We start from the raw sequence: 115,343 nt of genomic DNA, 5'->3' as shown, positions 1-115,343 counted from the left end.
TACAAATCAAATCTGTAGAGAATATGGATTCAGAATTGGAGGGTGATTTTAGCGCCGGAACCGTTTTTGTTTTCGGCCCGATAGCCGAAACCGTGAAGCTTACAAATGCTTTTTACCAGTGACAATCCCAGACCGTTTCCGTTGTTCTTACCCAACTTATTAAGGTGATCTTGTTCCTTTTTAAAGCGGTCAAAAAGAGATTTTTTGAGCTCGTCCGGTATGCCAGGTCCTTGGTCACTAACAACTAACTCTTCCTGCTCCGATCCAGCATTTGTCTGGATGTGAATTGTTGATCTCTCCGGTGAAAATTTTACCGCGTTCTGTACAATGTTGTAGATAGCCGAGTGAATTAGTTCTTTGTTACCCTGTATGGTGATGTCGTTTTCAAAGTCTTTCTCAACAGTAATACTCTTTAACTTTATAAAGTCATCGAGTTCCTCCAGCACTTCATTGCTTACTGCATTGATATCAATCTGTTCGTCAAGCTCATACTGCTTATTTTCTACGCGACTGATTAGTAGCAAAGCATTGCTGAGCCGGCTCAGTCGTACGGTGGTCTGTTGGATTTCACTGGCTGCCCGTAATGTCTGTTGACTGCAATTATCAGCATTGGACAAAATCTTCTCGGCCTTTTGACGGATAATCGATAGGGGCGTCAGCAATTCGTGTGAGGCATTCTGAATAAACTTTTTCTGGTCCTCAAACGACGATCGTACTTGGTTTAACATCGTATTTAAGGCATCGTTTAAGACTTTAACCTCATATGTTGTAGAGTCGGGAAACTTTTCCTCAAAGTCTGTAGGATCGGAAATGGTTTCGAGGGTATCTACGGTGTCATAAAAGGGGGTCAAAATGCGATCGAATACCATTTGGTTAAGTAGGTAGAGCAATAATATCCAAATTAACAAGCCGGCTAACACGCTAACCAAAATCGTCATACTGATGTTTTGCCAGGCTGCCACCTCCTCATAAATTTTTACAGTATAATAACGATCGTTAACCGATATAGTGGTAGCTAGCCTCCGATAGGCCTCCGAGCTTACCTCATCGGGATTCCGCGTCGTATCCAAGGTGGTGAAATTGTTCGCATTGAGTTTTACTTCCCCTTCATAGGGATAAATATCAATCCACTCATAAGAGCCGAGTCCACCCAATTCTTGGACTTGCCCCACGCTTGCAGGATCACCCTGTACCTGGTTCATAAGGTCAATCTTGTGTTGGATCAGATGATTGTCGAGCTCATCATACACCGTGTCGTTCACCAGGTAATACATGCCAATACTGGTAATCAAGAAAATTATCACGGAGAGTACTAGATTGCTAAGGAGTATTTTATTGTTGAGCTTCATGGATATCCAATTTATATCCCACGCCATAAACCGTTTCAATCAGTTCTGGGGCTCCGGCTTTTGAAAGTTTTTTCCTAAGGTTTTTCATATGCGAATTAATGAAATCCAGCGAAAAACGATCATCTACTTTACTACCCCAGATATGTTCGGCTAGTGCAATACGTGTGATTGTTTTATTCTTATTCAAAAGCAGATAGCGCAGAATTTTATATTCCGTCTCGGTAAGGTCAAGCGTCTGGCCGTCATAACGGACTTCCATGTGATTAAGATTAAGCAGTAGCTTACCGGCTTCTATTTCATTTTCATTTATTTTAAAACGTCGTCGTAGTACAGCGTGGATACGAGCACGCAATTCAGCCATTGCAAATGGTTTAGCCAAGTAGTCATCGCTGCCCAACTCTAAGCCTTTGACTTTATCCTCTACCTCACCGCGGGCAGTTAGGATTACTACCACCGTTTCCTCATAGTACTTCTTGATCATCTTTAGCAGCTCTAATCCATTGCCGTCGGGCAGGCCCAGATCAAGGAGTACTAAATCATATTCATCACCGGCTACCAAATCGCCCCCTTCCTGAAGCGTTTCGGCACAGTCTACGCTAAACTGCTCCTCCAGCAGCTGTTCTTCTAACTCTTCATTTAATAAAGGTTCGTCTTCTACAATAAGGGCACGCATAATTTATAAGCTTATTGTATCATATTTTTGATTCAAGTTAATAAACAAATATGTAGAAAGTATGGATTGACAAATTAATAGCGTTGAATTTATAACACCAATTTAAGAAAACTGATTAAAATACAGCAATACGGGCATGGGGTTTCCACTAACGAGTGGTCTTGTAGCCGACGGTAATAGAAAGGGCGATAGAATTGCCACATTGGTTATATTACTCTTTATATGATCTTATTAGGAGTAATACTGTTTTCAGGTTAAGAGGAGGGAATTTAAATACAAATGTGCCCGCCCAAAATGACGAGCACATTGTTTGAAAGTACGCCCGAGAGGATTCGAACCCCTAACCTTCTGATCCGAAGCCAAACTGATATATGCCTTTATGATTCATACAGGTTGATTTTGATAGGTCACGTAACATCATATGTAACAACTAATATGAAAACTGGGAATGATATTCATTTCTATTCAATAGCTGTACATGATAAAGGCTCAATTATCGAATCCTTCTCCTCCAAGTATTTGAAGAAATATTTTCTATCCTAATAAAACAGGCCCTAGCCGTTCAAAGCTAGGGCCCTAACTATTCATCAAGAGAGACGCTACTTGAGAGTAGCGCAGACGAAATTCGGAAAAATTACGAAGAATTAAAACCTATAAATTAGTCTTAATTTTGATCATACATAGATTCAAAATCCTTTGCGTATTATTGCATTAGATCAATAAATTAGCAGCAGGATTTTTCTTTTTGAACCGGAGGACATGGGATATCACCATAGGAGCAAAATACACAACAATCACCTTTCTGAGGTTTTAGAATTTTGTTGCAATTTGGGCATTCCCAAAAATATTGGCAGGAATCTGTTGGCATATCTTCTTCCGCCTGATTCCCGCATTCAGGACACGTAATTGTGGATTGAAGTTTTACTTGTTCATTCATTTTCTAAGTTGCTTTCCAGTTTCGTTCTTTCCTTCTAAAGCTTCGAGAATAGGGCAATCTCCGACAGGTCCTTCTTCAGAACACGAATCAATAAGATCAGTCAATGTTTTTTGGATGCGTCTGAGATCTTCGATCTTCTCCCTTACATCCCGGTATTTTTCCTGGGCTTCGCTCTTGATCTCCGGGCAGGTAGTATTCGCATTCATCCGCAGCTCCAACAGCTCTTTAATTTCACTGAGGGTAAAGCCCAGCTGTTGGGCTCGTTTTATAAACCGGATCTGATCAATATGGCGCTGGGTAAAAATGCGATAACCCGAGCGGCGCCGATCAGGCTTAGGGATCAGGTCTCGTTTCTCATAGTATCGCACGGTTTCTTTATTAACATCAGCCCGTTTAGCTACGTCACCAATTTTGTAGGTGGTGATTCCGTTATATTTTTCATCCATGTTTTCAATCATACACATCACCTGCTGAACACAAATGTTGGAATTAGGTAAGCATCCGAGGCATTCCCCGGATGCTTATTAATCTCATTGTTTCTTTACCATGGTTTTGCCGCAGCAACAAGTCGGGTTTTGCGTCCCCGAGCAGTCGCTGGGGGCACCTTTGGTTACGGTGACTTCACAACCACAACTATCGTCTGGACATTGGTAAACTTCTCCTTTTTTGAGTGGCATAACAATTCCTCCTATACATTAAAGAATACAATTCATCTGTAATATAAGCCCTGTACCATGGTCGAGAGTCAAATAAAAATATTTTACGGTAGCTTATTGAGTGGCGATCTATAATTATTCTCTGATTGGATATATTCTGATATTGATAAATGAAGGTTTTGTTTAAATGTTAATTCCAAATCATCCTCCGTGGCGTAGCCCAACTCCCGAGCTATTTCATCAGGAGCTTTTTCATTATACGAAAGCAATTCTTTCGCTCGCTCAAATCTTAGTTTATCCCAGTAGTCTTTAATAGATATTTGATAGACGGAATAAAATTGAGTGTCCAGGTACTGATAGTTCTGGTGGGTAGCTAATTCAAGATAGTTTTGCACCTGTGATAACGTTACCTGGCATGATTGGTAATAAATGTCATAGATCAGCAAAATTTTTATCCTTTCAACTAACTTGGTTTTCCGGGTAGATAAAAGGTCAAACCCAATCGTTCTCAATTTATTAGCAACTTCCGATATAGCAGGGAGAGACCTTGAGCTGACTACTGCCTGCCCCAATTCAACAGCAAGAACGTTGCAGCCCATATCAGTTAATAGATTTTTAACTGCGAGCTTGCAGCGGGGGCACACCATGTTCTTTATGTACAAAACGTTGCTGTTTTCCATCAGTGTCAATTAGGCTGAGGTTTATACATCAAGTAACAACATGGTAGCTTAAACGAAGCTGAAACTATTCCAAGGTGTTAAGCGTCAATAATTTGGAATACTACTGATCAGCATTCATTTGTACCCATCGGTTATAGGTTTGTTCATCCCAAAAACTTTGAAAATAGGCAATGGCCGCAATGACTTCCTCATCACTTAAGGTATCACCAAAGGCAGGCATAGTACCTCCCAGCTTTACACCGCCTTCATTGATTTGTCGAACCAGTACGCTCAGGGGATGATGCCAGGCATGGGCCGAGCCATCCAGTGGGGGCGCCGGAAAAGACCCGTCGGGATTTCGCTGCTTCCAGTCTTCAACAATGCCCTGGGCTCGACTACCATGACAACTGGCGCAATTGGTTGTAAATACCTGCTTGCCCAACTGGAATTGCTTTTGAGTAAACCAACGCCCTTTGGTAACTGGTTCCCTTTGGTCAGGTGGTTCACTAGAACAACTAATAGCTATAAAAACACCCAACGTAAAAATAATTAGTAGACTCGTTCTCAATTTACTGCAACAATTTAAAAGTGCTAATGACTGGCATAAATCCGGCTATTCCTATTACAAGTAGTAATAAAATACAAAGGTCATTTGGACTTATTGGTTTATTTACCTGGTCAATTGGACGTTCTTTCACTTTGCAAGAAACTACCTCCGGTTTTACCGCTTCGTATATGAATCGTTTTGGATACCGGTGTCACATAGATGATGCCATCGCCGGGTTGGCCACTGCGAGCATGGTTTTGGATGATCTCTAACACTTCTTCTGTGTCATTTTGAGTGCAGACCACAACCAATTTTACAATATCAGAGAATCGTTCGGCTATGCTGATAGACAGTTGTGCTTTTTCGGGATCCGACATGCGACCCAGTCCCATGACATCAATGATGGTCATACAGCAGAACCCTTCGGCTTCTAGTCCGTCAATGACCTCTTCTGCTTTTCGTTTGCGAATAAATGCTTTGATTTCATTCATAATGGTCACCTTTTTGTTAGACCTGTCAGGTTTTGTTCATGACGTTAATTGGTTATCTGTTGGTCATCGTTTGTTGTTTGTGCCAGCTGTTTTACTTCCCGGCTCTTCCATAGGTAGTAGATAACCGGTAATACTACCAGGCTTAGTATCGTCGCTGATATCATTCCTCCAACCATCGGGGCAGCAATTCGTTTCATAACGGTTGCACCAGTTCCCATACCCCACATAATAGGCAGCAGGCCGCCGGTAATGGCACAGACAGTCATGAATATCGGGCGGATTCGCTGAGCCGATCCTTCAAATATTGCCTGCTTGAGGTCTTCAAGGTTGTTCATATTGTCATTATATTTTCGATTGTTATACGCATTATCCAGATATGTGAGCATGATGACTCCGATTTCGGCAGCCACCCCGGCAAGGGCAATAGCACCGACGCCGACAGCTACACTCAGGTTATATCCCAGGATATACAACAGCCAAAAAGAGCCTACCAACGAGAAGGGCAGGGTCAATAGCACGATTAGACTCTCCTGGAGATTTTTAAAGTTAAAATACAGCAGCAGGAAGATGATCAGCAGAGTTATTGGGACTACAACCTGCAGGCGCTTCTTGGCCCGTTCCATGTATTCGTACTGCCCGCTCCAGGTGAGGCTGTAGCCGGATGGCAGGTTCAGCCCTTCGTCTACCGTCTGTCGGGCCTGATTTACATAGCTTCCAATATCGGAGGTGGTAAGATCAACATATACCCAGCTGGAATAGCGGGCATTCTCAGTCTTGATCACCGGGGCGTCTTTGCGGATCTGCAGGTCGGCGACGTATTCAATTGGAATTTGAGCGCCGGAAGGCGTAGGGATCAATACCCGTCCGAGATCTGTAAGGTTTTCACGGTTCTCTCGGGCATATCGCACGTTCACCGGATAGCGTTCCAGCCCTTCCACGGTCTCTGTTACGTTCATGCCGCCAATAGCTGATTGAATTACATCCTGCACATCCCCGGTTGTCAGGCCGTATCGGGCTGCTTCTTTCCTGTCGATGCTGAAGTCCAGGTAGTTGCCGCCCGTGGTCTTGTCAGCGAAGACACTGAGGGTGCCAGGCACATCGCGCACCACCGATGCAATATCCTGACTGAGATCGGAAAGCGTTTGAAGATCAGGGCCGGTTACTTTTATTCCAATCGGGGTCTTAATACCTGTAGAAAGCATATCAATTCGAGTTTTAATCGGCATGGTCCAGGCATTGGTAAGTCCCGGAATGTTGATGGCCTCATCCATTTCCTGTTTTAGCTTATCCAAAGTCATTCCTTCCCGCCACTGGTCTTCGGGCTTGAGCTGGATAATGGTTTCAAACATCGATAACGGAGCCGGGTCCGTAGAGGTCTGTGCCCGTCCGGATTTACCAAATACCGATTCAACCTCCGGGAAGCTGGCGATAATTTTGTCGGTCTGTTGCAGCAGCTCCTTAGCCTTGGTGATACTGATGCCCGGGTCGGTGGTGGGCATATATAGCAGGTCGCCTTCTTCAATAGGAGGCATAAATTCTGAACCGAGTCGTTGCAGGGGCACAATGGAAATGACAAGTATCGCAATAGAGGCAATGATGGTGGTCCATTTAAAACGCATTGCCAAATTGATAACCGGTCGGTAGACCCAGATTAAAAACCGGTTAACGGGATTTTTATGTTCGGGTTGAATTTTTCCGCGTATTAGATATCCCATTAATACAGGTACCAGCGTGACCGAGAGCAAGGCTGCTGCAGCCATGGCATACGTTTTGGTAAAGGCCAGTGGTTTAAAGAGGCGTCCTTCCTGCCCTTCTAGGGCAAAGATCGGTAGAAATGAGACCGTGATAATCAGCAGGGAAAAGAACAGGGCCGGTCCCACCTCTTTGGATGCATCTATAATAATCCGCCAGTGTCCCTTCTTCCCCTTATCTTTTTCCAGGTGTTTATGGGCATTCTCCACCATTACAATAGCTGCATCCACCATCGCTCCTATAGCAATGGCAATACCGCTCAACGACATGATATTGGCGTTGATACCTTGAAAATACATCACAAGAAAGGCTGCCAAAATACCGATAGGCAAGCTGATTATAGCCACCAGCGAACTCCTGAAGTGTAACAGGAATATCATGACAATGATCGCGACCACGATGCTTTCCTCTATCAGTTTTTCCTCCAAAAATGAAATAGCTCGGTTGATCAGACTGGATCGGTCGTAGGCCGTCTTAATAGTTACTCCTTCCGGCAGGCCGCTTTTGAGTTCTTTCAGTTTGGATTTTACATTGTTGATGGTCTGAAGGGCATTTTCACCATAGCGCATCACTACTATGCCTCCGACGGTTTCTCCCTCACCATTCCAGTCAGCTACGCCGCGGCGCAGGTCAGGACCTAATTGAACATTGGCCACATTGCGAATGGTCACGGGGGTGCCGTTACCATCGGTGCCGATAGGGATATTTTCTACGTCTGCGACGGTTTGAATATATCCCTTGCCTCGGACCATAAACTCAGTTTCGCCCATTTCCACCAAGCGGCCACCTACATCATTGTTACTGCGTTTGATAGCCATTTTCACTTTCGACAATGGGATACCATAAGCCAGCAGTTTATCTGGATCCACTTCAACCTGGTACTGTTTGACGTGACCTCCCACACTGGCAACTTCAGCTACCCCGTCCACACTGAGTAGTTCATATTTCAGGAACCAATCCTGGATAGAGCGCAGTTGCTGGAGATCATACTGATCACCACCATCTAATACATACTCGTACACCCAACCAACACCGGTGGCATCCGGTCCGAGGGTAGGAGTCACGCCGTCCGGCAAGTTACTACCTGCGGTATTGAGGTATTCCAGTACCCGGCTTCGGGCCCAGTACATATCGGTATCATCCTCAAAAATGATATAGATAAATGAAAGCCCGAAAAAGGAGTAGCCGCGCACTGTTTTTGTATTGGGTACTGACATCATCGTGGTAGTCAGCGGGTAGGTGACCTGGTCTTCCACAACCTGCGGGGCCTGACCGGGATATTTAGTAAAGACAATGACCTGCACATCACTGAGATCCGGAATGGCATCCACGGGGGTTTGATACATTACATATGTACCGCCCGCCAGCAACAGGATACTTGCAATGATCACCATGAAGCGGTTATTAACGGATAGTTCAATTATTTTCTGTAGCATTTTCTTAAATCTCTAAAATATTTAATAAGGGTTTGCGCTATAACTTAGCTTATGGGATCACATATTCATGTTTGAATGATCGGTAGTGTCAACTGGCATATCTTCATGGTTCATTTCCTCGCCGGACATATCCATATCCTGCATTTCTTTGTCTGGCGAACTCGTCTTTTGCTGTAGCATTTTTTGGATGGCTTCCTGCAAGCGGCTTTCACTATCGAAGAGGAACTGGGCCGAGGTGACGATCTCTTCACCGGGTTTTACGCCTTCTAGTATTTCGATTTCATTATTTCGCGGGCCGCCTTCCATGCCCAGCATTACCTCGCGGGGCTCAAAGGCTCCCTCTCCCTTGGCAACAAATACAATATTGCGTTCCCCGGTTCGGATGATGGCTTCATTCGGTATGACAATGACATTACTTTTGGGATGCGTTTGAATACGTACATTGGCAAACATTCCCGGCTTCAGTTCAAGGTTAGGGTTGGGAAACTCCAGGCGTACTTGAACGGTTCTGGTCTTTTGGTCCAGGCTGGGATATACATAAGCAATGGACCCTCGGTAGGTCTTGCCCGGCTGGTAGGAAAGTTCCATCTGGGCAGATTGTCCTTCCTTAATCCAGGGGACTTCGTAGTCATACACGCTGGCTTGTACCCAGACGGTGGAAAGATCAGCAATCTTATAGGCGGGGGTACCCGCTTTAATAAATTCACCTTCGACGGCATTTTTGTGGACTACTACGCCGCTTGCCGGTGATTTCAGTGTTACCGCTTTCTTAATTTCACCAGTTTGCTCTAGTTGTTCAATCTCCGAGGCAGGGATATCCCAGTAATCCAGTCGCTTTCGAGTAGCATTGAGCAAGCTATTCCCTCCATCGCGAATGGATTCAAAACTACTGGTGCTCACTTTATCTTGTGTTTTAAGAGCCAGCAGGTATTCACGCTGCGTAGTAACCAGCTCCGGAGAATAGATGTTGAACAGTGGTTGTCCGCGCTCAACCATTTTCCCCGTATAATCTACATGGAGTTTCTCCACCCAGCCGGAAATTTTGGGATTTACGTTGAAGAGCTTTTGCTCATCATATTCTACCTTTCCGACAGCACTTACGACGGTGGAAAGATCTTTTTGCTGAACTTTTGCTGTGCGGACATTCATATTTTGAACGACGACAGGATTAATTTTTACCATTCCTTCCGAGCTGTTCGCTTCGTCGGCATAGACCGGTACCAGGTCCATTCCCATCTTGGATTGGCCGGGCTCGTCATAGATCTCGCTGGGATTCATTGGAGCCTGCCAATACAGGATTTCACGATCTTCCTGATTTTTGGTGTCGGATTTCGATGTATCCTGCATCTCCTGATGCTGCATCTCTTCGACAGGTTGAGTATTTGATGCTGAAGCGTTTGTAGTTTGGGTCCCAAGCCAGTAGCCGCCTAATGTAAATATGGCAATTACCCCGAGGGAAAGAAGTATAGATTTGGTATTCATGGTGGTTGTCCTCATTGTTCTGTTTTTCTAAAATGGTTTAAAACTCCGTGCCGGTTAGTGCTTCTATTTCTGCCACCGCTTTTTGGTAATCGGCTACAAATCGGTGGTAATCCAGTCGAAACTGAAACAGGGTCAGCTCGCTGTCGAGAAGGGACAGAAAGTCGACTTTGTTATTCTGATATCCGGCCATCGAGGATTCCAGCGATTTTTCGGCCTGGGGGATGATGCCGGTTTGATATAAGTCGATCAGCCGCCGGTTTTTTTCAAGATTGGTCAATGACTGCTGAAGCATCTGTTCTACGGAGTTTGCTACATTTTGGTAGCGATACTCCATGGAAGACTGCTTGATGCGGGTTTCTTGTACCTTTTTCTGCTGCTTCTTATTGTAAAAGAGGGGAATTTTGACATTGAACATGGCCGAGACAAAATCATAACCCGGCATCCCATTTTTTAGCTCATCCCTTTGGGTATAGGCCACACCAATTCCGAAATCGGGATAGCGGTCTTTCAGGGCCAGATCTACCCGTTGACCACTTTGATTTACGGCTGTTTTCCATGCAGCGAGTATGGGACTGGTGCTATCGGCTCGCTGAACAAGGGTGGTTAATTCGTGTTCCCTTGGTTCCGGTTCTGTAGCTACGGCTTTTCCCAGTTGGGCATCGGCCGGTTCGTTTATGAGAGCATTTATTTGTGCTTGGATACCTTCGCGTTGCTGGCGAAGCTTAAGCTCCCGGTCAATCATTTTGGAAAGTGCTACCTGGGCGCGAAGTACATCTTGTTGGATACCCTTTCCCACGCTATAGCGGGTTTCGACTATTTCCACAAATTCCTTGAGTAGTTCCTGGTTATTGACCACGGTCCTCAGGGCTTGATCTATATAGTAAAGATCGTAGTACGCCTGCTTGGTTTTCTTGATAAGCTGATTTTTTAACTCTTGGTGCTGGTGCAGGGTGATCTCCGAGGTGCTTCTGGCGATGTCTCCCTTCAGGTGCAGTTTCCCCGGAAAAGGGAAAGGCTGCATCAGGGAGATCTGTTTACCGGTCATCGGTTCCTGATCAAGGGCAAAACTGTTAACCGGCAGATTCATGAGGTTTAAGCTGAGCGTTGGATCGGGCAATGCCTCTTGTTGAGAAATTCGGGTTTTGCTTGCTTCCCATTCTCGGTAAGAAGACTGGAGTTCAGGATTCTTGGTTAACACTTTTTGGATCAGGTTATCCAGGACAAGCGTTGAATCACTTGTCTGACCATTTGCTTCAAACGGGGATAACAGCAAAAGAGGAAGGAGTAATAACAGGGGAGCAAAGATGATTTTGTTCATTTTTAATGCTGCGTGTTTTGTTCAATCAGTTATAAAAAAGAGTTCTATGTCTTATTTCTGACTAAACTAACACCAACTTCCTTAAATGAACCTTAAATCAAACGGGGGTTCCCATAAAAAAAGTCCTGCACCAATAATGCAGGACTTGAAGAAAAAGTATGAATTGAGATTTAGTCTCGACTGGCCGAGGACCAATGAAGTGCGGTGATTTTCCAGTTTCCTTCTTCTTTCTTGAGAACTGCCAGTTCGAGACTGTTCAGATCCAATGTTCTATTGCTGTAGGTGCCCCAGGTGTGGGTTTGCGTTGAGACCCAGGCCATATTTCCCTCAATGGTAACATCACGTGATTCATTTTCACGTTTCATGGCACTTAGAAATTTGCCATCCGAGTGGAAATGATGAGACAAATATTCATCCTTAGTTTCGATGTTACCTCCCTCCAGGATTCGGGCTGATTCTGAGAGCAGATGCTTGGCCGTTTGACTGTCGTTCTCAATAATAGCCTGATGGAATGCATCAAGCGTCTTGATTACCTTTTTCTCTGTTGCAGAATCTTGCCCTACGGCAAGGGATGTTCCGACTATAAAAAGTAGAATTACTATGAGTGATATTCGAGTAGACATAATATTGTTTAATGATTATTGAGTTGTGTTAAGGTCACGCGATCGATAAGCACCGTTCCGCTTCCATTCAACCGAAGCCCCACGCTACCGGCATCGGGGGCTTCCCCATGGCCATGCACTACCATCTCTTTGTTGATGTAGCCACGGAAATGCGTGCCGTTGCCAACGGTGCGAATAAACAGCATGCCTGAGGCCGAATAAGATTCTTCGGCAAACACTTCACGATTACCACCGCTAACTCGTCCCTGTGATATGGTGCCATCGGAAGAGAGCATAACAAAATCATAGTTTTGGGCATCCTGCACGTGGTTGACCAGTGAAACATCTCCCTCAAAATTAGACAGGTCCACGTAATAATCGACCTGCACGTTTTGGGAAGTACTTTGCCCTACAAAAAAGTTCGTGGTAGAATCAACAGATAGTTCAAGCAAGTGATTATTGCCACTGTTTACAATCGTTGGCTGTAGCGCTGAAGCAGATCCTTCCAGCCATCGGAATTGAGAAAGCAACGTGCTTACTCCATTGGAACCGATCTCCCACGTCCAGTTGCCATTGTCACTGACCGTAAATGTTGAATTTGACTGTTGTAGACTATCCGTAGAAACTGAGGCATTGCTTTGCTGTTCTACCAGCTGTCCGGTGCCTGCTCCGTACCCAAAGACCATTTCGGCACCGTGGTCGCCTGTTTCATACAGGAAGAACACTCCGGGCAGGGCGATTACAAACAGTCCAATTTTGATCATTCTTTGGTCCATCTTTTGATACCAATGGAGTGCAATTCGTAGCAGGGCATAAATTCCAAAGAACCAGACGGTCCACAACGCCCAGTCGGCGTGTTCGTTCAAAACCGATTGAGCGCCCGAGGGTAGAAAAACACTGTCAGCCGCCAGGGTACCTGTGTAATAGGCGGCAATAGCAGAAACAGCACCAATGCCATAGAGCAGGGTGGTTTTTAGATTATCCCACCATTTGTCTGGCAGAAAGAAGGTTAGTAGATCCATCAGCACTGCCAATAACAGAATCGCAATAGGAAAGTGAACAATAATCGGATGTATATTGGGGGCCCATTCGGGAATTAGTTCCATAGTACGAGGTTCTATTTGTTATAATAGTTGGGTGTAAGCGAATGCTGATATTCCTAACACATTGATGATAATAAATAGGGTAACCGCAAATTTCTTAATCTTGCCGCCGCCTTCCATATCCATCATCTTCATTTCATGTTCCTGAATATATTTTTTGTGGAGCCAGACCAACCCACCGGCGATCCAGACAAATACAAGGTTCATCCAGAATGTGTAGTCAATTTTAAACTGGGTGATTTCTGAGACTACTCGTCTGCTTTCGGGCACGATGTCCAGGTATGTAAACAAACCGTTCAAGATCAAAGCCGTAAGTACAATGCTGACAAACATAACTCCGGCAATATACAGTGCTACGCGCCAGCCGTAGTATTTGGCGTTGATGTGGACCAGGGGTGGCACCATCAGGTCGGAATAGATGAAACCCATGATACCGGCAAAGAGCACCCCGTTTTGATTAAGGACCGTAGCCAGCGGAATATTCCCCATCGAGCCAATGAAGGTAGAGGCAGCCACAAAAGGCGCAATAGCGGCATTTTCCAGCGCTACCAGCCAGTCGGGGAGGTGGTGGGCATCAACCAGGAACAGGCTCGTCCAGAATGATTCGGGCACCAGCACGGCTACAAAGCCGGCAATGGTAAAACCGATCAGGATATCCTCCCAGGCCATCTTCCAGTCGTTGACGAACTTATGGCCGACCAGCTGCCATCCTTCTTTGCTGGTGATGCGCTCTTTCCAGTCAAAATCTTCGGTCAGCCCGTCATCCTCTTGTTCTACTTTCTCTCGTGCTGCCTGTAGCCAGCTTTCGGGATAGGTCCATTTAATGAGCAGGCTACTTATCGCAATAAGGACAAGTCCGCCGATAATTTCCGCAGCTAAAAATTGCCATCCGAGAAAAATGAGAATCAATATCCCCAGCTCAATAACCAGATTGGTAGAGGCAAACATAAAGGCTACGGCGGCGATAAAATGAGCTCCTTTTTTGACTAATGACCGGGCGGCCGCCAGGGCAGCAAAGGAGCAGGACGATGAAGCAGCGCCAAAGAACGTAGACAAAGAAATACTTTTGAGATCCGCGTCGCCCATGTATTTGGTGAGCTCTGTCTTGGGCACAAAGGCCTGGATCATGCCACTGACAAAATAGCCGAGCACAAAGGCCCATCCGGATTTCCAGAAAAAACCCAAAGCCGTTTTTGCTGATTCACCGTAAAGACTTATAAAATCCATAGGTAATAATGTGTATTGAATTTTTGCTTTCAAAGGCAGACGCCCAGTCCTTCATGCTGGGCGCCTGTTATTAGGTTGTAATGGGATCATAGAGAAATTGATTATAATCATTAATGAATAATGACATCAGCTTTAGTCATTTGTGTAATTCTTTTTTACGCTTGTTAAATTCTTCTTCATCAATTTCGCCACTGGCATATCGGCGTTTAAGGATATCCATAGGTGTATCATTGTTCTTATTATTTTGATTGGAGTTCATAAGAGCTCGAACGACAATCACGACTAATGCTATTAATAAAAACCACCATATGAACATCATCCAACCGCCTCCAAATAAATTAAAATCGTGCATAACTCGGTTTCTGAATTAATTTTTATTGATCTAACATACCTGTACTTAGCATCAAAACCACATGCGAACGCCGCCGACCATGCTTAGGTTGCTTACGTGTCCGCCTCCATTGCGTGCCATATCAGCGGTTTCGCCCAGCTTACGCTCCCAGTTGATGCCGATATATGGAGCAAATTCCCGCGCAAACTCATAGCGAAGTCGGAAGCCAAGTCCGATATTGTTGAAGCCGGAGCCGACACCCCATTCAGGTACTTCCTGGAGGGCAACACTGGTTTCAAGCACGGGCTGACCGATCAATCGCTGGGTAAACAATAGGTCATATTCGGCTTCCACAGAAGCAGAAATATTGCCGTTTTCGCTGATAAACATCCCCCCGTCCACGTGGAAGAAATAGGGCGCCATACCTTGGAGGCCGATCACCGCAAAACCTCTGGACTTGTTGCCCCCACCTTCATAGGCTAAGTCGTAGCGAATTCCTCCCTGAATGTCGAAGTACGGACCAATAGCCCTACTGTAAAGTCCCTGAAACTGCATTTCAGCTTCACGTTCGGTGGTCAGCGCTTCGCCATGGGATTTGAACCAGAACTTATTTAAGCTACCGCCCACATAGCCCTGCACTTCCCACATTAACGGGTTGATGCCGCTTACGCTGCGATACTCCAGCTTTTCAGCAATCAGATAGACGTAGGTTTTATCGTCCATCATCAGGTCGTTGCTGAACTCAGGGGCTTTTTGAGCAACAGCTGAGCTGCTGGCGATTACAATGATAGCTAACGTACTGAGAATGAATGTTGACGTGCGTTTAATCATGGTCATTATGTTGCAATTTTGTATGTCAGATAGCATTCGTTCGTTAAGGCTCGCTGGATCTGCTTACGAATAATCCTGTCCGTAAATGCTGCCATCTTCATCGGCCACCTGGACGACGCGGAACATGCCGCGCTCCATGTGATACAGGATGTGGCAGTGAAAGGCCCAGCGTCCTTTGTCGCGCGGCGTAATGAGGGCCGAAATGCGCTGAGCCGGTTGTACGAGCAGGGTGTGTTGCCGGGGATTATACTGCCCGTTGCCGTTTTCCAGCTCCATCCACATGCCATGCAGGTGGATCGGGTGCTCCATCATGGTGTCGTTGACCAGCGTAAGCCGCAGGCGCTCGTTATGTTTGAATTCAATGGGGCCATCCACTTCATGGAACTGTTCCCCGTCAAACGACCACATGTAGCGTTCCATGTTGCCGGTCAGGTGGAGCTCTACGTCCCGCTGCGCATCGCGGGTATCTTTATTGGGACGCAGGCTTTTCAGATCGTTATAAACCAGCACTTTTCGTCCGTCGTTGCCGAGACCGATACCGGGATCGCCGAGCCGGTCAAACTGGTTCTGGGCGATAGCGGCTGCGCCCGGTCCGTGCTTGTCGGGGCCATGCTTGACAGGGAATTTGGAGTCTTTGGACATATCCATGTTGCCATGATCCATATTTCCGTGATTCATATCCCCATGGTCCATTTCTTCCATGTCGTCACCTTCCATATCCATGCCGTCCATCGACATCATCATGCCCATATCTTTCATATCGCGCTTGGGGCGTGGGCGAAGCGCGGGAACCGAGGCTTCCATGCCTTCACGGGGGGCAAGTGTCCCACGGGCATAGCCGCTTCGATCAAGCGATTCGGCAAAAATGGTGTAGGGTTTTTCTTCTTTGGGTTCCACAATAACGTCGTAGGTCTCGGCAATACCGATGCGGAACTCTTCAATAGGCACCGGTTCTACATTTTGTCCATCGGCTGCTACCACGGTCATCTCCAGGCCGGGAATACGGACATCGAAGGCGGTAGTACCGGCTGAGGCATTGATAAATCGCAGCCGCACTTTTTCGCCTTTCTTAAACAGGGCATTCCAGTTGGAGTTCGGACCGCGGCCGTTCATCAGGTAGGTATAAGTTGCACCGGTGACATCCAGCAGATCGGTCGCACTCATGCGCATATTCCCGAACATGGCATAGTCTTTAATGGTGTCGCCAAGACCGTTCTTTTTAACATCACTGAAAAATTCGCCAAGGTCTCGCTTCTGGTAATTGTAATACCCCTCCATTTTGATGTTGTTCGCCAACACGTCGTGGGGATCCTCGAAGGTCCAGTCGGAGAGCACAATGGGGTAGTCCCGATCGTACTCGACCGGATCCTCATCGGCGGGGTCAATGACCAGCGGCCCGTAATGGCCGAGCTGTTCCTGTAGGCCCGAGTGACTATGATACCAATACGTGCCGTGCTGCCGAACCGGATATCTGTACTCAAAGGTTTCGCCTGGTTTGATGCCATCAAAACTGACACCCGGCACGCCGTCCATTTGGAAGGGCAGCAAAATGCCGTGCCAGTGGATAGAGGTGTCTTCATCCAGTTTGTTTTTTACGCGAAGCAGCACGTCTTGACCTTCTTTCAGGCGAATCAGGGGAGCCGGCACCATACCGTTGATGCCAATGGCTTCTCCTCGCTTCCCATCAATCTTGTGCGGCATTTTGCCGATAGTCAGATCAATGACATTATCGGGGCCTTTGGGGGTTAACACATCTCGCTTTTCACTGCCGAAGCCCGCTAATGCGTAACCCGGCAATACGGCACTTGCACCGGCAAAAGCGGCCAGGGAACCGGCACAGCGCAGGAATTTTCGGCGTGTCATGGTGTTGTCTTCACTCATAGCTGGTCTTTGGATCTCTTTTTTAGTGTTCTAACATCTAATTTCAGCATAGAACCGGAATATAACAGGTGAACCTTAAATCAAGCTTAAAACATTTAAGGTTAGAGTCTGTTATTTTGGGCATGAAAATTTTTATTTCATAATGCAGAGTCATTTATGTGGATATTATTAGTGGAAGATGAAAAGCCGCTTGCGGGTAACCTCAAGCGGGGATTGGAAGAGGAAGGGCACGTCGTTGAAGTCATTCACGATGGAGAACAGGCCGAGCTTCAGGGGATGGTCAGCGATTATGATGTTGTTATCCTTGACTGGCGGCTGCCTAACCGGGATGGCAAGCAAATTTTGCAGCATTGGCGCAAAGAGGACCGGACCTTCCCGGTTCTTATGCTGACGGCACTCGGCGACCTGGACCACAAGGTTTCCGGGCTGGATGCGGGCGCCGATGACTATATGAGCAAGCCGTTTTCCTTTGAGGAGCTGCTGGCTCGCGTGCGTGCTCTGGGCAGGCGAACGTCCGAAATTAATGATACCGAAACGGTCTCTGCCGGGCCTATTGAGCTGGACAGCCGAAAGCACAAGCTTAAAATTTGTGGCATCGAACGGCCGCTTCGCCCCAAGGAGTTTACCTTGCTGGAACTGCTGCTTAAAGAACCGGAAGCGGTATTTTCCAAGACGCAGATCGCCGAACGCGTATGGGGATCTGCCTATTACGTGAGCGATAATACGATTGAAGCTACGATTTCGACGCTTCGCCAAAAGCTGGGCGAATCACTTGAGGAATGTGATGAGCTGGCATGGGATGATTCCAATAGCATTATTGAAACCATTCGGGGCGCTGGATACCGACTAAATAGTGAGCTTATTAACAAAAAATGAGTAGAATTGTGAGTAGTATAACGAGCTTTTTTGATCGCCTGTCTATCTCCAAGAAACTGGCATTTTGGTACGGGCTTAGCCTTTTCGTGATGCTCAGTTTGTTTGGCTATTTCTTGTACGAGACGTTTCATAATTCCATTCATCACAATTACGACCGCCACCTTCGCTTTGAAGCTGAGCAGTTGATTCCCTACATCCATACCAAAGACTCACTCTCCATAAATCTTACAGGGTACAGCAGAAATGCTGCACTTGAAAGCGGGGTTGAATACGGCACGTATGTTCAACTCTATAACCAGCATGATAGCCTGATTTACAAAAGTCCCAACTTTGCAAACGTATCACAGCCCTTGAATACGGAGATTCCCGATACGCCCGAGGAGTATTCATTTAGCAGCCAGTGGCAGGATCTTCCCGCGCGAACGCTATTTTATCCTATTAACAATAGTGAGGGTGAGTTTTGCGGATGGCTGGAAGTCACCGGTTTCGAGTGGACGCGGCATGAGGAGGTGAATCGCTTCAAGCGGTATATAATCATATTGATAGTTATCAGTGTGGCGTTTTCAATCCTGGGGGGATACTGGCTGTCCCGAAGAGCACTTACACCGGTGGCGTCTATCAGTGAAGCAGCAAAATCTATTACAGCTACCGATTTGGATAAACGCATTCCGGTCAACTACCAGGTGCGGGATGAGCTGACCGACTTAGCCGAGACCTTCAATATGATGCTGAACCGTCTGCAAAAGGGTTTTGAGCGTGAAAAGCGATTTACCTCGGATGCGGCCCACGAGCTCATGACGCCGTTGTCATCGATGCGTAGTGATGCTGAGATCATGCTCCGTAAACCCCGTTCCAAAGAGGAGTACCAGGAAACGATCCAGCGCATGCTGAATGAAGTTCGCAAAATGAGCGAAATGGTGCATCTGTTGCTACAACTTTCGAGAGTGGAGTCGGTGCACCGATCCAAGCCGGATATTGTGAATATAAGCCACATTGCTGCAGCAGTAGCCGATCAGCACCGGGAAGATGCCGATCGCAAGGAGATTACGATTCAAACCCAGATTGACCCTGACCTGCAGGTACGGGCTCATGGAGCCTATATCGAAGAGGTTATCAATAACCTGTTGGAAAATGCAGTGAAATACACTCCTGAAGGCGAAGTGAAACTGGAATTACAACGAAGCAGCGGCAAAGCGGTTATCCACCTTAGTGATACCGGGGTCGGTTTTGATGAGGAAACGCAAAAGCACCTGTTTGAACGGTTCTATCGCGCGAATGAGTCGGAAGTGCAGGAGCAACCAGGGAGTGGGCTGGGGCTTCCCCTCGTAAAAGCCATTGTTGAATTATATAGTGGAAAAATTAGAGCCTACAGCAAAGGGAAGGGGAAAGGAAGTACGTTTGTGGTCGAATTTCCACTAGTAAATGATACTGAGGGCTAATGTGGTTTGGTAGCTTCAATCTTTTTGAAGATGCCCGTTGCCGTTAAATCCCGAACCTTGTCGATATCCCAGCCCGCCTTTTCTACATTCGAGACGGTTTGTCGTGCGATATGAACCCCACTCAGGTAATGGATGGGAGTATCCAGTGTTTCCATTATACTGGTCAGAAAGGATGCTTCCGGCTTCATATGTTCAAGCAGATGCAACCTGCCACCGGGCTTAGTGACGCGCAGGGCCTCTTTTAATCCCAATATGGGATCAGGCACCGAGCAAAATACAAAAGTGGCTACGACTTCGTCGAAGGTATCGTCGGGGAATTCCATCTGCTGGGCATCCATTTCGCGGAGGGTCACCGAATCATTTATCGATTTCGGCAACAATTTCTTGGCACGTTTCAGCATACCGGGGGAAAGATCAATGCCTGTTAGTTCAACATTTTTAGGATAATACGGGATGTTTTTGCCGGTACCCACGCCAATTTCTAATACTGTTGGTCCGTGGATGTTCTGCCATAGCTTTCGTCGCCACTTTTTATACCATAATTGCTCGACTGGCCACTCCATCAGGTTATAAATAATTGATGTGGTGTTATACCTCTTTTTAGTGAAATGGGTTTGTTTAGGATCCGGATTCATCATTTAATTCGGAGTTATAATCATTTTTCAATTCGGTTTATAACAAGCTAATCACAAAATAGCTGCCGTCATCTTCACTGGTAAATTTTTGCCAGATAATGCCCTGATTCTTGTTAATTATTTCCACAACATGGTACCCGAATCCTTTTATTTTGATACCCAGCACGTAGACGCCGAGATCGACTGCAGAATTAATTTGGTACTGCCCAATCTGCAGGGTATCGTTGGCTACCACCCTGCGGTCGTACATGGTAATTTTACTATTTCCTCCCAAAAAGCCCACCAGCCCTTTATCAATATTCAATGAAAATTCAATAGGTTTCATCTCCCAGTCGGTTTCAGGATTAACAGGATAAAAAGCTTTTTCGTCCTCTACATTCACTTTGATTTGACTTCCTTTTCCATAGTCAGTAAATGGGAAGATGTTTAACAACACTTTTTGTTCTTCAGGTTGACAGGTGTAAATTGTTTTGGTGCTGTCCTGGAGTTCTCCTTGAGCACTATACGAATACAGTTCTACCGGCAGACGGTAATTATCTGCTTCTTCCTCGATGGAACCAACCAGAAGTTTTTGAAAGGATTGGAGCTCTCCCTGTTTGTTGTAATTGCACTTTTTGTACTGGTTGCTGTCGATTTCAAAAAGTAACATCTGCCTGGATTGTTGGGCGTTAGCATCGAGGAAAAATGGCCACCATAACCCAACTCCCACTACAATAACAAATATAAAGTGGCAGCATTTTTTCTTAGTGTTTTTTTTAAGCATTATTGGTTTTGTCGTCCAAATTAAAGATTGAAGAGAGAAACTTTGATCAGAAGTAGGAATCTATTCTTGAGGAGGTAAACTTCCAAACTTCTCATATCATTCTTGATTGAATGCTCACGACAAACGTATTAGCTAATAATTGAAAAAAGCCGTTGTGGTTGCAGATACCGTATTAAGCAGGGGAACAGCGGACAGGGCAGCCAGGGCACCTCCGGCAATATCGAATCCATACAGCAGCAGTCCGCCCAGACCCAGCCCAAGCGAAACAAGGGTAAGTACAAATTTACTGGAGACGGGATAAGGCCGTACTGTCATTTTGTAATCATTATTCATGATATGAAATCTATTTGAAGTTTAAGGCATCCCGTTGAAGCGTCTATAAAAAAGCTGGAGCCGGAAACCTTTACGCAGATCGATTGTATCCGGCTCCTTTGATTGTTGCTTTTTTTTGAATCTCAGGCGGTTGCAGATCCCCACCGTTTGTAGAAAAAATTATAGATGGGCACGTACACCAGCCCGATATAAGCGCCCCAAGCAAAGCTTTCGATTAACCCCAGGAAGAAACTACCCACGGAAATCCATTCGAAGGCGGGAAGCACAATTTCCAGGAACTGATGCATGTGAATGCTTTCGGGGGTTACTAGTCCGTAAATAACGCATAGAATAAAGCTGACCGAGGTAAAGGTACCTGCCGCCCAGCTCACGATTTTGATATTAAGCATAATAGAATCTCCTTTTATTTGGTTAATGATGTTGATGTTTGTTTTTGTCATTATCGGGTTGGTAGTGATCTTGGGACGAACCGTGGCTGTGTCCGTGTCCTCCGCCTTGTTTCCCATGTCCGCCATGACCTCCGTGACCGAACATATGCATGCCCACAAAAAGGATGATGATCAGTATGAGGAACCAGTTTTCAGCTATCCATTCCATTATAGTCTCCGTATTGGTTATTTATATTTTTCTTCATATTACACATGCTTTATTGGTTTTCGCTTCCTCTTTAGTTTGATTTTCTGTTTTTTAAATACCTGTAAATCTTTTTTTAGCTCTTCAAAATCTTCCCGGCTTATTTCGCCCCGAGCATAGCACCGGCAAAAATGATCCATCTGTTCTTTTACCGGATCGGACTTGGTGCGCCGCCATAAAAGGATCAGTATGATGAATCCGGCACCGAAAACGGTCAATAGGAGCCACCAAAACAGGGGGGTATTCCATATCGTATCAAACCACATAAGTGCCTCCTTTCTTGCTTTACATTGGAATTAGGAAAAAGGGAAGCAAACCTTTTCTATCCAGATAATACAATGGGGAGGCTTAAAGGAAGCTTAAATCAGGTGAAATAATCGAGAGGGAAAAAATGATTACAAACTAACTTCCTGATTTTGGTGTCTTCTGATCATGTAAAAAAAGATAATTAGTACCACACTGGAGCATAAAAAATAAGGCAGATGAATATTTAGTGAATACAGACCGGCTCCCAAAAATGACCCGGCAGCAAGGCCCAAGCTGCTTATGGATGCCAGCAGTCCCATTCGCTCACCGACCCTCTGCTCGCTTATTTTACTCGTCAGCGATGCCAGACTGGGGGTGACCAGTGCCATACCCACAGCAAGAATACTCACCACTACTATAATAAGTATAAAAGTATTGACAAACATCAAGAGAAACAGGGCCAGCCCAATCAACAGGTAACCTATAGGAAGCAGGCGCTCCTCTCCCCACCAGTCAATCAGAAAGCCGGTCAGTCCGACCTGGCTGATACTCATTCCCAGTCCGCAGGTCATAAAAATAAATCCCATTTCGAGGACACTGTATCCGAGGGTCTGTTGTGCATGCAGGGCAAAGGTGCTTTCAAACATCGAGAGTGCTCCCTGGGCAATCAGGGCATAGATCAGAATCGGAAGTATCTCACCTTTAGTAATGCTTAAAAAACCGAGATTACTCTGTTGGTAGCTGTTGCTTTCACTCTGAGATGATGCATCGGATAGCCATAATAATACTGCTATCAGAGCCAGCACTGAAAACCCGCCGGCAATTATAAAGGGAACCGTATATGTGTTTGCAGCGAGCAACTTCCAGGACCACCCGGCAAACCAATTGACATCAATAAAGAAGGAACTCAAAACCGGGCCGAAGATTACACCGAGGCTGGCCGAACCACCCGTCCATGCCAGTACTTTTCCTCTGTTTGTTACCGGGCTTAGGTCTGTAACCCAGGAATTGACCGTGGGCAATACGGAGGCTGAAAAAAGGCCCCCGCCTACCCTGAGCATATACAATAAAACCAAGTCACCGGTCCATCCAAACAGGATAAGGGAGAGGGCATAGCCGCCCATGCCTGCGGCCAGTACTGGAGACCGGCCGATGCGGTCGGACCAGCGTCCCCAAAAGGGGGCTGAAAGAAACTGCATTAAAGGGAAAATACCGGTCATTAATCCCACATGAAGAGCCGGGGAAATATTCAGAAATCCGTTAGATTTAGCCGATTGCTCAACTAAAAAGGGGAGGATGGGTAGGGTCAACCCGTAGCCAATCATCACCAGGAACAAGCAGAAAAGCAGGATGGTAATTTCTTTTTTCTCCATATTCCCCGTTATTAGTTTATTTTAAGACGCCTTTGAATAACCGTCGTTTGTACCTCCACAAACCCCTTCTAACGATTCAAGAGGAGATTATGGGGAAGTATTCGAAGGTCTCTTCAAGACTCTTTTATTGGTAGCGGAACGCAGCCAAAGCCCTGTTCCAAAGCTCGTTTGGAAAACCGGTAAGCCTCCTCAATGATCATCTCCGTCTTGCTGAAATCAAGCACGCTGGTTAAGTGAGTTGTGATACAAAGATCCAGGAGATATAAATCCGTATTTTTAGCAATCTCTTGGATGTCATTTCTCAGTTTTTCGTGTTGGTTGACCTGGGCAGTACGAATGATCATATTAAACAATCCATTTACCGTGTTTTTAAACTGGTGTCTGCAATCGCTCAACATGCAATAAATGGTATCTGCTCCCAGCTCGTAAGCTTTGTCTATAGGAATATTGTTGGTGATTCCTCCATCAACCAACTGATTACCATTGATAATTTGCGGAGGAAAATATACTGGTAGGGCACAACTGGCTAGCAGGGCAGGTAGTAATTCTCCGTTATCAATATAGGTAGAACCAGCTTCTTGAAGATCAGTTGCTACTACCGTCAGCGGGATATCGAGTTCTTCAAAAGTATCGACCGGTAGATTCCTTTTTAGGAAATGTTTTATACCTGTGGGTTTGAACAAACTAGAAGCATTGCCCCCTTTCCACAAGAGTTCCGGGTTGAACCGGTAAAGTTTTTGTTCTGAAATCCCTCTCCATAGTTCCTTTAATTGATTTATATCCAACCCAGATGCAATGAAAGCTCCATTAATAGCCCCGATGGAAGTACCGATTATAAAATCCGGTTTTACTCCCTGTTCCACCATTGCTTGATAGAAACCAATTTCAGCAGCTCCTTGGGCCCCACCTCCGCAAAGAACGAGGGCTGTTTGTGGTTGATTATCTCCCATACGGATCAGAGGCTTAATTTTTATTTAGTTCTGACGCACTCCAGGGAGTCGTCCGGTTACTGAATGAATTTGCAACCTCTACCACATCTTGTTGGGAAACGGTTGGATAATCGCCGTCACTTTTTTCCCGAAGATAGGTGAGTAGGGAGGCGATTTCTGCAGCGCTTAACCGGGCCTTGAACGAAGGCATAATGCCCTGATATGTTTGCCCTTGCACTTCAATTTCGCCTTGCAGGCCGTGAAGCAAAATACGAATAGGAGTAGATTTGTCACCGGTGATCCATTCTGAATTGAGTAGTGGAGGGAAAGCGCCTGATACCCCTTCGGCATTGCCTCCGTGGCAGGAAGCACAGTTTTGTGAAAACAGACTTTCGCCATTTAGTAACGTTGGATCTCCCTCTTCATTAAACGGTATTTCGGTAGGTTCATCTAAGTCGGGAATCATCTTTATCATCTTGCCATACTCTTCGGAGAGGCGCCGGTTCATCCGGGCCATATTTTGCTGTCCCATTTGTTGGTGCAGCCGCGCCATCTGCTCGTGCATGCCCATCATCTGGCTATACCACTCACCGGTCATGTGCCCCTGCATATGCCTACCCATTCCTTCGGCCATCATGTTATCGCCCTGCATATGACGGCCCATGTTGCCAGCCATCATTTGCCGGTGGCTAACATCCATCTCACTGTGCATATTTTGCATCTGGCTGTAGAGAGATTGTATGTCAGAAGGCAGAGTGTCCGTTGCACCTTCGTAGTTTGCCAGGAGCATTTTGTAATTAGACTGCAAGGAATCGTAAGCGGTTTCTAATTCTTTCCGCTGTTCTTCACTCATATAGTCAGATCTTCCCATTTGACATGAGGATAGAAAAACAAGGAGACTTATTGTTATCAGAGTAAATCTAATGTTCATTCTATTCATCATAGCTCCCTTCTTTAGTTAAGGTTAATTCACGATAAACTTCCTTTTTAATTGGATTCATAGCCATCCGTTTATAAATCCTGCTTTTTTTAAACCGGTCACAATGTATTTGGAGTCACGCATGAGCTTCCAAATCAAATCTGATCGATGGTTTTCTATCATCAAGATAACAGGACCAAGATTGATACCATAATGGTAGGAAGAGGTCCACCCATCATTGGCATTTTGCCCATTCGGATAGCTCAGGTTGAAACTGCACCTGAGACAATATTTTCCTGTCACCTGGGGATATACGTCTTGAAAATGTTGAATTGTTGGTAGTACAATTTCCGGAGTGAAGGGTAGAGAGGCAACTACAGCCCACGGGGCAACCGTGCCGTCATCGGGTCCGTAGGGAGCACCACGTGCCACATAACCAAAGAAGGATCGCTCAATACCGTTTACTTTTTTCGTGGTCCAACCAGGACCATCACTGGCTGTTATTCCCCAGAAATTTTCTCCGTAGCCTTTAAAATCCAAAGGATTTCGTATGGCATATTCTTGCTGGACATAGGTAGCCCGGCGGCTGTTTTCAAAATAGTCGATTCCTTTTTCCTGCATAAAAGCATCCTGGATCCCACGAAAATCGATCCAGATGTAGGAATAATGGTGGATGAACAGCGGACCTCCGTAAATAAATTCATTGCTATATATCTTCTTCCATTCATAGGTGGAGGTCCAGGCTTCGTAGCTTTCCTTCGGTAGTGGTTGGGACGGAGAACCGAGTGCAAGAATGTACAGAAGTGCGGCTTCATCGTATCCTTCCCATCGGTATGGCAGGAAGCCATTCTCTGGTGTCCAGCCATGGGTGATTGTGGGCTCACCATTGCAAGCCCATTTCCAATTTACGCGATGGTAAATGGCATCGGTCAGGGTACGTATTTCTTGTTCGTCTTCACTATCTCGATCAAAAAAGGCAGCGGCCGCAAGCATGCCAGCCAGCAGGATACCGGTATCGACTGTTGATAGTTCACACTTGCCCACGCGTTTACCCGTCTTCATGTCAAGAAAATGGTAAAAGAACCCCTTATAGCCGGTCGCGTCCGGGGCTGTGCTCTGCTCGCTATTCCAGAAAAAATGCAGGACTGCAAGGGTACGCTGTATTGCGTCGGTTCGTGACATCCATTCGCGATTTACGCCAACCACATAGGCCCCCATTGCAAAACCGACCGATGCTATACTGGCGGGTGCCCCCAATTGTGAATTGTCTGCTACCAGCCCGTTATTCGGATTGGTTTCATGCAAGAAATAATCGAAAGCGTGGTGCTGTAGCCTATCCAATCTTTTACTATCAAAGTCGGGAGGTAGTTCGTGTTCTGGAGGTGCCTTGTCAAATCGAATATTTTCTGATTTTTTGCTGAGCTGCCGAAACACTTCTTCGGTTATCCTCTGGGTAGAAATGCCCTCATAGAGTTTTCCTTTTATAGAGCTAATTATTTGCTTAACCACTTTGGAATCAGCACCGGTAGCAACTAGCATACGGCGAAGCTTGCTTTCATCAAAAGGCTCCTGCTTTCCGGAAGATTTTGTGACGTTTATCGTAGCCATAGGTAAGGTGGTTACTGATGGTCTTGGACTGGTAGGGTACCATAATACTTTTGGTCAACCTGTTTTCGCCATTGATATCGATCTAACATACTTTTGACTTTCGAAATTGGGGGTTTTTCATGATAAGTTCCATTTAAGAAGAGTACAGGTAGAATCAAGGGATTTCCCAGTTCAGATATCAACGCTTTTGCTTGCTTGGTATCAAAGCGTAAATCGATAAACGTAAATGTTTGTTGTTTGGCCCGAAGTAAATTGACTAATTCCTGGAGGTATTCACACCATTTCTTGCAGTAGATGATTAATTTAGGATCTCTTTCGGCGTGTTTATCAGCTGAATCTTTCATTTGGTTACTTCATTTGAATTGGTATTACAGATATCCTGAGCTTCCTTAATCACTTGGTTCTTCTTGCGGTTGTCCAAGCCCATGTTGTTTAAGACCTTTTCATCTTCACATAGCTGCTGGCAGAAAACGATATCTTGTTCAAGCAGTCGCTGTTTATCTTTTTTACTAAGGGTTGAAAGACAAGTAATAGGATGGAGATTCACTTTGCTAATAAGGTCTTTAAGTCCCTTATCTTGTGGATAGTCCCAGCTTAATAGTTTAAGACCGATACAATTGCCATACTGCAGGGAATCCTTGGTAAATCGAGTATTGGTTACCACCCATCCTTGGTGTTGCTTGTCTTCGTGACCGGGCTGGCTACTCCAGTTTCTTTCCACATCCTTGAATCGCGATTGAATGTAAAGAGGGACTTTCACATTACATTTATGCCCTTTTCGGTTGTGAAATTTGCATTCTATCATGAAATGCTTGTTATCCTTCTCAGCAATCACATCTATTTCATGGGATACACAGTTGCCCTCCACAACAATTCCTGTTTCAGTTTGGTACCCTAACCTCTTAAGTAGTTCGCCAACAAACTTTTCAAAGGGGTAACCAGTAGGTCCCAGTTCCAATAATGCTTCCTTTAATTTATATCGCCCGGCGGAACGGTTTGAATGTTGCCGAAGCTTATGAAATGCTTCTTTGTAGATCTTTTTTGTGGAAATACCATCATACAGGATATCGCTGATTGCATTTGCAATTCGATCAATAGTTTGTTGGTCAGCACCTGCGCTTTTAAGTGAGCGGCGAAGTTTATTTTCATCAAATAGTTCTTTTTCTCCGGATGCCTTGGTGACTGTGATCGGTGCCATATTTAGACCATTATTGGATTGAAAAAATTATAAATTTTATTAGTCCGTATTATCAAGAGTATTACCGGACCGTTGAATAAACTGTTTCCAGTTGCCTTTCGCCGGAAGGAAGGCCGGCACGTCTTGTTTGTACTGGAGATACTCTTCACCAAACTCTTCAATTACTTTCTTCTCTTCCCTTCGGGCAAGCAGGACATAAGCGAAAACGATAACCGGGAACAGGCCTACGGAAAATATAGTCGGCCAGTGAATGACCCCCTCTCCAAAAAGCCCGATAAATAATCCGGTGTATTGGGGATGTCTGACCAGGCTGTATAATCCGTCGGTTGCCAGCCTGTTTTCCTGCTTGGCATGGTAAAGCTGACGCCAGCCCTGGATAAAAATTCCGAAGCCAATAAAAAGCAGGATATAACCCAGAATCATTGAGATCATCATGCCGGTCTGCCCCATACCTAATAATGTGGACCAGAGATTGGCATCCACAGACCCGCTGTCAATTCCCAGGAATCGTGCCATCAAATAAATAGTAAGGGGAAAGCCATACATCTCTGCATACAATGCAATGATAAAGCCTTGAATTAACCCGGCTCCCGCCCACTCCCGCCAGGTTTTGGGCGCCATATACTTGTATAACAGCCAGGAAGCAATAACGATAACAAAAAGCGCTATAACCCAGGCTCCTGAATGTTCAATTCCTCGTTCCATGTTACAATTCCTCTTAATTTGGAATGTATGTTCATTGGTTAAATAAACCGTTGGGTAATACCCAGTGATCGATTTGTTTTGTCTATCGATTTTTCCGGATTGGATTCTATGCCGGTCAGTGCTCGAATGGCATCGATGGTTTCGGGAATTACAATGGCCTGGTTATCAACCAGGTAGGCGTAGTAAAGCTCGTCTCCCTCCACTTTCAACATATCTTCCCATATGGCCACCTCATACATATCCCCATGAGGGCGGCCAATATCCAGCATTAATTCCTTTACCGTATTATTCGCTGATAACTCGTCATCCATACGTATAAAGGCGGTTCGTGTTGAAGTACCGAACGCTTCGAGGATTTCTTCTTTATTTGTTTCACGCTTCAGTTGAACGGTCCAGTAATGCAGATGGGAAAGTGTTTGCGGCACTTTTACAGCGGCGGTTACTACATCCAGTTCGGGATCAACGCTTTGGGCATCAGGACCTTGATGGCTGGGAATTTCCGGCTCTGGCACCAGTGTATTCATGATGCCGTTTTTGTGGCTTTCCCACGGATCAGTGGCTCGACGGAGCAAAGTACCACGAGCTTTTTGTAGTAAATCCGCACGTTTCAAGGCTGTAAGTGTTCGTATGATGGAGGTGGTATTACAGGATACCACACGGGTTGCTTCCTTTCCCAAGGCGGTTGCATAGTTCGATTCGGCACTGAAAGAATGTCCAGTAGTTTGATGCTTTTCACCACCTTGTACGATATATTTCACGCTCGCAAGTTTATATTTTTCGGCATTTTGAGCACCAAACTTTTTTGGAGCACAGTCTACAACTGCATCGGCACTATCAAGCAGATCATCAAGATCGCCAGCTATCTTGATGTTTTTACTGGTCATCAATTTTCGCCCTTCTTCGGTATTGGCATAGATGGAGTATCCTTTTGATTCAGCTGATTGAATTCTCCAGTCGGCAGCTACATCTCCAATACCAATAAGCTCCATATCATCCTGTAGGTCCACAGCTTCAGCTACTCTTTTCCCGATTACTCCATAGCCATTGACGGCAACTTTTACTTTCTTCATAGGTTTGGCCTTAAATATTAATTGTTTTGTTTTAAGATTTTTTTCCGTTCCTCAAACTCTTCCCGTTCAATTTCCCCACGGGCAAACCTTTTCTTTAATATTTCCATGGCATTCTCTTCCAGTTCTGTGTTGGGTCGATACGGAATGACATTGAAAACCACTAAAAGGATAATACCGACTACGATGATCCACCATATCCAATGCATTCCAATAAAATGATGATCGTAGAACATAATCTTGATATTTTATTAACAGTTGTAATTGCAGCAATTACTGCAATTAAGTTATATCTAAGATAGGTAGAGGAGCCTTAAGACAACCTTAAAATAGAAGGTAATTTCAGTCTATCCTTTAATTTAGTCGACTATTAAAATGGGTTACAGGTTCATGGCAACCATTTCATGATGGCATGCCTTCCACTTTTTCATCCTCACCCATCCCAATATTATATATGGCCGCGATCAATGCGCCGACCAGCCAACCCAGAATAAAGGTTTGGATAATGCCGAATAGTGCGTCCAATGGCGGGACACTCATGCGAATAATGGGTTCTACATCCAGTCCATGCAATAGGCTGTTAAAGAAGAAGATGGTTCCTTCTCTTCCCACTGAGACCATCAGGATAATGCAACCGATATAAAGAACGGCACCGGTAGCACCAACGGCCATTCCTAATTTTTTAATACTTAGCGTTTTCATAGTAACCTCCGAATTTAATGTTAGTGATCTTGATGTTTGGATCCTTTTCGGTGGTGGCCAATCATCAGGATATGGCAGGCAAACATCGCTGCGACAAATAGAAAGATGGTTATGTTACTGCTCAACCCCAGAAGAGGAGCAAAAAACAAGAGCAGAAGTGGTACTCCACATCCTATGATCATCCAAAGGGTATGCTTGCTCATCTTCTTACTCATGATAGTCAGTTGGTAGAGAGTGATTGTTTGAGTCGGTTAAACTCTTCTTTCGATATCTCACCGGTTTGTAGGCGTCTCCGGTGAACTTCGATGGCCGCATTTCGGATTTCAAGCCGGTGCTTTCCGCGCAGTGCAAAGTACCAGATCAAAAGAGAGACCCCGGCTAGCAGGATCCAGAGCACCGGGGCCCAATGGGTGTTAAGAGCGTTTAGCCAGTCCATAATTAGTTGTGATGTTGCTGATGGTTATTGCCGTTCATGCCATCTTTTTTGTTCATCATTCCTTGGCCGTCCATCATGCCGCCCTGCATCATCTGCATGCACATCATATGCATTTTCATCATGGATGAGTCGCCCATCATCTCCATCATTTTGGAGTGGTCCATTGTTTCTCCATCCATCATAGACTGCATCATTTCCATATGTTTTTGCATGCGCTGCTTCATTTGGGGATTATTTTTCATCATTTCCTGCATGTTGCCCATCTTCATGTCGCCGTCCATGTTTTTCATCATGTGCTGCATCATTTTTTGACGCATTTCAGGATTTTTGGCCATATGCTCCATCATCATGGATTGCATTGAGGAATCCTGCATCATCTCCATCATTTGTTGCTTCTTCTGTTCCATATTTTTTTGCTGGGCAAAACTCATAGTGGCAAAAAGAAGAATCAGTGAAAGTGTAAGTGTAAAACGTTTCATAATAGTCACCGTTATTGTGGTTAATGGGATTGAAAATTCAGATCAATTATTATTTATAAGTTGTTAATTACTTTTTCGAGATTGCTCTTAACCTGCTCGGCAATGGGTTGCAACCCGTTATTAGAAACAGCTTGCATGGAAGCGACTGGGTTTACCGCTGATACTTCTACGGTACCATCTTCATTTTCTTCCACAATGACGTTACAGGGCAGCATTACACCGATCTTGTCTTCTGCCTGCAGTGCTTGGTGAGCAAAGTTGGGATTACAGGCTCCCAATATTTTGTATTTCTTGAAGTCTACATCCAGTTTCTTTTTCAGGGTGTCTTTGACATCAATTTCCGTCAGCACGCCGAACCCCTCTTCTTTGAGAAGGTCGGTCACTTTTTCGATAGCCTGTTCATAGGTCAGGGCGACTGTTCTTGAAGTAAAATATTCCATAGTGTATTTGGTCTTTTAAGATTCAATCGGTTTTTATGTTCTACTGTAATATACAGTGACCTCCCTTAAAGCAACCTTAAAGAGCATGGGGTTTATTTGAGAACAGAAGCTCCTTCTTCTCCGTCTCGTATTCTTGTCACCTTTTCTATGGGGCAAACAAAGACAATACCGTCTCCTTTGTGACCTGTTTTCCCATGTTCTGTAATAATGTCGATAACAGGATTTACATCTTCCGATTCCACTGCAATTTCAATTTTTACTACATGAGTATGCATGGCAGGGAAGTTCAGGGAACCATGCTGATGGTCAGGATCACTGTACCGGCCGGTTCCTTCGCCTTCAAAAACAGTCATACAACAATACCCTTCGTTACGCAGCGCCCTATAGACATCTTCCAGGAGCTTTGGTCGGATATAAGCTTTGACAAGTTTCATAATAACTTCGGATTTAGCGTTCAATTTTAAGGAAACGCGCATTGATAGCCACAATTACCGTACTTAGTGACATCAGGACAGCACCCATGGCGGGGCTCAAAATAATCCCGTAGGTATACAAGACGCCAGCGGCTAGTGGTATTGCAAAAGCGTTGTATCCCGTCGCCCACCACAGGTTTTGCACCATTTTCTTATAGGTAGCTTTTGCCAGCCCAATCAGGGAAGCCACATCTTTGGGGTTGCTCTGAGTCAGGATAATATCTCCTGTCTCTACAGCTACATCTGAACCAGCCCCAATGGCAATACCCACGTCAGCCTGGGCAAGAGCGGGAGCATCGTTGACCCCGTCGCCGGTCATGGCTACTTTGAGCCCGCGCCCCTGCACCTCTTTGACTTTGGCCGCTTTCTCTTCCGGAAGGACCTCAGCAAAGAAATCATCCAGTCCCAGCTCTTTGGCTACATAAGCGGCGGTTTGCTTGTTATCCCCGGTAAGCATGATGCACTGTATACCCATTGACTGCAGGCTTTGGATGGCCTTCTTTGAATCTTCCCTGATACTGTCACCCAGGGCAATAGCTCCCTGCAGCTGGTCGTCAATCATTACAAATACCACGGTTTTACCCTGTCCTGAAAGCTGTTCGTACTGCTGTGTCGGAAGTTCAATGTTGTTTTCGCGCAGGTATCCCGGACTTACCACTTTAATCTGTTTGCCATCTACACGGCCTTCAATACCTTTGCCGGTGATTGAATTAAACTCTTCTACTTTCATCAGGCCGTCGGTAGCTTTTACAATGCCTGTGGCGATAGGATGCTCGGAGTTTTGTTCCAGCGATGCCGCCAGTTTGAGAAGTTCATCTTTATCCTCATATCCGTTAAATGTTATTATATCGGTTACACCAAATTCCCCGTGCGTGAGCGTACCTGTTTTGTCAAAGATAATAGCCCCAAGGTTTCGGGCCTCCTCAAAAGCGGTACGGTTACGAATTAGGAATCCGTTTTGGGCGGCCAGACTGGTGGAAACGGCTACAACTAGAGGTACGGCCAATCCCAATGCGTGTGGACAGGCGATAACCATTACGGTGACCGTGCGCTCCAAGGCGAACACAAAGTCTTCAGTGGTAAAGAAAGTCCATGCAAAGAAGGTGAGGGCACCGGCTCCCAATGCCACAATCGTGAGCCAGAATGCGGCTCTGTTGGCCAAGTCCTGTGTTCGGGATTTACTTTCTTGTGCCTGCCGTACCAGATTGATCACCTGTGAGAGAAACGAATCTTCGCCGGTCCGGTTTACTTCTATGGTCAGTGATCCTTCGCCGTTGATGGAGCCGCCTATAACTTCATCCCCCTGCTTTTTGGATACCGGTTTGGATTCGCCTGTCATCAGTGATTCATTGACCGAGCTTTTTCCATCAAGAACTAAACCATCAGCTGGGATCTTTTCGCCCGGCTTGACCAGTACCTTGATTCCTTTTTGCAATTCTTCAAGTGGAACATCTTTCGTTGATCCGTCATCCTGTACGATATGCGCTTCCGAGGGCATGAGTTTAGCTAGTTCCTCCAGGGCCCGGGAAGCACTCATCACGGATTTCATTTCGATGTAATGGCCAATCAGCATGATATCGACCAGTGTAGCAAGCTCCCAGAAAAAGACCTGTCCTTCGACGGCAAAGACTACCAATGTGCTATACACATATGCGGCTGTAATGGCGATGCCGATCAGGGTCATCATTCCCGGCTGGCGATCTTTCAGCTCATCGTAGAGACCTTTCAGGAACGGCCAGCCGCCATAAAAGAACACGATGCTTGATAAAACAAAGGATATATAGCTGTCTCCGGCAAATCTCAGCGTATCTCCCAGTCCCAAGAATTCCTGTATCATAGGTGACAGGATCAGAACAGGGATCGTAAGTGCAATGGAGATCCAGAACCGCTTCAGGAAATCCTTGGCCATTTGGGCATGATGGGCAGCATGTCCGCCGGAGTGGGAATGTTCTTTGTGGTTGTGATCTTTATGATCGTGATTATGCTGATGCTCTTTATTGTGAGCATCAGCGTGACCAGTATGTTTGTGAGAATGTTCCATAATACCATCCTTGAGCTTTTTTTTATGATAACCAAATAAGTACGTAGCTTTGGCTTTCAGGTATTATAGGGAAGAGAGGCTTAAATTAAGCTTAAAAAGCTTGGTTTTTTAGTATTAAAAAGGTGTTGGAATTAGCCATATCAAAAAATCTTAGCTTAATATTTAACATCAAGATCTTTTTTACATAGAAGTCACAAGACACGAATTTGACTGGTTGGCTACTTCTTTCTTAGAATCACTCTTGCTGGATAACGGAAACGCTCAATCGGAATATTTATGCTGTATGCGGATGGCATTGGCAATAGCCAACAGTGCTACTCCCACATCTGCAAAAATAGCTTCCCACATAGTAGCCATGCCAAAGGTAGCAAGCACCATCACCAAGACTTTAATCCCTAACGCAAAACCAATGTTTTGCCATACAATGCGGTGCGTAAAATTAGCGATGTCAATAGCCAGTGGTATCTTGGAAGGCTGGTCGGTTTGAATAACCACATCGGCTGTTTCAACGGTAGCATCCGACCCAATGCCGCCCATGGCTATGCCAATGTCAGCCAGCGTAATGACCGGAGCATCATTGACGCCATCTCCGATAAACCCGACGGTTTTGGATGGGTTTAGTGCTTGTTCGACGTGACGGTATTTTTCATCAGGCAACAGGCTTCCAAACGCCCGATCCAGTCCGAGTTTACGAGATACATGATCGACCACTTCCTGATTGTCCCCGGAAAGCATTACAATTTCGTTGACTCCATGTTCTCGAAGGCCTTCTATAGCTTGTTTACTATCCTCTTTAATCTGGTCGGCAATACTAATCGTACCAACATGGGTGCCATCCTCGGCCACATGCACATAGGTATAGGGATCATCAATGGTGGTATCAGAAATGTTGATACCATGTTGTTCTAATAGGTCACCGTTTCCGACGACTACCGTTTTTCCATTAACGGTGCCCTTCAATCCCTTGCCGGATATTTCCTGCTGATTTTCTACGGTATGTAACGGGTGTCCATTGGTACGGTTAAGGATTGCTTTTGCTATCGGATGGGTGGAGTCTTGTTCTAGGCAAGCGGCCAAGGCAAGCAATTCATCTTGGCTATATCCATTTACGGGATGAATTTCGCGAACCTCAAAGCTGCCTTCCGTCATCGTACCTGTTTTGTCCATGAACAGGGTTTTCATCTTTCGCAGCTGATCGAGGAAATCCGAACCTTTGAGCAGAATGCCGTTTCGGGAGGCTGCCCCAATCCCGCCGAAATAGCCAAGCGGAATAGAAATGACTAACCCACACGGACATGAGACGACAAGGAAAATAAGGGCTCGGTAAAACCAATCCTGGAAGACATAGTTTTCCACCACTAAATAAGGGACGAACGTAAGAGCTACCGCCAACCAAACGACGATGGGGGTATAGATGCTGGCAACCCTCGTCATAAACCGTTGCGTTGGGGCTTTTCGCTTGGAGGCCTCCTGAACCATAGTTAAAATGTTGGATAGCTTGGTATCCTCATAGCCGCTGGTCACTTTAATACGGACAGGTCGGTCCTTATTGATTGAACCGGCCCATACTTCTTCGCCGGACTCTCGACTCATGGGTTTTGACTCACCAGTCAGGGCTGCCGTATTAAAAGAGGCGTTTTCGGTAATAAGTTCACCATCCAAGGGCACTTTTCCCCCGGGTTTTACCTGAATAATTTCACCAGTTTCAATCTCGGAGGGATGGACGTTTTCCGTTGTCCCATTGCGTTCTACCGTAGCCGTATCCGGTTGTTGATCTATCAGGGTTTTGATGGATTGTTTAGCCCGGTTTACTGCTCCCCCCTGTGCGTATTCGCCTACCATGTAAAAGAGCATTACGGCTACGCCTTCGGCATATTCGCCAATGGCAAAAGCACCAACAGTGGCAATGCCCATCAGAAAAAACTCGCTAAATATGGTCCCTCTTTTTATCGATTTAAGCGCTTTTATCCACACCGGTCCACCCACAACGATGTATGAAAACCCGTACAGTGGCAAATAGACATACGGCTGATTGGTAAACGAAAATCCGTACTCAACAATTAAGGCCGCTACTAAAAACAGGGCGCTTGCAATAGCCTCTTTATATTTTTTTATAAATGTCATCATTAATTAATTATGATTTTGTTTGAGCCACTCCCATGCGCTCCCGGCTTGGTCAATGGGAAAGAATTGCATCTCTTCTTTTGTGATCGGATCTACGAGGCGGGTACCCCACTCTTGCCATTTCTTTTCACCAATGACGGCAATGCGATCAAAATATCCGATATATTCGGTATCAATCTGCAGGTCTTTCCAAAATGCTGCGGTATCCTGCCATCCATTGAAATCTTCAAGAATCATGACTAAATGAGGATCATCACATGCAGTCGCAAACTTATTTAGGGCCGGTTCAAGGTCATTAAGGTCTTCTTTTGAAAGTTCACCGGATGCTTTGATGGCAAGAATATCGTCATCAGTATGAGTATTTACTTCAATCATATTACTCCGTGTTTTTTTCTACTTTCAATTTCTATTCCTAAAATAAGCGGCGATCATTCGCAGTTCTTGCATCTTTTTGTGAATCTTGTGCAAAATTATGCGGAACTATAATGATGTTGTGAGAAGGCTAAAAAAAGGGGGCCCGATACTACCGAGAACCCCTGGAGTATTAAACTGATAACCATTACTGAGTGGTATTGTCAGGAAGTTCCCAAGAGTTATTGTTACTAATATCAAGCTGAGGAATAACATTCTGCTTTATATATTCCTTCACTTCTTCATTGCCTGTGAGTTTCAGCCAGATGGGACCGCCATCAGGAGTTACCACCAGCGTGAATGTAAAGAATGGACAACATTGACGCTCCCGGGCTATAAATGCTCCCGCCTTTTCGATGATTCCAGTTCCAGTAGGAAGGCGAAACCCGTAGCCATCAGATAATTCTTGCCATTCTTCAACCGATGTAAAAACCTTTTCTGCATTGGTTTTATGCGTTGCTCTCTCATTATCGTTAATTGCTGTTAAGTCGCAAGCCAAAGGTTGGTTGTGAGACATAGCGTGTTCGTAATTTATTTAGGATTTAAACATTGGTAAGTCGCTTGAGGCCCCAGCCCAGTGTGCCGCCGTAAATCAGGTGTAGCACAAGCGTGGCAACGGCTATTTTCGGGGTGATGGCAGACCCGAAAGCGCCCCATCCAAGCAGTGGAAGAACGATAAGCTCCATGATAAACCACAGCATCACACCCCATCCTAGGCCGTGCCAAATATTCCCTTGGGCCTTCATCCAGTTGAACAGAACCGCTCCCCAGAATGCTCCATATCCAAAGTGGGTGATGATAGCAAATCCCATGATCAGTGGTTGCGGCAAATCACCTATTATTCCTTTGGCAATAGCTACTGGAATAGGTTCGGGGATGGGACTCATGCCTGTGGCCATGCCAGTCAGCATAATTAGAGACATAACCAGCGTTCCCAGCAGGCCGTATCCAATCCCCTTTTTCGTAAACTTATTTTTCAGAAGTGAGCTCATAGCAATACTATTTTATTGTTTATAAATTATTAAACAATAAAACATATAAGGTTCTCTGGCACTAATCAAATTCTGTAGACGGATGTTTACCCATTAGCCTCCTCTTGGCCAGTACATCATAATAATAACACCTATTAAGGCGAATAGAGCACCCACAAGATCATAGGTGTCGGGTTTGATGCCGTCCACCTTCCATCCCCAAAGCATTGAAAGAATGATAAATACACCGCCATAGGCGGCATAGACTCGTCCAAAGTTTGCTGGTTGCAAAGTGGGAATAAAGCCGTATAGAGCCAGCACGACCATCCCGGATAGTCCGTACATCCAGCTTTTGCTGTCTCTGAGCCAGATCCACACAAGATAGCCGCCCCCGATTTCAAGCAAGCCTGCGAGAATGAAGTAGAAGATGGATTTTAGATAGACCATTTCTTATTGTTTAAGTAATTTAAAACTGTTAAACTTGTAGGTAAGGATAATCAATTTACTGCTATGAGCCAATCACTTGACGTTGCTTTTAAGGCACTGGGCCATCCCAAACGACTTGCAATTCTAAAACGGTTAATCCGTCGCGTGCATACCTGTTGCGTGGTAAATAAGGAAGAAGATTGTTGCCTGGAGGAACCGACCTGTGACTTTGGAGCCCTAAAAGAGGATCTGGGAATTTCAAAGTCATCACTTTCCCTTCACCTAAAGGAACTGCGCCATGCAGGTTTGGTGGAAAAAATTAAAAATGGTCGGAAGGTGGCCCTGCAGGTCAATCCTGAACGATTGGAAGAGCTTAAAAAGTTTTTTGACGTATCGATTGATCAACAAACACGAGAATGGATGAAACAGCGTTAGATTATTGTTCGCAGCAATCTTGTTCATCCTTTTGAATAGGTGAGCAATACACATTACCAAAAGAACAAAATACCCAACAATACCCCTTTATTAGATTTTACCATGTTTCTACAACTGGGTATTCCCAAAAATACTGGCAGGAAACCATAAGCATAGTTTTGGTTGCATTTTCTCCACATTCGGGACAGGCAATCGTTAATATTAATTATCCCTTAATCATAATTGGTCAATTGAATTTCGCTTATTCTCCTTGATCTCTTTAAAATGGGAGGGCGCAAGTCCGGTTTCTTTTTTGAATTGTCTGGAGAAATGTTGCTGGCTGCTGTAATCAAGCTCCAAGGCGATTTGGCTGAGCGTTTTTTCATCATAGACGATAAGCTCTTTGGCACGCTCAATCTTTTGCAAGATAAAATAACGCTCAATAGATTTGCCCTCCACGGCCGAAAACAGGCGACTCAACCGCTGGTAATCTTTGTGGATCTTTTTTGATAGATAATCTGAAAGATTTTGTTCGAGTGATTGCGCCGATCGTACCTGCTGTATAATAAGCTGTTTGACCTGTTCAACAATGCGGCTGTTTTCATCATCGATAAGATCAAAACCGTTGTCACGAACTATTGTTGCCAATCGATGATATTCCTTGTCGCCGATGGGGCCTGCAAGGTGTAGCTCGCCAAGCTCAATTTTTTGCACATTGAATCCAGCTTCGGTCAGTTTATGCTCCAGTACTTCAGCACAATGGCTACAGACCATGTTTTTGATATGAAAGTGTTTGATATTCATAACTAATAAGGTATATAAATTAGAAGATTGCCGCTACTGTCATGCAGCGACAACCTCAGGGATTGTCATGGCACATCGGTTATCGTATGACATCATCGTCGGTTCCCCCGGTTCGAATTTTTACGGCTTTTTCTACACTGGAAACAAAGATCTTTCCATCCCCATAATTGCCTGTATGGGCTTTTTCAACGATTACCGAGATAATTTCTTCTACTCGTTCTGAGGGCACGACGGTTTCCAACTTAACGCGCTTCACAAGCTGAGCAGTCTCTTTTTCTTCGGCATGGCCCCAGCCTCGGACATCACTAAGCGTAATGCCGGGGGCATTCTCAAGATTTTCAAGAGCATCAATGACATAATCAATCATATTTGATCGAATAAAAGCTTTGATTTCTTTCATAAATATAAAGTTTTAAGAATCCTCCAAGGGATCATAACCCTTGGAGGATTGGTTATTAACATTTACAGTTCAGCGTGTGTGACCGGTTCGGCAAACCACTTATAGATGGTTGGTAGTACTACCAGCGTAAGTAGCGTGGAGGTAAACAGGCCACCGACCACCACGGCCGCCAACGGGCGCTGCACGTTGGAGCCGATATCATTGGCCAGCAGTAGGGGAAGCAGCCCGAGACCAGTGGTCAAGGCCGTCATCAGTACGGGACGCAATCGCAAGAGCGAAGCCTGTACAACCGATTTCTCAGTAGACATGCCTTCCTCCCGCAGCTGATTGATATAAGATACAATGACCAGCCCGTTGAGTACCGCAATACCAAATATGGCAATAAAGCCCACCGCTGCCGGTACTGACAGGTACAGTCCGGATATCCAGAGGGCAAAGATCCCTCCGATAGTGGCAAACGGAATGTTTAGAAAGATCAAAACGGCATAGCGCCAGCTTCCAAAGGTGGAAAACAGCATAAAGAAGATCAGTCCCAGGGTAATGGGAACCACCACCATAAGCCGGTTCATGGCTCGCTGCTGGTTCTCAAATTGTCCACCGTATTCGGTAAAGTATCCGGCCGGCAGATCTACTTGCTGGTCTACTTTTTGTCGGATCTCATTAACGACGCTTCCCATATCTCTACCTCGAACATTAAGCTGCACGTAGGTTCGTCGGTTCGCTTTATTTCGGGAAATCTGCTTGGGACCGGTAAAGACCTCCACATCTGCGATCTGAGAGAGTGGAACAAGGGATCCTTTAGCGGTACGGACAGGCAACTCCCGAACTTGTTCTATCCGTTTGCGCTGGTTTTCCTGCAGGCGCACAAAGATATCAAAGCGGCGAATGCCCTCAAATACCTGGCCGGCTACCGAGCCTCCGATGCCGGTTTCTACGGTATTCAGAAAGTCATCGATACTGATGCCCAGTCGTGCCAGCTGCTCACGATCAGGGCGCACCAGAATTTGCGGTTTGCCGCCCTGCTGTTGAGCACGGACATCCACCGCTCCTTCTACGCTTTTGGCAACCTCGGCGATCTCTTGGGCCTTTTGAGCCAGAGTATCCAAGTCATCACCATAGAGACTGGCTACCACTTGGGCGCGGACGCCGCTGAGTAGCTCATCGGTACGAAGCTGGATAGGCTGGGAAAAGTTGGAAGCCACGCCCGGCAGGTCTTCTTGCAGTTTTTGGGCCATGGCCGACTGCAGCTCTTCATAGCTTCGTCCGGCGTCCCATTCATCGAGCGGTTTTAGGTTCACAACATTGAACACCACATTCACCGGCTCGGGATCGCCGCCTACTTCGGCACGGCCCACGCGGGAATAGACTCCCTTCACTTCGGGGAAAGTCTGCATCGACTCCTGAATACGTTTTGTGTATTCCTTGGTGGTGGGCAGATTAGCGCCCGGAGGAAGCACAGAGCGTACGGCAAACGTACCTTCTCGTAATGTTGGCTGAAATTCAGTTCCCAGGAATGGAAACACGGCCATGCTCACGGCAAACAGTAGCAAAGCTCCGCCAAAGACCATTTTGGGGAATTTCGTGGCTTTTTCAATAAGCGGACGGCTGAATCCTTTCACCTTACGTACCAACCACGGCTCTTTGTCCATGCCTTTATCCGGCAGAATAAAACTGGAAATGACCGGGATATAGGTCAAGGCCAGAAAGATAGCCCCAGCTAGCGCAAAAGTAATAGTATAGGCCAGTGGCTTAAACATTTTGCCCTCGACGCCTTCCAGTGAAAAGAGCGGAATAAATACAATGATGATAATGCTTGTAGCAAAAATTACGGGACGGATAACTTCCCGAGCAGACTCACCCACCACCCGCACAAGGGATACGTTCTCGGTATCCCGTTCTTCCAGCAGGCGATAGGTATTTTCCACGATCACGGTGGCACTGTCCCCAATCATCCCGATACTGATTGCCAGTCCCCCCAAACTCATTAAGTTCGCCGAAATGCCCATGAGCTTCATTCCGATAAAGGCAATCAAAAATGCTATGGGAACAGTGGATATTATGATGAGCGTCGAGCGAAGGTCCCCCATAAAGAAGTAGAGGATGACCAGCACGAGAATAGCCCCGATATACAAAGCATTGCTAACCGTACCCACGGCTTTACTGACAAGCTGACCCTGTGAGTAAAAGGGTTTCATAATCATACCATCGGGCAGTGCCTTGTTGATCGCATCAATCTTTTGATCTACTTGGGCCAGCAGATCTTGGGTATTGGTGCCAATGAGCTTTAACACAAAGCCGCCGACCGATTCTTCCTGATCTTTGATAAGGGTACCCCGTTTAATTTCGGAGCCGAATTCCACCTTGGCCACATCCTTGACGTAAATGGGCGTACCACCAGAGTTTTTGACAATGATATTTCGAATATCCTGAAGGCCTTCTTTGTCGGGCTTAATCCAACCATAACCCCGAACGAGATACTCTTCGCCTCCTCGTTCAAGAAAAGAAGCGCCCACATTGCGATTGTTGCTGTTGATGGCTTTCTCCAAATCTTCCAGCGTAAGCCCACGTGAAATCAGAGCGTTCATATCGGCATTGACCTGAAACTGGCGAACATCTCCGCCGAGGGAGAGCACGCCGGTAACGCCAGGCACCGTTCGCAGCTGGGGCTTTACAATCCAGTCTTGCGCCGTACGAAGCTCCATCAGGGAGTGGTCGGCGGTATCGGTGTTGGTTACTTCGTACATCATGATCGTCCCAAGTCCCGTGGTGATGGGCCCCAGTTGGGGTTGTCCCAGCCCATCAGGGATAGACTCTCTGGCTTTGGAGAGTCGTTCCATGACCAGCCGTCGGGCAAAGTAGATGTCGGTACCATCCTCGAAGTAAACATTTACACGCGAAAGTCCGAATATAGAAGTACTCTGCACACGATCCAGCTTGGGTAGCCCGTACATTGAAATCTCGATGGGATAGCTGATTTGCGTTTCCACATCCACCGGTGAAAGACCGGGGCTGGAGGTAAATACCTGCACCATGGTGGGCGATACGTCCGGAAAAGAGTCAATTGGGACATCCTCAAAAGAGAAATATCCATAAACGCCCACGGCCGCCACCAAAATGAGGATCGTCAAACGATTCTTTAATACCTTGTCTATAATCTGTTGAAGCATAATGCAATCATCTAAAATTTCTTATTGAAGAGAGCGGTTAATGTCCGTGCGACGCGCTGCGTCCTTGGGCCGTAAGGGCGGATTTCAGATCAAAGGCTCCTGCGATAACGGCTTGCTGGCCGGGTTTCAGCCCCGAAGCAATTTCCACATAGCCCTCATTTTCACTGCCCAGCATGACCTCGACAGGCTTATAACTGCGATCTTCTTTGCCGGGGACAAACACCACTTGCTCATTCTCGATGGTTTGTACAGCATCAATGGGAAGCATGGCAACGTTACGTTCTTTCCCTGTTGAAATCCGAGCGGTGCCGAACATTCCCGCCCGTAGCTTCCGATTTGGGTTTTCAACAACCGCGCGGACCGGCATGGTGCGTGTCTGTTTTTCAAGGCTATAAGAGACCCAGTCCGTCTTTCCCTCAAAGGTTTCTCCAGGGATACTTCGGACTGAGAGGCTTACGCTTTGTCCTTTGTCCAGATACCGGATATCCTGCTCGTAGGCATCGATCATGACCCACATTTTGGAGAGATTCGTTACATGGATGGGGGTTTCACTGGGACTAATAGTTTGTCCGGGCGAAATATCCCGCTCCTGGATCACCCCATTGAGTGGACTCGTTAGGTAAAAGTGGGACAGGGGTTTATCACTGCCCGCTTCGATCTGTTGAACATCTTTTTTACTTAGACCATAAAGACGCAGTGATTCGGCTGCTGCATTAAAAGAAGCCTTTGCTTCCTGGTAATGGGCTTCGGCTTGCAACATTTCGGCACGACTCGATATCTCCTGTTCATAAAGAGATTCCTCCCGTTCATAATGTGCCTTTTCAGCTTTTAACTCAGTTCGAAGTCGAATGTATTCGGCCTTTGCTTTGCCCAGCCCTACACTGCTCATGAGAGCAATCGGTTCGTCTTTTTCGACCTGGTCTCCCAAGTCTTTTATGACTTTCACAACCTTAGCCTCAATGCGCGGACCTACCTTGGCAATTTGATCCAGATCGTATCCAACGCTCGCTGGACGTGAAATAGTCGAGGAAGCATTTCCCTCGGATAACGTTTCTACCTTGATACCCAGGTTTTTTTCCTGCTGCTCGGTAAGATGCACTTCCCGGACATGTTGTTCGGCTTGTTCATTATGTTGCGATTCTTGTTGATGCTGTTCGGTTTGCGTATTGGCTTGAGGATCTGATTCAGATCCACAAGCTGTTAAGAGACTTCCCAAAAGAAGTCCGGTGAGTGATAGTACTGTTAGTTTATTCATGACTGGTGATTCCATATTCGTTCAAAAATTAGTTTCCTGAAATTTCAGAGAGAGACGTACCGATGAGTCGTTCAACATCGGCTACGGCCCGGTTGTATTCGGCCAAAGCCTGGATGTACCGGGTGCGGGTCGAAAACAGCGTGCGCTGAGCATCCAGCACTTCCAGGTAATCGAACTTGCCTTGCCGATAGCCCGTTTGGGCCGCCTCGAAAGCCGTTTTGGCTCCCGGTAATACCTGCTTCTGCAGCTGATTGACCTCGTGGGCAGCGGCATTGAGCTTGTTGTATGCCGTTTGTAGGGCTTTATAGGTTTGAGAAACAGCGGATTCACGCTGGGTTTCCACGCGGCTCAGCTCATATTTAGCCGCCCTGATATTTCCCTGATTGCGATCAAAGAAAGGTAGTGGAATAGACACGCCGACAATAGCAGCACTCGCACTCAAATCTTCTGCACGCTTGTATCCTCCGCTTACAGTGATGTCAGGAATGCCTTTCGCTTGTGCCAGATCAAGGGCTGATTCCCGTTGCTGCAATTCGGTAGCCCACCGCGCGACATCCGGATTCCGCTGGATATACTCCTGCACCTTGACGTACTTGGGAATATCAGCAGGCATGCTCAGCTGCCCTTTTAGCTGTTGAAATTGCGGCTGTTGGCTCCCCCAGTAAGAGGCCAGCGAGCTACGAGCAGATTCCCATTGGTTGCGGGCATTTTCCATATCAATTTTTGCGCGGGAAAGCTCAACCTGTGCTTTGGTCTGTGCCAGCTTGGAAACTTTTCCGGCCTCTACTTGGGCAGCTATAGAGTTGTACAGGTTTTGGGCTACATCGACCAGCTCTTTTTGCTGTTGCCACTGGCGTTGGGCTTCCAGCGCTGAGATATAGGCTTTGGTAACACTGGTGAGCACGTCCAGCCGTTGGGCTTCGTAATCCCAGCCGGCCAGTTCCTTATTGGCACCTGCCAACCGTTTTTGTTTAAGGCGGTCGGCCCCCAGTAGAATTTTTTGGCCGAGCTTGACGGTCACTTCTCGGCCATCGTAGCCTTCAAACGGACCCGTACCACCGAAGTTTTCCATTTCGGCATTGAGCTGCGGATTGGGAAGCAACGAAGCCTGAATGCGTTCGGCTTCTTTTACCCGCACTTGCCAACCGAAGCTTTGCAGTCGGGGATTTTCGAGCAGGGCTTTGGACAGCGCGTCCGAGAAGGTCAGCGTATCCGAAATCGTAACCTTGTTTGCTGTGTCCTGCGAATTAACATTTTTGTTTAAGGCAAGAGAGGACTCATATGTTTTCTCTCCTAACGTGCTTTTTGATGGTGGTTCAATAATGGTTTGTTCGCTGGCACAACCGGCAGCAAGCACGAGCATGCCGAGGGCCAGTACGGTCTTTAAAATGTTCATGTATTCCAGCCAATTTTTGCTGTTATGGAGTGGCAAGCAGAGCCGGCAGGATATAATTTATCCGTACCTAATTACTTTGCTTGCAATGAAGTAACGATATGAAAAGGGCTGGAACTACTTAGTTGTAGAGAATGCGGACAACAGTTTTGAGCGAAGCTGTTATGGTATCCTCAATCAAGGGAGGCGTGTAAGAAGCAAGTTGAAACACCCGTGATTGCGGGAGGTTTTCAACCTTGCTGTATAAAATTCCTTCAAGAAAGTTGAGCGTGCGTTCCTGATCGAAGCGCGTTGTTTGTTGTTCCTTAGAACAGATCAAAGATAATGATACATCATGATGGCTATCTTCTGCCGCATCAAAGGTAGGTTCTTCATGATCGTGCTGATCTTCGGCATGAATGATATCTTCCGAAGGGACGGTGAAGATGGAACCAACCTCTGATTCGATATTGACCTGTCCATCTTCTTCAAAGCAATAGACGAGACTGTCAACAAATCCATGGATGCTAAAAAAATGCAGTCCAAACAGGAAAAGAAGGGCAAAGGTGATGCCCTTCAGGCTTTTCTTATATGTGGATTGGATCTGATGCATTTGGAAATCTTTTAAATCAAGCCCAAAGATAGGGAATAGCTGGGAGGGAAAAAAGCAAAGAGGCAGTCTTTATTAGTTGAGACTGCCTCTTTAAAAAAAGTATATATGCTTATCCAAATAGTTTATTAAAAACTTTCCGAATAAATCCTCCCATACGAATTAGTACCCTCCCACCAAATTGGTCAATTATAATTCGCAACTCATGCAGAAACAGATCCAACAATCGCTCTTTTTCTTTGGGAGAGAGCTTACTTCCTTGTTCACTCTTAGGATCGGAGTATTGCCCGTACAATCGAAGAATATCTTGGGCTTTCTCAAACAGGCTACGGATTTGAACTGAGGCTGACAAGGCTATCATGCCCAAGATAACCGCGCCAATTTCGGCCAGGTTGTTTGGAGCCAACAGACCTGATAGCCAATCAGCAGGGATTAGAATCAATGCGGTAGTGAATAAAAAAGATAGAAATGTTATCATTGTTTTTTCTTTGATTTATGGGGTTTGTATTGGGAAATATCATCGGCTTCGATTTTGAGATCAGAGTAATCATCATCAAACAAGGAGTTTCCAGGAATCTTGTGACTTTGATTCTTCTGTATCTGCTTCAGCCACTTTTGTCCTAACCCTTTAGCCTGCTTATTTGATAACCCATCCCCCTTCCCTTGGAGTAGATCATCTACAGGATTGGTCTGTGAGGCCCCCGATGATATAGCGACCATCCCGTAGAGGTAGCCGATCAATTCTAGGATGGAAAGAATGAGCAGCAGGGTGGTATCAATACCAGAGGCAGATAGCCTGCCGGTTGACAAAAGTCCAGATATGGTCAGGCTTGCGATCCCGCTTTTTACAATTCCCCTGCCTTTTTCAGGGGTTTTGCTTTTAAAAAGCCCAATTAAGGTGGGAACAGCCTTAATTATCGGAGTTAGTATCTTGAGCATCAGTCGTGTCTTTTGGGGTTGGGGATTTAAATCGGCCAGTCCGACGGGGTATGATTTCAAATTCGATGGATCGAATTCGCTGGTTATGATCTTCGAAGCGTTCGTCCGTTTGCTGGACATGGGTTTCCAGGCTCTTTTCCAACCGGTGAAGGTTGTCAGCTTGTACTTTCACTTTTTCATTGATGCCAATCATCAGCTCATACCACTTCTTTATTTCAGCAGTCTGATTATTGATCGAATCGTAAATGCCGGTCAAAAACAGGCAGATAATCGTGGTGACAATCAGCTCCTTATACTTGTGAAAAAAGCCATTCGTTTTTGAGTTGCTCATGCCCCGTACCTCCTGATCGCTTCATCCAGCGTAATGGATTGCTTGTTCGATTTGCAATAAAAGTGGCCACTGGTAAGCGACTGGTAATAATACTGGCCGTTAATTCGGAGCCACCGCAGTGGGCGCCGGGACCGGTCGTTTCCGGACCATCCGTCCACATGCAGGCCAATGGCCGGTACTCTGATGCCTTCCTTATTGGTGTATTTCCAATCAAAGTACAAGCCCACACCTCGGAATCCCCAGGTTGTGGCAAGCAGCCAGTGCTGGAGGGCGGACGGTTGGCTGGACAGCCACCGGTCAAATAGCAGCACATCAAAGGCCAGGCCGCGGCCATGGGATTTTGGATCTCCTTTGCGCCAAGCAGAAGAAATCATGGTGGGGAGCCCGTGCCAGCTGCGCCAGGTCAGAAAGGATCGCAAGAAACCGGTATCCATGCGACTTAAGGTGCCGGGACCTTGAATTTCAAGCTCGGGGATCGAAAAGTGATTGCCGTAGCTGTCGAGAAGGGCCAAATAATCGTTACTGTTCATATTAGTTTCCTCTTGTGGCTAAGGTGAGAAGGAGGATGAGCGCTATCCCGCCAGCCACTTTGTAGCTGGTTGGTATTTCGCCATTGATGTATTTCTTGGCTTCACTGATAAGATCTTTTTGCGTTTCGGGGGCTTTGTCTTCTCCCAGTCCCCCGCTGCAGCCGCATCCGGACTGGCTAACACTGGGTCCACCCGAAAGCCCGTTGCCGGTGCATCCACATGGTTGTTCGTTTACAAAAGAGGTTTCCATATTATTTCACCTTAATGTTTTGAGTTATTAAAAGAGGATTTTCCAAAGAAGCAGGCCGCCTGCGATCCCACCTGTTGCCATAGCCGCATGGGTTTTGGTTACCTGTACCCCACCTATGCTAAAAGTGCCTGCTAGGATATCGTTGCTGGAATTGGGCTGATTGCTCACAGGTTTATTGGTGTGTTTAGGTTTGGAGGTCGGCTGCGACTTTTGAGTAGAGGTTTTCTTAACGTTGTTGATATTTAGTTTTGGAGGAGCAGGCACTGGATTTTTGTCAATAACCGGCCGGGGTAAAAGAACAGGCTTTGGTTTTGGGATAGGTCGTGGCCGTACTCGTGGTCTAACTTCTCGGCCTCGGTTGCGCGGCATAGGTTCATCCAGGACTGGGCGAAGCATTGTGGCTCGCGACGGCATCCGTCCCAATCCTTGTGCTTCATTGGACTGGTCGTAGATATAATGTGATTCGGTTTTCATGGGAGTTGGGTAGTCATATAGTTATAAGTTGCAAAGGCGATAGCGGCTATAGGAAGGACATAAATTGACATGCTGGTTGCTTTGGAGAGGCCGAGTAGCTGGTCGATGAGCTGTTTCCGCCCCACCACGTCTTCGCTGTAATCACCGCCGGTGGTGACGGAATCCGGGGGCAATCCAGCATAGATAGCGGTCTGCACTTTATTGGGGCCGGCATTATAGGAGGCTATGGCCCGGGTGGTATTTCCATTGAACTCCCGGAGCAGTTTTGCCAGGTATTCGGCTCCATAATCAATATTGGCTTGGTGATCCAGTGGGCTATGGCGACCCGTAAATCCGGGATGATATCGCCGGTCAATCTGCATGATGCCTATCCCGTTACCATGATCTCCGGTTCCGTCTGCTGACAGAGCTAGCCCCATGCGACTTTCGCGGGAAGCAACCGCCAGCAACAGGGCAAGGGGGACGCCATATCGCTTGGAGGCTTCGGAGAAATATCCCATCAGGCCACGAATCCGTGCGTACGTAAGCTCGGCCGATATCGAAAAAGAGCTGGTCATTAGACTACCATCTTAATCTTGTAGTTGACCTTTCGCATCTGTCCGGCCATGATGGTAAACTGGTCAGCAGGTGCCAGGGCCCGGCGGGCTACCAGTTTTGGCACCCACTCGTCATAATCGTCTCCACGGTTGGCGTAGATACCAACTTCTTTGATAGTGATGTCGGTAGCGCCCCGATTTTCAAACACACGCCCCAGATTGAAATACGCCTCATTATTGGCCTCATCAATGGTCACCTGGTCATCGATGATCATCCCGTGATGGATGAGCTCCCCGTCTCCGCTGCCATGAGTGATGCCTCCGAGGCTGTAGGGCGTTTCTTGCGTGGCGTCCGGAGACAGGTCGGCGTCCGTCATCGAGACAAATTTGTTGCTTTGGCCCAACCGGAGTCCCATGTGCCAGCCTTTGTTTACTTCTGACGCCCGCCGCTCCAAAGAGGTCATCGAGGTGCCCCCACCGGCGATACACATCAGGTCCCGCCAGTTGGTGTTGGTGTTTTCGACCGCTTGTCGCCGGAGAGCACCCACAAATTCAGCGGTGAATCCGCCATTGGAACCGTTGAGGTCGGTATCCTGGTTGAAGTTTTCCAGCTCAAACCGGCACTCATAGTCCAAGGTCAACGTTTTGCCATTGGGCAGATTCAGGGCCGCCGGCAGCACGTCCCGGGCATAGAGGGTGGCAATGGTGTTAATTTCGTGTCGGTTGACATTAATGTGGGTCATCAGGCCCATTTCGGTAATGGCCAAGTCACCACCAGAGTCATTCGTGAATGGAGCAGACACGGTAAAGACGCTTTTTTGCTGGTCGGTTACGACGCCGGAAACAGATCGGGCTCCCCGAGCCAGCAGCGCGTCGATGGGATTGTGCAGGCCCACATCAGATATGCTTACGGGGCGGCTGCCTTGCCCGATGGTCGGTAGGATAACACGAAAAGGAGGACAGTAGCTTTCGGTGGTCGTAATGGGATGATAGTGCTTGGCAATGACTTGCGCCTCGTCGGCGACATAAGTTGCCGGATCGAAATTGGTTGGCGCGTCTTTCAGACGGATATAATAGTCGCCATAGGCAGCTTCAACCTGCCAGGTGCCATTGATCTGCGGGACCGAGCTGCATCCCCAGATATGTACCCACACCGGTTTTTCGCCGTTGGGGTTCACGCCATGCATGCCATTGAAAATATACTCCAGGTAGTACTGACTGTATATTTCCAGCGCCCCATCGACAATATGCAGAGAGGTGATTTTCCCATCCTGCACGTAATCGTCGCCAGGACTAATCAGGCGGTCGGTTTTGCCGCCGTGCATCATTCCGTGGACGTCGCGCAGGAGGTTGCCCACGAACGACTCGCAGTGCATTCGAAACAGGTGCTCCCCGTCAATGCTAATGTTACAAAACAGATCCATTCCAGATTTCGGGGTACCAATAGAGAGGGTTTGATTGATGGTATTCATACGGTCAAGAGATAATGGTAATGGGGTTGGTGGTGGCATTGCTGCTGGTGGCTCCCGTCAGCTCCGACAGGTTATTATCTGTTGATAGTCCACTTGTGATGGATTGCGAGGTCGCTTCCGGCTGGTGATCGGCTCGGGTATCCGTCATTGGTGTGCAAAGTAGATTTCCTTCTTCGCCCTCGATGGGTTGTAGGTCCAAGATGACCTGGCCAATCGGAGACTGGGTAGCCTGCTGGACATCATCGGGCGTAATGACAGAATAAATTCTGGATTGGCCGATCTGTCCCCCTGCGGTTTTGGATCGAACCCGGAAGTAGTGCCGGGCATCAAGGTATGTAATTGGGAAATAGAGCGTATGGTAGCGCACCATCTCCGAAGGCTCGCGGTGGTACTCGGGAGTGGTAGCCAGGTTATCTGGATCCAGTCCCCAATCCATCTGGGAAGAGGCCTTCCTGCCGGTCGCCCATGACACCTGGATGGAACCGTCGACCAGCATGCCGCTGACGACCCGCATTTTAAATCCTTCGCTAAACTCTTTGCCGGTGATTTCGCTCATAGGGCTATTGGGACCAGAAGATTTCGGTTACGAGAGCTTTGGATGTTTCCAGTGCTCCGGAGTCTTCATCCCACAGGCCCATCATCCCGCCTTTATAGAGTTCTTTAAACTGGCGCTCATCCATATGCAGGGTTTCGCCGGGTTTGAGCTTAAAGGTGTAATACCGCCCATTGATGCGAGCCTCGTCCAGTGCGATCATAAATTCGCCGTCACTGCTGTTATGGATGATGACGCCCAGCCGCGTGGGGTTTCCATTTACCAGTTTTACAGGACTCGTCCCCTGCTTGAGGACGGGTGATATGGAGGTCCCAATGCGACCGGCTGGGCCGATGCCAATGGATGTAGAGGGAGCCTGTAGTTGCTCCAGCAGCGCATCTATTTTCCCGGTAAGCTCGCAAAGCGATTGAATGAGGCTGTTCCACATGGGGCTATACCTCCAGTGGATTAGCGTCGGATGTTTCAACCACATAAGCTTCACACAGAAAACTTACGTTTGCCTGGGAAGAACCTTTATTAGTGGCATAGACCTGGAACGGCATATTCGAGCCAATGATAAATGGGACGTTGGCATAGAACTGGCCGAACTCGTCGTTAAGTTGCTCCAGATAAACCTCATTGCGGATAGTCGTATTATAGATCTTCAGGCTGGCGGTGATATCGCCCGGACGGTCGCTGCTCATGGCCAATCGGCGGGCTTCTACGTCAATGCTTTTCGCTTTGACGCCCATGTCAATATTGACAGCGCCCGGATTTATGGTAGCCTGCCCGTAGAGAAAGCGCGGCTGAGGCATAGGGCTGCCAATGTCCTGGTAGATACTAAGTAGCTTTGCCATGCTGAAATGATCATAGCCGATGAGCTGGATGTTGACCGTTTGGCCAGCGCTGTGGGTGTTAGACAGCTCAAAGACCAGACTGTTACTCTTCTGAATAATGAACGGAGCAAGCAGACCATCGATGCGCTGGAACAGCCGGTGTACTACAGAAAGCTGCAGGTCGCGGAACAGGTACAGGTCTTCATTTAGCCGAGCGGAAACGAGTACCTTGTCCATGTGGGAGCTGTAGGGCAGTATTTTTCGGACGCCGAAACTTTCTCCGCCCATGCCATTCATCGAAAGGTGGCCGCTGGCACCGGCAGGAATGTCAATCGATTTGGCCGGATTAAAAGGCGTAGACTCGGTTGGAGGAATAAAATTCTTTACTATTTTCATAATGATGTAGGCAAGCGTTTGAGCAATTAATAAAGCCGGCAACGGCCAGGAGCCGCTGCCGGTTGGGTGGGGGTTACTTCTCGGGCTTCATTTCAGCAACGACAATGCTGGCTTGCAGGTAGAGCAGGCCTTGGCCGGAAGTTGTCCAGTTCTCCTCACTCGGGAATACCGAGGAATCCTCGAAATGAACCGAGAGCGAGAGGGTCTGGTTGACGGCAAGATCAAAAGGATCCGCCAGGCGGTATTCGGCGGCCGACCGCAGGCAGGCAACATCTTTGTATATGACAGGAGCATCGACTGTGTTGGCCGTTCCGGCTACTGTTTGGATATCGGTGCCCGAAAAGTTGGAGTGCTTGGCGATGGGCACGCGCAGGAACTCCTTATTGTCGTTGTCAGCCTGCAAGATCACACCGGCATCTTTTAGGGAGTTGACAATGGCCTGGGCGTCGATACCATTAGCCTCGTCATCCTCGATAAACTGTTTGGTAACCTCGAAGGAAAGAGCCAGGATGCGCCGCTTCAGTTCACCGGGAAAAGGATTGCCCACGTAATTGTTGCGGGTAATTTTCCGGGTGGAGTTCGGCGGAAAGAAATTTAGAACCGCCCCGTTTTGTTCTACTTTCTGCGTATCAAAATAGGTTTTGATGCGGGCGCTGGCGGGTACAATTGCTTTTTTTGAAATTTGGGTACTCATAGGTCGTAAATGTTATAGGGGTTTTTAGGTAGGGCCATTAGGCCGTTAGCTTATTCCCGTAAGCAGTCCCCTGTTCAGCGTGAGCTATGAGTAGAGAAACTCGTAGTTAGACTTCCACGGTCTCCTCAAATGTGGTTTCAAGTTGAGAAACATGTCCGGTTCCGTCGGGCAATGGGATCTGAGGCGCAACGGTAGCCGGTAGGTCCTCCTCGTTCCACAGATATTCACTTCCTTCCATGAGTCCTTGCGAGGGGGTCCAGTCGGGCATAATGAACTTGATCAGTTCCATGACGCCTTGTACGCCTAGTCCCATTGCGAGACCGCGAAGGTGTGAGTTTTTGGAAAACATGGTGAAGACCATGCCTAAGGTGAGGGGCAGGCCGACGCGGGCCGCTTGCTGGACGGTAGCCGAGGTGCCGCCTAAAATAGCGGGAACGGCCAGCCCATTCAGCTGCGCACCAATTGCCTGGCCGCCCACAATGTATCCGGCAGTGATAAGCTGCTGCTTAAATTCGCTGACAGCTTTTTCGGTTGTTAGTTGTTTTGCCATAGTTGCAGGTTTTGGAGTTGTTGGGTTTTCGATTACATCCAAGTGTGTTGGATTTTTTGCAAATATTCGTTGGGTCATAAGTCGGTTGGATAGGGTTAATTAAGGATGCCTCGGCCGTCAATATTTAGGTTTGTGATGATATACACGTCTCCATATTGGAAGATGGGTCGCTTGCCGTCGTCGAAGTAGTGATAGTACTGGTGGTTTTCCCCTTTCTCGTCGCCGGGGTAGATCACCTTGTCGCTGGCGTACATGATGCGATCGGCGTGGCCGACCGAAACTAATTCGGCGTCAGCTGGTGGAAACAGCTCATAGTCGTACTCATCCGGAGGGAAATGGTGAAACTCCTCGTACATTCGGGTGGCTTCGTCGCTGTCAACCGCGCTTTTGAGCAGCTTCATGCGATGGGTGGGGAAAGCGAACAATGTCGTTCCCTCCCCGTCAATAATCATCGCCATATCCTGATTATCCGAAAGGATGCGCTGCATGAAACCTTTGGCATCGATGAATTCCAGCTCGCCTACGGTTCCCGCATATACCAGGGGTTCGCCATATAATGTTTTCAGGGGCGTGGGAAGACTTTCTAAGGTTTGTTCTTTTTTCTGGCTGTCTGAACGGTTGGGACGTATATCATCTGCTGGCGTGGTACTGTCGCGATAGATGCCAACCTCCCGGATGCGCACGGTTCCTTTTACGCCATAGGTGGGCGCAATGCGGTTGAGCTCTTCGTAGAGCTCCGATCGGTCGGAAAATTCGGTTTTTACCAACTCGTTGACCACATCCTGGAGCTTGGTTACGGTGTCCTGGTTGGTTTTCAGGTTGGCCTGAGCTTGCTCTAATTCTTTCCGCGTTTGCTCGTGGGTAATTTCCAATTCCTTCAGGGTTTTCTTCGAGCGGTCCAGCTCGGCGGTGATCTGCTGAATTCGGGCTTGAGCGGACTGTTGCCATCCTTTTTCTAAGGCCAGGAAGAGCGCGGCCAATTTAGCTTTAATGATCGGCAGCCACTGTTGGGTTTTGTACATGCCCAGCTTCTGCTTTATTTGGTCGTAGGTGACTTCGGTGCCGTCCGGATTGGTATTGCTTTTCTCGGCCTCAATGTCGATCTCGTAATGGGTGTAAAAATCAGACTCATCCGCAATTATGTTGCCTTTATTGCCCGCCAGACTTCGCCCGGATTGGACGGGTTCGTTCATAGACCAGCCGAAGGCTGCGGTTAGCTGCTGGCCCGCCATCTGCTTGATCGAGCTCCATTTGATCTTGTTATAGAAACTTCGGTTGGGTGCGTTGGGGTCAGGAATAAGGTTAAACAGCACCCGCCCATTGGCGTTGTTTTTTGGGACTTCGAGGGACAGCTCGTGGCGGAAACGCGGCACGCGTTTGCCGTCGGAGGACAGGTTGTTTTCAATGGTCCCGATCTCTCCGCTGTAGTCCAGCCAGCCGATGCGAATGAGTCCGTTGTCAAGGGCCTGTTGGGCCGAGGCTGGCAGCTCCCAGTCAATAAGGGATTGCTCCCGGGCAATAGCGGATTCCATTCGCTCGGTGCGTGTAGTCACATCCTGGTTTGCTTGCCCCAGCGAAGACTTCAGGCGCTGAGTTTCGCTGAGTAGCGATTCAATGTGATTTTTTAGAACCTTGGTTTGGGCTTTGGACTGGAAAAACTCTTTGACTCTGGGATCGGAGTTGGTGGCGGCCACCATCTGCTCGTATTCTAGGGATTCTCCCTCGGAGTCCGCGGAGGTTTCCCGGCCGTCTCCGAAGAAGAGTTCATCGATCCAGCTCTGCTTTTTGCTGACCAGCTCCAAGCGGTACTGATCGAAGGAATCCTTCATCAGGTAAAAGTGAATGTTTATCTTTCCGTGCTGGTTACCCTGCCGGAGCCCGCGCCCGTTGCGCTGTTGAATCTGCGATGGGGTATAAGGCACATCCATGTGATGCAGGTCAGTGGTCCATTTCTGCAGGTTCATGCCTTCGGCGATCGATTGGTTGCCGATCAGCACGCGATACTTTCCGATGTTGAAATCATCCTGGACCTGTTTTTTGAGGGCTTCTTTATCATCAGAGGATGAAATAAAATAGTCATCACCTTTCTTGTCGGTGCCAATAATAGAACCATTAATAATGGCTATTTCGGTGGCCGGAATGCCTGCTTTCGCCAGTTCCTCCTTGATAAGTTGATGGTAACTGCCACCTTTTTGGCCTTCTACGGAGATCCAGTCGCAGAAAATAATTTGATTACGGAGTACGGGGGTCGTGGGATTCTCGCGGCCTGCGTATAAGGCCTCAACAATCATAATAGCCCGATCAAAGGTTTCCTCCATCTGATCGCTGCCATCGGAATGTTTTTCGCGTTGTTTCTCAATCTTCTTAAGCAAGAATTGCTTGCCAACTGGTACTGCGTGCAAGTCACCTTCAGTGGCTTCAATTTCACCGGTCACTTCATCGAAGTGCCCTAGAGATTTGAGTTCTCTAATAAGTTTGTTTCGGGACCGGCCTTCGTATGGATTTGGATTTTCTCGGGCAAACGGTACTTTCGAAAAGAAATCCCCATAGATACTTTCTGAAACCCTGCTTGGAGTGGGATTTTCTCGGTGGGCGTAGCTTTCGGCTACGTTACGCGTTAGGGCCCCGAGTTTCAGAAATTTCCCATCGACGCCCTTAAAACTGTTATCATACACGCGAAGGTCGGTCGCTATTTTACTGCCATCCCCGGTGATCACCAGGAAGTTGTCCTTGGTCTGGCATCCGCGCTGGCGCATGCAGTCGAGAATGTTATCAGCTCGGAGTATGATATCGTCAAATAACAATTTGTGAATTTCGCTGGGCTCAATGACCTGCTGTTTGGTTTCGGCTTCGGGTCGCTTGAATTTCGGTTTTAATGTTTTGGGATTGCCTTTTTCGTCAACTTCGATGTTCCCAGCCTCATCTTTGAGTAAATCAGGAAACTTTTCGTAGAATCCCACCAGCTGATCGTAACTTTTAATGTCCATGACCTCATCGATAATGGAGCGCATCTCTGGGAGGTTGTAATACCCGCCGACCACACGTTCGGTCCGGTATTCGCCGTTGGTCTTTTTGACGATTTTTTCCTCCTCGCGGACAAACTGGTTAATAAAGTTGTCCAGATTCGCAATCTGATATTTCTCCAGCAGGTCTGGGGCGCAGAGGTTGAGCATGTGCCAAACTTCTACGGGAGAGTTAACAACTGGTGTAGCAGTTAATACAAAGACATTTTTAAAACCTATTTTCGAAAACAGCCACTTGGTTTTCTGGAGGGCATCTTCGGCCCGCTGGGACGGTTTATTTGCTGCAATACCCAGCTTGGCTGCTTTGGCGCTGCCCAGCGCATTTTTGTAGAAATGGGCCTCATCAAAAAACAGGGCATCCACCCCAAGCTCATCAAAAAAGATATCGGTGTCCAGGCGCTTGGCGCTGGCTACGTTGCGGAGCTTGGCCTCCCATTCTTCTTTCATCTTCTCCAGGCGGGTGACCATCGACTTTTTGGCCGTGGAGCTGAGGGCATCGTCCTCTTCGATCAACTCGTCGAAGTGTTCAATCATTTGATCAAAGTATTCGACGCGATCTGAATACATCTGCTGTTGTACGTCCGGGGATAGTGGCAGGCTCTTGAAGGCATGATCGGCAATAAAGATCGCATCCCAGCTATACAGCTGGGCCATGGTGAGTTCCCTGTGGCGTTCGGAGCCGGCCATTTTCATGTTGAGGATCTTCGCATCGGGGAACAGCATAGAATATTCTTCGACCCATTTTTCCTGCACTTTACCGGGCACCACAAACATCGGTTTGCGGCAGGCGCCTTGCTGGGCCAATACCTGGGAAGTGATAATGGAGGCCAACGTCTTACCGGCGCCGACGTCGTGACAATTCGCTCCCCGCCCGTTCCAGACCAGTTTTTCGGCTACTGCGCGGTTGTGTTTGTAGACTGCAAAGTCCTTTACCCCATAGAAGGTGTCGGACATGCCACGAACGCGAAGCGTGTTGCCGTCGAACTGCGGGTTGATGTGGGCATTATACTCGTGGTTGTACGCCTGCTCGATGAGCTCTCGGATTTCGGTGGAGGCTTTGGTGCGCACCCATTGGTTGAATTTTTGGGGGACGCGGGTGAGCATCTGGTCGTTATGGGTGCGCTGTTTGGCGCGGGCTCGTTCGATCAGCGCCCCCAAGCCTTTCTGGTCGGCTCGTTTGAGGGTCATATCCCGTAGCACGTTATCGTCCTCGTCGTAGAAGACCAGCGGGAAACTGGAATCCTGGATATAGTTGTTAATTATTTTGCTGAAGGGTGTCTCGCCCCAACCCTGGTTCCAGTCGTCAGCCGTCTCTTCACCATTTTTAATATATCGCCCGCCTTTGCGGAGTTTCATGTAGAAACGATTGCCGAGGTCGGCTTTATCTTTGACGAGTCCAATGTGAACATCTCGGTAGCCCAGTTCATCTTTTATCCACTCCGTTAGCACCTTCGTCGGCAAATAGGTGAAAACGTGCCGGGGATCCACGGTAATGCTGTAGGCATCAATCCATTCCGGGAGAACCGCCTTCAGCGCCTCGATGTTTTTCTCCAACTGATTGTCTTCCGCTATTTCCAGCTTACGCCGAACGTTGCCAGCCAAGTATTGATAGCGAAACTCATAATTATTGGACTCGGGGTTATAAAAGAAATCCGGATGCTCTTCGATCGCTTCGGTGAGCTCAGTTCGGCTTGCCGTACCTCCTTTATAGGTAGACTGGTAGAAATCCAGCGTTAGTTCTTCGCCAATGGAGCGGCCATACATGGCGATTTCAGCCAAGTCATCGGAGTCCGAGACCGCCGGTACGTAGTTGTCGTTGAACATGGAGTCGGCATCAATAATATCGGCGTAGACCAGCTCCGAGCTGATCGGGTCGCGCTTCACAAAGGTCGTGAGTTTATACAGGCGGTTGTCGTAGGGGAATACCTTGCGGATGTCTTCGTCTTCATCGGGAATGCCGTAGGTGTCGATATGGGTCCCGAGAAGTTGTTTAAACTCTCCGCGTAGCGGCTCTTTCTGGGCGGTATCCTGGGCTAGCGCTGTGACAAAATCATCATAGGTGTCGAGCATCTGGCAGGCCGAGCTGATCTTGGCCCGTAGTCCTTCGCCCGCTTTGTCGCTGTTACCTACGGTTATGGGTTTGAAGTAGTGGCGCTGTTTTTCATAGAATTTGTCTTCGTGGAAAATGATGTTCCCAGCATGGTACTCCCGGCCGGTATTCAGTCGCACTCCTTCATCGGGGATCCGGTAAAACGGTGCTGACTCCGGAAGCGGATAGGGGAACTCCAGATTATCTTCCAGCACGCGGGTAATCATCGCTTGGTCCACTTGGCCTTTTACGCCCATGCGGGTCAAGAACTGCATGTCGTGTCCTTGGATATGTTCGCCTAATACTTGCTCGGGATACTTTTGGAAGTAGGGATTGTAGTAAGCACCGTACGACTCCTCATTATGTTCGGTGATACTGACGGCCAGTTCCTGGTAAGCAAACAACTGGTTTAATTCACTGTTAATATCGGGGTGGGTTTCCCCGTCAACGTCAGGATACTTCTGAAACAAAATAAGATCGGTCGTAACCAGCGTATCGGCATTATCTTTAAACGCAGTCGAGGGCAGCCGGTAGGCGCCCACAAATCGGGCTCGCTGGACCATGGCCTGCCGGATGGCCGGATCCTTCTTGTCCATCGTGCCGACTGAGGTAATCACCGCCAGGAACCCGCCGGGCTGTAGGGCGTCCAGGGACTTCAAGATAAAGTAGTCGTGGATGCGCGGATTTAGCCGGGCCAACGGATCCCGCTGGGTATGAATCTTGATATCCCCAAAGGGGACATTGCCAATGGCTCCGGTCAGGTTATATAGAGACAAGTCGGTCTGGGCAAAATTTTCGTGCCGGACCAGTTGGCTCGGGTACAGGAGCTGGGCAATGCGGGAGCTTACCGCAGAACGTTCAACCATCAGCATTCGGAAAGCCTGGCGGTTGGGCATAAATCCTGCAAAATTGCCCACGCCTGCTCCGGGTTCTAAAATGTTGCCGCCGTCCACGCCCATAGCCTGAAGTTTCTTCCAAATTAGATGTACTAACGGGTAGGAGGTGTAATGCTCGTTGAGTAGGCCGCGTTCGGTGCCGGTAGCGTCCTCACCATATCCGAGTCCGCCGGCGCCAGTGTACTGTCGAAGCAGATCCAGGTCGGATTTGGTAATGGCCCGATCTTCTTTTTCCAAGACCGCCAGGGCCGCTTCATTGGCCCGGCGCCGCTCCGTTTTTGAAAGTTTTATAGGAGCAAAATTTTCAAGCTGGAGGCCGGAAAAATCGCTTCCATATTCGGTTTCTCCCGCACGATCTCCAGAGGGTTGGTATGATGGAGTGTAGTTATTTTTGGGGGTAGGAGTTTCATGTTGGGTCCCAGAAAAAATACTATCAAAGTCGACGCCAATAATATTTCCGTGCTCGCGAAATAGCTGCAGTGCCTGCTCGCGATGCTCGGTTGGAAATTTATCTAATGAAAATGACAGTGCTAATTTCTTAACCGTTTCAATGAAGGATTCCTGGAGAACTTGCAGTTCGGACGAAGGGTTTTCGCGGGTCGTCAGCTGTTGCGTCAATTTGGTTGGATTATCGAGAAGAGCATCTATTTGATTGGCAGCCTCATCATTTCCTTGGTCGGCTTGCCAAGCCAGGTTGGTGAGCTGGTGCATATGTCGGGCGTTAAGCATTCCGTTCTTATAAGGAGTATGGGCGGCGCTTGCAATTTTTGCCATACGCTTGGTTTTCACCTGAACTTCGACGGGAATATCTCCGGCCGGACCCCCCATCACGATAAAGTGGTGTGCCCGGTAGCCGCCTACCGGCTGGGCGTATTTATCTTCATGTTCAAATACATTGCCAACGGTTCCTGAAGCAATTTTCTGGACTACTTGGTCCAGCTCAGTTTGATCACCTAGCATGATCATGCACCCGGCCATATCGGTCAAGCCTTGCATGTAGTGTTCGCCAGCTTCAACTTGCTTGATATCTCCTTTAATTCGCTTGCGACGCAGTTTATTGATGACCGAGTAAGGAGATTTGACGCGGCCCTTCACAGTGGCTGTCGGGTGCAAGTCTTTGAGTGAAGCTATTACCTCATTCAAAGCCTGCTGGTAATCCTCGCGAAGGGCAATCAGCTGTTTGATTTCTTCGGTGAGTTTGGTCTCTTCCACGGTCTCGGTATCGCCTGCCAGTTGTGGGTTGGGATCGTCGGCGTTGGGGATACCGTCGCCGTCAAAATCCCCGAAAATACCGGGATAGTCATCGGTCGTAATATCTTCAAAAGGAGTTACAGTTGGGTTGTCTCGCATGGGGGTTAGCCTAAAACTTTGGTTAGGAAAGCATCCAGTTTAGCCTGGCTTTGTTTGGCGGCTTTGAGGTCTATCTGCTGCTCTGGTTTTTGGCCAGATGAAATATCCTTCGTCGTTGGTTGTTTGTTCGACGAAGTTTTTTCTTGCTGCTTGGTAGAAGCGGGCTTTGGCTCAGCCACTGGTTTCTTCTTGGTCTTTGGGGCCGGTGAGCTGGCGGGAGTGGATTTTGTTTCCTGCTTGCCCAGCGCACGTTCCTGTCGCTTATATTCTTTGGCGCCCAGCACCACTTTGGCGTGATCCTGCTTGTAAATTCGGATCTCCAGATCTCCATACTTGTTGACTAACTTTTTCCAGCACGCTTTGAGCCCGCCCCCTTTGCCTTCCGTGCAGGCTTGGTACTGGAGGTGTCCGTCCAGCAGCAGATCCATGATATATCGCTTCTTGGGGTAGTCGGCCGTGTAGCGGATGGACAGGTGGGCGTTTTCAGATTCCCCGGAATGCTTCGGGGCGTAACACGGCATTTTGCTTCCAAACATGGAGTTGATGCGTTTCCAGGATCGGATTTTGTGAAGTTTGTCGAGCTCCTTTAGCGTAATTTTAAAAGGCGTATCCACAGGATTTTCTCGGTTGTCGTCGGAGTTATCTTCTACTGATGTGTTGGTGGGTACCTGTCGATCATCCGCTGTAAACGGTACGGCAATGGACGTAAGTTCTCGGTATCGGTTTTTCTCGGTTTCGGCCCCGCCTTCTTTGGTGACCTTGATCTCGATATCACACTCGTGGGCAATGCTGGTGTTGCCTTTGTACTGGCCGTCTTTGGTGGCATGCGAGACCATGACGAACATGATCCCGTTTTCGCGGCACCACTGGGCTAGCTCGACGGTTTCTTTGGCGTTGGCATCAATCACGGAAATCGAATCCAGGATGCAGGCGAAGGACCGGTTTTTAAGCAGAATTTCTTTGAGAGACTGAATCGATTTCCATTTGGTAAAATTCAGGTTCCGGTGGGTAGCTCCCAAGCGCTTGACGCGATCGACCAGGGTTTTACCAAAGTGCTCCTCGGCGGGAATGTACTCGATGCGTCCGTGGGCGGCCAGCGCGTCTGCTAGTCCCAGACTCATGGTAGATTTACCGGCTCCTTTTTCGCCCCAAATAAAAATCACGGCATTTTTCTCTGGTTCGCCCAGAAGTCTTCCATAGGGTGGGGCAATTTTAATGCCTTTGATATTAAGTTTAGCAAGCTGCTGGGCAGTCATAGATTCCATATTACTTCCGTTTGGTTTGTTTAATTGCGATTCCAATTCCAATAATGGCGATGGCCCCTATGGCAAGGAGAGCTGGTTTTGCTGTGGGAGTGCTTCGCGGTACTTGTAAAGCTTGCCGGTTAATGCCGAGCCTGTTTAATAGAGGCTGGTCAGCTACGCCGCTGGCAGGCAATCCCAGTTTTTGTTGCGCCTGTCGGACGGCCGCCTGGGTTTCGGGGCCAAAGATGCCATCGACGCCATATTTGGGGAGGTCAATTCCAATAGCCTTTAAAGCTGATTGCAGGTGCATAACCTGGGGACCTTTGTCGCCTATGTTGAGTGTCATTGATTAAGATCGTTTTCGGTTATATAAGGTGAGTCCGGCAATGCCAAGGGCGATACCAACGGAAAAAATACCGGTCTGTTTGATTATAGATACAGGTTTACTTTTAGCGACTGCATTTTGGATTCCGATCATATCGCTTACCGCCTGCAGATCTACGTGTTCGAAATAACGGTTAATGACATCGGCGTTTCGGTTGAAAACCTGCTGGAAGGACCGCTTATCTTTGGTCAGATCAGCCAGGACAAGGGCCGTGGTAGCGGCTTGTCCTTTCCGACCACTCAGAGCGCGATCGGCAAGGCCAATGGCTTTTTTAAATGCGTTTCGGCCGGTCTGGCGGAGGTAACTATTGAGGTCTCCCATGCCATCATCGACGATCTGGTAATCCTGGCCTTCAATGAGCTCACGCATTCTTTTGATCCTCGTCGTTGTTGCCTGGCTGGGTGATCTGTTTCAGACTGTCTCGCAGCCCGGGCATCAGAGGGCCGAGAAAGTACGCTCCGGCGCCGATGCCCACCAGCCATAATGCTTTGGTGAGCGTGCTATTGACGCCACTGAATGCGCTTTGCGGGTTCGGCAAGCTAATTTCGTACCACGGCTCAGTAGGTTCGGCGTACACCCCGCTTTGGGTGCCTTCCTCGATATCAAGATCCAGCGTCATCACCTTCGACGTTGCCAAGGGTTTGGCCTCCGATATCGTAGCCTCCGTTACATTACCGGGGTGCAGTTCAAAAATAACCGGATGATTGCGGTCGGGCCTGAAGGAGCGCCCGAAGACCAGCCGCGTTTGTCCCCGACACCCATCCCACATGCTCGTGAGGATGCGGGATATAGCCAGTACCTTTCGGCTTTGGGGATCCAGGGCTGCCACAACCGCGTCCGGACAGGAGATCAGCAGAAACGAGTTCCAGAAGTTGCGGTAGCGGTCAATCTCGATATCGATAGAGAACGGAACACCGGATTTGGGCAGCCCGCGCTCGGGATGCCGCCCGATAATGCGAAGTTCTCCCACCTCCGTGCTTATAATATTACCGGATATAGGGGTGGCCCCTAGCCCGTTGTCGCTATATGCAGATTGGGTCTGGGTCATTGCTGTTTTCGTCTGGTTATGATTCGAAATACGAGGTATCCCCCGGCGATCCATCCCAGGGTCTTTTTATTGCGGATCAGCCAATCCCGGAGGGCTTCGCCTGGGTGTTCTTCAGCCATTTGCTGGCAGAGAGATTTTTTGTCGGAAGATTTCACCACGGCTCCCTTGGCCACATCTTGCAGCTCGATGGCCGGTTGCAGGTAAACTTTTTCCTCCGATTGAGAGGGATTCGGATAGCGCCCGCTAGGAATATGCCCGTCTGTGTAGTGGGAAATACCTACAGGATGACTTGTTGTCGGAATAGCTTCTATCATATTAGGCCTTCTTTTTTAACATCGAATACATAATAGCCCCACCGACGGCGATCACACCGCCAATAAGCAGAACGGTCGTCATACTGCCCCCGCTTGACTTCTGGGCTTGCATTAGCGCCATCTGTTGTTCGGGGGTCAGGCCATTGCCTGACGGGTTGTTTTTTCCGCCATTGATAACCCCGTCCACAGTCACGGCGGTATCGGCCGCTGTGGTCAAAAAGCTGGACAAGTCATTCAGGATACTGCCAAACTTGGTTTTCTTCGTGGTGGTGGACTCCACCGGAGGAAGGAAGCTATTTGTTAAGCTGTAGTTAAATGGGCGGGTCGTCTGCAAAAAATCGATTTGGTCGAAAGAGCTGCTGTTCATAGGAGTAGGGATAGGTTATTGCGGTTTAGATTTTTTCTTTTTGGCAATCAGGAAGACTACAGCTCCCAGGATGGCCACCCCTCCGACAGCGGCCCCAGCAATCATGGCGGTGCTGGCAGTCTCTTGCTTGGCAGCAGTATCAGTAACATTATGCTGAAGGGCCGTCATGAGCTGCTGTTTCTCCTGTTCTATTTTCTTTTTTTCAGCCAGCTTGCGTTCATGGGCCTTGCAGAGGGCTTGCGATTTTTCGCGTTTCCGCCGGCACCTCTTTAATGCCCCAAACATCTTGCCCCGGCAGCTTTGATTGGCATACCGGCAGGGATCATCTTCTTCCCAGCCTTCCAATCCATTGCTGGCCGTCAGGTCGTTGGATATGATCAATTGATCATTCTCAAGTTCTATAGCTACAGGTCGGAGGTAAGAGCTACTCATAAAATTATCAGTGGTTTAGGGCCCAATAGCTCATCCCGCCCAGCGTGAGAAGCCCGGCCGAGAGTCCGCCGTAGAGGAGCCATTTCTTGTGTTGGATTTTCTGTTGATTCGCGTAAAAACTATTGTCCAGACTACCGAACCGGTTTAGATGATCAACGGCCGGTTGGCCGTACTCTTGGATAACCTGAGCGTACTTCCTGAGGATCGCGTTATCCTTTTGAGAAAACGAAATGACGTCCGAGCGGACCCCTCGGGCCATCAGATAGTCTCGCCATTGGCCGCGCTGGATACGCTCGTCTTTATCTTTGGCGCCAAACCATTTTGAAAACATGCTTTTCATGGTGATGCCGGTTTGCAGGGCGGTTGTGGCAGCAGCGGTCAGGGTAATCGGGTCAATGCCTAATCCATCCGGCATCCGGTTGGGCAGGTGTTTGGATTTTTTGATGAGGGTTTCATCGAATTTAAATCCGGGATATTTAGCTACGGTAGTATCAAAGGATTTCCATCCTTGTGGGGAGCGAAGGACGGTATAAATATGGTCGTAGGTTCGCCCCGTTCGGCTGACAATGCGAAAACCTGTTTGGATCCCTAAGCTTTGCAACAGGGCCGCCGACAGGATTGCGTGGTCGTCGCAGTCTCCGGCTTTTTGCCGTAAGGTGACATCCGGGGACTGAATGCGTTCGATATTCCAGGGGTCGCGGACGTAGTTGATGTTGCTCGTCATCCACTTGTAAATGGCACCCGCAATCTGATCTATATTTCGTAGGTCAGGCAGGCCTGTGCTTATATTCCTGGGAACCCAACGAGTGATTTTTAGCGCTAGCTCGCGGATGTCCTCGCGCCCAGTGTACTTGGTGACCAGCTGGGAAGCTAGTCCCAAGACGCTTTCAATACCAGGGTATGGTCGCCGGTGGGCAATAATAGGGTCGGCAGCACCTCTTTGGGGAGAGGGTGCTGCCGCCTTTTTGCTCGTCACTGAATCGTCAGTAGTGACTGCTTGTCGGGAAGGAGTTATATGGGGATAGTGGCTGCTCAAGAGCGGTAGGTGATATAGTCGAGCAGTAGCTGTAGCCCGTGCTCGGGGTTGCGTATTGTGACATCTTGCAGGCGTTTGGCCAATTTCGGGTCGAGGTCACCCAGGCTGATCAGCACGCCCGTAAATTGCCGGGAGCGGGTGATGGTCGTTATACCGGGGCAATCCAGGGTATCGTAGATGTTGTCTCGCAGATTGGTAACGGGTTGTTGAGTAATGGTCGGCATGGGAATTGTCTAAGTTTTAAGTCCGTTGGATGTGACCAGTTTTTGTAGCTGGATGATGACCTGGGTCAGCAGTTGTCTAATTTGGGTGCTCGCGTTGATGCGGGTAAGTCGCAGCAGCTGTTGGCAAGCGAAAGGGGCAGGGATATAGGCAAGCGTCCTGGCGTGTTGCCCTAATCCATCCACAAGGGGATATATCGTTTTTGCAATGCGTTCGGCTCCTATATCCCTGCTTATCGCTTCTTCGGAAAGTAGTTTGGCCATGCGTGTCCAGTCGTTGATCGTAATGGGGCGCCCGCAGGACTGCAGCAGTGCCAACTGCGATTTTATGCGTTTGGCATAACGAGCGTAAGATTCGGGCCGGTCGCCCAGGTATTCGAGCGCCATTTTGAGCAGCGTAATATGATCGGGATTCATGGCGGGGTTGTTCAAAGTCGGTTATATGGTCATGGTTGATTCGGGATGGCCACCTGCATCGGGCGAAATAAAGCTACCGTTCAGCGTTAGTCCATCGGTTTTGTTTAACAAGGACTCTGGAAGATCACCCTCGTCGGCGGGAAGGTGCCGAGGAGTCTCCTCCCCGGCACCTTTGGGTTGTTCGGCTTCGTTGTTCAGGAGGGCATCTTGTTGGGGTAGGTCAGAATTGTTCTGTGGTTGTATCTTTTTAGCTACTGCGGCTTTAAAAGCCTCGGTTTGCTCAGGGGTTAGTTGGGCCTGGCTGCCGGCCCGTTGGGCAAAGAGCCCTGAGATGACGCTAAAAAACAATGGGGCATTTTCTTCGAGCATATCCAGCATGCGGCTACCGGCGTCTCGGCCGCCCGCTCTCTGTTCCATCTCCATGCGGAACTTTACTTTTTCCAGTTCTCCAAGCTCTTTTTCGAGGGCTTTAAGGTTGCTACGTTGAATTTCTTTGAGGCGATCGATTTCGTTACGGTGGGATTCTTTCAGGTCGGCCAGCTCTTTCTGGTGGGTGAGCAGGGTGGTGGTCTTATCTTCGGCCAGCTCCCGTTTGAGGGTCATGATCTCGTCAACCTGCTGGCGAATCTTGCGGTCGGCGTCATGGAGCTCCCCTTCCAGGCGCAGAATGCGATTGCTGTAATAACCCTCGTCGTTTGATTGGCTGGAGCCTGTTGGTTGTCCGACGAAGTCAGTGGCGGCTTCGGCCTGCTTGCTGGGATCGTCAATCCGGAAATTGATTTCGATATCATGGTCGTCGCCGGTATGTAAGGTATAGATGCCGGGCTCCAGGCGACACATCGCCTTGGCCACCTTGAAGGGCGAACGGATGTTAAAGGGAATATCCTTTTCGACATCGATGTGATCGTCGGTCCGGCCGGTAATGCGGCCGAAGATGGGGATCCCGTCTCGCAGTTCCTGAAGGGTGGTGGCGTAGTCGCGGGGCTGGGCTTCTAAGGTATTCGACAAGTGTTCAGGCATCGGCCAGTCGTTGGTTAATATGTCGTGATTGTATCAGTTTGGTCAATCATCGATGTCAACGTAACACTATTTCAAATCAAGGGAAATACCCCGGGATGGGCTGGAATAGCCTGCAATAAACTGCCAGAGATTGGGACAGGATGGGAAAAGAAGAAACAGGATGTGCTAATTTGGGAAGAGTTCTTCTAAGAGGGAGGTATTTGGATAAATAATATTATGTGTGAGTGCTATTTGTATTACATAAAATGGCCTTGTATGAAAAATATATTGATAAATCCCTATTAGATAACTTAAAGGTCAACTTTGCATAGTATATTGACAATGAATAGTATTTAACCCATACACATAAGCTAAGGTTATACGTTTTTCTTCTCTACACTTCATTTGAATAGTTATAGCAATACTGATTTGAATAATAACAAACCATCTATCTTTATATCATATTCTTGGAATGACTCTGAGAAAGTCGATGATATTGAAGAAGCCTTTAAAAAGGTAGGAATTAATATTACAAGAGATGTTAATGACCTGAAATACAAAGATAATCTTCCATCATTCATGAAGTCAGTACGTGAACATGATTATTGCTTATTATTTATTTCTGATGCTTACTTAAAATCAAAAAATTGTTTGACGGAGTTAATCGAGTTTTCCAAAGAAAATGACTTCAATGAAAGGTTACTACCAATCTTCGATAATGTTGACATTTTTGATCCAGAATCAAGGATACAATACATCGAATATTGGGATAATTATTCTAAGAAACTTCAAGCTCAACTCAATTCTACTAATCCCCTCAAATCTTCAAATGAAATAGATGATGCAAAACAAATTGAATATATATCCTTAAGTATTTCAGACTTTCTTCAATTGCTAACTGATACAAAGCTTGTCTCATTCAAAAAATGTAAGAATTCAAATTTCAAAGCAATTTTTGAATATCTAGATATAGACAAGGATCACATCAAAGCACAGATATTAGAAATAGATAGTTTAAATGACTTGGATGAAAAAGAGGCGGAAATCGAAAAGTTATACATCAAATTTCCCGACAATGATTTAATTCTTTACTACAAAGCCTATTTAGAAAGCATAAATAGAGACAATCCTAAAAAGGCTCAAATCCTCTGGAAAGACTATCTAGAAAGAAATCCTGAAGACGTTTTAGCGCTAGGTTATTTATCGTTTGTTTATAAAAATTTGAAACAACCAAATGAAGCGGTAAAAACACTTTCCAAAGCCCTAGAAATAGAACCTGATAATTATGTATTACATAAAAATATGGGTTCCCTTCTTTTTCTAGTTACGAGAGATTTCGCTTTTCAAAAAGATTACGAAAAAGCAATTTATCATTTAGAAAAAGCTGGTATTGGAAATCCGGATGATCATGACACATTTTATAAACTTGGTGAAGTATATCTACAAGGCTTATTAGCATTCGATAATGCTTTAGAATGTTACGAAAGATCAATTATGCTGAAACCTGACCAATTAATGCCTTATATACATTCTATCGCTATTCTAACTCAGAAAAAAAGATTTAAAGATGCAGAAGAGATGATTGAGAAAGCAAAATCATATTTCCCTAATAATGAAAAAATACTGACTTCTGAGGCCACGTTTCTAATTGAATCAAAAAAAGATGTTTCAAAAGGGATTGATCTTTTCTATGAGATTACAGAAGAATTTCCCAAATCTTTCATGACTTATATCCAATTGTCAAAATATTTGGTTGAGCTACAAAATGATTATGATTCTGCAATCAGTCTTTTAAGGAGAGCCAAAAAAATAGTTGATGAAAAAAAATATATTGATATGTATCTCCAAAACTTAATAAAGCAAAAATAAAAAAACGCATAACAACGGCATCAAGCGGACTTGGTACAAACTTGGTTTCTGTTCTGTCTCCTTGCGGTTACAGCTTTGTCTGGTAAATTAAGTTCTTAATCTCCAAGCCGCTTATCCCGTGGGTCGTTATACTGCAAGTTAATCAGTTTACTATGAATCAAGATTGGATTCTCCAAAAAAAAGTAACTAGACGATTTTTTTCCAATGCGACTTGGGTTCCTCTAAGAGCTTCCTATACCGATGAAAAAGGTAAAGGTACTGTGAAGAATATAGGTTATGTTGAAGAATATTTTGGGTGCGGCTCTGTAGCTTTCCCCCCAGAACATAGAGAAGTTGCAGAACAACTTAGTTGGAGTGACATTGGCATCAGTTGTAACGTAAAACCATTTGCATATGAAGATGGTTATTATGCGTCTATAGAGCAGTATCAACGCAGTGATAAAGAACCAATCGGAGTTCAACTCGTTTTTGAGCACCCACAACCGATAATTGGTGGTAGAAAATGGATACTAAACCCTGATCTTGTTGTGGCTCTTCGCTTGATTAAGGAAGGAACAAACTGGGTAAGGCCAGAAGAAAATTTTGTTGTAGTAGCTCGAGAGGTCCTTGATGAAAAAGGGCATCATCGACTTATCGAAATCAAACGGGAATTTCTCATAGACTATTTGGCAGCAAGAAATCTATCACTTCGTCTTTCGTATTACCGTAGCAGAGTTGAAAATATCTCTTCACTTGAGGATAGTGACTATGCAAATCTAGAAAATATGCAAGAACAGCGAGATGGTGGAAAATTTGAACTCCTAATTCGCAGTTTAGATGATGTCTTTGGTGGAGGTTGGGCTTTAATGCGTACTTGGCGAACTGATATTGATGAAGAAGAAGACGCCCCTGTGATGGGCCCCGAGAACAATGAAAATACTGATTATGAAAGTTCGGAAGGGCATTTGAGTGGCTTTGAAGGTATACGGATTGAGGGTGAATTTTGGCGTGATGAATGGATTGACCACAATGGTCAAAGCAAGCGTGTCCGAGGCGATGAAGATACAAATCTTCCCCAATTCATAGTTGAGACTGACGGATCACGCATGGGATCTCACGATTTATACAATGAAGATATTGGACGATGGCTATGGTTCCGATCAAGCATAGTAAACGAGCTTCTCAGTCTTCGTGGGTTTTCTCTCAAGTGGTATACGGCAGAAACAGGGGGTATTGAATCCACATCTGGGTACGTGACTCATTTTGGAATTAATTCTTCAGATTTAATCACCGTCTACGCCAGCGATATTGCTCGCCTCGAAGGATGGGAACAGCATATTTGGGCGGCGCATAACGTTGTCCCAGATGGAAAGGTTTCAAATGAGCTATTAGCTGCACAAGTAAAAACCCAACCTGCATCTACTCACGCTGTTGAAGATCTCCTTTTCAAGGTTATGAAAATGTTAGAGGTGGGTTTTCGAAAAGAATTTAATGCTTCTCTTTTCACACATAATATTGAGCATCCCTCAGCTACGCAACACATATCCCGCTTCGCGAGCAAGGATCTGAAATCATTATTGAGATTAGCTAAAGAGCTTGTTCGTGTTTTTTCTGATCGCCTTGATGTCAAGGAACTCCGTAAGCTCTCAACACACCCTGATAAGAAAAAACTTGGTTCGAACAAACTTCTACAGAATGTTCTAGCTCAGAAAGTAGGACCTGAAAAAGCTCGTCGAATTTTTGGCCCAATTGTGGGTGTATATGACATGCGAGTAGGTGATGCTCATCCGACAAGTTCGAACATTGGAGATGCGTTAAAATTAGCAGAAATTGATGAAAGCCAGTCTTTTCTGAGACAGGGTGAACAAATGATTTCGAATTATGGACGAGCAATATGGTGGATTGGTAAATTACTTTTTGAACCATCAGATACCCAAAAGACGAAGTGAAATTTAGCTATAATTAACTATTATAGCAGCTTAGCAAGCGCGTCAACGCGGACGTACCTCGCCATTGGCTGCCAAGTTTTTAGATCATCAAATTCTATAGTACATTTTTAATAATTAATGTCGGTCTGCACGCCGGTTACTCGTGGGCCGTTATGTTACTTGATTTCTTCGATATATGGACTACTTTGAATCGATTACTTTAGAATTAGAATCACTAAAATCTAGGGTAAATAATTTCATCGAAGGCCAGCATCATCAATCTGATGGAGAATGGAAAGAAAGTGTCCTCCGAGCAATTTTAAAAAGGTATTTACCTGATAATATTGGTGTAGGTAGAGGTTTTTTTGTCAGCAATAATGAAGAACCGAAAGATGATGATTCTCAATACGTCAGTTCATCTCAAATCGACATACTTATTTATGATGCCTCAAAACCTGTATTATTTCAGGACGGTGATTTTGTAATTGTTACTCCTGATTTAGTTAAAGGCATAATTGAGGTGAAGAGTACAATAGGCACTGAAAATTATCAGAGAATTATTGAACGGCTTGAAAAGAATTCAAAGTTACACCGAAAGGTAGCAGGCCGAAGAGCTTTTCTTGGTCTATTTTCATATGAAGTGGGAAGATTACCAGATGAAAATTATTTACTCCAAAAGTTACAAATGAACTCTAAGCATTTTTCGAGCATCGGAGTAAATTCAGCATCTATTGGTAGAGATTTATTCATCCGTTATTGGGAAACAAAACCACTTGAACCCCAAAAACCGCATGAAAAGTGGCATTTATATCAACTAAGAAATAAAGCCCAAGCCTATTTTATTCACAATGTGATTGAGTTTTTATTTCCTGAATCAGTACTCCGGAATAATGAAGTTTGGTATCCCAAAAGAGGAAAAGAGTCTTACAAGATTGGAGAAATTGAGAATATTAATGAGTAAGAGCGTAAAATACCCCGCCTTTAGCGGACGTACCTCGCCTTTCCCTGCTGATTTTCAGTTTCTCAATTTCTGTAGTACATTTTAAAACAAATTCAATGTTGGCCTGCACACGCAGCTTATGTGCAATGTCGTTAGCTGTACTAAATAATTTTGGATACGATGAAGAAAGAAGATCTCATCAAGAATTTAAAAGAAATCGTTGATTTAGCTACTAAATCGATATCAAGTCAAGAAAATATCGACAATAATGCTACCGACTTGTACATAGCATCTTTTTGTTCCTCAATTATCCAATATACAGATGCAATTGTAAGTTTAACTAAAACTGATAATCTAATTGCAATCCCACCAATATTGAGAAGTATACTGGAAGCTTACGTTGAACTTTTAAATTTATGTAAGCATGAAAATTACCCATATGTATTGACATCGAATCATTTGAAGCAAAAAATCAAGAAGTTACAAGTAACTTTTGAAGAGCCAGATAATCCTTTTTTGCAATATACAATTGAAAACTATGGCGATATCGGAAGTAAAATTAAAGAATATAGAAAACAGAAAAGTAACGTAGACCAACACTTATCAAACTTTGACATAGATATCACACAAATTAAGGATCGTTTCGAATTAGCAGGCATTAAAGATGCATATGCCGGAATTTATGGTCAGCTTTGTGAAGATACACATAATGAAATATTAAGAGTTGAAAGCCGACATTTGATTGAAAAAGAAAACAGTGTGGAATTCTCTGTTTTAACTAACTGGAATTTAGAAAAAATATCTCATCATATTCTGACAGCAGTAGATATTTTAAAATCATCTCTAATAAATACATTCCACCATTTAGACTTCGAGAATCTAGACGATTTTTTACCGGAAATTGAGAAACGAGAAGAACTAATTAATTCTTATTTAAACTAGTACAGCTAACCCCTTAAACGCGGACAGGCCACATCATCTCCTTGCCTCCCTTCCGTTTATTAGTTACTCTTTCACTTTATAATTAATTCAACACTGTTGGGCCGGTTAAGCGCAATGTCATTTTAGTGTATTAGGTATGAGCGAACAAAAATGTTACATGTGTGATAATAAAGCTACCTCAAAAGAGCATGTACCTCCTAAATGTTTTTTCCCTGAAACAAAAGACTTGAAGGGTAGTGAGGATTATCGTAAAAATTTAATCACAGTACCATCTTGTGAGGTACATAATTCACAAAAATCTACCGATGATTCATACCTTTTAGCTGTTATAACTGCTCATTATGAAAATGGACCTTTAGCTAAAGAACACTACTCCACAAAGATTAAACGAGCGCTAAAAAAAGATGAGGGGTTAAAAAGGATTATTGTCCAGAATAGTCAATACAAAAATATCGGGGATGAAAAACATTTCGTAATCAGTACTGACCATAATAGAATAATTAAACAGTTCGAAAGAATGGGCTATGCACTTTATTATCACGAAAAAAATGAGCATTGGGATGGTCAAATATCTGCTCTTACTCCAAATATATATTGGGAGGATTCTGATATAAACTCAACACTTCAAGAAGTTGCAGATCATGGAGACAAAGGGCTTAATCATATGGAAAAATTCGGTCAAAATGAGGAGGTATTTTACTACAGAAGATATTTCGTGGATAATCCTAAAGGTGGAATAATGGAGTTGGTCTTCTTTAAAGGTTTTGAAGTGTGGTTACACCTTCATTAATGCATATAATCAGCGAACGGAGCTGCTGTCCCTTTCTTGTTAGCCTCATTTTTTATCATTAACCTTGTATTTTATAAATAAATTAATAATCCAGTGTTAACTTATACGGGGTGCCGCTAGCCTAACTAAAAAAGAATTTAATTCAATGACAGAGAACCAAAATAAGGAGCTTGCTGGTATCCAATATGTTGGTATCTCAGGTGGTACTAATGATTGTAAAGAAGCAGTACTTCGAATAATTCAATCTAACACATCCATAAATCATGTTTGGATTCTTTCAAATGATAACCATCATGCTTTATTACTTGATATAGGAGTTGGTGATTTCCTTGCTGTAAAATCTGGATTTGCATCGGATTATAGGGGCGGAGGTGCAACCGCATTTTCATTTATACTTGCCTTACTTGACAAGCTAGAAATCGATGTATCAGAAATATCTGTAAGTGAGGACTTTCTTTCTAGACTTGATGCTTCTGCTCTCACTAAAGATGATATAGAGCGTATTGAAAAATCAGAATCAGCTCAAGCTGTAAACTGGGGAGACTATGTCTTAAAAGAACATTTAGATTTGGATTTAAATAAAACGCTGAATCAGAAAATAGCCCCAATACTTCCATTGGGTTTAATCGAACCGCGTTTATTAGACTTAGCCAGTAAATTTAGGGAATCGCCAAATGAGCAGATTTTCCAAGGATATAAAAGACTGGAAGATGTAGTTCGTGAGCGTACTGGAATAGAAGAACATGGATCTAAGTTATTTTCAAAATCATTTCTTGAAGAAGATTCGGTGTTGTACTGGCCAGATATTAATACTGCTGAACAAAAAGGCAGGGCACAGATTTTTGTGGGTGTGTACATGGCATTTCGTAATCCTAAAGCTCATCGTGAGCAGCGACAATCTTTAAGTGATCAAATTTCTGAATTTTTACTTTTAAATAAACTTTTCCAGCTCGAAGCAGAGTCAGATTTGCGTAAAAATAACGATTAATAAATTACTATTGTGGTTCAAGTCGCCATAGCTATTACAAAAAATATTTAGCTAATCTCTCCTCAACGTGGACAGTCCTTACCACTTCTTAGCTCTCATACCATTTATTAGTTAATCTTTTATTTTTCAAACCAATGTTTCGGTAGTTCATATCCAGTTTGTTAGGTAGGCAGTATTTTTTATCTATGAATAAATCAGAGAGCAGCATGAAGGTTCAAATTAATTTATCTAAACATGACAAAACGTAAATGGCAAAAACATTTTATCAGAGATGTTTTTTCTTTAAAAAGTGGATCCCATGATTCCTTTTCTAAAATAGTATTTAAAAATCCAGAACTGGTTAAATCAAAGGATAATAAAATTCCAGATACTCTATTCAAGTTTTATGCCCCAACTTCGAGTAACATACTTGATGTAAGAAAAAGGCGACTTTGGTTATCTCACCCAAACTCATTCAACGATCCTTTTGATAGCCACGTAGGGGTAGATTATAAAAACTATGAAAAACATTTATTATTAAAACATATTGACAAAACTGGATTTATAGCAAAGTCTGATGGTTTTTCTAAAAAAGATTATAGACGAATAGCTGATTCTAAACCAGGCATTTATCCTCACGCATTGAGTGAAAATGAAGAGTATTCGTCAGTAATCTCTAAAATGAGAAGGAAAAGCGATGATTTTAAAAAAGAAATAACCAAAATAAGGAGAAGGTCGAAAAAAGAAGTAAGTAAAAAAATTGACAAAATTCGTGAGACTAATATCAGAGTTGCCTCATTTGCGAACTTACAATCAAAGAATTATCCACCAGCTAGAAATGATTTGGAAAGAATGATTCAAATGTGGGCGCATTATTCAGATAATCACAAAGGATTCTGTGTTGAATATGATATATCTAGCTTAAAGCCCGCCAATTTTTTTAAAATGTATGAAAATAAAAACGGCTATGAGTCATATTCGTCTGAAAATAATATAAACCTTCTCATTCTTGCTGGTCTGTTCCCCATAATTTACTCCTCGAACCGAGTTAACATTCCAAGAACTAAGCTTGAAAAGCTAACTATTGATAAAGATGGAAATCTTATAAACAAGGTTGGTATAGATGAGATTTTGTATAAGGCTTTCATAACTAAATCTACTAAGTGGAGTTATGAAAAAGAATGGAGAATTATCTTAGATGGTCGTATCAGTAACTATTTTAATAATAAAATACCTTTTCCTTTTATAAAGCACATCTATCTGGGAAGCAGGATGAAACCTAAAGTTATTGATGATTTAATTGAGATTGCAGATGAATTGAATGTAGAAGTAACTTTAATGGATTTAAATGAAAAAAAGTTTACACTGGAACATCAGAATATTAACTCTTACAAGTGGGACAAGGAAAAATCGTCATGGCACAATCCATTATTATAATACTCCACTTAGGATTTGCTCCATCATATCGTCAGCAAGATATTATCTAAACGATATTCCAGTTTTCTGCTGTGGATAGGATTTTACTTAGGCTGCCAAATTTATTTTTTGTTAACGGGTTCAAACTATTCTTCAATTTGGGAAAAGCGCTATTGAATTTCTGATCGGTAAGTAAGGCTCCCAGCAGCGCCCGTAGGCGGGGAGGATATTGCAGGACAAAGGTAATCAACTTATTTCTGTCAGTAGTACTCAAATCGCGGATGCAGTATGTCAAGTTTCTTGCGTTTTTTACTTGACTTATAGGTATTACTAGTAATATCTGAATAATTCGTTTGATTAAGGTAAGTGGTATTAGAAACTGATCAATGCCCTCCTCACAGTTGTCTTTTATTTATTACATTTATTCTCAAAATCAGTTTGGTTAATTCAATTAGTTGGCTTTTATGCAATTAGAGACGAAATCACTGCGAAAAAGTATTAATAAGGCTTTTCTCAAAGAGACGGTTGATCGCTCCTCCTTTAATAACTTTAAGGCAGAGCTGGGGCAGCTACTCAAAAATATTGACTCTGCAAAAAAGAAAGATGAACACGAAGAGCATTTTAAAAACCTGCTTGTTCCTTTTCTTAATGAAGTCGGCTTTGATGACTACTACATCAATACCAGTGTACGGATTGACCTGGCTATCCATACCGATGGAAAGGTCAAAGATCCTGTTGGTGTCTTGTTGGAGGTGAAGCGTCCTTCCAACAAAAATGAGATGATTACCGAGGAGGACTTCAACCGGAAGGCGATGCATGAGGCTGTTCTCTATTACCTGGAGCAGCGCATCGAGGAGGACAATGAGGATCTAAAGCATATTGTCATAACGGATACCCTAAACTGGTTTGTGTTTGATGCCCAGGAGTTTGAGCGGTGCTATTACCGGCCATCTGCATTGAAGAAGGTCTATAAGAGTTGGAAGACTGATCAGAAGGTCTCCTCCAATAAAGATTTCATGTATGACAAGATTGGAGATTTTATAGACAGCCAGGATACCACACTTAGAGGATTGCATCTTGATCTGCAATCATACGAAAAGTACTTAAAGGCAAAGGAAGACAGCGAGCCGGAGAAAAAACTGATCCCGCTGTTCAAGTTCTTTTCGCCCACCCAGTTGCTTAAAGAACCCTTTGCCAATGACAGCAATACCCTGAACCGGGAGTTCTATCGGGAGCTGCTCTATATCCTTGGTCTGGAAGAGACCACCAAGAGCAATACACGCTACATAGAGCGGGCCAGTGAAGACAAGCGACATCCAGGATCCTTTATTGAAAATACCATCCGGATACTGGATGCGGAAGACCATCTGAGTACGGTACGTGAGCCCAAGGTGAAATATGGATCTGACCGTGACGAGCAGCTATTCAATGTTGCTCTGGAGCTGAGCATTATCTGGATGAACCGAGTACTGTTTCTCAAGCTGTTGGAAGCCCAACTGTTTCGTTATCACCGGCAGGACAAGAAGTTTAAATTTCTGAAATCCAAAACCATTGATGGGTATGATGAGCTGAATAAACTGTTCTTCCAGGTCTTGGCGCGCCGTGAGGCTGACCGGACCGAGGACATAAATGAAAAGTTCGGCCATATACCCTATTTGAATAGCTCCTTATTTGATCCTTCTTCTCTGGAGCATCAATCCGTTTTTATTTCAAACCTGGATGATAAAAAGACGCTGCCGGTCTATAGCAAAAGTGTATTGAAAGATCGGCGCGGGGATGAGATCAATACTCTTGAATACCTGTTTGAGTTCCTGGATGCCTACGACTTTGCCGCAGAAGGAGGAGAAGAGATTCAGGAAGAACACAAGTCCTTAATTAATGCTTCTGTACTGGGCCTGATCTTTGAAAAGATCAATGGGTACAAGGATGGGTCATACTTCACTCCTGGTTTTATTACTGAGTATATGGCGAGGGAAACCCTTAGGAAAGCTGTAACGGACAAGTTTGCCCAGCACTGGGATGAGGAATATTTATCTTTCGATGATATATACAACCGGATAGGTCGAGCAGATACCGATATTGAAAAGGCCAACGAAATAGTAAACAGTATCACGATTTGTGATCCAGCGGTAGGTTCCGGTCATTTCTTGGTCTCTTGCTTGAATGAATTGCTGGCCATTAAGTCGGACCTGGGAATTTTAACTGACCGGGATGGTAAGCGGCTTCGTGATGTCAAGGTTGAGGTAGAAAATGACGAGCTGATCGTCACCTACAGTGATGAAGAACTCTTTGAATACGATGTATCACATACTTGGCACGGCAGTCATCTTGCAAAACGTAAAATTTCAGCTAATCGGCAGCGTATACAAAAAGCGTTGTTTCATGAAAAGCGACACATCATCGAGAACTGCTTGTTTGGAGTGGACATTAATTCCAACTCGGTGAAAATCTGCCGGTTACGTCTCTGGATTGAGCTTCTCAAAAATACGTACTATACAGAAAAAAGTGATTACCATGAATTAGAGGTCCTACCTAATATTGATATTAATATTAAAACGGGTAATTCCCTCGTTAGCCGGTTTGATTTAGACAGTGATCTGAGTTCCGTTTTTAAAGATAGTGACCATAGCTTACAAGATTATAAGGAGGCCGTTCACAGCTATAAGCAAACCGGAGATCGATCTGAAAAAAAGCGTTTACAGAAGCTGATAAACAATATTAAGGATGAGTATAGTACTACACTGCTTAACAATGATCCGATCTACGAAAAGCTTTCTAAGCAGCGTGGGCGGCTGGACCTCATGCAAAATGCTGATCTGTTTGGAGAAAAAAAGTTTTCAAAGAAAGATATTAAAAAGCAGGAAAAGAAGGTTAAAAAGGTTGAGAAAGAGATAGAAGAGCAGGAAAGTGGTGTTTTCTATAACCAGGCCTTTGAGTGGCGTTTTGAATTTCCAGAGGTGCTCAATAAAGAGGGGCAGTTTACTGGATTTGATGTTGTGATTGGGAATCCTCCGTATGTACCTTCAAAGTCGGCTTCACTAACAGACCCTCTCAAAAGCTATTATAATTCGGAATATTCAACTACTGAATATCAGCTTAATACATTCGGACTATTTATTGAGTTAGGGATACGATTAATAAGAAAGTTGGGATGTTATTCTATGATTGTGCCCAATTATTGGTTGTCTACCAGATATGATAAGAAACTTCGAAATCATATTTTTATAGAAAATACAGCAGATAAACTCGTAAATGTACATAGCGTTTTTGAGGATGCTGTCGTAGAAACATTACTTTTATTCGGTAAGAAAAATACGAGAAACCTCCCTAAACGTATCGAGTTATTGTCTCTTGATGAAAAATATAATGGCAATAGTATTAAAGAAGAAGTTGATAGTGGTTCAATATTTGATTTCCAGGAGATACGTATAATCGAAAAGGAAGATGAGTTTGAACAGCTAACTTTCAAAAAACGATTGAATCTGGAAAGTAATAACCAATTAGGGAACTTTTTTGATTTTAGTTTCGGTCTTAAACCGTATCAAGTTGGAAAGGGTAATCCCCCACAAACACAAGAGGATGTTAATCAAAAGAATTATAATTCCGATTCTCAGAAAACAGAGGATCATAAACAATTTTTAAAAGCGAAAAATGTAGATACTCTGGCAGTCAAAGGTGAAATAGAGTTCTTAAAATATGGTGAGCATTTAGCCGAACCTCGTTCAATGGATTTATTTTCGGGTGAGAGAATAGTTTTAGGAAGGATAATATCAGGTGAGAGGATAAAAGCAATCTATTTGGATGATGAAATATTGTGTAATACCGATTTGATTACGTTAAAACCTAAAAGAGATTTGAGTGCTGATTTCGTAAGGTTTTTATTGGGAATCGTTGTATCCCAATTGACTAAATATTATCTGATAAGCACTAATATTAATTTAGATAGGAAAGCATATCCTAAAATTAATACTAAGACCCTTAAAGATTTTCCAATACCTCCCTATACTGAAAACAGCGTGAAAAACATATCGAGAGCTGTAGAGAAAGCTCAAAATGAAGATGGACAAAAGATCAATTATTTAGCTGAAATTGATAGGATGGTATACAAAGTATATGGTCTTGATGAGGAAGATGTTGAGATTGTGGAGGAGAGTGTAAGTAGCTAGTATTTATATAATTAAGATGGGAAGAGACTCTTGGTCAGAGGTATGGGATTTTATTAAAAAGTTAATAACTCTGACTCAGTCTTAGTAAAAGTTGAGTCAAACTGATCTTTCGGCTGTTGTACCAATTCATCCATTTCTTTCACAGACGCATTCATGTTTGTCTTTTTAACCTCTTTGTCGATATGAGGCAGGTGGGAATTAAGCTCATCCAAAAAAGAGCGAGAAGCGAATTCTATATCAGAGAAGTCTAACACAACAGTATTAACCCATGAGCTTGTAATTCTCTTGACCAATTTTTTTGCAGTAGCCCTGTTATTTAGAGCACTTACATCGAATTCTTTTCGAAGGTTGATATGTTTATCGAATATACTCATAGATGTCGACGTGTTTAGGTGGTTTTTGGAATCCCATACAAATAATGGTGCCATTCCAACTAACCTGTGTCAAATTAATAAAGTGATTCCGTCCACTATTGTCAATAAAATAGCCGGCATTACCACTTATAACGCAAAAATAGCCATTTAGTTCATTATTAGATAGCAAATTAATGGTGTTTTTAATTCCGGTACCCCTTTTCTGTGAACCAAATTCATCTTTGGCAGATAAATGCTGGCGAATTACTTTTTCTAGGGCATCCATATCATCGGTAACACTTCTGCCCGCATTTTTTAATGATTGGTAAATTCCTATCCCGTTATCCAGAAGACAGATTTCACATGAGTTATTGGCTGGCCAAAACTGGGAAAATATATAGGCTAAATTTGCTTCAGAATGTTCCGTTATATTATCAACCATTTCGGAAATAAGTAGATAGAATACATTATTACCAACTCGATCAAGAAACTCTTGGTCGTCAATGTTCCGCCGCAAAAGTTTTGGGTATTGGTCAGATAAAAATCTAAGCTTTTCTTCCCGCCCGTCCCTACTGGCTGATTTTAGGTCAGCTTTTGTAATGGGGAAGTATGTTTGTCCAATTTTATTGAATCCAGAAGTATTCGTTCCCTCAGGAAATTCAATACTATCCAAATATGAATTAGCATTTTGTATCGTGATGTTATGATCAAATGCATAGCTGGCAATGGGTAGTATAGAAACCGGTCGAATAAAATCGATAGCAGAAAAATTTGTTGTTCCGCCATCAGCAATGGAGCTAAGGGCTCTCAGGTTGTTTACCAATTCCTTAATACGTTCTAAAGGATCCCAACTACCGCCTATGTGTAAACTCATTAATTATTTCGTTCTAATAAATTTGCTTGAGAGGGGGTTAAGATAAGAGTTATACGGTTGAACAAATAGATGAAATAGTCGGTTTATTATAAAACAACTGGCAAGGACATCATCCCAATCTGTTTGGCCACAAAATAGGTCGAATTTCCATCGATTATATCAAAAAGATCTTTTTCTTCTGCATTTGGTCTAATTGAAATAGGATTTCGCCGGGGTATTGAGCCCTGATAGGCCTGACGCATTTTGGTAAACCCATTGGCAATTCCCATTGGGCGTTTTCTTGTGGGGCGAAGCCAGCTGATTGGTATGATTTCCGTAGCATCATCCATATCAAAGAAATGATCTAGCCGGTTGGGATCCAGGCAGAACATTCGTTGGTAGTTTTGGAGGTACGTCCCAACTTGTCCCATATCGAGCCAACCGGTCAATGAGACCTCAAAATCACCCTCATTTTTATAATTCACCCTAATAAGGCGGCCTAATTCATCAACAGATAAATGAAGTTCGTTGAAATCATGATATTGGCGGTTGATTTCATCTACTTTTGCTATCAGATGATCAATTGACATAGATGGTTTTGCCATCTTTTGTCCGGTAACAGCCATTTCATCTATACGGTTAGATGTTTTCGGCATGGGGATTCTCCTGAATGGTCTGAATGATATAATCCACTTCGGACTTTCGGCATAGCTTAACGGCTTCACGCCCGGTGCTTTTATTCCGCCCGTAACTGCGCACGGTTATCATTTTGCGATAGCCGCACCGGTAAAAGGTGGTCCGGGAGATGCGTCCCAGCTTTTCACACATGTAGCTGATCGCTTCGCCAATCGTCATGAAATTTTCACTGTCAGATTGCATGTTTCCCATCGGGTTATTGGTATTTTCAGGATTTTCAAAATTAGACATAGTCTTTCTTATTTTCTTAGAGGCCAAGGTTAAGTGCAGTAAAAACTATAGGTTAAGTGTCTAAGAAATTGGCAAAGATTCATCTTAGATATCTTAGACCGATCTTAGAGTTCTTAGTCGTTTCTTAGTGGTTTTCTTAGATATATTATTATTTACTAACTAACTATTATTATTATACTTACAGGGTGTTGTTTGGGGGAGAAATGGAAGTTCTAAGAAAATAAGACGATGTTTTCAAATTCTTAGAAAATCGTAGATTTCTCCTATTTTCGCCTAAAATGGTGGCGAGCTATCACCGGTGCTTGTCTGGTATTCGGTGGCCGGCTGGCGGGCTTGCTCTTCCAACATGATGTTCGCCTCCTCCCGCTTGCCAAAGGCGCGCAGCCAGGTTGGCGTTAGATGTTTACGGGGAATATGGTAGCCATGTCGGCTTTCTTTTACGGTACCCTTCACCGGATCCTCGTAGCTGTAATAATTTGTTTTGGCTTTTCCGTTTAGGTCCAAGGCTTCAATTTCTTCCCGGATGATATCCTGGCTGATATACTCCCGGCCTTTGTTATAGTTGGTGTAGGCGTCCCAAATGCCACTCCAATACATGACCAGCCCATCCTTGCTGTTCCAGCCGTAGTATCGTTTCGGCAGCTCCCCGTTATCGTTCATGATCTCAATACTGGCTAGGAACTGCTGAAGTGGTGTTTGGTGTACTTCGCGTTCTGCTGAATTGGCTAAGAACTCTACTCCATAACGAAATATTTCGGTGGATACCCGCGAATCCCGAAGCAGGTTCTGCATCTCCCGTAGATCCTCTTCGCTTACCTTGGCTCTTTCTTGAGCTGACTGTTCAACCAGTTCCGCGAACTGGACATCACCGGGCCGACAGACAAATAGGTCCACCGTAATAAGGGCCGCCATATTTTCGATTTGACGGTCTTTAATCTGAAAACGAACGCCTTCTTGGTCACTTCGTCGCCCTAATTCTTCCTCAACGGCTTCGGTAAGCAGGCGCTTGGTCCAGAGTAGCTCACTTTTGAACAGCTCCCGATTAAAGTCATTAAACTTGTAAAGCAGCGACAGGAAAAGTCGCTGCATCTCTTTTTTGTGGTTATCAAACCACCAAAGATTATCCACCGAACCCCGTTTGTCTTTGGCATATTCGATCATAATACACCGCGAGCGAAAGTGGTCTTCGGTCGGTTTGTAGTTAGAGATAAACATCAATTGCGACCGAACAGGACTCCAGGCGTTTTTGGTCCGATCGTGGGAGGCGCTTACCCCACGTTGTCGCAATTCGTACCACATATTAAATACCTGTGGCGTGATCTTGCCTTTTCCGGGGACAAACTCATCCATGATTACGGGGATCTTGCTGTGATTGGCCAGCTTGTTTTCAGCTGATTTTAGCGTAGGGTTGGAATCAACGTCGGTAAAAGATTGGCCAAAGAAATTGAGCATAATTTGAGACAGTTGTCCCTTACCGGTTGATGGTTCTCCAAATAGGTACAAAAAGACCACATGTTTAAATACATCGTAGGTCTCGTCGAAAAACAGAAAGGAGAGCATATAGGAGAAAATGAGATATCCTTCCGCCTTTTTCTCGGGTTGTTGTCCGGCGATAAGCTCTCCAAATTTATCTCGCACGGTATCGATAAAGTACTGGAGCTCTTTCCCGGTAAATAGATGATGTTCCTCATCGCTGTAAAAGCCATCTGTTGGCGATGGAAGATCTAACAACGGGGCGGGTTCAATGCGTCCGGGTTTCACGTAAAAGGTAGTGTCGGCAGCTACCATGGGGAACAGGCCAGAGTCTCTGTCGGGCGCTATCATGTATTGGGGCTCCCGAAGGTGATCATCCGGAATATTTATTAAGGCGTTGCGCGTCAGATAAAAGGTGTAGCCATGGTGTTCGATAAATCCGTAGTAATTGAACTCATACACGGTCTGCGGCTGCCACCGGTTACACAGGAAGCTCATAAAGAAGAGGATCTCATCATCAGACTTAAAGCGAGCCGATTGATAGGAATGCTTAAAGATCTGAATCTGAAATGCTTTCTTGGACAACAAGTCCTCCGGCTCCAGCACGAACAGCTCGCTCTGTGTAAGTTTTCGGGTTTCTGGGGTTAGCCAGCTCACTTGGCATTCATAGAGCGTCGAATCCCATTTTAGTGTTTCGGGATTGTAGCGGATGATCTTGGAATGTATTTCGATATCGAAGGTACCGATCCGGCGACTGGTGCCATCGGTTTCATTGCGATACCAACCAAAATCCAGGGGATCGGAGCTGTCGACATATTCGAAAGGTTCATTTTGAGAATTCGATACTGCTGGCCCGTAGTCATCGGGTTGTTGCCGGTTGTTTGGCGATACTAGTGTTAAGGACTCTTCCTGGGTGTTGCTGCTCATTTATTTGTCGTTGAGATATTAAAATTTTGTGTTCACTTACATGGTTGAGCTTATAGAGGTCTTCACCATATCCGTATATCACCCAGAGGTCGTAACCTTCTACGATCTGTGTTTCGATCATGCGGACGATTTCCTTACGTTTGTTGCCATCGCTGTCTATGAACTGGATGGTATCCCCAAGGGTATAGCGCGTTTTAATGGTTGCCATAAGTGGGGCCTATCAGGTAAGTTGAGGTTCAATAAATTCAAATTTAATTCCCTTGGCTACCTGCAGTAGCTGGCTTGGCAGGTTGAATTCTTCTGTCAGTCTTGCTCTGACCTGGGCAGGAGTTATTCCCAGGGTGTTTTCCATATGACAAAGACGCTGGTCAGAAATGTAATAGGGTTTTTTAAACCATTGGCGAAAGGTGTTTAATTTGACGTCGGGAAACAGTTCCTGACGGAACTCATTATAAGAGTCGAACTGCTGGAAAATTTCCTGTTTAATGAGCGACAGGCGGGTTCGATTAATGTCATATTTTGTTATTGGTCCGTTCACAATTGTATTTCTGTCTTTTAAAATTTATGGGGAAGTAGTATAATCGGATGGTTACAGTTAAACGTTACCGATACCTACAGGGATAAAGTAGTGATGTGATAGTAACGAAACAACAAAAAATGATGTGATCGAAAATATTTAAGAAGGGCATTTTCCCAATCACATAAGAACCAAGAGTATAGGAAAAGAGGAATTTTGGAGAAAAAATCTGGCGAAACATTACAAGATAATGTTCGGTACCTGCTTGAGAAGTATTACGATGGAAATGTGTCTGAAATGCAGCGGGAAACGGGAGTAAATCGGTCTGTGATTTCAGAATTAAAAAATGGAGGGAAGACGGAAGTAAACAGCTCCACGCTAATACGGTTTGCACAATCAGGGATAAATCTTAATTGGCTATTAACGGGAGAGGGCGCACCATTTACCGTTAATGAAATGGCCGATATTAGCGAAGAGCTGAAAGAAAAGCAGTTGCTTGATAACCGCATGAAAGAGATTAAGAAGCTTGTAGGTGATATCGAAGATCAGCTATCCGAGCAACCGCACCTGCGGCTTGATCCGGATGTTCAGAGTGCACTTCTTGAACTACTGAAGAAAGCTGTTCGATAAGCGTAAGCACTTTCTTTTTGTTGTTGATGTGGTTTTCATTGGGTACTTGTAGCGTTGGTTGTCTAGTATTTGGCACAGATCACTCCTACTTGATTTATTTTGTTAGTTACAAAAACAAAATAGATACAAGAGTCAGTTGGAGGAGATTTGTTACACTTTTGGCAAAAATATTTTTTCTATGACTTTTCGCTCAAAATATTTTCGGCGAGTTCCAAACTGGTGAAATGGTACAAAGTTTTTGTCTTTGGGAGGCAGATTGCTTCTATTGAGTATGCTACGATGATGTAATCCAATTAGAGCTTCAACTTCTTTAGCTGTCATGAACTTTGATTTATCAGGCTCTGCATTCAGCTTGTTAAGAATGGTATCTAATTTGGCATCGAGAATAGCAATGGTGGCCATTAAATTTTCTTTGGGATCTTGAGAATTCATAAATGATATCTTTGGGGTTGCAAAAATTTTATGGCGCTAAAGAAAAGGCAAACTCTATTAAAATACACTTCCAGGAAAAAACAGATTTTGAAAATCAACAGGGAATTTTAGTGCTAAAAATCAAAATCTGTAATTTTTCCTGAATTAATGGGCTCTATTTAGCAGAAGGATAGGTTTGTTTATCCAGATTTCAATCAGTTTAAGAAAACTTTTTGTTTTTCAGGGTAGATTTAATCCGGTGTTTAAGAATGGACTTGTAAGCTGCCGGATTAACGAGATAGTTAGGAGAATTTAGGATTTCATATTTCCTGGCCGCTTCTTTTACAAGCTCGTCAACTGATTTTTGAGCTTTTACTTTATTGATATGTCCGTTGGAGCTATCAATAAGGAAATCATTGATTAGTTCATCCAAATTATCAACTAAAACCTTAAAGGTATACTTGCCGTGCAGGCCTATGCGGACCTCTAAAAATGAAATAGCATCATCGAGGCAACCGAATTGTCCAATAGTCCGAAGCTTGCCTTCCAACCGGGTCATGGTATCTTTTGAGCAATTATAGATGCGAGCCATTCTACATCTCCAGGGAGCATGGTCTAGATTAAGAACATTTTCCCCATACTCATTAAAGAGATTCTCCAGAATACCAGAAAAGTGTGGATTAACTACGGCACTACTGAAATCTATATCCAGGAATTTCTTTCGGTTTACTTTTTGCTCAGAAAATTCAATAACGCTTCGACCCAGGTTTATTAAATGCTCCTGATACAGTTTTCTAACGGCTGAAATAAACTCTGGGCGAAAGGTCTCGGCTGTTCTACCGGCGAAATTTTTAAGGCAGAGTTGAAGTTGCCTGCGATATTGATTGGTTTCCTTTAGATATGCTAAGGCTGTGATACTGGTAGCCTGATATCGTTTAATATCTGATTCAAAATTTAAATCATTGGAGAGTTTGGAAAACCGATCAGCCGTAAGCTTAAGTAATAAATCTCTTTTTGATAAAGAGTCAAATCTTGTAGCCGGTATCTTATGCTTCATTCAGATAATTCATTTTACCATTTCGGTTAGCAGAACGCATTAGATCTTTCGCAACCAAGTGAACATAGCGATTGGTTACTTCAAGACTTTTATGGCCAAGCATATTTTTAACTTCAATTACATTGAAGCCAATGCGTAGCATGAAGGTTGCGCAAGAATGTCTGAGGCCATGAAAATTTACAGTGTCTTTCAGTTTAGCTTCCTCTGTGGCGTAAAATTTAAAACGTTTAGAGACATTATCCCCCGTCATTGCAATTTCTCGATCAGGAGTTGATTTTGGACTCGGGAAAACTAATCCCTTTTTAGGATTGCCCATAAGTTTTTTCCAGGCAACTAAAAGCCAATATAACGTTTCAAAAATGGGTATTGTCCGCTCCGAACCATTTTTAGTATCTGTAACTCTGATAAATCCCTCTTTGAGGTTGATATGCTCCCACCGCAACTGGATGATTTCTTTACGCCGCATTCCAGTATAAAAAGCCAGTGTTATTAGCGGTTTAAACCAAAGCTGCATTTGATCAGAGGATTGAATATTACGAGCCTTTTTGTGTTTTAACTGATACTCTCTAAATTTTTTAAAAATTATATCAAGGTCATCCTCTTCTATAATCTTATCGACGAGATTATCTCGAACTTTGGGCACGGCAATTTTATCACAGGGATTGGTTTCTATGTATTCTTCTGCTACCAGCCAGTTGAAGAATACTTTCAGGTGTTTAAGGTAATTCTTTTTTGAAGCATTGGCTAAGTCATCTCGAAGGCAAAACGCACGAATATCATCTGCATCAATTCTTGTGACGGGCATTGTGTAGCCCACTCCTTCCATAAATTGACGTATGATGTACTTATAAGTTTTCTTTGTTTTTTCAGTTACGTTTGTCTTTTCTCTTAAGAATTTCTTTTGCAGTTCATTTAAGATGGGGCTTACAACAGAAGTACCTTTCAGCTCCTGCATTTTTTCATACTCCTGAAGATTCCAGTCATCAGCAAATGGATTGATTTCACCAGCTTCATATAACTTTTCGTAGTGGTGTTTCTTTTGCTCGGCTATCTTTTTGTACTTGGTACCAAGAGCATAGGTTTTTTGAATGAGATCGCCATCAACCCGCGTGGCAAAAACGATAGAGTAGTAGTTGTTGCGTTTTCTTAGACTGGCCATATTTTTTTCATATGAGTAGTTAAGGTTGGAGAGTAATGTAACATCATATGTAACATCAGTCCAGTAAAATATGTATGAATTATGAAAATATTTCATACAGAAGGGGTAGGAAGATGGGCTAAATACAAACAAAAAACCCCGCCTATAATTAAATAAGCGGGGTTTATGTACTGTTTTAGAGGTGTACGCCCGGAAGGATTCGAACCCTCAACCTTCTGATCCGAAGTCAGACGCTCTATCCAGTTGAGCTACGGGCGCAGGTCAAAAGTGCTAATATATGAATCTTGTAAGGACTAAAACAGCTTTACCTCACACATTTTTAGTTTCCGAAGTTAAGCTTACTCTTCTTCAGAAGCACCATTATTTGTGCTTGGAGTCGGAAATTTAAGTGTAAAGGTCGCGCCTTTACCTTCTCCTTCACTCTCTACAGTCATATTGCCGCCCATTTCATTCATATAATTAGAGCAGCTGTGCAGCCCAAATCCGTGTCCGTCCTCTTTGGTAGTAAAGCCGTGTGTAAATATTTTATCCAACTCCTCTTCGGAAATACCGTGTCCGGTATCACTTACTTTAAGAACAACCGATGAATTTTCTTGGTACAGGTCAATGGCAATTTTGTCCTTAAGATCATTATCCGCTTTCCCCATTGCCTCTTTAGCATTTTTAATAAGATTGACCAGGATGTGTACAACTTGTGTGCGCTGGCCTTCAACCTCTGGTACATCATCAATATTTTGTTCGACCGTAATATCGTGCTGCTCAATAGAACCGGCTTGTAGTGTAAGTGCATTATCAATCATTTTCTCCAGCCGCACGGTTTCGGTATAATTACTTGTACCTGCATATGATTGCTGGGTAGAGATAACATCATTGATGAGATGTATCTTTTCGTTCAGCCGGAAGTTGTGTTTCAGCATGGTTTGCTGTTCCTCAAGTAATAGATCTTCAATTTTCAGGTAATAAGAAAGCAGCTTTTTGCCTTTGGGGTTTTCGGTGATAAATTCCTCAATATTATTCATGTTATCTCTAAGCATGTTATTGGCTTTTTGTAATCCTTCAACCTTAGAATTACGCAGCGTTTGTTCCATAATGGATGAAGAGGTATTAATGCTATTCAAAATATTTCCCACATTATGGAGTACACCTGTCGCAATATCAGCCATTCCTGCTTTTCGAGCTTTTTGCACCAGCTCATCCTTAGTGTCTTCAAGTTCTTGGAGGGTATTTTCAAGATCCTTGTTCTTTTCATTGAGTTCTTCGGTACGCTCGTTAACCTTTTGTGCCAGCTCTTGATTGCGGTTTTGGATCGATTGCACACGATAGCGGTATATACCGTAAATTGATGCTAAAATGATAACGAGGCTTAGTATATAAAACCATGTTGTTTGCCAAAATGGAGGTGCGACATTAAGCTTTATAGATGCCGGAGTTTGACTCCACACGCCATTATAGTCAGCAGCTTTAACTTTAAATGTGTATTCACCAGGAGGCATATTTGTGTATGATACATAATTCCGATTTCCTACATCATTCCACTTGTCTTCCAGCCCCACCATCTTGTACGAAAACTTATTCTGCTCGGGATATGCAAAATTAAGAGCAGCAAACTCAAAGGAGAAGACGTAATCTTTGTACGAGAGATCCAATTCCGATGTATAGGAAACGGATTTCTCAAGAATTGTCCGGCCGTCTTCTTCCATAGGCCCAATGGGAACCTCGTTATTAAATAGCGCGAATTGAGTAATAGCTACCTTGGGACCATTACTCTCCTCGGTAATTTTAGCGGGATCAAATCGGTTAAACCCATTAATGCCCCCAAAATACATAATACCTTCATCTGTCTTTTCGTAGGCCCCGTTACTAAATTCTTTACTTTGCAAGCCGTGACTGGTAGAATAGTTCGTAATTTGGTCAGTGTAAGGATTTATGCGGCTAATGCCGTTATTATTGCTGACCCATAAATTACCTTTGCCGTCCTCCAGGAAATTGTAGGTGCTGTTGTGGGCAAGCCCGTCTTTTTCGCGGTAGTGTTTAAACGTCTTTTTTTCTACATCAAAACGATCAATACCGCCGCCATATGTAGCAAGCCAGATATCACCGGTAGGTCCTTCATGGATGTCCAGAATAGGTCCGTCACTTAGACTGGTAGAATCTTCGGGATTTGATTTGTAAATAGTAAAATCGCCGGTATTGGCATTGTAGATATTCAGCCCGCCCTGCGTTCCAAGCCAAATGCTATCTTGGCTCTGTGGATAAATGGCCGTAACAAAATTATTGCTGAGACTGTTAGGATCATTGGGATCATTCTTTAACGTTTTAAAGGTACCGGTTCGGGGATCAAAACGATTAGCACCACCTCCATAAGTACCAAACCACATATATCCCTGATCATCTTCTTGGATTGCCCAAATATCTTTGTGGGCCAGACCATCTTCGGGCGTGTACGTACGTTTGGACCAAGTATCCAGATCAAAACGATCCATACCTACCCCATTGGCAGCTACCCATAAATAACCCCTTGAACTCACATACATCCTTTTTATAAAATTAGAGGATGGTGTGCTGGGGTCAGCTGGGTCATGTGGATAATGACTAAACGTATTCTGATCTACATCGAATTTTTCAATACCCTGATCAGAAGTACCAATCCAAATATTACCGTCGTCATCTTCAACAATTGTTTTAGTTTGATTGCTGTGCAAGGCATCAGGGTTGGAGGCGTCCATTTTATAGTGTTCAAACTGGTTGTTCAACACATTTGTTTTGTTAACTCCACCCTCATACGTTGAGACCCATACGACAGAGGATTGATCAATAAAAATATCTCGTACATCCGGAGTACTTAAGCTATTGGGATTAGATGACTTACTCTGGATGGTATTAACCATAATATCCCGATCGGGATTAAAAATGTTTAGTCCCTTTATGGTACCGATCCAAAGGTTACCATCTTTGTCTTTGTTAATTGCTTGCACAGGTGCGTTAAGAATACCGTTGTTGGTGGAAAAGGATTGCTCAATCTGATGTTCCGCATTAATAGCTAATACTTTACCATTGGATGAACCGGCCCAAACGGTACTATCGGCATCCTGGTGTAGGGACATGATATTATCGTCAAGAAGCGTGCTTTGTGGTTTTTGGTATGACTGCTCCACGGTATCATAAATCAATAATCCCGCTGGAGAAGCCAGCCAAACCTCATTGTTTATACCAGTGAGGGCTACAATATTTGAATGTCGTTGGTCCCACTGTTTGTTTTCAATTGGGATACGTTTCATTTGTTCTGTCTCGGGATTAAAGCGGTTCAATCCGCCCTGTGTAGCTATCCATAAAATGCCGTTCTGATCTCGATACAAATCATTGATCCACCCGTTCGAAATAGTGGTGGAATCATTGTTAACATGACCATAGCGCTCAAAGGATTCTGTCTCAAGGTTGAACTTGTTAAAGCCAGAAGAAGTACCGACCCATAAAATAGGTTTACCGGGTTCATTAAGCAGTGTAGTAACCCAGTTGTTAGAAATGGATGTACTGTCATCAGGATTATGAGTGAACAATGAAAAGGATTTACCATCGTAGCGATTGAGACCACTTTGGGTCGCTAACCACAAAAATCCCATATCATCCTGTGCAATAGAAGTTACAACACTTTGTGAAAGCCCCTCTTCGAGCGAAATATTATCGAAGTCAATATTCTGTGCATAACCCGTTGTTATAAAGGCAAATAAGAAAAGCGATAAAGCTATTACAAATCGTAATGAGTGTGTAAAGCTTTTAGATAGGTATCTCATAAAACCAACGTATTACATAAAAATTAGATCGGTATCTACTACTCTTCTTCAGTTTCTGACGCTCGGCCTCTTTGAAATGCCCATTGATGCAAAGCTTTTTCAAGTGCATTCTTTTGAATGGGCTTGCTGAGGTAGTCATCCATGCCCGCTTCCAGGCAAAGTTCTTTGTCACCCTCCATGGCACCTGCAGTAAGAGCAATAATGGGGATATGATTTCCGGTACCATCTTCAAGCTCCCTGATTTCACCGGCGGCTTCCAGTCCGTCCATCTCAGGCATATTTACATCCATGAGAATAAGATCATAATCGCCCGATTTGTACTCGTCAAGAGCATCAGCACCATTTTCTACTATTTCTACATTAAATCCTTCTTTTTCAAGAACTCGTCCTGCGACCTGTTGATTAATCCGATCATCCTCGGCAAGCAGAATAGTGATATCAGCAGCTTTAATATCTTCCTTATCGTAACTGTCGGGCAGCCCTGTATCTTCATCCGACTCTACTTCTTCTTCGCTTTTTTTCATCTTGGCTGTAATCCAGAAAGTGGAACCTTCGCCAGGTGTACTTTCAACACCTATATCGCCGCCCATCAACTTGGCCAGTTTTTGACAAATAGCTAGTCCAAGACCTGTTCCACCGAATCTTCGGGTGGTCGAAGTATCGGCCTGAGAAAAAGCACTGAAAAGTTTTTTCTGTTTTTTCTCGGGAATACCAATGCCGGTATCGCTAACGCTAAACTTCAGAGTTAGCTCATCTCCATCTCGTTGTACAAGCCCAACATCGAATGTAACACCACCCTCAGAAGTAAACTTAACGGCATTACTTCCGAAGTTAAGCAGTACTTGTCGCAGACGGGTAGGATCACCTAGTAATGTTTGAGGGATGTCCGGATCAATATTCCAGTCCAAGTCCAGGTCCTTGTCATCAGCTGCAAAGCCGATAATCTTAGTTGCTCCCTTAACGGAATCTTGCAGGTTAAAGGGGATTTCTTCAAGCTCCATCTTTCCGGCTTCAATCTTAGAGAAGTCAAGGATGTCGCTGATAATACGCAATAACGATTCAGCACTGTGCTGAATCATGTCTGAAAGCTCCTGCTGTTTTTCTGTAAGTTCAGTTTCTTGCAGCAGGTTATTCATCCCGATAACACCATTCATCGGTGTACGGATTTCGTGACTCATATTGGCCAAAAACTCACTCTTGGCCTGTGAAGCCCGTTCGGCCTTGTTTTTCATTTTCTTTAGCTCTTCCACCAGGTCGTTAAGCTGCTTGGTACGTTCTTGAACCTCTTGTTCTAAATCTTCGGTATAGCGGATAGATTCTTGCTTGAGCTGCCACTTGGTGGTAAGTGTCAATGCTGCTTGCTTCAAGGCTGTGGCATCAAAAGGTTTTTTCATGAAGAGCAGCTTATCGGTACTGCCAAGGTTGTCCAGGATTTCATCCCACGAATAATCTGAATAAGCCGTACAAATAACCATTTCGATATGGGGGTATTCAGCCCAGATCTTTTGAATCGTTTGCACCCCGTCAATTCCCGGCGGCATGCGAACATCCATGAAGATCAGAGCATATTCTTTCCCATTTTCAGCAGCTTCATGAACCATGTCGATTGCTTCCTGTCCTTGATACGCATGGTCAATTTGGTATTCGACACGATCTTCGTCCGATGCGGTAGTATCTTCGGTATCATCACCAAAAAGCTCGTCTTCAATTTCATTTAATTCGTTGTTTGCTTCGGTAAGTGAGCTAACGAGAATAGACTCAATATCCTTATGAATAGCCTCATTATCATCAACAAGAAGAATACGTTGTACCTGACTCATAAAAACAAGTGTTTAAAGTTAATTGCCGGATTCTGTAACAGATTTCTACACCATCTGCTTCAGAAATATTGAAATCGACAGTTTTAAATCAATTGTAAATTGCTTAAGGGAACCTGCCAGTGAAATTTTATAATCACGACGCACAATGACAAAACAAATCTTTGCATAGCTTTAGTCAAATTGGTGATTGCTTCAAAGATTTGCGAAATACAAGAACATACACATTTATGATGAATCACCGACCATCATAGAACTTTGCCAAAGTCGTTTTGAATATTTTAAACCCTAAAGCAAAGAATATGTAAAAAAATAATATTTAATTCACCCTTTATATTGTAAATAAAAATCAAATTATGAAAAAACACTCTAATCTTATTCTTGCTGTAAAACTTTCACCCTTATTCCATTTCTAAGCCAAGGTTAACCTGCTTGAATTTAGAGTTAATAAAAATTTAATGTCCTGCTAATGGATTGATATATTAACAGACTGTGTTAATGTACTGCAATAACCATAAATAAAAGCATATAAAACATGAAGTTAGTTGACCCTAACGGTAACGAAGTAACAAGTAAAGAAAACCAGGATGCCAAAGAGCTTGAAAAGCAAATGTCCAAAAAGGTGGAGAAGCTCTTGGAGCCGGTAATGAACAAGGTGAAGCTTTCTGGAGCTCAGGTTCCACAGGAGCAGCTTATGCAGCTAAGTTCAGCCGCACAGCAGATGTTGTTCAACCGAATGGTTTACAACCTTTTACAAAAAGTGGGCGTTGAAGATATTGATGAGGTGCTTTCTGAAGATGATGTGGAAGAGTTGTCAACCTCATTAAAAAACCAGGTAAAGATGGTTGACAATAACGACATGCAAGAGCAGATGAAGCAACAGCAAAAAAATAATCCGGAAGAGTAAGACGGGTTCTTCAAATCCGGTAGGAATCTCTCATCGGGATAGCTCATAGTATCAGCATGGCATCGCCGAAGGAATAGAAACGATATTCTCCATCGATGGCGTGCTGGTATATCTTTTGCATCTCCTCATAGCCGGTAAATGCAGCCACAAGCATCAGGAGCGTACTTTTGGGCAGGTGAAAATTGGTAATAAGTGCATCTGTAGCCTGAAACTCAAAACCGGGACGAATAAAGATATCGGTATCCATATTTATGGCCGAAAATTGATCTTGTTGACGTAAGCAGGTTTCCAATACACGAACGCTGGTGGTCCCAACAGCTGTAATATGATCAGCTTTTTGTAGCTTATCAGCGGTTTGTTCGGTAATTTCAAACCATTCGGAGTGCATGGTATGTTCTTCGATGGTTTCTGTTTTTACCGGTGCAAAAGTGCCTAGTCCCACATGCAGCGTTACTTCGGCCCTGGAGATACTGGAAGCAGTTATATCACTGAGAAGCTTATCTGAAAAGTGGAGTCCTGCGGTAGGTGCTGCTTTGCTGGCCCCCGATTCTTGAGAATCCGCATAGACTGTTTGATACTCTTCGGAAAGAGATTCGTTCTGCTCAATATAGGGCGGAAATGGCGTGTATTTGTGTTGGCTGTAGGCAGGATGATCCAGAGAGGGAGATAATTCAAGCGTTCGAATTCCCTCATCATCAATATCAATTACTGTGGCCGAAATATCATCAGTGAGTTGCGTGGTCTTTCCCTTTTTAAACTTCTTACCGGGACGTACCATTGCCCGCACTGTTTTATTGTTTAGACGCTCCAGGATAAAAACTTCTTTTTTGCCTTCGTCAAAAAGCAATCGACATTTCTTTACCTTGCTGTTATTAAGTACGAGCGTTGTTTGTTGGGGCAAATACTCCAACAAATTATAAAAACGATCATCAGTAATCTCACCCGTTGCTCGGTCGTAAACCAGCAGACGAGCATGATCGCGCGGATGGGCAGGTTCTTGAGCAATGCGCTCATCGGGTAGGTCGTAGTCAAAGTCGGAAAGCGTGTAGGACATAACGTACCGCGGATTTGGGCGGATCAAACTTAAAATTATCTATTAGCAATAGAATCAGATTTTAGAAGCAAAGATAAGAAAACATCAGTTTAAATCAGTGTAGGTCCGGAGTTATTTAAAAGGGATTTCGAGCTGCTTGAATCGTCCTTTTTTATGGAGGTTCAAATTAGAAAGTGTAATGCCCAGCAGTCGTACTTTGCGATCTCCTACTTCGGTTTCTTCTAGCAAAGAGATAGCAGTATCGGCAATATCGCCCGGTTCATTAATGTATGAATTGAAAGAGGTACTGCGACTTATAGTTTCAAAATCATCATAACGGACTTTAAGGGTTACTGTTTTGCCTGCAGCCTTTTTCTTTTTCATGCTTTCGGAAATTTTAGTGGCCAGCTCCCGAAGAAAGTTATTAATCCAGCTGAGGTCATCAATATCTTTTGAAAAAGTACGTTCTTTGCCAATGGATTTTCGAATGCGGTTGGGCTTGACCTTGCGCCGATCGATACTGCGAACGATGTTAAAGTAGTGCCGACCGGTTTTCCCAAATTCATTTACCAGCTCTACCTTAGACCATTTGCGTAGGTCATCTCCGTTGTGGATGCCAAGCGAATTCATTTTTTGTTCTGTGGCTTCGCCCACACCGTGAAATGCTCCGATATCAAGCTCAGCTAAAAAATCTTCAGCTTCATCAGGTTCAATCACTGCCAGCCCATCGGGTTTATTGAGGTCGGACGCAATTTTGGCTAAAAACTTATTTTCAGCAACTCCGGCTGAGGCTGTCAGCTGTGTCTTGTCTTTAATACGTTTGCGGATCTCTTGAGCAATAAGTGTGGCAGAGGGGATGCCGAGGTGGTTTGTTGTGACATCAAGGTAGGCTTCATCCAGGGAAAGCGGTTCAACGAGATCGGTAATGTCGAAGAATATCTCCCGTATTTTTTTGGATACTGCCCGATATACCTCGAATCGTGGTTTTAGAAAAATAGCTTGTGGGCATAGCTTAACGGCTTTGGCAGCAGGCATGGCAGAGTGGACGCCAAATTTCCGAACTTCGTAGCTGGCAGCAGCTACAACCCCGCGTCCCTCCGGAGATCCACCCACAATAACGGGCTTACCGCGATATTCGGGGAAATCACGCTGTTCGACGGATGTGTAAAAGGCATCCATGTCGATATGTATGATTTTTCGGATGTCGGGTTTTTCCATGTATCTTTACAGTGATATACGTGTGAATATTTGGGAACTATTTTAATAACAGGTAAATCAGGGTTCCAAAAACACAGAAAATAAGTTATTTTTTAGCTCATTAATCCCAAAATTTAAACAATATTTTAGAAATGGACGTTTTAGATGGAGCTACCATTTTCTGGCTGATTGCGCTGGGCATGGTTATTGGAGCTATTGCCAAACTGGCTATGCGGAATACCACAATTGGACTATTTCCCAATTTAGTGGCAGGTATTGCCGGTTCGCTTATTGTAGGTAGTATTACAGTATTGATGCAGCTACCCGGTGGTATTGTGTTTGCGGCGGTTGGCAGCTTAGCTATTCTGTTTGTAATGAATGTGTTTTATCAGCAGAGAGAAACTGCTCATTAAATGAGCTTACAAAGGTACATTTGAAGTACCAGGAAGATTGATTATATGAGGCTCCGGCAGGCTGTCGGGGCCTTTGCTGTATCGAAACATTTATGAGCGTAAGACGTGATACAATTATACGATGTGTGCCGATAATGCCAATACCGATTTTGATCCCCAAACGCTCAAGGAGCTGGATAACAAATTTGATCACCAGCTGAATGCAATAAAAGGGCAAAAGGATGTTTCCGCTCCTTCTTTTTTTCGCTGGGTACAGAACGTACTATTATATTTATTAGGGATACTAGCAATTGTTGTAGCACCTTTTTTGTTATTAGTGCGAACATCTGTTTATGGCTATTCTCAATTTCATCTCAACGGGTGGCTCGCTCTTGTAATGAGTGTACTGCTGACAGTGTTACTGTTGTTTGGGTATGCTTTGGGAGTGAGTTTGTGGTATAGACAAAAATTTAAAATACATCGAAAAATCCGGTATGGAATCCTAGTATTGGTTACTGCTTATGCACTATATGGATTGATCTATGTTTCGGCAGAAAATACGAAGACCAAAGAAGCCCAGCGTTATTACCGGCAGTTGCATCCTATTCTGCGGATAAGTGTGGCGACAGTAACATTGGCTGATAGTGACGTTGTGATCACAGATATCCAGCGACGTCCCGAAGATTATGAGCAAATGGGGATGGATAAAAATCCTGAATCTTTGCACTATCCACAATCAAGCGGTTATGTACATGCCATAGATTTGCGAACTAAAGGGCGTCCGGAGTGGAAAAATTGGATGCTGGTTATAAGTTTGCGGGCAATGGCATTACAAGTTTCAAGACATGTGGGTACCGCCGATCATCTACATGTTTATTTACCACTAAATTATTAGAAAAATTCTGCTTTTATTAGAAATATTACATGCCAATCGAAATGTAGGCAGGAGGATTCAATGAGTAATACACCAACTTATTCACTGTGGCTTGAACCCGGCGGAGATATCGGTTATAAACTAAAAGAGCAAATCCAAAAGTTGAGTAAGAAGTATGAGACGCCGAAATTTTCGCCTCATCTTACGCTTTTGGGAAGTCTGAAAGGTTCAGAAACAGAGTTGACCTCACTCACAAATACGCTTGCTTCTTCGGGCAGTCCGTTTACTGTACATCTTACAAAAGCTGGTTATCGCGACCGATTTTATCAGTCGTTGTTTATTCATGCGGAAGAAAGTAGTGAGTTAATGGAGCTTCGCAATATAGCTACAGAGTTGTTTGAGGTAGTAGAGGATGGTTTTATGCCTCACCTTAGCCTGATGTATGGTGATATGGCACAAGATAAAAAACAGCGAATATTAAATCTGATTGGTCGTGAGTTTTACATTCGGTTTAAAGCCAAGCATCTAGCACTCGTGCAAACAACCGGTACGCCCGAGCAATGGAAGCGAATACATACCGCTGTTTTTAAAGAGCGTTAATAAGGTTTTATAAGTTGAAAGTCTGCGGTAATATCACGATGATTCTGCATCAGAAAAGATAGTATTTCAATTGTATTAATATTTTAAATAGGAGTCTTCATGTCCGATTATAAGTTTTTTAAACAGGTTAACGAAGCATTCGATATTGCAGCACAGTACTCTGACTATGAACAAGGGTTATTGGACCAGATTAAAGTTTGCAATAATGTATATCATATCACTTTTCCCCTAGAGCGTGATGACGGTTCTATCAAGGTGATTCACGGTTACAGAGTAGAGCATAGCCATCACAAGTTACCTACCAAAGGAGGAATACGATTTAGTACAGCAGTAAATGAGGATGAGACGATGGCGCTGGCTGCTCTTATGACGTACAAATGCGCCGTGGTAGATGTCCCCTTCGGCGGAGCCAAAGGAGGTATAAAAATTGACAAGTCAGAATTTTCGGATGATGAAATTGAGCGCATTACCCGCCGATATACTTATGAGCTTATCAAAAAAGATTTCTTGGGTCCGGGATCGGATGTGCCTGCTCCTGATTATGGTACTGGTGCGCGCGAAATGGGCTGGGTATTCGATACTTATCGACAGCTTGTTTCCGATCTGAATGCCGAAGCTTGTGTAACCGGTAAGCCTATTCCGCAGGGTGGAGTACGCGGCCGTACCGAAGCAACCGGGCGTGGTGTTTATTTTGGGGTTCGAGAATCCTGTCGCCAAACAGAAGATATGAAAGATCTCGATCTTGAGCCTGGGTTGGAAGGAAAGACTTTTGTAATTCAGGGACTTGGTAATGTAGGATACCACGCTGCTAAATATATGACCGAAGGTGGCGCAAAAATGGTAGGAGTAGCAGAGGTTGAAGGATCTATCTATGATTCTGATGGTATTGATTTGGAAGATTTGATCAATTATCGTGAAGAAACGGGATCTATAGTGGGCTTTGGGAATACCAAAGAGCTGGAAAGTAATACAGCGGTGCTTAAAGAAGAGTGCGATATTCTTATTCCCGCTGCGCTTGAAAATCAGTTACACGAAGAAAATGCCCCAGATATCCAAGCAAAAATCATTGCAGAGGCAGCCAATGGCCCTACCACAGCAAAGGCACATCAAATACTAAAAGAAAAAGGAGCGTTGATTATTCCGGATAACTACTTAAATGCCGGTGGCGTGACGGTTTCTTATTTTGAGTGGCTTAAAAACTTATCACACGTCCGTTTTGGACGCATGGAAAAGCGCTTTGAGGAGAACAGTTATCGAAAAATTTTAAATGTAATTGAAAACACTTCAGATCGTTCGTTTACGGAATTGGAAATGAACGAATTGGCTCAAGGTGCCGGAGAGTATGACTTGGTGGATTCCGGGCTCGAAGAGACGATGGTGAATGCCTATAACGAACTTAACGAGCTGCGTAAAAAGCATCAGATCGATTTACGAACCGCGGCCTTTTTGAGTGCAATTAATAAAGTAGGGGTTATTTACGAGCAGATGGGCATTTTCCCATAATGTGAGTACGGGGCAACTAGATAGAAAGAAATTAAAGTCTTGCACAGATATATTTACTTATAAAATATCACAGCATGCTTACTTTTTATCTGATAATGTTTGTCCTGCCGGTTTCAGTAATTTTGCTGGCGGTATTTTTATCCTATCGTATTAAGCGGGCTGACGATGGATGAGTCTCAGGCTATTTCTTTAGCTGTTGACCAATATGCCATCTGGGCATTTGTGGGATATCTGCTGTTGCTGGTGGGGATAGGTATATATTCTTCGCGGTTTTCATCAGAGGGTATCAGCGAATTTTTTATTGGTGGGCGTAAAATAAATCGTTTTGTAGTAGCCCTTTCGGCGGTGGTGTCGGGCCGTAGTGCCTGGCTATTGCTCGGTGTTACTGGCATGGCATATGCGCAGGGGGCCTCTGCGGTTTGGGCTGTAGCCGGATATATTATAGTTGAGCTTTTCTTGTTTCTCTACTATGCTCGCAGGCTTCGGAATTTTTCGGAAGCCTATGACTGTATTACCGTGCCCGATTTTTTCGCGAAGCGATTTAACGATACGGATGGCCGTTTACGGATGGTGCTGGTTGTAGTATTTTTGATTTTTATGATCAGCTATGTTGCTGCACAGTTTGTAGCCGGCGGTAAGGCATTTGCTTCGAGCTTCCCCATTGATCAGACCACGGGTATTTTTATTTCTGCGGCCATCATATTGGCTTATACAGTGTTAGGTGGGTTTTTGGCGGTGAGTCTTACTGATATGTTTCAGGCTATTTTTATGGTCTTTGCGCTGGTAGTACTCCCTTTCTTGGCTATTTGGGATGCTGGTGGACTCCCAGCAGTCTTGTCGCAACTCACAGATTTTGAAGCCGGTTTTGTTGATCCGTTTGCCATTACCGTTGGTGGATTTCTGGGATTTGTTGGTATCGGACTGGGTTCACCCGGTAATCCGCATATCTTGTCGCGATATATGGCTATTGATGATGCAAAGCAGTTGCGCTGGTCGGCGGTGGTAGGCACTATCTGGAATGTAGTGATGGGATGGGGCGCCATCTTTATTGGATTGGCCGGTCGCGTTTATTTTCCTGAGGTAGAGATGCTGCCAGCGGCTGATACCGAGAATCTGTATCCTATTTTAGCACAGCAGCATCTTTCGCCGGTAGTGTTTGGGATTGTAGTAGCATCCATTTTTGCTGCAATTATGTCCACTGCAGATTCACAGCTTTTGGTTGCGGCCTCAGCTGTTGTTCGGGATATTTACGATCGGATCATTAAGAAAGGTCAACAGCTTTCGCAGAAAAAGCTGGTTCGTTACAGTAGAGCAGTTGTGGTAGCACTAGTTGCGGTGGCGTTGTTTTTTAGCTTGGTTGCTCAGGAGCTGGTATTCTGGCTTGTGCTTTTCGCCTGGGCGGGATTGGGAGCAGCTATTGGGCCTACTTCTATCTTGGCTCTTTATTGGAAGGGAACAACACGTGCTGGGGTATTTGCTGGACTGTTGACGGGTACCCTAACGACGATAGTGTGGTATTATGTACCAATCTTGAAAAATAATCTTTATGAATTAATACCCGCTTTTTTCTTGAGTCTGATAGCTACTTGGGGGATAAGTTATATGACTTCTACGCCTGATAATGTCGAAGAGTTCTTTAAAGTGTTTAAGAATTAGAGGAAGACAACGTTCTACATTTCCCAATCCATTATTTCGGGAGATTTATTTTTAATGCTGGGCATTACCATTCCGATACCGGCGTTAATGTAAGTGGGATCAGCCATATAGTAGGATTTGCCTCGATAGTTAAAATGGGTTCCTTCCGGTGGGTTTTCGGGAAAGTGAACAGCGACGGTCAGGTGGTTTGGATAGCGTAAGCTTATGTAGTCGAGTCCCACCAAATGCTCAACTAAGTAGGCAAAAAGAGCTGCTCTGTCTTCACAATCGGCAGCGGGATAGTATAATGCCTCTTCGGGAAACATATATTTTTCTTTATTAAACTGCTGTTGGTCAGTTTTATATTCCAGAGATGTCTGTACAAAACGCAGCAGGATGCTAACCTTTTCAAAATCACTTTTCCCTTTTAGTAATGGCCGTAGTGAACGTGCCAGCTGATTGTAGGTCGTTGTATCCATCCTGCTGTTAAAGTATAATCCCAGGTATGCATTGGGGTAGTTTTTGTAGTAATTAATAACCTGTTGATTAATAGGCACATCAAAGCTATAGCTGGTATCCTTGTAGCTAAACGACATTGTTTTGTTCATGGGTTTTTCGGGGAAGGCCGGAAAATCAGTTGCTGACAGGTTTAGTGCTTTCATATCAGATTTGGGATAATCACCTTTATAGGTATAAAGTTTTGACGGGGCCTTGTTATTGGTCTCATTAAATGAGATGGCATAATACTTAGTACCCTTCATCGTAAAATAAGTAGTATTAAACAGTCGGGGGGTTGTTTGGATAAGCAAGTATACATTTTCCTGATTATATCCTATACGGGTATTAAAACCAGACTGGGTGAGCATAAACCAAGCAAACAAGGTGGATTCAGGTGTGTCTTTGCCATAAATTTGTTCACCTATATTTTCGAGCAGCTGGGCATATCCAAAATCATTAAGCGATAATTTGTTTTGAACTTGTTTTATCTGATTTAAAAAGGGAGGGTAATCCTTAGTACTCAGATGTTTCCAGAAGTTGGAGATCACTTTTTTATTTACAGGTTTATCTATCTGTTTTTGAAAAGCTGTGTAGTATCGATACCTAATAGGCACATCAAAAAACATGAGGTTCTTGGTTGTGACATCGGCCTTTTCCACCGTTGGTTTAAAGGTTGGCTTTAATCCTGATTGGAGATTTGCAGGAGGTGCTTTTTTGCGGTTTTCAACAGTAATTTCATCTGTATCTGTTGTTTTCTTTGTAACCGGTGGGCTTGATTTTTCCTTATTGGTAAGTGAAACATTGGGAACAGGTTTTGAGTCCGAAACTGAAGGTTCTTCTACTGTAGGCGGCCGCTCGGGCTTATTTTCTTTATAAGGGTCAGGACTAATATTAACATCAAGGTTGGTCCACTCCTGTTGCAACATTTTGTGAAACTGCTTGTCATATTTATTTTGAAAATCCTTAAACTCCTGCAGGTAATTTTCTTTCCATTCTTCAAAGTCTTGGCTGTTAGCGGTCAGGGAAAGGGTAAAGAACATCACAACGAGTAATAGAACGGGGCGTAAATAACTAAATGCCGAATGTCTCATAATAACTCTTGATTTAGGTTTTTCGATTATATTCAACCAAAACGGAAGCAGTTAAAATAAATTAAATCATAAAGATTTATATTTACAAGCTTTAGAAAAATAGATTTGAAATAGTTACTTAAATGTGGCAATTTCAAAAATCAGTTTAAATAAAAACACAAAGTCAAGATTAGTAAAGGGGTATAATATGATGAGGTTTGCTATAGTAGTGAGTTTATTAGTTGGGTTTATGGTAATAGGATGTGCACCTTCGCAAGAAGTGAATCGCGTGGAGACAGATTCACAAACTGACCTGTCGGGCAAATGGAATGATACGGATGCTCGCATGGTAGCTCAAGACATGACATCTGATTTACTCTCTGCAGCCTGGCTACAGAATGAACAGAAAGACAGGCCGGTTATGATTGTGGGGAATATCCGGAATAACACCACTGAGCATATCCAGACGAATATTTTTATTAAAGAAATTGAACGGGCAGTAGTTAATAGCCAGCAGATTCAGATTGTTGCTGATCCTGAGCAACGTGAGCAAATTCGTGCTGAGCGAACTGACCAACAGCAACATGCATCGTATGAGTCAGCTTCTGCGCTTGCTAAAGAATTAGGCGCTGACTATATGCTAGTAGGTAATATTGATGCCAATGTGGATAAGAATCTGGATGGAACTAAGGCTGCCAAGTTTTATACTGTTAATCTTGAATTAATTAATGTAGAAAATAATACCAAAGCTTGGCTTGGGAACAAGAAAATCAAGAAGATGATTGAGAGGAATAAAGTTAAGTGGTAGGCTCTAAGTTAATTTAGGTACGTTTAACCTGTGCATGGGTTTGTAATGTTCACAGGTATTGGCTTTGAAATAAGAGAGAGGCTATTTTTATAATCAGGAGAGCCCGCAAATTTATGTGGGGTATGTGCTATGACATGATAAATGCAATGAATGGTCATTGTAATTTAGGGGTTCAAATTTATGATTAGTATAAGTAAAGCATCGGGTAGAGTAATACTTTTAGTTTTATATTCAACCTTACTAACTGCTTGCGCGTCGCAACAGCTTATGACGGGGCAAAAGCAAATGGGGGCTTCATTTCAGTCAGGCAATTATCAGCAAGCTGCATCTATAGCTGATAGTCTAAAACAGAATGATGTTTACAAGGCTAAAGACAGAGTGTTGTATAGCCTGGAAATGGGTACTATTCAGTTTTTTCAGAATAACTATAAAAAAAGTATAGAAGAATTTACGAATGCAGAGGAATACATTGACCAGTTCTTTGCAAAGAGTGCTTCTACGGGTATAAAGGCGTTTCTAACGAATGATACACAACTCAATTATGATGGTGAGGTTTATGAAGATGTGTATCTGAATGGCTTTAAAAGTTTGGCCTATTTGGAAATGGATGATTATTTGGCCGCTTTTGTAGAGGCGCGGAGAATTGCCCAAAAGCTTGACCAGGCTGAGTCTAAGTATGCTGGATATGCTAATTCTATGCAGGAATCTGATACCACAGATCATGAAATCGAGTGGAATGCAGGAACATCAAGTATTCACGACAGTCCATTAAGCCATTATTTGGCTTCAATGTTGTATGCGAAATCAGGAGCACCGGATGATGCCCGGATAGAACTGGAAAATTTACAAAGCGCAATAGAGAGACATCAGGCGCTACCCAATTCGCAGGTTGAGTTTGTTCCGGCTTTTAAAAAGGTCCAGAATCCAGATAATTTTAATGTGTTGTTAACAGCTTTTTGTGGTAAGGCGCCGGAAAAAAGATCCAATAATATCAAAATTGAGGATATTAATGATTCCCCTGGCCTTAAGATTGCAATTCCTAAGCTTGTGATGCGTCCTTCCAAGGTAGCCCGTGTTGAGGCGACTATTGATGAGGAAAAATCTGTGTCCATGTTTATTATTGAAGAAATGGATAAGGTAGCACAGGAAACCTTCCAGATTAAAAAGCCGATAATCGTTGCCCGGGCTACACTTCGCGGGATTTTAAAATCTGCCGGTGAAGAGGCGATAACAGATGCTGCAGAAGACCAAGATGAAGACTTGGGGAAAGTAGTAGGTTTTTTGGCAGAAAATATAAGAGAGGCTTCTGAACAGGCTGATCTGCGAGGATGGCAAACCATGCCGGGCAAAGTATATACCAATGTAATTAAATTACCGCCTGGAGAGCATGAAATTACCTTTGAATATTATTCTGCAGAGGGACAAGTAATTCACAGCGAAAAGATACCTATTACAATTACGGAAAATGAAAGGTTGGAGCCTCTGTCCTCAATTTATTCTAATTAATATTATTTAGTATGTCTCATCTTTATTCCCAAACATGGTCATATATTGCATCTCTGGGTGTGGTCTTATTGTTACTGCCTGCGCAACTAATGGCGCAAGATAGTAGTTTGCCACAGTGGGTAAATAATCCCTCTAAGCAATTTAGTGATGCCCAGTATTTAATGGCGGTGGGGTCTTCGACCTCTCGGCAGGGTGCAAAAAATCAGGCGCAGGCGAACTTGGCCAAGCGTTTTGTGGCTGAGGTCGAGGTTGATGAAAATTATGTTCAGGAATTTAAAGAGCAAGTCAACGAGCAGGGAGAAACAACAACGCAGGAAAATACGCAGCTGATTACCCAGTCGGATGTTGGGTCAGATCAGCAAATGAAGAATGTAGAAATAAAGGAGGTGCATGAAGCGGCTGACGGTACTTTTTATGCACTGGCCGCTATGGATCGGCTGGAAACCTCACGGCTTTATACCGAAGAGATAAATAGAAATAACAAGGCAATTTCTTCGCTTCGTAAGAAAGCAAAGCAGACATCAAGCAAGTTAGAGCGACTGATTTTTATGAAACAGGCAATGGTATCAGCCCGAATGAATAAAATGCTGACGAATCAGCGTGCTATTTTATCTGGGCAATCGGGCCAGTTTGAAAACCAAAGTCTGCCGGAGATTACTCAGGAATACCGTCAGGCAAAACAAGAATGTACGGTTTTGATATCTAGTAAGGAGGTTGATCCAAAAATAATATCGGCAATCAGTCGAGTCCTGCAAAATGAAGGGTTTACCGTTGTGGATGCAAGCACTACGCCCGTAGTTGAAGTAAAGGTGGGTTTGATGATTGAACCCGTAGATTTAAACCGGCCGAATGTAGAATTTATGCAATGGGCCCTGCAGGTTGAAGCGCAAAATAAGGAAAATGGACGCTGGTTTAGTACGTATATGGCAGAGGGGCGCGAAGGCAGCATGAATAAACAGTATGCCCGAAAAAGAGTGCTGCAGGCCGTTCAGCGGACGTTAAATTCAGAATTTTCTGCCTTTATTAATGAAGAATTGCTTGCTGTAAATTAATTGATTACCTAATAATAAAGATGTCAGAGAAATATTGGCTAACATTCATTTTTTGATTATACATATATCTATATGCTAGGAATAGCTTAACTTAATCATCCAAATAAAAAAGGGAACGTTATGAAGATAAAAACAGTACTCGTCGTTTTACTCGCAGGAATGTTATTTGTTGGCTGTAGCAGCTCAGAAGAAGTACAAGATGATTCTGGTGATCTGCCGAGCTGGTACACAAATCCACCCAGCAGTGATAGTGAGTATATCTATTCTGTTGGAGAGGCTACATCCTCACGTCGCAGCATGGCTCGAAAACAGGCAATGCAAAATGGTCGTGCGCAGCTGGCTATTAAAATTCAGTCAGAGGTAAGTGCAATGCAAAAAAATTACGCTGAAGAAACCGTATCCGGTGAGAGCAGTAATTACAGTGAAGTATTTACTGATGTATCAAAAACAGTAGCTGAACAAACACTGCGTGGTGTTGAAGTGGATGAGAGTGCTTTTTACCGTCGTCAAAATAATACCAAGCATGAAGTATTAATGCTTGTTAGGATGCCGGTAGGTGAAGCCGCAAATTCTCTCAACAAAGCATTGGAAAATACGCTTTCTAAAGAAGAGGAACTTTACACCAAGTTTAAGGCTTCGAAAGCATTTGAGGACATGCAAAAATCGATCGAAGATATGAAAAACGGAAATATGCCTTCCGAACAATAGAGATATAGGCCTATTTTTTACTTTATAGCTATACTCAGCTCGGGAACAATCAGCTGTGTGCTGGATATTCCCGGGTATGAGTATTGTTATTTGATTAAGAGATGAAATAAGAAAGAAGAATAGGTTTCAATACGCACAAGTTTTTTAATTAGAAAGACTGCAAGATTATGAATAATCGTATAACCAGTCATTTCAAGGGGGTGTTAACGGCATTAGCTGTTTTTCTTTTTGCATGCGTCGTTGATACAGCTGCGCAAGACAGTTTTGAGGATTTCAAACAGCAGTACCAGCAAGGTTACCAGCAATTTTTAGATAGTTTTGAGAATGGGATAGCTAAATCGCAGCAGGATTACGAAGACTATCGCGAAGCCTATAAAAAAGAGTTTGAGGCATTTAAGGAAGAGATGTTGCAAAAATGGGGAGACTTTAAAGAGCGTTCTAAAAAGCGATGGGTCGAATATAAAGAGAATGGAGACCTCCGTATTTCAACTGACTTTGAAGACGGTAAAGTGCAGGTAGAGGTATTGGCCGATAGCAAAGAAGAAGCCGGGCAGGTAAAAGAGAAAATGTCTGAAAAAGTGGAAAAGGCCGTGAAATCCAAAGGCACGCGCGAAGGTTTTGAAACAGAGAAGATGCCTAATAAAGAGATTACCAAAGAGCCGGTACTCGACGATCAGCTTCAGAAATCAGAAGAGGAACCTGTCGGAGAGTATGCAAAAGAAGTTGCCGAACAAAAAACCAATACCAAAAAGGTAAAAGGGAAAGACGGTAAATCACGTTATGTAGTATACGTAGATTTTGACTTGGCCAGTGACCACCTCCAAAAGCGCGCTCGTAAAGTGGAAGATCTAGTTTATGATTTTGCTCAAAAGAATAATCTGGATCCGTCATTAGTATTTGCTGTAATTCATGTGGAGTCGTACTTCAATCCCACCGCTGCATCACATGCTAATGCATATGGACTTATGCAGCTAGTGCCAACGACCGGTGGACGTGATGCTTATCGCAAAATTTATAACGAGGATGGTATCCCAACCAAGGAGTATTTATTTGACCCCGGCAATAATATTGAAATGGGATGTACATTTATCAAGATCCTGGGAAGGCGTTATTTTAAGAGTGTAAAGGATGAGACCACACGCTTGTATATGATGATTAGTGCTTATAATACAGGTGCGGGGAATGTTGCCGTGGCTTACACGGGAGATACAGGGCTACGACGTGCTATACAAGAGGCTAATAGCATGAGTGCCGAAGAAAACTACGAACATCTTCGAGAGAACCTGGAATATGCCGAAGCCCGTAACTATCTAAAAAAAGTAACTTCGCAGCGTGAAAAATACGATAAGTGGAAAAGACAAAAATCCCAATAGTTAGTCCATCAGCATTTTTACATCATTGGATCATATCGTTACCTGAACTCAGATACTGTTTTGCTATATGGTATTACAATCCCTAATACGCTGGAAGGGAAGATGGGTGTGAAGCCGTAATATTAGCCTGAAAACTTTCTTTGTATAAATAGCAGTAAAAATTTTTATAGATAATCGTTCTGTATTTTTTTAGTGTATTTTGCTTCGCTCGGGCAAAATGCGCGGCCTCTCCACTGTATGGAACCGATACCGTAACGTCCGCAGAGTCAATGAGCGTTCTGATGGCAAGTTAGAGCGCAGTCGTAATGGTCCCTGCCCTATTGATAACCACACGAATTCACTACTGTCGAATGATTTTCGTTGAGATCAGATTCGCTATCTCATTATGGAAGATTTCTGCTAAGATTTTGCAGGCTTAAAACGGTATATGAGGGCGGCTTTTTTGTTCCCAGCCGTAATCATTATATACTGTTTTTAAATTACGTATGCTCATGAACCAGAAATTCCAACATTTTAATACTAATCGATGGCAAGAGGGGAATTATTCCGAGGCCTATAAGTATTTGGGAGCACATCCAGCGGAGCATGGAGTTTATTTTTCGGTATGGGCTCCTAATGCAACCCGCCTGAGCGTAGTTGGGACATTTAATAAATGGGGTGGCCAGAAAAACCTAATGGAAAAAGATGAGGCTACTGGTATATGGAGTGCCTTTGTCTCCGATGCAAATCCGGGTGACCTTTATAAATATGAGATACAAACTGAGAGCAACAGTGATCCCTTTCTAAAATCTGATCCTTATGGATGGGCAATGGAGCTCCCCCCAAAAACGGCATCGCAAATTTATGAGCCCAAATTTGAATGGGATGATAGCTGTTGGTTGCAAGATCGCCGGCAAAATCAATCTTTGAATAAGCCTTTATCAATTTATGAGGTTCACTTGGGGTCGTGGAAACGAAAAGACAGTACTAACCAATACTTGACCTATCGGGAGCTTGCCGACCGGCTTATCCCCTATGTGCAAAAAATGGGATTTACCCATATCGAGGTAATGCCTGTTGCTGAGCATCCATATGATCCGTCTTGGGGATATCAGATCACCGGTTATTTTGCGCCGACCAGTCGGTTCGGAGAACCTGACGGCTTTAAGTATTTTGTAAATGAGTGCCATAAACAGGGTATTGGTGTTATCATGGATTGGGTGCCGGGGCATTTCCCAAAGGATGAATATGCCTTGCATATGTTCGATGGGACCCCGCTCTATGAATATGGGGATTCCCAAAAGAGACAGCAAAAAGATTGGAATACTCATATTTTTGATTACAGCAAGGCCGGGGTACGTAATTTTTTACTTTCCAATGCCCATTATTGGTGTAATAATTTTCATATTGATGGTTTTCGAGTAGATGCAGTAGCTTCGATGTTATATTTAGATTATTCAAAAGGTCCCGATGAATGGTCACCGAACAAGTACGGGGGGCGAGAAAACCTTGAGGCTGTAAGCTTTTTGGAAGATTTTAATGAGATGATTCACCAGCAGTTTCCGGGAGTACTTACCCTTGCTGAAGAATCAACGGCTTGGCCTGGGGTAACCACAGCTGTTAATAAAGGGGGGTTAGGTTTTGATTATAAATGGGATATGGGATGGATGAACGATACGTTGGAATATATTGCACGTCCTCCTGCCAGTCGCAAGGGGAATACCAAAAATATCACCTTTCCCATGATGTATAATGAAACCGAAGATTTTGTGCTTCCTCTTTCGCATGATGAGGTCGTACACCTTAAAAAACCGCTGGTCAGGAAAGGATGGGGTAACGAACAGCAGCAGTTTGCCAATTTACGATTGCTTTTTACCTATATGTATGGCCATCCAGGAAAGAAGCTATTGTTTATGGGAGGCGAATTTGCAGAGACAAGAGAATGGTCAGAAAGCAGGTCTTTGTATTGGGATTTGCTTGAAGAGCATCGTCATTCAGGAATACAGACAATGATTCAAGACCTTAATAAACTCTACTGTAACGAGCCAGTACTCTATAAGCGGCTATCCAATGAGAATAGTTTTAAGTGGATAGACAGAGGGGTTTCTCCTCCGTCTTGCTTTACTTTTTTACGTGGGAAGCCGGAATCAGTAGGACATTTATTATTTATTCTCAATTTTTCTGATCAAGAGATAGGTAATTATCAACCTGACAGGTTAAATGATCATCAATATCTTACGTTGTTTAATAGTGAATCAAAATATTATGGGGGTACCAACACGGGAGGGTTATGTGGCTCCCCAGATAAACAGCATCTATGGATTGCTAGTTTTTCCGGACTTATCCTGCAATCACAATAGTATTTTAGTTTCTTTAGGTTGATGTCGTCATAAAGTTTTATTTCAACCCTTCCTTTTCGTATATTTGTCCGTTTAATTTGTCAAAATATAATGTTCAATGGCTTTTACGCTAAATCACCTACCAAAGCGAACTGAAAAACCTCGTGAAAAAGGAATGACCCTGGTCTTGGATAAGGGGTTGAGCGTCCGTGAGGTTGAAGATTTTTGTAAATCCTGTTCCAATCATTTTGATATCGTCAAGCTTGGATGGGGAACCAGTTATGTAACGCAAAACCTGGAAGAAAAGCTGGCGGTGTATTCTAACTTTGATATTCCGGTATATTTTGGAGGAACTCTTTTTGAAGCTTATGTGCTGCGCGACCAGCTTGATGCATATATGGAGTTGCTTGACCGGTTTAATATTCAGCATGCCGAAGTTTCTAATGGTACAATCTGGCTTTCTGATAAACGGAAAGTTGAGATCATCCAACGCATGAGTAAGCATTTTACTATTCTGTCAGAAATTGGCAGTAAAAATCCTAATGATATTATCCCTCCCTACAAGTGGGTAAAAATGATTGAGCGCGAGCTTGATGCCGGAGCCTGGAAAATTATTTGTGAGGCTCGAGAAAGCGGAACGGTTGGGGTATTTCGTCCCAACGGTGAAGTACGTTCTGGGCTCATTGATGAAATAGCTGATCAGGTACCCGTTGAAAACTTAATTTTTGAGGCTCCTCAAAAAGCCCAGCAGGTTTGGTTTATCAGAAAATTTGGTAGCAATGTCAATTTAGGGAATGTCCAACCCTCCGAGGTAATTCCTGTGGAAACATTGCGCCTTGGTCTTCGAAGCGATACTCTTTTCGATTTTTATTCGCTTGATGATGAAGAGATGGATCAGCTTTATGCCGACCAAGAAAAAAAAGAGTCAGACGAGTAAACAATAAAATACCAACGAATTCATTAATACTAAGCCTATGAAAGTTTTATACGCTGCCGCTGAGATATCTCCATTTGCCCGCATGACCCATACGGCCGATCTGTTACGATTTTTGCCGGCCTCTTTGCAGGATAAGGGGTACGAAATTCGCATTCTACTTCCCAAGTATGGTACTATTAATGACCGACGGAATCGATTGCACGAGGTTATTCGATTATCGGGTATTGAGGTTGAAGTAGGTGAAAAAGTTGAAAGTATGCGCATTAAGGTGGCTAGTATCCCAAATGCGAAGCTACAGGTTTACTTTTTGGATAATGATACGTATTTCAACCGCAAATCGATGTTCATGAATCCAGAAACAGATGAACATTATGATGATAATGATGAACGTATTGTTTTTTACAGCAAAGGAGTGCTCGAAACAATAGCTAAATTGGGCTGGGAGCCAGATATTATTCACTGTCACGATTGGGCAGCTGGGCTTATTCCTTTGTTAGCCAAGCATAAGTATAATGATCTTGATATATATAAGGATACGGATGTTATCTACAACATTCACCATCCCGAAAATAATGGAGTGTTTAACAAGAAGTTGCTTGATCTTGTCGGTTTGCCTGATTCTGTGGACCAAGACAATTTAATTGATGGTGATAACGTTGACTTACGCACTCTTGGTGTTAAATTCAGCGATCACTTGGTTACAGGTAATCATATTACAGATGAATTAGATGAGCTCTTTGATGAGCTGGGTGTCTCCCCTGACAAAATTCAGGGATCACCGGAAGACGTATCTGATAAGTTTGCCGCTTATTATGATGAGATTGCTGGTGTAGAAGAAGAAACTGAAGAATCGTAAAAAATTAGATCGTATTTCGTTGCACAAGTTTATAAACAACATTTCGCAAAACGTATTAGCAAACTTTATACTGATAACTGGAATTTCGCTGACCATCCTTTTTGGATGTGAAAGTTCTAGCACTGTTGGTGGTGATATTGGAGGAGGTCAAGCCGAGGTGGCTATTGACACCATGTCGATAAGCAACTTTAATGAGCGGAGTGTTAATTATTTCTCCGGGAAATTCTCATTTTTTGCAGCTGGCGAATATCAAGATCCTCTTCTTGGTGATATTTCAGCTACAGGATTATTAAAACCCTCTCTTCCACTGCCCGATGATTCGTTAGAGCAAAATGCTAATATGTTAATGCGAATTATTTTAGATGGAGAGCAAATATACGGGGATTCGGCAGCTGCTCAATCTTTTGATGTTTATGAGATTGATGAACTTTGGCGTGCAAATAATTTTAATTTCCAAGATGATATTGCTCTTGATGATGGAGGATCACCTATAGCATCGTTTACTGTAGAGGAGGAGGATTCTGTTGATGTGTCTTTGTCTAGTTCTTGGGTTAGCGAATATAAGTCATTTGCAGACAATAATGCTGACTCTTTGTATCGCCGTGATGCTTTTGGTTTAGCTATTGTTCCAACTAATAGTAAAAAAGTTGTTCCTCTTAATGCATCTTCAACACGGTTTGTTGTTGAAAACCCAAAGGCGGATACATTTTCTGTTCCGATAAATCAGTGGGCCACAAGTTTTAAGCGCAATAATGCCAGTAGTTTACCTGCAGGTTCTTCGGTTTTACATAGCACAAATGAACAGTTTATGGAGTTTGATGTGGATTGGTCTAGTATTAATCAGGCTACCCAAAATGTGTCTAGAGCTGAGTTGGTAATTTATCGGAATAATGGACTGATGGAGTCTTCAATTTCATCAGAACCATCAACCGTACAACGGCCGAGTGTACCGACAGCACGATTATATTTGATAAATCCTGATGATCTCCCAGTTAATATAACATCCGGCTCTCCCATTGCTCAGGGTACCTATTCGACAGATGATGGGGGGTATCATTTTAATATTACCTCAGCTATTTTGCAGGGATTGGATAGGGGCATTGATGGAAACCGGAAATTCGTGATAACGCTCAATGCCAATGGTGGAATAAGATCAAGTATCATCTTTAACAATCAAGCTACACCTTCTAAAAGACCAAAACTAATTATAACTTCATTAACAAATAACTAAGTTTCGTCTTGAAAAAAATAGTTTTAACAGCGGTTCTGTGGAGTATTG

The 115,343-nt window shown here is 44.4% G+C and carries 118 protein-coding genes and 1 tRNA gene (1 of these 119 cut by a window edge); 29 read left to right on the top strand and 90 right to left on the bottom strand.

The window, feature by feature from the left end; genetic code table 11:
* Positions 1-29: 29 nt before the first annotated feature.
* The 16 genes from LX73_RS06450 to LX73_RS06375 form a co-directional block, all read right to left on the bottom strand.
* A complete protein-coding gene (locus LX73_RS06450; protein ID WP_148898668.1) occupies positions 30-1,376 on the bottom strand; it encodes a HAMP domain-containing sensor histidine kinase in 1,347 nt (448 codons plus the stop codon).
* On the bottom strand, positions 1,333-2,022 hold the full coding sequence (locus LX73_RS06445) for a response regulator transcription factor (protein WP_148898667.1): 690 nt from the start codon (positions 2,020-2,022) through the stop codon (positions 1,333-1,335). The genes LX73_RS06450 and LX73_RS06445 overlap by 44 nt, the downstream gene beginning before the upstream one ends.
* Positions 2,023-2,746: 724 nt before the next feature.
* Positions 2,747-2,959, bottom strand: a complete 213-nt coding sequence (locus LX73_RS13170) for a GDCCVxC domain-containing (seleno)protein (protein ID WP_148898666.1) — start codon at positions 2,957-2,959, stop codon at positions 2,747-2,749.
* On the bottom strand, positions 2,956-3,417 hold the full coding sequence (locus tag LX73_RS06435) for a MerR family transcriptional regulator (protein ID WP_170245605.1): 462 nt from the start codon (positions 3,415-3,417) through the stop codon (positions 2,956-2,958). The genes LX73_RS13170 and LX73_RS06435 overlap by 4 nt, the downstream gene beginning before the upstream one ends.
* A gap of 302 nt (positions 3,418-3,719) precedes the next feature.
* Positions 3,720-4,295, bottom strand: coding sequence for a helix-turn-helix domain-containing protein (locus LX73_RS06430; protein WP_148898664.1), 576 nt, complete (start codon positions 4,293-4,295; stop codon positions 3,720-3,722).
* A gap of 100 nt (positions 4,296-4,395) precedes the next feature.
* Positions 4,396-4,716, bottom strand: coding sequence for a c-type cytochrome (locus LX73_RS06425; protein WP_211359376.1), 321 nt, complete (start codon positions 4,714-4,716; stop codon positions 4,396-4,398).
* Between the two features lie 236 nt (positions 4,717-4,952).
* A complete protein-coding gene (locus LX73_RS06420) occupies positions 4,953-5,312 on the bottom strand; it encodes a P-II family nitrogen regulator (RefSeq protein ID WP_148898663.1) in 360 nt (119 codons plus the stop codon).
* Between the two features lie 44 nt (positions 5,313-5,356).
* Complete coding sequence (locus LX73_RS06415) at positions 5,357-8,500, bottom strand: efflux RND transporter permease subunit (protein WP_148898662.1); 3,144 nt, start codon at positions 8,498-8,500, stop codon at positions 5,357-5,359.
* Between the two features lie 57 nt (positions 8,501-8,557).
* Positions 8,558-9,982 carry an efflux RND transporter periplasmic adaptor subunit gene (locus LX73_RS06410; protein WP_246138182.1) on the bottom strand — a complete coding sequence of 475 codons (1,425 nt, stop codon included), beginning with the start codon at positions 9,980-9,982 and terminating at the stop codon, positions 8,558-8,560.
* A gap of 37 nt (positions 9,983-10,019) precedes the next feature.
* A complete protein-coding gene (locus LX73_RS06405; RefSeq protein WP_148898661.1) occupies positions 10,020-11,300 on the bottom strand; it encodes a TolC family protein in 1,281 nt (426 codons plus the stop codon).
* Positions 11,301-11,470: 170 nt separating this feature from the next.
* Positions 11,471-11,923 (bottom strand): nuclear transport factor 2 family protein, encoded by a 453-nt coding sequence (locus tag LX73_RS06400; protein ID WP_148898660.1) that lies wholly within the window; start codon positions 11,921-11,923, stop codon positions 11,471-11,473.
* Positions 11,924-11,931: 8 nt separating this feature from the next.
* Positions 11,932-13,008 (bottom strand): DUF2231 domain-containing protein, encoded by a 1,077-nt coding sequence (locus LX73_RS06395; RefSeq protein WP_148898659.1) that lies wholly within the window; start codon positions 13,006-13,008, stop codon positions 11,932-11,934.
* An 18-nt stretch (positions 13,009-13,026) separates the two neighbouring features.
* A complete protein-coding gene (locus LX73_RS06390) occupies positions 13,027-14,232 on the bottom strand; it encodes a permease (protein ID WP_148898658.1) in 1,206 nt (401 codons plus the stop codon).
* 136 nt (positions 14,233-14,368) lie between these two features.
* On the bottom strand, positions 14,369-14,584 hold the full coding sequence (locus LX73_RS06385) for an SHOCT domain-containing protein (protein ID WP_148898657.1): 216 nt from the start codon (positions 14,582-14,584) through the stop codon (positions 14,369-14,371).
* A 51-nt stretch (positions 14,585-14,635) separates the two neighbouring features.
* Complete coding sequence (locus tag LX73_RS06380; protein ID WP_246138181.1) at positions 14,636-15,394, bottom strand: copper resistance protein B; 759 nt, start codon at positions 15,392-15,394, stop codon at positions 14,636-14,638.
* A gap of 63 nt (positions 15,395-15,457) precedes the next feature.
* Positions 15,458-17,275: a copper resistance system multicopper oxidase gene (locus tag LX73_RS06375; protein ID WP_148898655.1), complete on the bottom strand. Its 1,818-nt coding sequence runs from the start codon at positions 17,273-17,275 to the stop codon at positions 15,458-15,460.
* A gap of 156 nt (positions 17,276-17,431) precedes the next feature.
* On the opposite strand from LX73_RS06375, the gene LX73_RS06370 reads away from it, so the two are divergent.
* Both LX73_RS06370 and LX73_RS06365 read left to right on the top strand, forming a co-directional pair.
* Positions 17,432-18,151 carry a response regulator transcription factor gene (locus tag LX73_RS06370; RefSeq protein WP_148898654.1) on the top strand — a complete coding sequence of 240 codons (720 nt, stop codon included), beginning with the start codon at positions 17,432-17,434 and terminating at the stop codon, positions 18,149-18,151.
* 8 nt (positions 18,152-18,159) lie between these two features.
* Positions 18,160-19,590, top strand: coding sequence for a sensor histidine kinase (locus tag LX73_RS06365; protein WP_170245604.1), 1,431 nt, complete (start codon positions 18,160-18,162; stop codon positions 19,588-19,590).
* Here LX73_RS06365 and LX73_RS06360 read toward each other — a convergent pair.
* From LX73_RS06360 to LX73_RS06230, 27 genes are all read right to left on the bottom strand, one after another.
* Complete coding sequence (locus LX73_RS06360) at positions 19,587-20,228, bottom strand: class I SAM-dependent methyltransferase (RefSeq protein ID WP_246138180.1); 642 nt, start codon at positions 20,226-20,228, stop codon at positions 19,587-19,589. The two genes, LX73_RS06365 and LX73_RS06360, sit on opposite strands and share 4 nt — an antisense overlap.
* Before the next feature lie 34 nt (positions 20,229-20,262).
* Positions 20,263-20,874: a hypothetical protein gene (locus LX73_RS06355; protein WP_148898652.1), complete on the bottom strand. Its 612-nt coding sequence runs from the start codon at positions 20,872-20,874 to the stop codon at positions 20,263-20,265.
* Positions 20,875-21,120: 246 nt separating this feature from the next.
* The gene (locus tag LX73_RS06350; protein ID WP_148898651.1) at positions 21,121-21,321 is read right to left on the bottom strand and encodes a hypothetical protein; all 201 of its coding nucleotides are present in this window, start codon (positions 21,319-21,321) and stop codon (positions 21,121-21,123) included.
* Between the two features lie 122 nt (positions 21,322-21,443).
* On the bottom strand, positions 21,444-21,761 hold the full coding sequence (locus tag LX73_RS06345; RefSeq protein WP_246138179.1) for a DUF5676 family membrane protein: 318 nt from the start codon (positions 21,759-21,761) through the stop codon (positions 21,444-21,446).
* The gene (locus LX73_RS06340) at positions 21,733-21,918 is read right to left on the bottom strand and encodes a DUF2933 domain-containing protein (protein WP_148898650.1); all 186 of its coding nucleotides are present in this window, start codon (positions 21,916-21,918) and stop codon (positions 21,733-21,735) included. The genes LX73_RS06345 and LX73_RS06340 overlap by 29 nt, the downstream gene beginning before the upstream one ends.
* Positions 21,919-21,956: 38 nt before the next feature.
* On the bottom strand, positions 21,957-22,220 hold the full coding sequence (locus LX73_RS06335; protein WP_148898649.1) for an SHOCT domain-containing protein: 264 nt from the start codon (positions 22,218-22,220) through the stop codon (positions 21,957-21,959).
* 129 nt (positions 22,221-22,349) lie between these two features.
* A complete protein-coding gene (locus tag LX73_RS06330) occupies positions 22,350-23,573 on the bottom strand; it encodes an MFS transporter (protein ID WP_148898648.1) in 1,224 nt (407 codons plus the stop codon).
* 113 nt (positions 23,574-23,686) lie between these two features.
* A complete protein-coding gene (locus LX73_RS06325; protein ID WP_148898647.1) occupies positions 23,687-24,523 on the bottom strand; it encodes a patatin-like phospholipase family protein in 837 nt (278 codons plus the stop codon).
* A 13-nt stretch (positions 24,524-24,536) separates the two neighbouring features.
* The gene (locus tag LX73_RS06320; protein WP_170245603.1) at positions 24,537-25,355 is read right to left on the bottom strand and encodes a c-type cytochrome; all 819 of its coding nucleotides are present in this window, start codon (positions 25,353-25,355) and stop codon (positions 24,537-24,539) included.
* 144 nt (positions 25,356-25,499) lie between these two features.
* Positions 25,500-27,029, bottom strand: coding sequence for a glucoamylase family protein (locus LX73_RS06315; protein ID WP_148898645.1), 1,530 nt, complete (start codon positions 27,027-27,029; stop codon positions 25,500-25,502).
* 11 nt (positions 27,030-27,040) lie between these two features.
* Complete coding sequence (locus LX73_RS06310; RefSeq protein WP_148898644.1) at positions 27,041-27,373, bottom strand: glutaredoxin family protein; 333 nt, start codon at positions 27,371-27,373, stop codon at positions 27,041-27,043.
* Positions 27,370-28,227, bottom strand: a complete 858-nt coding sequence (locus LX73_RS06305; protein WP_148898643.1) for a restriction endonuclease — start codon at positions 28,225-28,227, stop codon at positions 27,370-27,372. Before LX73_RS06305 ends, LX73_RS06310 begins: the two co-directional genes overlap by 4 nt.
* 39 nt (positions 28,228-28,266) lie before the next feature.
* Positions 28,267-28,932: a methyltransferase family protein gene (locus LX73_RS06300; protein WP_148898642.1), complete on the bottom strand. Its 666-nt coding sequence runs from the start codon at positions 28,930-28,932 to the stop codon at positions 28,267-28,269.
* A gap of 38 nt (positions 28,933-28,970) precedes the next feature.
* Positions 28,971-30,002 carry a type II glyceraldehyde-3-phosphate dehydrogenase gene (locus tag LX73_RS06295; RefSeq protein ID WP_148898641.1) on the bottom strand — a complete coding sequence of 344 codons (1,032 nt, stop codon included), beginning with the start codon at positions 30,000-30,002 and terminating at the stop codon, positions 28,971-28,973.
* A gap of 17 nt (positions 30,003-30,019) precedes the next feature.
* Positions 30,020-30,235: an SHOCT domain-containing protein gene (locus LX73_RS06290; RefSeq protein ID WP_211359375.1), complete on the bottom strand. Its 216-nt coding sequence runs from the start codon at positions 30,233-30,235 to the stop codon at positions 30,020-30,022.
* Between the two features lie 166 nt (positions 30,236-30,401).
* Positions 30,402-30,701 carry a DUF5676 family membrane protein gene (locus LX73_RS06285; protein ID WP_148898639.1) on the bottom strand — a complete coding sequence of 100 codons (300 nt, stop codon included), beginning with the start codon at positions 30,699-30,701 and terminating at the stop codon, positions 30,402-30,404.
* Between the two features lie 20 nt (positions 30,702-30,721).
* Entirely contained in the window at positions 30,722-30,916 is a 195-nt protein-coding gene (locus tag LX73_RS06280; protein ID WP_148898638.1) for a hypothetical protein, read from the bottom strand.
* A gap of 5 nt (positions 30,917-30,921) precedes the next feature.
* Positions 30,922-31,137 (bottom strand): SHOCT domain-containing protein, encoded by a 216-nt coding sequence (locus tag LX73_RS06275; protein ID WP_148898637.1) that lies wholly within the window; start codon positions 31,135-31,137, stop codon positions 30,922-30,924.
* Between the two features lie 2 nt (positions 31,138-31,139).
* Positions 31,140-31,616 (bottom strand): DUF4175 domain-containing protein, encoded by a 477-nt coding sequence (locus tag LX73_RS06270; protein ID WP_148898636.1) that lies wholly within the window; start codon positions 31,614-31,616, stop codon positions 31,140-31,142.
* 53 nt (positions 31,617-31,669) lie between these two features.
* On the bottom strand, positions 31,670-32,056 hold the full coding sequence (locus LX73_RS06265) for a DUF302 domain-containing protein (RefSeq protein ID WP_148898635.1): 387 nt from the start codon (positions 32,054-32,056) through the stop codon (positions 31,670-31,672).
* Positions 32,057-32,148: 92 nt separating this feature from the next.
* Entirely contained in the window at positions 32,149-32,490 is a 342-nt protein-coding gene (locus LX73_RS06260) for a P-II family nitrogen regulator (RefSeq protein ID WP_170245602.1), read from the bottom strand.
* 13 nt (positions 32,491-32,503) lie between these two features.
* The gene (locus tag LX73_RS06255) at positions 32,504-34,570 is read right to left on the bottom strand and encodes a heavy metal translocating P-type ATPase (RefSeq protein WP_148898633.1); all 2,067 of its coding nucleotides are present in this window, start codon (positions 34,568-34,570) and stop codon (positions 32,504-32,506) included.
* A gap of 261 nt (positions 34,571-34,831) precedes the next feature.
* Entirely contained in the window at positions 34,832-36,697 is a 1,866-nt protein-coding gene (locus LX73_RS06250) for a heavy metal translocating P-type ATPase (RefSeq protein ID WP_148898632.1), read from the bottom strand.
* Positions 36,698-36,700: 3 nt separating this feature from the next.
* The gene (locus LX73_RS06245; RefSeq protein ID WP_148898631.1) at positions 36,701-37,069 is read right to left on the bottom strand and encodes a SpoIIAA family protein; all 369 of its coding nucleotides are present in this window, start codon (positions 37,067-37,069) and stop codon (positions 36,701-36,703) included.
* 184 nt (positions 37,070-37,253) lie between these two features.
* Positions 37,254-37,622 carry a KH domain-containing protein gene (locus tag LX73_RS06240; protein ID WP_148898630.1) on the bottom strand — a complete coding sequence of 123 codons (369 nt, stop codon included), beginning with the start codon at positions 37,620-37,622 and terminating at the stop codon, positions 37,254-37,256.
* A 25-nt stretch (positions 37,623-37,647) separates the two neighbouring features.
* On the bottom strand, positions 37,648-38,097 hold the full coding sequence (locus LX73_RS06235; RefSeq protein ID WP_211359374.1) for a DUF6789 family protein: 450 nt from the start codon (positions 38,095-38,097) through the stop codon (positions 37,648-37,650).
* A 93-nt stretch (positions 38,098-38,190) separates the two neighbouring features.
* Positions 38,191-38,523, bottom strand: coding sequence for a YnfA family protein (locus LX73_RS06230; protein ID WP_148898629.1), 333 nt, complete (start codon positions 38,521-38,523; stop codon positions 38,191-38,193).
* Positions 38,524-38,586: 63 nt separating this feature from the next.
* Between LX73_RS06230 and LX73_RS06225 the strand changes: the two genes are divergently transcribed.
* Positions 38,587-38,937, top strand: coding sequence for an ArsR/SmtB family transcription factor (locus LX73_RS06225; protein ID WP_148898628.1), 351 nt, complete (start codon positions 38,587-38,589; stop codon positions 38,935-38,937).
* A 216-nt stretch (positions 38,938-39,153) separates the two neighbouring features.
* Here LX73_RS06225 and LX73_RS06220 read toward each other — a convergent pair whose 3' ends face one another.
* The 28 genes from LX73_RS06220 to LX73_RS06085 all read right to left on the bottom strand — a co-directional run bounded on the left by LX73_RS06220 (position 39,154) and on the right by LX73_RS06085 (position 66,092).
* Entirely contained in the window at positions 39,154-39,720 is a 567-nt protein-coding gene (locus LX73_RS06220; RefSeq protein ID WP_148898627.1) for a helix-turn-helix domain-containing protein, read from the bottom strand.
* Between the two features lie 79 nt (positions 39,721-39,799).
* Positions 39,800-40,120 carry a P-II family nitrogen regulator gene (locus LX73_RS06215; protein ID WP_148898626.1) on the bottom strand — a complete coding sequence of 107 codons (321 nt, stop codon included), beginning with the start codon at positions 40,118-40,120 and terminating at the stop codon, positions 39,800-39,802.
* 62 nt (positions 40,121-40,182) lie between these two features.
* On the bottom strand, positions 40,183-43,287 hold the full coding sequence (locus LX73_RS06210) for an efflux RND transporter permease subunit (RefSeq protein WP_148898625.1): 3,105 nt from the start codon (positions 43,285-43,287) through the stop codon (positions 40,183-40,185).
* A 37-nt stretch (positions 43,288-43,324) separates the two neighbouring features.
* Positions 43,325-44,542 carry an efflux RND transporter periplasmic adaptor subunit gene (locus tag LX73_RS06205; RefSeq protein ID WP_148898624.1) on the bottom strand — a complete coding sequence of 406 codons (1,218 nt, stop codon included), beginning with the start codon at positions 44,540-44,542 and terminating at the stop codon, positions 43,325-43,327.
* 28 nt (positions 44,543-44,570) lie between these two features.
* Entirely contained in the window at positions 44,571-45,938 is a 1,368-nt protein-coding gene (locus LX73_RS06200) for a TolC family protein (protein ID WP_148898623.1), read from the bottom strand.
* Between the two features lie 118 nt (positions 45,939-46,056).
* Positions 46,057-46,527, bottom strand: coding sequence for a hypothetical protein (locus LX73_RS06195; RefSeq protein WP_148898622.1), 471 nt, complete (start codon positions 46,525-46,527; stop codon positions 46,057-46,059).
* Between the two features lie 109 nt (positions 46,528-46,636).
* The gene (locus LX73_RS06190) at positions 46,637-47,002 is read right to left on the bottom strand and encodes a hypothetical protein (protein ID WP_148898621.1); all 366 of its coding nucleotides are present in this window, start codon (positions 47,000-47,002) and stop codon (positions 46,637-46,639) included.
* Positions 46,999-47,463, bottom strand: a complete 465-nt coding sequence (locus LX73_RS06185) for a hypothetical protein (protein WP_148898620.1) — start codon at positions 47,461-47,463, stop codon at positions 46,999-47,001. Before LX73_RS06185 ends, LX73_RS06190 begins: the two co-directional genes overlap by 4 nt.
* Complete coding sequence (locus LX73_RS06180) at positions 47,435-47,794, bottom strand: hypothetical protein (protein WP_148898619.1); 360 nt, start codon at positions 47,792-47,794, stop codon at positions 47,435-47,437. Before LX73_RS06180 ends, LX73_RS06185 begins: the two co-directional genes overlap by 29 nt.
* Entirely contained in the window at positions 47,791-48,168 is a 378-nt protein-coding gene (locus tag LX73_RS06175; protein ID WP_246138178.1) for a hypothetical protein, read from the bottom strand. Before LX73_RS06175 ends, LX73_RS06180 begins: the two co-directional genes overlap by 4 nt.
* Positions 48,169-48,325: 157 nt before the next feature.
* A complete protein-coding gene (locus LX73_RS06170) occupies positions 48,326-48,574 on the bottom strand; it encodes a hypothetical protein (protein ID WP_148898617.1) in 249 nt (82 codons plus the stop codon).
* Between the two features lie 27 nt (positions 48,575-48,601).
* Positions 48,602-49,048, bottom strand: a complete 447-nt coding sequence (locus tag LX73_RS06165) for a hypothetical protein (protein WP_148898616.1) — start codon at positions 49,046-49,048, stop codon at positions 48,602-48,604.
* Positions 49,045-49,605, bottom strand: a complete 561-nt coding sequence (locus LX73_RS06160) for a transglycosylase SLT domain-containing protein (protein ID WP_148898615.1) — start codon at positions 49,603-49,605, stop codon at positions 49,045-49,047. Before LX73_RS06160 ends, LX73_RS06165 begins: the two co-directional genes overlap by 4 nt.
* Positions 49,605-51,056, bottom strand: a complete 1,452-nt coding sequence (locus LX73_RS06155) for a glycosyltransferase family protein (RefSeq protein WP_148898614.1) — start codon at positions 51,054-51,056, stop codon at positions 49,605-49,607. The genes LX73_RS06160 and LX73_RS06155 overlap by 1 nt, the downstream gene beginning before the upstream one ends.
* A 4-nt stretch (positions 51,057-51,060) precedes the next feature.
* Entirely contained in the window at positions 51,061-51,612 is a 552-nt protein-coding gene (locus LX73_RS06150) for a hypothetical protein (RefSeq protein WP_148898613.1), read from the bottom strand.
* 4 nt (positions 51,613-51,616) lie between these two features.
* Positions 51,617-52,036 (bottom strand): hypothetical protein, encoded by a 420-nt coding sequence (locus LX73_RS06145; protein WP_148898612.1) that lies wholly within the window; start codon positions 52,034-52,036, stop codon positions 51,617-51,619.
* Between the two features lie 4 nt (positions 52,037-52,040).
* Positions 52,041-52,820: a hypothetical protein gene (locus tag LX73_RS06140; RefSeq protein WP_148898611.1), complete on the bottom strand. Its 780-nt coding sequence runs from the start codon at positions 52,818-52,820 to the stop codon at positions 52,041-52,043.
* A 73-nt stretch (positions 52,821-52,893) separates the two neighbouring features.
* Entirely contained in the window at positions 52,894-53,514 is a 621-nt protein-coding gene (locus LX73_RS06135) for a hypothetical protein (RefSeq protein ID WP_148898610.1), read from the bottom strand.
* A 106-nt stretch (positions 53,515-53,620) separates the two neighbouring features.
* Positions 53,621-54,142 carry a hypothetical protein gene (locus LX73_RS06130; protein ID WP_148898609.1) on the bottom strand — a complete coding sequence of 174 codons (522 nt, stop codon included), beginning with the start codon at positions 54,140-54,142 and terminating at the stop codon, positions 53,621-53,623.
* Between the two features lie 17 nt (positions 54,143-54,159).
* Complete coding sequence (locus LX73_RS06125) at positions 54,160-61,422, bottom strand: helicase-related protein (RefSeq protein ID WP_148898608.1); 7,263 nt, start codon at positions 61,420-61,422, stop codon at positions 54,160-54,162.
* A 5-nt stretch (positions 61,423-61,427) separates the two neighbouring features.
* On the bottom strand, positions 61,428-62,687 hold the full coding sequence (locus LX73_RS06120) for a DNA repair protein RadA family protein (RefSeq protein ID WP_148898607.1): 1,260 nt from the start codon (positions 62,685-62,687) through the stop codon (positions 61,428-61,430).
* Position 62,688: 1 nt separating this feature from the next.
* Positions 62,689-63,012, bottom strand: coding sequence for a peptidoglycan-binding domain-containing protein (locus LX73_RS06115; protein ID WP_148898606.1), 324 nt, complete (start codon positions 63,010-63,012; stop codon positions 62,689-62,691).
* A 3-nt stretch (positions 63,013-63,015) separates the two neighbouring features.
* Complete coding sequence (locus LX73_RS06110; protein ID WP_148898605.1) at positions 63,016-63,420, bottom strand: hypothetical protein; 405 nt, start codon at positions 63,418-63,420, stop codon at positions 63,016-63,018.
* Positions 63,413-64,099: a hypothetical protein gene (locus LX73_RS06105; protein ID WP_148898604.1), complete on the bottom strand. Its 687-nt coding sequence runs from the start codon at positions 64,097-64,099 to the stop codon at positions 63,413-63,415. Before LX73_RS06105 ends, LX73_RS06110 begins: the two co-directional genes overlap by 8 nt.
* A complete protein-coding gene (locus LX73_RS06100; RefSeq protein ID WP_148898603.1) occupies positions 64,096-64,413 on the bottom strand; it encodes a hypothetical protein in 318 nt (105 codons plus the stop codon). Before LX73_RS06100 ends, LX73_RS06105 begins: the two co-directional genes overlap by 4 nt.
* A gap of 1 nt (position 64,414) precedes the next feature.
* Positions 64,415-64,780, bottom strand: coding sequence for a hypothetical protein (locus LX73_RS06095; protein WP_148898602.1), 366 nt, complete (start codon positions 64,778-64,780; stop codon positions 64,415-64,417).
* Between the two features lie 15 nt (positions 64,781-64,795).
* Positions 64,796-65,212, bottom strand: coding sequence for a hypothetical protein (locus LX73_RS06090; protein WP_148898601.1), 417 nt, complete (start codon positions 65,210-65,212; stop codon positions 64,796-64,798).
* A 7-nt stretch (positions 65,213-65,219) separates the two neighbouring features.
* Positions 65,220-66,092: a transglutaminase-like domain-containing protein gene (locus LX73_RS06085; RefSeq protein WP_170245601.1), complete on the bottom strand. Its 873-nt coding sequence runs from the start codon at positions 66,090-66,092 to the stop codon at positions 65,220-65,222.
* Here LX73_RS06085 and LX73_RS12950 point away from each other — a divergent pair.
* Complete coding sequence (locus LX73_RS12950) at positions 66,043-66,237, top strand: hypothetical protein (RefSeq protein WP_170245585.1); 195 nt, start codon at positions 66,043-66,045, stop codon at positions 66,235-66,237. The two genes, LX73_RS06085 and LX73_RS12950, sit on opposite strands and share 50 nt — an antisense overlap.
* 7 nt (positions 66,238-66,244) lie before the next feature.
* On the opposite strand, the gene LX73_RS06080 is transcribed toward LX73_RS12950, so the two are convergent.
* Genes LX73_RS06080 through LX73_RS06070 form a run of 3 tightly spaced genes read right to left on the bottom strand, consistent with a single transcriptional unit; the run spans position 66,245 to position 67,906 of the window.
* The gene (locus LX73_RS06080) at positions 66,245-66,472 is read right to left on the bottom strand and encodes a hypothetical protein (protein ID WP_148898599.1); all 228 of its coding nucleotides are present in this window, start codon (positions 66,470-66,472) and stop codon (positions 66,245-66,247) included.
* 9 nt (positions 66,473-66,481) lie between these two features.
* Positions 66,482-66,886, bottom strand: coding sequence for a hypothetical protein (locus LX73_RS06075; RefSeq protein WP_148898598.1), 405 nt, complete (start codon positions 66,884-66,886; stop codon positions 66,482-66,484).
* 21 nt (positions 66,887-66,907) lie between these two features.
* Positions 66,908-67,906 (bottom strand): hypothetical protein, encoded by a 999-nt coding sequence (locus LX73_RS06070; RefSeq protein ID WP_148898597.1) that lies wholly within the window; start codon positions 67,904-67,906, stop codon positions 66,908-66,910.
* 408 nt (positions 67,907-68,314) lie between these two features.
* On the opposite strand from LX73_RS06070, the gene LX73_RS06065 reads away from it, so the two are divergent.
* From LX73_RS06065 to LX73_RS06030, 8 genes are all read left to right on the top strand, one after another.
* On the top strand, positions 68,315-69,754 hold the full coding sequence (locus tag LX73_RS06065) for a toll/interleukin-1 receptor domain-containing protein (RefSeq protein WP_170245600.1): 1,440 nt from the start codon (positions 68,315-68,317) through the stop codon (positions 69,752-69,754).
* A 152-nt stretch (positions 69,755-69,906) separates the two neighbouring features.
* Positions 69,907-71,682, top strand: coding sequence for a hypothetical protein (locus tag LX73_RS06060; protein ID WP_148898595.1), 1,776 nt, complete (start codon positions 69,907-69,909; stop codon positions 71,680-71,682).
* 175 nt (positions 71,683-71,857) lie between these two features.
* Complete coding sequence (locus tag LX73_RS06055) at positions 71,858-72,622, top strand: DUF6602 domain-containing protein (RefSeq protein ID WP_148898594.1); 765 nt, start codon at positions 71,858-71,860, stop codon at positions 72,620-72,622.
* Positions 72,623-72,781: 159 nt separating this feature from the next.
* On the top strand, positions 72,782-73,543 hold the full coding sequence (locus LX73_RS06050; protein WP_148898593.1) for a DUF5677 domain-containing protein: 762 nt from the start codon (positions 72,782-72,784) through the stop codon (positions 73,541-73,543).
* Positions 73,544-73,700: 157 nt separating this feature from the next.
* A complete protein-coding gene (locus tag LX73_RS06045; RefSeq protein ID WP_148898592.1) occupies positions 73,701-74,333 on the top strand; it encodes a hypothetical protein in 633 nt (210 codons plus the stop codon).
* A gap of 145 nt (positions 74,334-74,478) precedes the next feature.
* Complete coding sequence (locus tag LX73_RS06040; RefSeq protein WP_148898591.1) at positions 74,479-75,321, top strand: TIGR02391 family protein; 843 nt, start codon at positions 74,479-74,481, stop codon at positions 75,319-75,321.
* A gap of 234 nt (positions 75,322-75,555) precedes the next feature.
* Positions 75,556-76,737: a DUF2971 domain-containing protein gene (locus LX73_RS06035; protein ID WP_148898590.1), complete on the top strand. Its 1,182-nt coding sequence runs from the start codon at positions 75,556-75,558 to the stop codon at positions 76,735-76,737.
* Positions 76,738-77,180: 443 nt separating this feature from the next.
* On the top strand, positions 77,181-80,882 hold the full coding sequence (locus tag LX73_RS06030; protein WP_148898589.1) for a type IIG restriction enzyme/methyltransferase: 3,702 nt from the start codon (positions 77,181-77,183) through the stop codon (positions 80,880-80,882).
* A gap of 53 nt (positions 80,883-80,935) precedes the next feature.
* Here the strand turns inward: LX73_RS06030 and LX73_RS06025 are convergent, their stop codons facing one another.
* The 7 genes from LX73_RS06025 to LX73_RS05995 form a co-directional block, all read right to left on the bottom strand.
* A complete protein-coding gene (locus LX73_RS06025; protein WP_148898588.1) occupies positions 80,936-81,256 on the bottom strand; it encodes a hypothetical protein in 321 nt (106 codons plus the stop codon).
* The gene (locus tag LX73_RS06020) at positions 81,240-82,109 is read right to left on the bottom strand and encodes a hypothetical protein (protein ID WP_148898587.1); all 870 of its coding nucleotides are present in this window, start codon (positions 82,107-82,109) and stop codon (positions 81,240-81,242) included. The genes LX73_RS06025 and LX73_RS06020 overlap by 17 nt, the downstream gene beginning before the upstream one ends.
* Before the next feature lie 86 nt (positions 82,110-82,195).
* A complete protein-coding gene (locus LX73_RS06015; protein WP_148898586.1) occupies positions 82,196-82,744 on the bottom strand; it encodes a hypothetical protein in 549 nt (182 codons plus the stop codon).
* Complete coding sequence (locus tag LX73_RS06010; RefSeq protein ID WP_148898585.1) at positions 82,728-83,015, bottom strand: hypothetical protein; 288 nt, start codon at positions 83,013-83,015, stop codon at positions 82,728-82,730. The genes LX73_RS06015 and LX73_RS06010 overlap by 17 nt, the downstream gene beginning before the upstream one ends.
* Before the next feature lie 273 nt (positions 83,016-83,288).
* Positions 83,289-85,415, bottom strand: a complete 2,127-nt coding sequence (locus LX73_RS13110) for a hypothetical protein (RefSeq protein WP_148898584.1) — start codon at positions 85,413-85,415, stop codon at positions 83,289-83,291.
* Complete coding sequence (locus LX73_RS06000; protein ID WP_148898583.1) at positions 85,348-85,623, bottom strand: hypothetical protein; 276 nt, start codon at positions 85,621-85,623, stop codon at positions 85,348-85,350. Before LX73_RS06000 ends, LX73_RS13110 begins: the two co-directional genes overlap by 68 nt.
* A gap of 12 nt (positions 85,624-85,635) precedes the next feature.
* Positions 85,636-85,953, bottom strand: a complete 318-nt coding sequence (locus tag LX73_RS05995; protein ID WP_148898582.1) for a hypothetical protein — start codon at positions 85,951-85,953, stop codon at positions 85,636-85,638.
* 195 nt (positions 85,954-86,148) lie between these two features.
* On the opposite strand from LX73_RS05995, the gene LX73_RS05990 reads away from it, so the two are divergent.
* A complete protein-coding gene (locus LX73_RS05990; RefSeq protein WP_148898581.1) occupies positions 86,149-86,562 on the top strand; it encodes a helix-turn-helix domain-containing protein in 414 nt (137 codons plus the stop codon).
* 150 nt (positions 86,563-86,712) lie between these two features.
* Here the strand turns inward: LX73_RS05990 and LX73_RS05985 are convergent, their stop codons facing one another.
* The 6 genes from LX73_RS05985 to LX73_RS05960 all read right to left on the bottom strand — a co-directional run bounded on the left by LX73_RS05985 (position 86,713) and on the right by LX73_RS05960 (position 94,800).
* Positions 86,713-86,994, bottom strand: a complete 282-nt coding sequence (locus LX73_RS05985) for a hypothetical protein (RefSeq protein ID WP_148898580.1) — start codon at positions 86,992-86,994, stop codon at positions 86,713-86,715.
* 199 nt (positions 86,995-87,193) lie between these two features.
* Entirely contained in the window at positions 87,194-88,030 is an 837-nt protein-coding gene (locus LX73_RS05980; protein ID WP_148898579.1) for a hypothetical protein, read from the bottom strand.
* Complete coding sequence (locus LX73_RS05975; protein WP_148898578.1) at positions 88,020-89,285, bottom strand: tyrosine-type recombinase/integrase; 1,266 nt, start codon at positions 89,283-89,285, stop codon at positions 88,020-88,022. The genes LX73_RS05980 and LX73_RS05975 overlap by 11 nt, the downstream gene beginning before the upstream one ends.
* A gap of 88 nt (positions 89,286-89,373) precedes the next feature.
* A tRNA-Arg gene (locus LX73_RS05970) sits at positions 89,374-89,447 on the bottom strand.
* A gap of 80 nt (positions 89,448-89,527) precedes the next feature.
* Positions 89,528-92,980: a ligand-binding sensor domain-containing protein gene (locus LX73_RS05965; protein ID WP_148898577.1), complete on the bottom strand. Its 3,453-nt coding sequence runs from the start codon at positions 92,978-92,980 to the stop codon at positions 89,528-89,530.
* Between the two features lie 38 nt (positions 92,981-93,018).
* Entirely contained in the window at positions 93,019-94,800 is a 1,782-nt protein-coding gene (locus LX73_RS05960) for a response regulator (RefSeq protein ID WP_148898576.1), read from the bottom strand.
* A gap of 532 nt (positions 94,801-95,332) precedes the next feature.
* On the opposite strand from LX73_RS05960, the gene LX73_RS05955 reads away from it, so the two are divergent.
* Complete coding sequence (locus tag LX73_RS05955; RefSeq protein ID WP_148898575.1) at positions 95,333-95,704, top strand: hypothetical protein; 372 nt, start codon at positions 95,333-95,335, stop codon at positions 95,702-95,704.
* Positions 95,705-95,747: 43 nt separating this feature from the next.
* Here the strand turns inward: LX73_RS05955 and queA are convergent, their stop codons facing one another.
* Both queA and dinB read right to left on the bottom strand, forming a co-directional pair.
* Complete coding sequence (gene queA, locus LX73_RS05950; protein ID WP_148898574.1) at positions 95,748-96,758, bottom strand: tRNA preQ1(34) S-adenosylmethionine ribosyltransferase-isomerase QueA; 1,011 nt, start codon at positions 96,756-96,758, stop codon at positions 95,748-95,750.
* Between the two features lie 111 nt (positions 96,759-96,869).
* Positions 96,870-97,955, bottom strand: a complete 1,086-nt coding sequence (dinB, locus tag LX73_RS05945; protein ID WP_148898573.1) for a DNA polymerase IV — start codon at positions 97,953-97,955, stop codon at positions 96,870-96,872.
* 131 nt (positions 97,956-98,086) lie between these two features.
* Here dinB and LX73_RS05940 point away from each other — a divergent pair, with 131 nt between their 5' ends.
* From LX73_RS05940 to LX73_RS05920, 5 genes are all read left to right on the top strand, one after another.
* The gene (locus LX73_RS05940) at positions 98,087-98,347 is read left to right on the top strand and encodes a GlsB/YeaQ/YmgE family stress response membrane protein (protein WP_148898572.1); all 261 of its coding nucleotides are present in this window, start codon (positions 98,087-98,089) and stop codon (positions 98,345-98,347) included.
* Positions 98,348-98,468: 121 nt separating this feature from the next.
* Positions 98,469-99,221, top strand: a complete 753-nt coding sequence (locus tag LX73_RS05935; RefSeq protein ID WP_148898571.1) for a hypothetical protein — start codon at positions 98,469-98,471, stop codon at positions 99,219-99,221.
* A gap of 60 nt (positions 99,222-99,281) precedes the next feature.
* Positions 99,282-99,800, top strand: coding sequence for a 2'-5' RNA ligase family protein (locus LX73_RS05930; protein ID WP_148898570.1), 519 nt, complete (start codon positions 99,282-99,284; stop codon positions 99,798-99,800).
* A 99-nt stretch (positions 99,801-99,899) separates the two neighbouring features.
* Positions 99,900-101,303 carry a Glu/Leu/Phe/Val family dehydrogenase gene (locus LX73_RS05925; RefSeq protein ID WP_148898569.1) on the top strand — a complete coding sequence of 468 codons (1,404 nt, stop codon included), beginning with the start codon at positions 99,900-99,902 and terminating at the stop codon, positions 101,301-101,303.
* Positions 101,304-101,468: 165 nt separating this feature from the next.
* Entirely contained in the window at positions 101,469-102,959 is a 1,491-nt protein-coding gene (locus LX73_RS05920; RefSeq protein WP_148898568.1) for a sodium/proline symporter, read from the top strand.
* Positions 102,960-102,973: 14 nt separating this feature from the next.
* Here LX73_RS05920 and LX73_RS05915 read toward each other — a convergent pair whose 3' ends face one another.
* Complete coding sequence (locus tag LX73_RS05915) at positions 102,974-104,527, bottom strand: hypothetical protein (protein WP_148898567.1); 1,554 nt, start codon at positions 104,525-104,527, stop codon at positions 102,974-102,976.
* A 187-nt stretch (positions 104,528-104,714) separates the two neighbouring features.
* Between LX73_RS05915 and LX73_RS05910 the strand changes: the two genes are divergently transcribed.
* From LX73_RS05910 to LX73_RS05865, 10 genes are all read left to right on the top strand, one after another.
* Positions 104,715-105,314, top strand: coding sequence for a penicillin-binding protein activator LpoB (locus tag LX73_RS05910; protein WP_246138176.1), 600 nt, complete (start codon positions 104,715-104,717; stop codon positions 105,312-105,314).
* 267 nt (positions 105,315-105,581) lie between these two features.
* Positions 105,582-106,820, top strand: a complete 1,239-nt coding sequence (locus LX73_RS05905; RefSeq protein ID WP_148898566.1) for a COG3014 family protein — start codon at positions 105,582-105,584, stop codon at positions 106,818-106,820.
* An 11-nt stretch (positions 106,821-106,831) separates the two neighbouring features.
* Positions 106,832-107,872: an LPP20 family lipoprotein gene (locus tag LX73_RS05900; RefSeq protein ID WP_148898565.1), complete on the top strand. Its 1,041-nt coding sequence runs from the start codon at positions 106,832-106,834 to the stop codon at positions 107,870-107,872.
* A 120-nt stretch (positions 107,873-107,992) separates the two neighbouring features.
* Positions 107,993-108,580, top strand: a complete 588-nt coding sequence (locus LX73_RS05895; RefSeq protein WP_148898564.1) for an LPP20 family lipoprotein — start codon at positions 107,993-107,995, stop codon at positions 108,578-108,580.
* Between the two features lie 167 nt (positions 108,581-108,747).
* A complete protein-coding gene (locus tag LX73_RS05890; protein WP_148898563.1) occupies positions 108,748-109,953 on the top strand; it encodes a murein transglycosylase domain-containing protein in 1,206 nt (401 codons plus the stop codon).
* Between the two features lie 491 nt (positions 109,954-110,444).
* A complete protein-coding gene (glgB, locus tag LX73_RS05885) occupies positions 110,445-112,292 on the top strand; it encodes a 1,4-alpha-glucan branching protein GlgB (RefSeq protein WP_170245598.1) in 1,848 nt (615 codons plus the stop codon).
* 97 nt (positions 112,293-112,389) lie between these two features.
* Positions 112,390-113,208, top strand: coding sequence for a phosphosulfolactate synthase (locus LX73_RS05880; protein ID WP_148898561.1), 819 nt, complete (start codon positions 112,390-112,392; stop codon positions 113,206-113,208).
* A gap of 37 nt (positions 113,209-113,245) precedes the next feature.
* The gene (locus LX73_RS05875) at positions 113,246-114,064 is read left to right on the top strand and encodes a glycogen/starch synthase (RefSeq protein WP_148898560.1); all 819 of its coding nucleotides are present in this window, start codon (positions 113,246-113,248) and stop codon (positions 114,062-114,064) included.
* Between the two features lie 19 nt (positions 114,065-114,083).
* Positions 114,084-115,295, top strand: coding sequence for a hypothetical protein (locus LX73_RS05870; RefSeq protein ID WP_148898559.1), 1,212 nt, complete (start codon positions 114,084-114,086; stop codon positions 115,293-115,295).
* A gap of 8 nt (positions 115,296-115,303) precedes the next feature.
* Positions 115,304-115,343 carry the 5' end (the start) of a hypothetical protein gene (locus LX73_RS05865; protein WP_148898558.1) on the top strand. 1,247 nt of this gene lie beyond the right edge of the window, so the window shows 40 of its 1,287 coding nt (coding positions 1-40); it begins with the start codon at positions 115,304-115,306; its stop codon lies off the right edge, out of view.

It is taken from the genome of Fodinibius salinus, assembly GCF_008124865.1.
GTDB classification, from domain to species: Bacteria; Bacteroidota; Rhodothermia; order Balneolales; family Balneolaceae; genus Fodinibius; species Fodinibius salinus.
This window is presented reverse-complemented; position numbering and strand designations above follow the sequence as displayed.

What these genes read in the sequence shown, in the direction of transcription:
- LX73_RS06020 (WP_148898587.1), bottom strand. Translation starts at nt 82,109, where the DNA reads ATGAGTTTACACATAGGCGGTAGTTGGGATCCTTTAGAACGTATTAAG.
- LX73_RS06355 (WP_148898652.1), bottom strand. Translation starts at nt 20,874, where the DNA reads ATGTTACTTTTTGAAATCGACAGCAACCAGTACAAAAAGTGCAATTAC.
- LX73_RS06430 (WP_148898664.1), bottom strand. Translation starts at nt 4,295, where the DNA reads ATGGAAAACAGCAACGTTTTGTACATAAAGAACATGGTGTGCCCCCGC.
- LX73_RS06260 (WP_170245602.1), bottom strand. Translation starts at nt 32,490, where the DNA reads ATGAAACTTGTCAAAGCTTATATCCGACCAAAGCTCCTGGAAGATGTC.
- LX73_RS05880 (WP_148898561.1), top strand. Translation starts at nt 112,390, where the DNA reads ATGGCTTTTACGCTAAATCACCTACCAAAGCGAACTGAAAAACCTCGT.
- LX73_RS06100 (WP_148898603.1), bottom strand. Translation starts at nt 64,413, where the DNA reads ATGATAGAAGCTATTCCGACAACAAGTCATCCTGTAGGTATTTCCCAC.
- LX73_RS06330 (WP_148898648.1), bottom strand. Translation starts at nt 23,573, where the DNA reads ATGGAGAAAAAAGAAATTACCATCCTGCTTTTCTGCTTGTTCCTGGTG.
- LX73_RS06310 (WP_148898644.1), bottom strand. Translation starts at nt 27,373, where the DNA reads ATGAAAGATTCAGCTGATAAACACGCCGAAAGAGATCCTAAATTAATC.
- LX73_RS06350 (WP_148898651.1), bottom strand. Translation starts at nt 21,321, where the DNA reads ATGAATAATGATTACAAAATGACAGTACGGCCTTATCCCGTCTCCAGT.
- LX73_RS12950 (WP_170245585.1), top strand. Translation starts at nt 66,043, where the DNA reads ATGTCCTCGCGCCCAGTGTACTTGGTGACCAGCTGGGAAGCTAGTCCC.
- LX73_RS06075 (WP_148898598.1), bottom strand. Translation starts at nt 66,886, where the DNA reads ATGAATCCCGATCATATTACGCTGCTCAAAATGGCGCTCGAATACCTG.
- LX73_RS06230 (WP_148898629.1), bottom strand. Translation starts at nt 38,523, where the DNA reads ATGGTCTATCTAAAATCCATCTTCTACTTCATTCTCGCAGGCTTGCTT.
- LX73_RS06140 (WP_148898611.1), bottom strand. Translation starts at nt 52,820, where the DNA reads ATGAAAATAGTAAAGAATTTTATTCCTCCAACCGAGTCTACGCCTTTT.
- LX73_RS06250 (WP_148898632.1), bottom strand. Translation starts at nt 36,697, where the DNA reads ATGATGACATTTATAAAAAAATATAAAGAGGCTATTGCAAGCGCCCTG.
- LX73_RS05900 (WP_148898565.1), top strand. Translation starts at nt 106,832, where the DNA reads ATGTCTCATCTTTATTCCCAAACATGGTCATATATTGCATCTCTGGGT.
- LX73_RS06445 (WP_148898667.1), bottom strand. Translation starts at nt 2,022, where the DNA reads ATGCGTGCCCTTATTGTAGAAGACGAACCTTTATTAAATGAAGAGTTA.
- LX73_RS06345 (WP_246138179.1), bottom strand. Translation starts at nt 21,761, where the DNA reads ATGACAAAAACAAACATCAACATCATTAACCAAATAAAAGGAGATTCT.
- LX73_RS05920 (WP_148898568.1), top strand. Translation starts at nt 101,469, where the DNA reads ATGGATGAGTCTCAGGCTATTTCTTTAGCTGTTGACCAATATGCCATC.
- LX73_RS06115 (WP_148898606.1), bottom strand. Translation starts at nt 63,012, where the DNA reads ATGACACTCAACATAGGCGACAAAGGTCCCCAGGTTATGCACCTGCAA.
- LX73_RS06245 (WP_148898631.1), bottom strand. Translation starts at nt 37,069, where the DNA reads ATGATTGAAGTAAATACTCATACTGATGACGATATTCTTGCCATCAAA.
- LX73_RS06120 (WP_148898607.1), bottom strand. Translation starts at nt 62,687, where the DNA reads ATGGAATCTATGACTGCCCAGCAGCTTGCTAAACTTAATATCAAAGGC.
- LX73_RS06225 (WP_148898628.1), top strand. Translation starts at nt 38,587, where the DNA reads ATGAGCCAATCACTTGACGTTGCTTTTAAGGCACTGGGCCATCCCAAA.
- LX73_RS06150 (WP_148898613.1), bottom strand. Translation starts at nt 51,612, where the DNA reads ATGAGCGAAATCACCGGCAAAGAGTTTAGCGAAGGATTTAAAATGCGG.
- LX73_RS06045 (WP_148898592.1), top strand. Translation starts at nt 73,701, where the DNA reads ATGTGTGATAATAAAGCTACCTCAAAAGAGCATGTACCTCCTAAATGT.
- LX73_RS06125 (WP_148898608.1), bottom strand. Translation starts at nt 61,422, where the DNA reads ATGCGAGACAACCCAACTGTAACTCCTTTTGAAGATATTACGACCGAT.
- LX73_RS05930 (WP_148898570.1), top strand. Translation starts at nt 99,282, where the DNA reads ATGAGTAATACACCAACTTATTCACTGTGGCTTGAACCCGGCGGAGAT.
- LX73_RS06035 (WP_148898590.1), top strand. Translation starts at nt 75,556, where the DNA reads ATGACAAAACGTAAATGGCAAAAACATTTTATCAGAGATGTTTTTTCT.
- LX73_RS06175 (WP_246138178.1), bottom strand. Translation starts at nt 48,168, where the DNA reads ATGATTTCTTCTGCTTGGCGCAAAGGAGATCCAAAATCCCATGGCCGC.
- LX73_RS06130 (WP_148898609.1), bottom strand. Translation starts at nt 54,142, where the DNA reads ATGACCCAACGAATATTTGCAAAAAATCCAACACACTTGGATGTAATC.
- LX73_RS05890 (WP_148898563.1), top strand. Translation starts at nt 108,748, where the DNA reads ATGAATAATCGTATAACCAGTCATTTCAAGGGGGTGTTAACGGCATTA.
- LX73_RS06010 (WP_148898585.1), bottom strand. Translation starts at nt 83,015, where the DNA reads ATGTCTAATTTTGAAAATCCTGAAAATACCAATAACCCGATGGGAAAC.
- LX73_RS06070 (WP_148898597.1), bottom strand. Translation starts at nt 67,906, where the DNA reads ATGCCTGAACACTTGTCGAATACCTTAGAAGCCCAGCCCCGCGACTAC.
- LX73_RS06195 (WP_148898622.1), bottom strand. Translation starts at nt 46,527, where the DNA reads ATGCATCAGATCCAATCCACATATAAGAAAAGCCTGAAGGGCATCACC.
- LX73_RS05955 (WP_148898575.1), top strand. Translation starts at nt 95,333, where the DNA reads ATGAAGTTAGTTGACCCTAACGGTAACGAAGTAACAAGTAAAGAAAAC.
- LX73_RS06235 (WP_211359374.1), bottom strand. Translation starts at nt 38,097, where the DNA reads ATGAGCTCACTTCTGAAAAATAAGTTTACGAAAAAGGGGATTGGATAC.
- LX73_RS06360 (WP_246138180.1), bottom strand. Translation starts at nt 20,228, where the DNA reads ATGATGAATCCGGATCCTAAACAAACCCATTTCACTAAAAAGAGGTAT.
- LX73_RS06390 (WP_148898658.1), bottom strand. Translation starts at nt 14,232, where the DNA reads ATGGATTTTATAAGTCTTTACGGTGAATCAGCAAAAACGGCTTTGGGT.
- LX73_RS06340 (WP_148898650.1), bottom strand. Translation starts at nt 21,918, where the DNA reads ATGGAATGGATAGCTGAAAACTGGTTCCTCATACTGATCATCATCCTT.
- LX73_RS06305 (WP_148898643.1), bottom strand. Translation starts at nt 28,227, where the DNA reads ATGGCACCGATCACAGTCACCAAGGCATCCGGAGAAAAAGAACTATTT.
- LX73_RS06135 (WP_148898610.1), bottom strand. Translation starts at nt 53,514, where the DNA reads ATGAGTACCCAAATTTCAAAAAAAGCAATTGTACCCGCCAGCGCCCGC.
- LX73_RS05975 (WP_148898578.1), bottom strand. Translation starts at nt 89,285, where the DNA reads ATGAAATATTTTCATAATTCATACATATTTTACTGGACTGATGTTACA.
- LX73_RS06420 (WP_148898663.1), bottom strand. Translation starts at nt 5,312, where the DNA reads ATGAATGAAATCAAAGCATTTATTCGCAAACGAAAAGCAGAAGAGGTC.
- LX73_RS06405 (WP_148898661.1), bottom strand. Translation starts at nt 11,300, where the DNA reads ATGAACAAAATCATCTTTGCTCCCCTGTTATTACTCCTTCCTCTTTTG.
- LX73_RS06180 (WP_148898619.1), bottom strand. Translation starts at nt 47,794, where the DNA reads ATGAGCAACTCAAAAACGAATGGCTTTTTTCACAAGTATAAGGAGCTG.
- LX73_RS06170 (WP_148898617.1), bottom strand. Translation starts at nt 48,574, where the DNA reads ATGGAAACCTCTTTTGTAAACGAACAACCATGTGGATGCACCGGCAAC.
- LX73_RS06080 (WP_148898599.1), bottom strand. Translation starts at nt 66,472, where the DNA reads ATGCCGACCATTACTCAACAACCCGTTACCAATCTGCGAGACAACATC.
- LX73_RS06220 (WP_148898627.1), bottom strand. Translation starts at nt 39,720, where the DNA reads ATGAATATCAAACACTTTCATATCAAAAACATGGTCTGTAGCCATTGT.
- LX73_RS06285 (WP_148898639.1), bottom strand. Translation starts at nt 30,701, where the DNA reads ATGAAAACGCTAAGTATTAAAAAATTAGGAATGGCCGTTGGTGCTACC.
- glgB (WP_170245598.1), top strand. Translation starts at nt 110,445, where the DNA reads ATGAACCAGAAATTCCAACATTTTAATACTAATCGATGGCAAGAGGGG.
- queA (WP_148898574.1), bottom strand. Translation starts at nt 96,758, where the DNA reads ATGTCCTACACGCTTTCCGACTTTGACTACGACCTACCCGATGAGCGC.
- LX73_RS06270 (WP_148898636.1), bottom strand. Translation starts at nt 31,616, where the DNA reads ATGAAACGTTTTACACTTACACTTTCACTGATTCTTCTTTTTGCCACT.
- LX73_RS06240 (WP_148898630.1), bottom strand. Translation starts at nt 37,622, where the DNA reads ATGTCTCACAACCAACCTTTGGCTTGCGACTTAACAGCAATTAACGAT.
- LX73_RS05985 (WP_148898580.1), bottom strand. Translation starts at nt 86,994, where the DNA reads ATGAATTCTCAAGATCCCAAAGAAAATTTAATGGCCACCATTGCTATT.
- LX73_RS06450 (WP_148898668.1), bottom strand. Translation starts at nt 1,376, where the DNA reads ATGGCGTGGGATATAAATTGGATATCCATGAAGCTCAACAATAAAATA.
- LX73_RS06055 (WP_148898594.1), top strand. Translation starts at nt 71,858, where the DNA reads ATGGACTACTTTGAATCGATTACTTTAGAATTAGAATCACTAAAATCT.
- LX73_RS06185 (WP_148898620.1), bottom strand. Translation starts at nt 47,463, where the DNA reads ATGCTCAAGATACTAACTCCGATAATTAAGGCTGTTCCCACCTTAATT.
- LX73_RS06300 (WP_148898642.1), bottom strand. Translation starts at nt 28,932, where the DNA reads ATGGAACGAGGAATTGAACATTCAGGAGCCTGGGTTATAGCGCTTTTT.
- LX73_RS06265 (WP_148898635.1), bottom strand. Translation starts at nt 32,056, where the DNA reads ATGGAATATTTTACTTCAAGAACAGTCGCCCTGACCTATGAACAGGCT.
- LX73_RS06030 (WP_148898589.1), top strand. Translation starts at nt 77,181, where the DNA reads ATGCAATTAGAGACGAAATCACTGCGAAAAAGTATTAATAAGGCTTTT.
- LX73_RS06280 (WP_148898638.1), bottom strand. Translation starts at nt 30,916, where the DNA reads ATGAGTAAGAAGATGAGCAAGCATACCCTTTGGATGATCATAGGATGT.
- LX73_RS06255 (WP_148898633.1), bottom strand. Translation starts at nt 34,570, where the DNA reads ATGGAACATTCTCACAAACATACTGGTCACGCTGATGCTCACAATAAA.
- LX73_RS06090 (WP_148898601.1), bottom strand. Translation starts at nt 65,212, where the DNA reads ATGAGTAGCTCTTACCTCCGACCTGTAGCTATAGAACTTGAGAATGAT.
- LX73_RS06320 (WP_170245603.1), bottom strand. Translation starts at nt 25,355, where the DNA reads ATGAGTGAAGAACAGCGGAAAGAATTAGAAACCGCTTACGATTCCTTG.
- LX73_RS06375 (WP_148898655.1), bottom strand. Translation starts at nt 17,275, where the DNA reads ATGAGTGAAGACAACACCATGACACGCCGAAAATTCCTGCGCTGTGCC.
- LX73_RS06290 (WP_211359375.1), bottom strand. Translation starts at nt 30,235, where the DNA reads ATGTTCTACGATCATCATTTTATTGGAATGCATTGGATATGGTGGATC.
- dinB (WP_148898573.1), bottom strand. Translation starts at nt 97,955, where the DNA reads ATGGAAAAACCCGACATCCGAAAAATCATACATATCGACATGGATGCC.
- LX73_RS05925 (WP_148898569.1), top strand. Translation starts at nt 99,900, where the DNA reads ATGTCCGATTATAAGTTTTTTAAACAGGTTAACGAAGCATTCGATATT.
- LX73_RS05940 (WP_148898572.1), top strand. Translation starts at nt 98,087, where the DNA reads ATGGACGTTTTAGATGGAGCTACCATTTTCTGGCTGATTGCGCTGGGC.
- LX73_RS06200 (WP_148898623.1), bottom strand. Translation starts at nt 45,938, where the DNA reads ATGAACATTTTAAAGACCGTACTGGCCCTCGGCATGCTCGTGCTTGCT.
- LX73_RS06410 (WP_246138182.1), bottom strand. Translation starts at nt 9,982, where the DNA reads ATGAATACCAAATCTATACTTCTTTCCCTCGGGGTAATTGCCATATTT.
- LX73_RS06025 (WP_148898588.1), bottom strand. Translation starts at nt 81,256, where the DNA reads ATGAGTATATTCGATAAACATATCAACCTTCGAAAAGAATTCGATGTA.
- LX73_RS06370 (WP_148898654.1), top strand. Translation starts at nt 17,432, where the DNA reads ATGTGGATATTATTAGTGGAAGATGAAAAGCCGCTTGCGGGTAACCTC.
- LX73_RS06335 (WP_148898649.1), bottom strand. Translation starts at nt 22,220, where the DNA reads ATGTGGTTTGATACGATATGGAATACCCCCCTGTTTTGGTGGCTCCTA.
- LX73_RS06210 (WP_148898625.1), bottom strand. Translation starts at nt 43,287, where the DNA reads ATGCTTCAACAGATTATAGACAAGGTATTAAAGAATCGTTTGACGATC.
- LX73_RS06190 (WP_148898621.1), bottom strand. Translation starts at nt 47,002, where the DNA reads ATGATAACATTTCTATCTTTTTTATTCACTACCGCATTGATTCTAATC.
- LX73_RS05915 (WP_148898567.1), bottom strand. Translation starts at nt 104,527, where the DNA reads ATGAGACATTCGGCATTTAGTTATTTACGCCCCGTTCTATTACTCGTT.
- LX73_RS05875 (WP_148898560.1), top strand. Translation starts at nt 113,246, where the DNA reads ATGAAAGTTTTATACGCTGCCGCTGAGATATCTCCATTTGCCCGCATG.
- LX73_RS06205 (WP_148898624.1), bottom strand. Translation starts at nt 44,542, where the DNA reads ATGAATAAACTAACAGTACTATCACTCACCGGACTTCTTTTGGGAAGT.
- LX73_RS05905 (WP_148898566.1), top strand. Translation starts at nt 105,582, where the DNA reads ATGACGGGGCAAAAGCAAATGGGGGCTTCATTTCAGTCAGGCAATTAT.
- LX73_RS06325 (WP_148898647.1), bottom strand. Translation starts at nt 24,523, where the DNA reads ATGGGAGATAATCAACCACAAACAGCCCTCGTTCTTTGCGGAGGTGGG.
- LX73_RS05980 (WP_148898579.1), bottom strand. Translation starts at nt 88,030, where the DNA reads ATGAAGCATAAGATACCGGCTACAAGATTTGACTCTTTATCAAAAAGA.
- LX73_RS06015 (WP_148898586.1), bottom strand. Translation starts at nt 82,744, where the DNA reads ATGCCGAAAACATCTAACCGTATAGATGAAATGGCTGTTACCGGACAA.
- LX73_RS05960 (WP_148898576.1), bottom strand. Translation starts at nt 94,800, where the DNA reads ATGAGTCAGGTACAACGTATTCTTCTTGTTGATGATAATGAGGCTATT.
- LX73_RS05895 (WP_148898564.1), top strand. Translation starts at nt 107,993, where the DNA reads ATGAAGATAAAAACAGTACTCGTCGTTTTACTCGCAGGAATGTTATTT.
- LX73_RS06415 (WP_148898662.1), bottom strand. Translation starts at nt 8,500, where the DNA reads ATGCTACAGAAAATAATTGAACTATCCGTTAATAACCGCTTCATGGTG.
- LX73_RS06160 (WP_148898615.1), bottom strand. Translation starts at nt 49,605, where the DNA reads ATGACCAGCTCTTTTTCGATATCGGCCGAGCTTACGTACGCACGGATT.
- LX73_RS06395 (WP_148898659.1), bottom strand. Translation starts at nt 13,008, where the DNA reads ATGGAACTAATTCCCGAATGGGCCCCCAATATACATCCGATTATTGTT.
- LX73_RS06380 (WP_246138181.1), bottom strand. Translation starts at nt 15,394, where the DNA reads ATGATTAAACGCACGTCAACATTCATTCTCAGTACGTTAGCTATCATT.
- LX73_RS06315 (WP_148898645.1), bottom strand. Translation starts at nt 27,029, where the DNA reads ATGGCTACGATAAACGTCACAAAATCTTCCGGAAAGCAGGAGCCTTTT.
- LX73_RS06295 (WP_148898641.1), bottom strand. Translation starts at nt 30,002, where the DNA reads ATGAAGAAAGTAAAAGTTGCCGTCAATGGCTATGGAGTAATCGGGAAA.
- LX73_RS13170 (WP_148898666.1), bottom strand. Translation starts at nt 2,959, where the DNA reads ATGAATGAACAAGTAAAACTTCAATCCACAATTACGTGTCCTGAATGC.
- LX73_RS06040 (WP_148898591.1), top strand. Translation starts at nt 74,479, where the DNA reads ATGACAGAGAACCAAAATAAGGAGCTTGCTGGTATCCAATATGTTGGT.
- LX73_RS06060 (WP_148898595.1), top strand. Translation starts at nt 69,907, where the DNA reads ATGAATCAAGATTGGATTCTCCAAAAAAAAGTAACTAGACGATTTTTT.
- LX73_RS06095 (WP_148898602.1), bottom strand. Translation starts at nt 64,780, where the DNA reads ATGAACAGCAGCTCTTTCGACCAAATCGATTTTTTGCAGACGACCCGC.
- LX73_RS06435 (WP_170245605.1), bottom strand. Translation starts at nt 3,417, where the DNA reads ATGATTGAAAACATGGATGAAAAATATAACGGAATCACCACCTACAAA.
- LX73_RS06400 (WP_148898660.1), bottom strand. Translation starts at nt 11,923, where the DNA reads ATGTCTACTCGAATATCACTCATAGTAATTCTACTTTTTATAGTCGGA.
- LX73_RS05965 (WP_148898577.1), bottom strand. Translation starts at nt 92,980, where the DNA reads ATGAGATACCTATCTAAAAGCTTTACACACTCATTACGATTTGTAATA.
- LX73_RS05935 (WP_148898571.1), top strand. Translation starts at nt 98,469, where the DNA reads ATGTGTGCCGATAATGCCAATACCGATTTTGATCCCCAAACGCTCAAG.
- LX73_RS06165 (WP_148898616.1), bottom strand. Translation starts at nt 49,048, where the DNA reads ATGAAAACCGAATCACATTATATCTACGACCAGTCCAATGAAGCACAA.
- LX73_RS06050 (WP_148898593.1), top strand. Translation starts at nt 72,782, where the DNA reads ATGAAGAAAGAAGATCTCATCAAGAATTTAAAAGAAATCGTTGATTTA.
- LX73_RS06385 (WP_148898657.1), bottom strand. Translation starts at nt 14,584, where the DNA reads ATGCACGATTTTAATTTATTTGGAGGCGGTTGGATGATGTTCATATGG.
- LX73_RS13110 (WP_148898584.1), bottom strand. Translation starts at nt 85,415, where the DNA reads ATGAGCAGCAACACCCAGGAAGAGTCCTTAACACTAGTATCGCCAAAC.
- LX73_RS06145 (WP_148898612.1), bottom strand. Translation starts at nt 52,036, where the DNA reads ATGTGGAACAGCCTCATTCAATCGCTTTGCGAGCTTACCGGGAAAATA.
- LX73_RS06275 (WP_148898637.1), bottom strand. Translation starts at nt 31,137, where the DNA reads ATGGACTGGCTAAACGCTCTTAACACCCATTGGGCCCCGGTGCTCTGG.
- LX73_RS06110 (WP_148898605.1), bottom strand. Translation starts at nt 63,420, where the DNA reads ATGCGTGAGCTCATTGAAGGCCAGGATTACCAGATCGTCGATGATGGC.
- LX73_RS06155 (WP_148898614.1), bottom strand. Translation starts at nt 51,056, where the DNA reads ATGAATACCATCAATCAAACCCTCTCTATTGGTACCCCGAAATCTGGA.
- LX73_RS06105 (WP_148898604.1), bottom strand. Translation starts at nt 64,099, where the DNA reads ATGACCCAGACCCAATCTGCATATAGCGACAACGGGCTAGGGGCCACC.
- LX73_RS06215 (WP_148898626.1), bottom strand. Translation starts at nt 40,120, where the DNA reads ATGAAAGAAATCAAAGCTTTTATTCGATCAAATATGATTGATTATGTC.
- LX73_RS05910 (WP_246138176.1), top strand. Translation starts at nt 104,715, where the DNA reads ATGATGAGGTTTGCTATAGTAGTGAGTTTATTAGTTGGGTTTATGGTA.
- LX73_RS06000 (WP_148898583.1), bottom strand. Translation starts at nt 85,623, where the DNA reads ATGGCAACCATTAAAACGCGCTATACCCTTGGGGATACCATCCAGTTC.